The sequence below is a fragment of the Acinetobacter sp. WC-323 genome (genome assembly GCF_000314615.1).
GTDB classification, from domain to species: Bacteria; Pseudomonadota; Gammaproteobacteria; order Pseudomonadales; family Moraxellaceae; genus Acinetobacter; species Acinetobacter courvalinii.
On record NZ_AMZS01000046.1, the window covers coordinates 173,014 to 259,989 of the forward strand.

The 86,976-nt window shown below is 41.6% G+C and carries 93 protein-coding genes (1 of these 93 only partly in view); 33 read left to right on the top strand and 60 right to left on the bottom strand.

Features of this window, described 5'->3' with window-relative positions; genetic code table 11:
- Positions 1-50, top strand: the end of a protein-coding gene (locus ACINWC323_RS07865) for an alpha/beta hydrolase family protein (protein WP_009512675.1). 808 nt of this gene lie to the left of the window's left edge; the window shows 50 of its 858 coding nt (coding positions 809-858); the start codon falls outside the window, past its left edge; its stop codon occupies positions 48-50.
- 640 nt (positions 51-690) lie between these two features.
- Positions 691-1,155 (top strand): MarR family winged helix-turn-helix transcriptional regulator, encoded by a 465-nt coding sequence (locus tag ACINWC323_RS07860; RefSeq protein ID WP_005230779.1) that lies wholly within the window; start codon positions 691-693, stop codon positions 1,153-1,155.
- A gap of 56 nt (positions 1,156-1,211) precedes the next feature.
- On the opposite strand, the gene ACINWC323_RS07855 is transcribed toward ACINWC323_RS07860, so the two are convergent.
- The 5 genes from ACINWC323_RS07855 to ACINWC323_RS07835 all read right to left on the bottom strand — a co-directional run bounded on the left by ACINWC323_RS07855 (position 1,212) and on the right by ACINWC323_RS07835 (position 7,494).
- On the bottom strand, positions 1,212-1,877 hold the full coding sequence (locus ACINWC323_RS07855) for an SOS response-associated peptidase (protein ID WP_005230780.1): 666 nt from the start codon (positions 1,875-1,877) through the stop codon (positions 1,212-1,214).
- Positions 1,878-1,955: 78 nt separating this feature from the next.
- Positions 1,956-2,576, bottom strand: coding sequence for a 2OG-Fe(II) oxygenase (locus tag ACINWC323_RS07850; RefSeq protein ID WP_005230781.1), 621 nt, complete (start codon positions 2,574-2,576; stop codon positions 1,956-1,958).
- Positions 2,577-2,757: 181 nt separating this feature from the next.
- Positions 2,758-4,920 (bottom strand): malate synthase G, encoded by a 2,163-nt coding sequence (locus ACINWC323_RS07845; protein ID WP_009512736.1) that lies wholly within the window; start codon positions 4,918-4,920, stop codon positions 2,758-2,760.
- 290 nt (positions 4,921-5,210) lie between these two features.
- Positions 5,211-6,356, bottom strand: coding sequence for a cell division protein ZapE (gene zapE, locus ACINWC323_RS07840; protein ID WP_009512745.1), 1,146 nt, complete (start codon positions 6,354-6,356; stop codon positions 5,211-5,213).
- A 118-nt stretch (positions 6,357-6,474) separates the two neighbouring features.
- Complete coding sequence (locus tag ACINWC323_RS07835; protein WP_032869437.1) at positions 6,475-7,494, bottom strand: AraC family transcriptional regulator; 1,020 nt, start codon at positions 7,492-7,494, stop codon at positions 6,475-6,477.
- A gap of 155 nt (positions 7,495-7,649) precedes the next feature.
- On the opposite strand from ACINWC323_RS07835, the gene ACINWC323_RS07830 reads away from it, so the two are divergent.
- Both ACINWC323_RS07830 and ACINWC323_RS07825 read left to right on the top strand, forming a co-directional pair.
- Positions 7,650-9,164 (top strand): flavin-containing monooxygenase, encoded by a 1,515-nt coding sequence (locus ACINWC323_RS07830; RefSeq protein WP_009512701.1) that lies wholly within the window; start codon positions 7,650-7,652, stop codon positions 9,162-9,164.
- Positions 9,165-9,389: 225 nt separating this feature from the next.
- Positions 9,390-10,610 (top strand): multidrug effflux MFS transporter, encoded by a 1,221-nt coding sequence (locus ACINWC323_RS07825; RefSeq protein WP_009512512.1) that lies wholly within the window; start codon positions 9,390-9,392, stop codon positions 10,608-10,610.
- Between the two features lie 38 nt (positions 10,611-10,648).
- Here the strand turns inward: ACINWC323_RS07825 and ACINWC323_RS07820 are convergent, their stop codons facing one another.
- The gene (locus tag ACINWC323_RS07820; RefSeq protein ID WP_009512864.1) at positions 10,649-11,218 is read right to left on the bottom strand and encodes a TetR/AcrR family transcriptional regulator; all 570 of its coding nucleotides are present in this window, start codon (positions 11,216-11,218) and stop codon (positions 10,649-10,651) included.
- 226 nt (positions 11,219-11,444) lie between these two features.
- Between ACINWC323_RS07820 and ACINWC323_RS07815 the strand changes: the two genes are divergently transcribed.
- Positions 11,445-12,362 (top strand): LysO family transporter, encoded by a 918-nt coding sequence (locus ACINWC323_RS07815; RefSeq protein ID WP_009512907.1) that lies wholly within the window; start codon positions 11,445-11,447, stop codon positions 12,360-12,362.
- 12 nt (positions 12,363-12,374) lie between these two features.
- Here ACINWC323_RS07815 and pyrF read toward each other — a convergent pair whose 3' ends face one another.
- Complete coding sequence (gene pyrF / locus ACINWC323_RS07810) at positions 12,375-13,055, bottom strand: orotidine-5'-phosphate decarboxylase (protein WP_009512829.1); 681 nt, start codon at positions 13,053-13,055, stop codon at positions 12,375-12,377.
- A gap of 113 nt (positions 13,056-13,168) precedes the next feature.
- Positions 13,169-13,717 (bottom strand): helix-turn-helix domain-containing protein, encoded by a 549-nt coding sequence (locus tag ACINWC323_RS07805; protein WP_009512504.1) that lies wholly within the window; start codon positions 13,715-13,717, stop codon positions 13,169-13,171.
- Positions 13,718-13,806: 89 nt separating this feature from the next.
- Here ACINWC323_RS07805 and ACINWC323_RS07800 point away from each other — a divergent pair, with 89 nt between their 5' ends.
- A complete protein-coding gene (locus ACINWC323_RS07800; protein ID WP_009512824.1) occupies positions 13,807-14,463 on the top strand; it encodes an AzlC family ABC transporter permease in 657 nt (218 codons plus the stop codon).
- Positions 14,460-14,786, top strand: coding sequence for an AzlD domain-containing protein (locus tag ACINWC323_RS07795; RefSeq protein WP_009512882.1), 327 nt, complete (start codon positions 14,460-14,462; stop codon positions 14,784-14,786). The genes ACINWC323_RS07800 and ACINWC323_RS07795 overlap by 4 nt, the downstream gene beginning before the upstream one ends.
- Positions 14,787-14,869: 83 nt before the next feature.
- Here the strand turns inward: ACINWC323_RS07795 and ACINWC323_RS07790 are convergent, their stop codons facing one another.
- From ACINWC323_RS07790 to ACINWC323_RS07660, 28 genes are all read right to left on the bottom strand, one after another.
- Positions 14,870-15,235, bottom strand: a complete 366-nt coding sequence (locus ACINWC323_RS07790) for a lipopolysaccharide assembly protein LapA domain-containing protein (protein ID WP_009512533.1) — start codon at positions 15,233-15,235, stop codon at positions 14,870-14,872.
- Between the two features lie 14 nt (positions 15,236-15,249).
- Positions 15,250-15,552, bottom strand: coding sequence for an integration host factor subunit beta (locus tag ACINWC323_RS07785; protein WP_004653854.1), 303 nt, complete (start codon positions 15,550-15,552; stop codon positions 15,250-15,252).
- 156 nt (positions 15,553-15,708) lie between these two features.
- Positions 15,709-17,391, bottom strand: a complete 1,683-nt coding sequence (rpsA, locus tag ACINWC323_RS07780) for a 30S ribosomal protein S1 (RefSeq protein WP_004639293.1) — start codon at positions 17,389-17,391, stop codon at positions 15,709-15,711.
- A gap of 115 nt (positions 17,392-17,506) precedes the next feature.
- Positions 17,507-18,187 (bottom strand): (d)CMP kinase, encoded by a 681-nt coding sequence (cmk, locus tag ACINWC323_RS07775; RefSeq protein ID WP_009512854.1) that lies wholly within the window; start codon positions 18,185-18,187, stop codon positions 17,507-17,509.
- A 9-nt stretch (positions 18,188-18,196) separates the two neighbouring features.
- The gene (locus ACINWC323_RS07770) at positions 18,197-18,637 is read right to left on the bottom strand and encodes an SRPBCC family protein (RefSeq protein WP_009512519.1); all 441 of its coding nucleotides are present in this window, start codon (positions 18,635-18,637) and stop codon (positions 18,197-18,199) included.
- A gap of 66 nt (positions 18,638-18,703) precedes the next feature.
- Complete coding sequence (tadA, locus tag ACINWC323_RS07765; protein ID WP_009512846.1) at positions 18,704-19,213, bottom strand: tRNA adenosine(34) deaminase TadA; 510 nt, start codon at positions 19,211-19,213, stop codon at positions 18,704-18,706.
- A gap of 6 nt (positions 19,214-19,219) precedes the next feature.
- Entirely contained in the window at positions 19,220-20,344 is a 1,125-nt protein-coding gene (locus ACINWC323_RS07760; RefSeq protein WP_171062204.1) for an enoyl-CoA hydratase/isomerase family protein, read from the bottom strand.
- A complete protein-coding gene (gene ung, locus ACINWC323_RS07755; protein WP_009512635.1) occupies positions 20,341-21,054 on the bottom strand; it encodes a uracil-DNA glycosylase in 714 nt (237 codons plus the stop codon). Before ung ends, ACINWC323_RS07760 begins: the two co-directional genes overlap by 4 nt.
- Before the next feature lie 43 nt (positions 21,055-21,097).
- Positions 21,098-21,694 (bottom strand): 6-pyruvoyl trahydropterin synthase family protein, encoded by a 597-nt coding sequence (locus ACINWC323_RS0119115; protein ID WP_032881546.1) that lies wholly within the window; start codon positions 21,692-21,694, stop codon positions 21,098-21,100.
- Positions 21,695-21,801: 107 nt separating this feature from the next.
- Complete coding sequence (gene gspK, locus ACINWC323_RS07750) at positions 21,802-22,761, bottom strand: type II secretion system minor pseudopilin GspK (RefSeq protein WP_009512862.1); 960 nt, start codon at positions 22,759-22,761, stop codon at positions 21,802-21,804.
- Between the two features lie 4 nt (positions 22,762-22,765).
- The gene (gspJ, locus tag ACINWC323_RS07745; protein ID WP_009512852.1) at positions 22,766-23,380 is read right to left on the bottom strand and encodes a type II secretion system minor pseudopilin GspJ; all 615 of its coding nucleotides are present in this window, start codon (positions 23,378-23,380) and stop codon (positions 22,766-22,768) included.
- On the bottom strand, positions 23,377-23,730 hold the full coding sequence (locus tag ACINWC323_RS07740; RefSeq protein ID WP_009512563.1) for a type II secretion system protein: 354 nt from the start codon (positions 23,728-23,730) through the stop codon (positions 23,377-23,379). Before ACINWC323_RS07740 ends, gspJ begins: the two co-directional genes overlap by 4 nt.
- A 142-nt stretch (positions 23,731-23,872) precedes the next feature.
- On the bottom strand, positions 23,873-24,421 hold the full coding sequence (locus tag ACINWC323_RS07735; RefSeq protein WP_009512671.1) for a pilus assembly FimT family protein: 549 nt from the start codon (positions 24,419-24,421) through the stop codon (positions 23,873-23,875).
- A gap of 11 nt (positions 24,422-24,432) precedes the next feature.
- Entirely contained in the window at positions 24,433-25,041 is a 609-nt protein-coding gene (locus ACINWC323_RS07730; RefSeq protein ID WP_032881547.1) for a TetR/AcrR family transcriptional regulator, read from the bottom strand.
- 41 nt (positions 25,042-25,082) lie between these two features.
- Positions 25,083-25,856 carry a TatD family hydrolase gene (locus tag ACINWC323_RS07725; protein ID WP_009512866.1) on the bottom strand — a complete coding sequence of 258 codons (774 nt, stop codon included), beginning with the start codon at positions 25,854-25,856 and terminating at the stop codon, positions 25,083-25,085.
- 24 nt (positions 25,857-25,880) lie between these two features.
- On the bottom strand, positions 25,881-26,225 hold the full coding sequence (locus ACINWC323_RS07720) for a PilZ domain-containing protein (protein WP_009512599.1): 345 nt from the start codon (positions 26,223-26,225) through the stop codon (positions 25,881-25,883).
- Positions 26,226-26,583: 358 nt separating this feature from the next.
- Positions 26,584-26,889 (bottom strand): hypothetical protein, encoded by a 306-nt coding sequence (locus ACINWC323_RS07715; RefSeq protein ID WP_005286255.1) that lies wholly within the window; start codon positions 26,887-26,889, stop codon positions 26,584-26,586.
- Between the two features lie 204 nt (positions 26,890-27,093).
- Positions 27,094-28,077: a DNA polymerase III delta subunit-related protein gene (locus ACINWC323_RS07710; RefSeq protein ID WP_009512893.1), complete on the bottom strand. Its 984-nt coding sequence runs from the start codon at positions 28,075-28,077 to the stop codon at positions 27,094-27,096.
- Positions 28,078-28,081: 4 nt separating this feature from the next.
- Positions 28,082-28,843 (bottom strand): 3-deoxy-manno-octulosonate cytidylyltransferase, encoded by a 762-nt coding sequence (kdsB, locus tag ACINWC323_RS07705; protein ID WP_009512654.1) that lies wholly within the window; start codon positions 28,841-28,843, stop codon positions 28,082-28,084.
- 9 nt (positions 28,844-28,852) lie between these two features.
- The gene (gene lpxK, locus ACINWC323_RS07700; RefSeq protein ID WP_009512792.1) at positions 28,853-29,860 is read right to left on the bottom strand and encodes a tetraacyldisaccharide 4'-kinase; all 1,008 of its coding nucleotides are present in this window, start codon (positions 29,858-29,860) and stop codon (positions 28,853-28,855) included.
- A 2-nt stretch (positions 29,861-29,862) separates the two neighbouring features.
- Positions 29,863-31,590 (bottom strand): lipid A export permease/ATP-binding protein MsbA, encoded by a 1,728-nt coding sequence (gene msbA / locus ACINWC323_RS07695; protein ID WP_009512732.1) that lies wholly within the window; start codon positions 31,588-31,590, stop codon positions 29,863-29,865.
- A complete protein-coding gene (locus ACINWC323_RS07690) occupies positions 31,587-32,015 on the bottom strand; it encodes an ExbD/TolR family protein (protein ID WP_009512607.1) in 429 nt (142 codons plus the stop codon). Before ACINWC323_RS07690 ends, msbA begins: the two co-directional genes overlap by 4 nt.
- A 14-nt stretch (positions 32,016-32,029) precedes the next feature.
- Positions 32,030-32,659, bottom strand: coding sequence for a MotA/TolQ/ExbB proton channel family protein (locus ACINWC323_RS07685; RefSeq protein ID WP_009512789.1), 630 nt, complete (start codon positions 32,657-32,659; stop codon positions 32,030-32,032).
- A 47-nt stretch (positions 32,660-32,706) separates the two neighbouring features.
- Entirely contained in the window at positions 32,707-33,594 is an 888-nt protein-coding gene (locus ACINWC323_RS07680) for a ParB/RepB/Spo0J family partition protein (protein ID WP_009512644.1), read from the bottom strand.
- The gene (locus tag ACINWC323_RS07675; protein ID WP_005230839.1) at positions 33,591-34,373 is read right to left on the bottom strand and encodes a ParA family protein; all 783 of its coding nucleotides are present in this window, start codon (positions 34,371-34,373) and stop codon (positions 33,591-33,593) included. Before ACINWC323_RS07675 ends, ACINWC323_RS07680 begins: the two co-directional genes overlap by 4 nt.
- A gap of 17 nt (positions 34,374-34,390) precedes the next feature.
- Positions 34,391-35,026 (bottom strand): 16S rRNA (guanine(527)-N(7))-methyltransferase RsmG, encoded by a 636-nt coding sequence (rsmG, locus tag ACINWC323_RS07670; RefSeq protein WP_009512578.1) that lies wholly within the window; start codon positions 35,024-35,026, stop codon positions 34,391-34,393.
- A gap of 174 nt (positions 35,027-35,200) precedes the next feature.
- Entirely contained in the window at positions 35,201-35,890 is a 690-nt protein-coding gene (murU, locus tag ACINWC323_RS07665) for an N-acetylmuramate alpha-1-phosphate uridylyltransferase MurU (protein ID WP_009512834.1), read from the bottom strand.
- Positions 35,890-36,903 carry an aminoglycoside phosphotransferase family protein gene (locus ACINWC323_RS07660; protein WP_009512788.1) on the bottom strand — a complete coding sequence of 338 codons (1,014 nt, stop codon included), beginning with the start codon at positions 36,901-36,903 and terminating at the stop codon, positions 35,890-35,892. The genes murU and ACINWC323_RS07660 overlap by 1 nt, the downstream gene beginning before the upstream one ends.
- A gap of 118 nt (positions 36,904-37,021) precedes the next feature.
- Between ACINWC323_RS07660 and ACINWC323_RS07655 the strand changes: the two genes are divergently transcribed.
- A complete protein-coding gene (locus ACINWC323_RS07655) occupies positions 37,022-39,484 on the top strand; it encodes an LPS-assembly protein LptD (protein WP_009512684.1) in 2,463 nt (820 codons plus the stop codon).
- Positions 39,484-40,800: a peptidylprolyl isomerase gene (locus tag ACINWC323_RS07650; protein WP_032881549.1), complete on the top strand. Its 1,317-nt coding sequence runs from the start codon at positions 39,484-39,486 to the stop codon at positions 40,798-40,800. The genes ACINWC323_RS07655 and ACINWC323_RS07650 overlap by 1 nt, the downstream gene beginning before the upstream one ends.
- Before the next feature lie 105 nt (positions 40,801-40,905).
- Here ACINWC323_RS07650 and fba read toward each other — a convergent pair whose 3' ends face one another.
- From fba to ACINWC323_RS07635, 3 genes are all read right to left on the bottom strand, one after another.
- Complete coding sequence (gene fba, locus ACINWC323_RS07645) at positions 40,906-41,943, bottom strand: class II fructose-bisphosphate aldolase (protein WP_005230849.1); 1,038 nt, start codon at positions 41,941-41,943, stop codon at positions 40,906-40,908.
- A gap of 203 nt (positions 41,944-42,146) precedes the next feature.
- Positions 42,147-43,298, bottom strand: a complete 1,152-nt coding sequence (rhlB, locus tag ACINWC323_RS07640; protein ID WP_009512828.1) for an ATP-dependent RNA helicase RhlB — start codon at positions 43,296-43,298, stop codon at positions 42,147-42,149.
- A 101-nt stretch (positions 43,299-43,399) separates the two neighbouring features.
- Positions 43,400-43,612 carry a cold-shock protein gene (locus tag ACINWC323_RS07635; RefSeq protein ID WP_004653893.1) on the bottom strand — a complete coding sequence of 71 codons (213 nt, stop codon included), beginning with the start codon at positions 43,610-43,612 and terminating at the stop codon, positions 43,400-43,402.
- Positions 43,613-43,968: 356 nt separating this feature from the next.
- Between ACINWC323_RS07635 and ACINWC323_RS0119120 the strand changes: the two genes are divergently transcribed.
- The 6 genes from ACINWC323_RS0119120 (at position 43,969) to ACINWC323_RS0119125 (ending at position 47,202) form a co-directional block, all read left to right on the top strand.
- Positions 43,969-44,208: a sulfurtransferase TusA family protein gene (locus ACINWC323_RS0119120; RefSeq protein WP_032881550.1), complete on the top strand. Its 240-nt coding sequence runs from the start codon at positions 43,969-43,971 to the stop codon at positions 44,206-44,208.
- A 131-nt stretch (positions 44,209-44,339) separates the two neighbouring features.
- Positions 44,340-45,209, top strand: coding sequence for an RNA polymerase sigma factor RpoH (gene rpoH / locus ACINWC323_RS07630; protein ID WP_005230860.1), 870 nt, complete (start codon positions 44,340-44,342; stop codon positions 45,207-45,209).
- 107 nt (positions 45,210-45,316) lie between these two features.
- Positions 45,317-45,682: a DUF423 domain-containing protein gene (locus ACINWC323_RS07625; protein WP_032869392.1), complete on the top strand. Its 366-nt coding sequence runs from the start codon at positions 45,317-45,319 to the stop codon at positions 45,680-45,682.
- A gap of 9 nt (positions 45,683-45,691) precedes the next feature.
- Positions 45,692-45,889 (top strand): sulfur carrier protein ThiS, encoded by a 198-nt coding sequence (thiS, locus tag ACINWC323_RS07620; protein ID WP_004639327.1) that lies wholly within the window; start codon positions 45,692-45,694, stop codon positions 45,887-45,889.
- 23 nt (positions 45,890-45,912) lie between these two features.
- Complete coding sequence (locus ACINWC323_RS07615; RefSeq protein WP_004639328.1) at positions 45,913-46,698, top strand: thiazole synthase; 786 nt, start codon at positions 45,913-45,915, stop codon at positions 46,696-46,698.
- Between the two features lie 177 nt (positions 46,699-46,875).
- A complete protein-coding gene (locus ACINWC323_RS0119125) occupies positions 46,876-47,202 on the top strand; it encodes a hypothetical protein (RefSeq protein ID WP_032881551.1) in 327 nt (108 codons plus the stop codon).
- A 39-nt stretch (positions 47,203-47,241) separates the two neighbouring features.
- Here the strand turns inward: ACINWC323_RS0119125 and ACINWC323_RS07610 are convergent, their stop codons facing one another.
- From ACINWC323_RS07610 to yaaA, 3 genes are read right to left on the bottom strand one after another with little or no spacing between them, the layout of a single operon-like run.
- The gene (locus ACINWC323_RS07610; protein ID WP_009512506.1) at positions 47,242-47,856 is read right to left on the bottom strand and encodes an HD domain-containing protein; all 615 of its coding nucleotides are present in this window, start codon (positions 47,854-47,856) and stop codon (positions 47,242-47,244) included.
- Positions 47,857-47,865: 9 nt separating this feature from the next.
- The gene (locus ACINWC323_RS0119130) at positions 47,866-48,129 is read right to left on the bottom strand and encodes a hypothetical protein (RefSeq protein WP_032881552.1); all 264 of its coding nucleotides are present in this window, start codon (positions 48,127-48,129) and stop codon (positions 47,866-47,868) included.
- A 21-nt stretch (positions 48,130-48,150) separates the two neighbouring features.
- Complete coding sequence (yaaA, locus tag ACINWC323_RS07605; protein ID WP_009512832.1) at positions 48,151-48,933, bottom strand: peroxide stress protein YaaA; 783 nt, start codon at positions 48,931-48,933, stop codon at positions 48,151-48,153.
- A 126-nt stretch (positions 48,934-49,059) separates the two neighbouring features.
- On the opposite strand from yaaA, the gene ACINWC323_RS07600 reads away from it, so the two are divergent.
- A complete protein-coding gene (locus tag ACINWC323_RS07600; RefSeq protein WP_005230875.1) occupies positions 49,060-49,689 on the top strand; it encodes an alpha/beta hydrolase in 630 nt (209 codons plus the stop codon).
- A gap of 92 nt (positions 49,690-49,781) precedes the next feature.
- On the top strand, positions 49,782-50,852 hold the full coding sequence (locus tag ACINWC323_RS07595) for a DUF2157 domain-containing protein (RefSeq protein WP_009512557.1): 1,071 nt from the start codon (positions 49,782-49,784) through the stop codon (positions 50,850-50,852).
- Here ACINWC323_RS07595 and rtcR read toward each other — a convergent pair whose 3' ends face one another.
- Positions 50,853-52,454: an RNA repair transcriptional activator RtcR gene (rtcR, locus tag ACINWC323_RS07590; protein ID WP_009512744.1), complete on the bottom strand. Its 1,602-nt coding sequence runs from the start codon at positions 52,452-52,454 to the stop codon at positions 50,853-50,855.
- 67 nt (positions 52,455-52,521) lie between these two features.
- Between rtcR and ACINWC323_RS07585 the strand changes: the two genes are divergently transcribed.
- The 6 genes from ACINWC323_RS07585 (at position 52,522) to ACINWC323_RS07560 (ending at position 58,668) form a co-directional block, all read left to right on the top strand.
- Positions 52,522-53,484: a ribonuclease Z gene (locus ACINWC323_RS07585; RefSeq protein WP_009512827.1), complete on the top strand. Its 963-nt coding sequence runs from the start codon at positions 52,522-52,524 to the stop codon at positions 53,482-53,484.
- 297 nt (positions 53,485-53,781) lie between these two features.
- The gene (locus ACINWC323_RS07580) at positions 53,782-55,053 is read left to right on the top strand and encodes an RtcB family protein (protein WP_009512601.1); all 1,272 of its coding nucleotides are present in this window, start codon (positions 53,782-53,784) and stop codon (positions 55,051-55,053) included.
- A 45-nt stretch (positions 55,054-55,098) separates the two neighbouring features.
- Entirely contained in the window at positions 55,099-56,316 is a 1,218-nt protein-coding gene (locus ACINWC323_RS07575; protein WP_009512718.1) for a hypothetical protein, read from the top strand.
- A 3-nt stretch (positions 56,317-56,319) separates the two neighbouring features.
- Complete coding sequence (locus tag ACINWC323_RS07570; protein ID WP_009512576.1) at positions 56,320-56,778, top strand: DIP1984 family protein; 459 nt, start codon at positions 56,320-56,322, stop codon at positions 56,776-56,778.
- 258 nt (positions 56,779-57,036) lie between these two features.
- The gene (gene rtcA / locus ACINWC323_RS07565; RefSeq protein WP_009512909.1) at positions 57,037-58,086 is read left to right on the top strand and encodes an RNA 3'-terminal phosphate cyclase; all 1,050 of its coding nucleotides are present in this window, start codon (positions 57,037-57,039) and stop codon (positions 58,084-58,086) included.
- Between the two features lie 12 nt (positions 58,087-58,098).
- On the top strand, positions 58,099-58,668 hold the full coding sequence (locus ACINWC323_RS07560) for an RNA 2'-phosphotransferase (protein ID WP_009512836.1): 570 nt from the start codon (positions 58,099-58,101) through the stop codon (positions 58,666-58,668).
- Between the two features lie 18 nt (positions 58,669-58,686).
- Here the strand turns inward: ACINWC323_RS07560 and ACINWC323_RS07555 are convergent, their stop codons facing one another.
- From ACINWC323_RS07555 to pheA, 4 genes are all read right to left on the bottom strand, one after another.
- Positions 58,687-60,147, bottom strand: a complete 1,461-nt coding sequence (locus tag ACINWC323_RS07555; RefSeq protein WP_009512742.1) for an aminoacyl-histidine dipeptidase — start codon at positions 60,145-60,147, stop codon at positions 58,687-58,689.
- Between the two features lie 103 nt (positions 60,148-60,250).
- On the bottom strand, positions 60,251-60,634 hold the full coding sequence (locus ACINWC323_RS07550; RefSeq protein ID WP_005286345.1) for a hypothetical protein: 384 nt from the start codon (positions 60,632-60,634) through the stop codon (positions 60,251-60,253).
- Positions 60,635-60,921: 287 nt separating this feature from the next.
- Positions 60,922-63,171, bottom strand: a complete 2,250-nt coding sequence (locus ACINWC323_RS07545) for a bifunctional prephenate dehydrogenase/3-phosphoshikimate 1-carboxyvinyltransferase (protein WP_009512847.1) — start codon at positions 63,169-63,171, stop codon at positions 60,922-60,924.
- 116 nt (positions 63,172-63,287) lie between these two features.
- On the bottom strand, positions 63,288-64,397 hold the full coding sequence (pheA, locus tag ACINWC323_RS07540) for a prephenate dehydratase (protein ID WP_004772565.1): 1,110 nt from the start codon (positions 64,395-64,397) through the stop codon (positions 63,288-63,290).
- Between the two features lie 195 nt (positions 64,398-64,592).
- Between pheA and ACINWC323_RS07535 the strand changes: the two genes are divergently transcribed.
- Both ACINWC323_RS07535 and ACINWC323_RS07530 read left to right on the top strand, forming a co-directional pair.
- Positions 64,593-65,531 (top strand): alpha/beta hydrolase, encoded by a 939-nt coding sequence (locus tag ACINWC323_RS07535; RefSeq protein WP_009512559.1) that lies wholly within the window; start codon positions 64,593-64,595, stop codon positions 65,529-65,531.
- 115 nt (positions 65,532-65,646) lie between these two features.
- Positions 65,647-66,327 carry a hypothetical protein gene (locus ACINWC323_RS07530; RefSeq protein WP_009512686.1) on the top strand — a complete coding sequence of 227 codons (681 nt, stop codon included), beginning with the start codon at positions 65,647-65,649 and terminating at the stop codon, positions 66,325-66,327.
- Here ACINWC323_RS07530 and ACINWC323_RS07525 read toward each other — a convergent pair.
- A complete protein-coding gene (locus ACINWC323_RS07525) occupies positions 66,324-67,469 on the bottom strand; it encodes an acyl-CoA dehydrogenase family protein (RefSeq protein ID WP_005286359.1) in 1,146 nt (381 codons plus the stop codon). The genes ACINWC323_RS07530 and ACINWC323_RS07525 overlap by 4 nt on opposite strands.
- Positions 67,470-67,716: 247 nt before the next feature.
- Between ACINWC323_RS07525 and ACINWC323_RS07520 the strand changes: the two genes are divergently transcribed.
- Positions 67,717-68,715: a glycosyl transferase family protein gene (locus tag ACINWC323_RS07520; RefSeq protein WP_032881553.1), complete on the top strand. Its 999-nt coding sequence runs from the start codon at positions 67,717-67,719 to the stop codon at positions 68,713-68,715.
- 62 nt (positions 68,716-68,777) lie between these two features.
- Here the strand turns inward: ACINWC323_RS07520 and ACINWC323_RS07515 are convergent, their stop codons facing one another.
- The 3 genes from ACINWC323_RS07515 to ACINWC323_RS07505 all read right to left on the bottom strand — a co-directional run bounded on the left by ACINWC323_RS07515 (position 68,778) and on the right by ACINWC323_RS07505 (position 70,557).
- Positions 68,778-69,278, bottom strand: a complete 501-nt coding sequence (locus tag ACINWC323_RS07515) for a hypothetical protein (RefSeq protein WP_009512620.1) — start codon at positions 69,276-69,278, stop codon at positions 68,778-68,780.
- A 101-nt stretch (positions 69,279-69,379) separates the two neighbouring features.
- Positions 69,380-69,652, bottom strand: a complete 273-nt coding sequence (locus ACINWC323_RS07510) for a YeaC family protein (protein ID WP_005230905.1) — start codon at positions 69,650-69,652, stop codon at positions 69,380-69,382.
- Positions 69,649-70,557, bottom strand: a complete 909-nt coding sequence (locus ACINWC323_RS07505; protein ID WP_009512916.1) for an NAD(+) kinase — start codon at positions 70,555-70,557, stop codon at positions 69,649-69,651. Before ACINWC323_RS07505 ends, ACINWC323_RS07510 begins: the two co-directional genes overlap by 4 nt.
- 234 nt (positions 70,558-70,791) lie before the next feature.
- Between ACINWC323_RS07505 and mrcB the strand changes: the two genes are divergently transcribed.
- A complete protein-coding gene (mrcB, locus tag ACINWC323_RS07500; protein ID WP_009512699.1) occupies positions 70,792-73,206 on the top strand; it encodes a penicillin-binding protein 1B in 2,415 nt (804 codons plus the stop codon).
- Between the two features lie 21 nt (positions 73,207-73,227).
- On the top strand, positions 73,228-73,773 hold the full coding sequence (locus ACINWC323_RS07495; protein ID WP_009512603.1) for a hypothetical protein: 546 nt from the start codon (positions 73,228-73,230) through the stop codon (positions 73,771-73,773).
- Positions 73,774-73,775: 2 nt separating this feature from the next.
- Here the strand turns inward: ACINWC323_RS07495 and ACINWC323_RS07490 are convergent, their stop codons facing one another.
- Complete coding sequence (locus ACINWC323_RS07490) at positions 73,776-74,687, bottom strand: NUDIX domain-containing protein (RefSeq protein ID WP_009512936.1); 912 nt, start codon at positions 74,685-74,687, stop codon at positions 73,776-73,778.
- Positions 74,688-74,863: 176 nt separating this feature from the next.
- Here ACINWC323_RS07490 and hemP point away from each other — a divergent pair, with 176 nt between their 5' ends.
- Positions 74,864-75,034: a hemin uptake protein HemP gene (gene hemP / locus ACINWC323_RS07485; RefSeq protein WP_004661888.1), complete on the top strand. Its 171-nt coding sequence runs from the start codon at positions 74,864-74,866 to the stop codon at positions 75,032-75,034.
- A gap of 86 nt (positions 75,035-75,120) precedes the next feature.
- On the opposite strand, the gene ACINWC323_RS07480 is transcribed toward hemP, so the two are convergent.
- From ACINWC323_RS07480 to tsaA, 5 genes are all read right to left on the bottom strand, one after another.
- Positions 75,121-76,452, bottom strand: a complete 1,332-nt coding sequence (locus tag ACINWC323_RS07480) for a sensor histidine kinase (RefSeq protein WP_009512664.1) — start codon at positions 76,450-76,452, stop codon at positions 75,121-75,123.
- 1 nt (position 76,453) lies between these two features.
- A complete protein-coding gene (locus tag ACINWC323_RS07475) occupies positions 76,454-77,116 on the bottom strand; it encodes a response regulator transcription factor (RefSeq protein WP_032881554.1) in 663 nt (220 codons plus the stop codon).
- Positions 77,117-77,218: 102 nt separating this feature from the next.
- A complete protein-coding gene (locus ACINWC323_RS07470; RefSeq protein ID WP_009512934.1) occupies positions 77,219-77,584 on the bottom strand; it encodes a NirD/YgiW/YdeI family stress tolerance protein in 366 nt (121 codons plus the stop codon).
- Positions 77,585-77,671: 87 nt separating this feature from the next.
- Complete coding sequence (gene tfpB / locus ACINWC323_RS07465; protein WP_005286383.1) at positions 77,672-79,450, bottom strand: type IV pilus assembly ATPase TfpB; 1,779 nt, start codon at positions 79,448-79,450, stop codon at positions 77,672-77,674.
- Positions 79,451-79,497: 47 nt separating this feature from the next.
- Complete coding sequence (tsaA, locus tag ACINWC323_RS07460; protein WP_009512636.1) at positions 79,498-80,211, bottom strand: tRNA (N6-threonylcarbamoyladenosine(37)-N6)-methyltransferase TrmO; 714 nt, start codon at positions 80,209-80,211, stop codon at positions 79,498-79,500.
- A 118-nt stretch (positions 80,212-80,329) separates the two neighbouring features.
- Here tsaA and ACINWC323_RS07455 point away from each other — a divergent pair, with 118 nt between their 5' ends.
- Positions 80,330-81,109 carry a ferredoxin--NADP reductase gene (locus tag ACINWC323_RS07455; protein ID WP_004772583.1) on the top strand — a complete coding sequence of 260 codons (780 nt, stop codon included), beginning with the start codon at positions 80,330-80,332 and terminating at the stop codon, positions 81,107-81,109.
- Between the two features lie 115 nt (positions 81,110-81,224).
- Here ACINWC323_RS07455 and ACINWC323_RS07450 read toward each other — a convergent pair whose 3' ends face one another.
- Complete coding sequence (locus ACINWC323_RS07450) at positions 81,225-81,785, bottom strand: TetR/AcrR family transcriptional regulator (protein WP_005230921.1); 561 nt, start codon at positions 81,783-81,785, stop codon at positions 81,225-81,227.
- Positions 81,786-82,233: 448 nt separating this feature from the next.
- Between ACINWC323_RS07450 and ACINWC323_RS07445 the strand changes: the two genes are divergently transcribed.
- Positions 82,234-83,088 (top strand): heme oxygenase-like domain-containing protein, encoded by an 855-nt coding sequence (locus ACINWC323_RS07445; protein ID WP_009512544.1) that lies wholly within the window; start codon positions 82,234-82,236, stop codon positions 83,086-83,088.
- 174 nt (positions 83,089-83,262) lie between these two features.
- Complete coding sequence (locus ACINWC323_RS07440; RefSeq protein ID WP_005230925.1) at positions 83,263-83,718, top strand: DUF441 domain-containing protein; 456 nt, start codon at positions 83,263-83,265, stop codon at positions 83,716-83,718.
- 78 nt (positions 83,719-83,796) lie between these two features.
- Here the strand turns inward: ACINWC323_RS07440 and ACINWC323_RS07435 are convergent, their stop codons facing one another.
- Positions 83,797-84,717 (bottom strand): LysR family transcriptional regulator, encoded by a 921-nt coding sequence (locus tag ACINWC323_RS07435; RefSeq protein WP_081401856.1) that lies wholly within the window; start codon positions 84,715-84,717, stop codon positions 83,797-83,799.
- A 283-nt stretch (positions 84,718-85,000) separates the two neighbouring features.
- On the opposite strand from ACINWC323_RS07435, the gene ACINWC323_RS07430 reads away from it, so the two are divergent.
- Positions 85,001-85,696, top strand: a complete 696-nt coding sequence (locus ACINWC323_RS07430; RefSeq protein ID WP_032881556.1) for an epoxyqueuosine reductase QueH — start codon at positions 85,001-85,003, stop codon at positions 85,694-85,696.
- Between the two features lie 79 nt (positions 85,697-85,775).
- On the opposite strand, the gene ACINWC323_RS07425 is transcribed toward ACINWC323_RS07430, so the two are convergent.
- The gene (locus tag ACINWC323_RS07425) at positions 85,776-86,969 is read right to left on the bottom strand and encodes an IS256-like element ISAba26 family transposase (protein ID WP_221408631.1); all 1,194 of its coding nucleotides are present in this window, start codon (positions 86,967-86,969) and stop codon (positions 85,776-85,778) included.
- Positions 86,970-86,976: the final 7 nt, after the last annotated feature.

An 86,976-nucleotide genomic window follows, 5' to 3' on the forward strand; every position in this document is an offset into this window, starting at 1 on the left:
AATCACATCAAAAGATCTGGCCAATATTGGAAAGTGAATTACGGATTTAATCCGGACCGTTTAAAAGGTTTAAGTTCATTGCCTGTTCTGTTTTGCGCATCTCAACCTGTAATCCTGTTGAGGTGCGTTTTTTTGTATGCTGTTTCTAAAAAATACAACACAACCTGATTGCCCTAAGCATCTTTTTATAAATTTACGAGAAAAGTGTGACAAAGAATGTATTTATTCATCTTTTAAAAAAGACTCCACAAGTCATATTTTAACCAATTGTTCAAAGCAAACTTATGTATTCGCTATTTATTTAAGCTTTATTTATTTTATAAATATATTGATTTTGTATATTTATGACATTTTAGACAGAAATTTTTATAAAAATGTCACGTCAAAATTCGTATTTTTTTTCTACAATACAAATATTCTATAGTCCAGCACAGCTGTAAAACTGTAGAATCCCGTTAGGGGTTAGACGACTGGATAGTTCATCTTTAATAGCTGATTTATGTGACTTTTATGATGACTTCTCTATTCAGAACAAAGATAATTTACAGATTATCTTCGGACAAAGATGTTAAAAATGGAATGTTAAAAAAATCAGGAAAGGGATTTTTGTTAACAGGCAAATTGTAGACATTTCATGGAATCTTAGAGCTAAATTGGATTAGCTCCTTGTGCAAGCATAGGAAATAAGTAATGCCAAAAAAATATGCGCGTTTTTTACCTACAGCCGATTCATTTAATCTGGAAGACTTCCCTTTTTACTGGATTTCTCAAGTAAATGCTCAGTATGTCCAAAACATCGATAATGTACTGAAAAAGTATGGTCTAGACAATTCACGTCGCCGTATTCTGATTGCCTTGCACGTCAAACCTCATGCCAGTGTGTCTGAACTTTCCGAAATGGTCATTTCAAAAATGTCGACCACAACCAAGATCGTGTACCGCCTCAAAGATGAAGGCTATATTGATACTTATTCGTGCAAGGAAGATGGACGTATTACCCGTGTTCATCTGACTGAAAAAGGTCAAGAAATGATTACCAAAATCAATGATCTGACCGCCATAATCTTGGAACAGTCTTTTGACGGTTTGACACCCTTACAAATCGAGAAGACCATGGAAATCCTGCGACATATGTTTAAAAATCTCGCACGTTAATACAATGATAAAAGATAAAAAAAGGCTTCCATTGTGAAGCCTTTTTAATTTAAAAATTAAAAATCAAACATATTTAATTGTGGTGTGACTTTTTCTATTTTTGCCTTTGGTACATGTAGGCACTCAAACTCTTCCACCGGAAAACCTTGCATAAACTCATACAGCTGATGAGGTTGTTTTAAGCTTAACCATTCATCTAAGCGCTCATGCGGAATCACCACGACCGATCGTTTAACATCACCCGGTTCATGGAAATCCTTCATCATCGGGTGGTCGATGGCGTCCATGGTCAGCATGGTGGCCGAACGGATCACCTGATCATTCAGTTTGCGGATCTCATATAAGGCTGCAATAAAGAAAGCTTTTCCATCTTTGCGACGGACTGCCCAACGTTGCGGCTTATTATCAATATACTTACTTTCATAAAACTCGGTGACTGGAATGACGCCGAATTTACATTTGGAGGCAGCTTCCAGAAAACTCGGTTTTTGAAACAATGTTTCATGTCGGGCGTTATAGGTATGCTTGGAGATATTGGTATCTTCCGACCATTTCGGTACCAAACCAAATAACACCTCACGCCATTCATAGCCATGGTCCGATTTAAATAGCAACGGGGTTTTATAACTCGGATAGACCTCTTCCACATATTCGAATGGAATCGGAGGCAAGCCCAACTGCAGCGCTTGTTCAATGGTCAAGGGTTTAAAATTGGCACACATGACTGTTATATGGGTGTAATTCGCAAAATTTAAAGTTAAAAAAAGGAGGTTTATTCACCTCCCTTTTTATGGAAAAATTTATCCAAATAATTTTTTCATTTTTGCACTTAAGCCATGAATAAAGCGATGCTTGGCATTGGCTTTATCGCTGGTTAAAAAATTGATCTGGATTGATTGGCGTTGACCTTCATAAGGAACATAGCCATGCCAGCCATTATCGGTGACTTTAAAGGCAACTAATGTACCGGGACCCGCATCAATCTCAGCCACATAGTCATCCATGTTCTTTTCATCATTCAAGATACGTAGACGGCCTGTAGGCGCATCCCAAGATTCATTTAAATAAATCAGGATAGTCAGCAGTTTGGTTTTTGAATCCGAGTGAATCCGGCCATCTTTTTGACGTGAATAACCACGTAACGTGATCATCATTGGATGTTCCATTACATCCACATCAAATTTTTCAGTTAAAATCTGGCGAAATTCTTTGGTATCTAATGATTTTAAGAAACGATCAAAATTAGGCTTAATTTCAACATCTTCAATGTTATAGCTTCCACCTTGTTCAATCTTTGGAAAATCCTGAATCACAGCTTTCACTTCGCTGTCTACAATTGAATTTTCCACCACAAAGTAAGGATATGGCGTAGTTGAAACCTGCGCCTGTTTTAAAGCATCTAATTTTAGAATTTGTGACATCGCTATGATTCGGCTAAATGATCAAACTGCGCTAATTATAACAAATATTTCAGCGCTAATCTGTTTAATCCTGTTTTTAACAATATTTGATCCTCACCCAAACAAAGCAAGTAGACACCTCGTTTTTTTGAATCGCAGCTATAAAAAAAGCCTCCGAAGAGGCTTCTTTATTCAGATGAAATTAATCACCGGTATAACCTTTTAATTTTAAACGTGCTGCATGTAGTAATGGCTCTGTATAACCCGATGGCTGCTCTGCACCTTTGAAGATCAGGTCAGACGCTGCCTGGAATGCAATACCATCGAAGTTAGGTGCCATTGGCGTATAAAGTGCATCATTGGCATTTTGCTGGTCTACAATCACAGCCATGCGCTTAAGCACTTCTTCAACCTGTTCACGCGTTACGATCCCGTGACGCAACCAGTTTGCAACGTGTTGAGATGAAATACGTAATGTTGCACGGTCTTCCATCAAGCCAACGTTATTGATGTCGGGCACTTTAGAACAGCCAACACCTAAATCGACCCAGCGAACCACATAACCCAAGATACCTTGACAGTTATTTTCAAGTTCGTTATTTAACTCTTCTGCAGTCCAGTTGGTTTCTGCTGCAAACGGCGGTGTTAACAAGTCATCTAAAGACAACATGTTTTCAGCAGCCAATTCGTCTTGGCGTGCTTTTACATTGATCTGGTGATAATGCAAAGCATGTAGTACCGCACCTGTTGGAGATGGAACCCATGCACACGATGCACCTGCATTTGGATGCGCCGTCTTGGTTGCCAACATGTCTTTCATGCTGTCTGGTTTAGGCCACATGCCTTTACCAATTTGCGCTTTGCCTTGTAAACCACATGCCAAACCAATAGCAACGTTACGGTTTTCGTAAGCAGCAATCCATTTTTGTGTTTTAACTGCTTCTTTACGAACCACTGGTGCAGCTTCCATAGAGGTATGGATTTCATCACCCGTACGGTCCATAAAGCCCGTGTTGATGAAGATAGTACGGTCTTTTGCAGCAGCAATACAGTTCTTCAAGTTGACAGAGGTACGGCGCTCTTCGTCCATGATCCCGATTTTGAGCGATTTTTCTGGTAAACCAATCGCTTGTTCAGCACGTTCAAACAATTCAACGGCAAACGCAACTTCTTCTGGACCATGCATTTTAGGCTTAACAATATACATTGAGCCTTTACGAGAGTTTTTATTCTCGTTTTGACCACGAATATCCGCAACGGTAAGTAACGGCGTGATTAGTGCATCCATAATGCCTTCAAACACTTCTTCGCCATCTACAAGGATCGCAGGGTTTGTCATTAAATGTCCAACATTACGAAGCAACATCAATGAACGACCATGTAAAGTGGTTGTACCACCAATCAGGTTTTGAACAGTACGGTCTTTATTTAAGGCACGGGTAATGGTTTTACCATTTTTCTCGATTGACTCTTGCAAGTCACCTTTCATCAAGCCTAACCAGTTACGATAGCCTTCAACTTTTTCTTCTGCATCGACCGCAGCAACCGAGTCTTCCAAATCCTGAATCGTGGTTACAGCAGCTTCAAGGGTTAAGTCTTTGACACCCGCAGCATCAGTTTTACCCACTGGACTATTCGCATCAATCTCAATGATTACATGCAAGCCATTATTTAATAAAACGATTTCTGCAGGAGCCGCAGCATCGCCATTAAAGCCAACAAATTGAGATGGATGCGCCAAAGCAGTGGTTGAACCATCTTTTAAAGTCACGGCCAAAGCGTTGTTGACCACCGCATATTGGGTTGCATCTGCATGTGAACCTTGTGCCAATGGGAAAGTCTGGTTTAAGAAGTCCTTAGCAAAAGCGATAACCTTGTCACCACGTACCGGGTTATAGCCCTTACCTTTTTCTGCGCCGCCCTCTTCAGAGATGACATCTGTACCGTAAAGCGCATCATATAACGAACCCCAACGCGCATTGGCTGCGTTTAGGCAGTAACGTGCATTACGTACAGGTACAACTAATTGTGGGCCTGCAAGTAAAGCAATTTCTTCATCTACGTTTTCAGTGCTGACTTTGAAGTCTGCAACTTCAGGTACCAGATAACCGATTTCGGTCAAGAATGCTTTATAAGCATTAAGTTCAAATTTATTATTACGATGCCATTCATCAATCTTCGCTTGAAGATCATCACGCTTAGCCAATAATGCCTTGTTCTTTGGGCTAAGGTCGACAACGACTTGCTCGAAGTTTTTCCAGTAAGTTTCACTCTCTAAACCAGTCCCTGGTAAAGCTTCATTTTCGATGAAATCATAAAGTTCTTTAGCAATCGCTAGCTTGCCTTTTTGAATACGTACAGTCATTGTCTTTCCTGATGGTGCTAACTTTTTATAACAAGAATTCTAGTATACTGATTTATACTAGCCTGAATAGTAATATCACATTCCTAAATAGTAAGCATTTTCCCTATTAGACGTATTGACAAACAAGATTTTTTATATTCATCAAAATATCAAATACAGATACTTTTCTTTTTAGTTATGCAACATACTCCCTTTTCAAACTCATCTAGTTATAACAAAATTCAATCAGGAATAAAGCGTTATGCACGTAACTTTATAAAAAAAGGCATTCCGAAGAATGCCTTTTTAATTTATGAGGTCTGTGCGACCTGAATCTGCCGATGCTCCGAATGCAGATAATCATCCGATTGCATTTCCAGTAAACGTGAACGCGTCCGTTCAATTTCAAATGCCAGTTTCTCACCTTCATACAGATCAATGATTGAATCTTCAGAGGTAAGAATCAGTTTTACGCCACGGTCATAAAATTCATCGACCAGATAAATAAAACGGCGTGTCCCTTCAGACAGGAAATCAGTCAAATGCGGAACATTACTCACCAATACGGTGTTGTAAATGTTGGCAATTTCAATAAAGTCGGCCGGACTACGCGGTTTAAAACATAGTTCCGAGAATTCACACCACAATACATCTTCAGTATGACCTAAAGTCTCTACTACACGATTATTGATCATGATTGGAGAATTAGATTGTGCCTGCGTCTGGGTCAATGCTTTAAAACGACCTGATAACCAAGCTTGGGCATCATCGGTTAATGGATACTTGAACAGTTGCGCTTGTTTCAAGACGCGTAAACGATAATCCACGCCGGCATCTACGTTTAAGACTACGCAGTTTTTCTTGACCAGCTCAATGGTTGGCAAGAAACGGTCACGATGAATCCCGTTCTTATACAAGCCATCTGGTGCAATATTTGAAGTTGCAACCAGTGTAATGCCACGTTCAAATAGCTTCTGGAATAAATCGCTCAGGATCATTGCATCAGTAACGTTCGATACGAAAAATTCGTCAAAGCAAATTACAACAGCATCTTTATAAATCTGATCTGCAACCAAATCTAAAGGATTGCGTTGACCTGCAAGCTTATTCAACTCTTTGTGGACATGTTGCATAAAGTGATGGAAGTGCATACGCATTTTACGGCGGAATGGAACAGATTCATAAAACTGATCCATCAGCCACGTTTTGCCACGACCTACACCACCCCACATATAAACGCCTTTCGGATAGGTTTGACGACGGAAACGTCGAAACGCCTTCTTGGAAGCCTTATAACGGGTGAGTAACTCTTTCCATACTCGGTCTAACTCTCGCACAGCCTGAGCTTGTGCTTCATCTGGCATGAATTGTCCTGACTCAAGTGCTTGAGTATAACGCTCAGCAGGTGACGTTGGGATAAATGCAGTGCTATGTGAGTCTGGTTTAGAATTTGACATAAGGTGTTATTGCAATTTTAATTGGTGAAAATTATATCGAACATTCTGTTCAATGACATTAGATTTTAGGCTTAATTATCATGGAGTTTAAACATCATAATGTACCATTTTTAATCATTTAATGATTGCGGTTATATTGTCTTGGACTCAGTCCAAACCATCTTTTAAAGGCATGATTGAACGCTGCCGGTTCAGAATAACCCAACATTTCAGCCACCTGTTCAATCGAATATGAACTGTTTTCGATGAATTTTATCGCCTTCTGTTGAATCAGCTTTTCACGAATTTCCTTATAGCTGGTCTGCATTTGCTGCAATTGATGTCTTAACGTACGCTCAGGAATATGCAAGGCACAGGCCGTTTCCGCCATCGTCGGAATCACGCCGTTTTGCATTTCCAGATAATCCTTCACATACTCCACTACGGTCAATTTCAGACTGGCACTTTTTTCTAGATTTTGAATATCCGCTAGGCATTTTTCTTCATAAATGCGATAGGTCAATACATCAGCAGAGGGGATTTTAATGTTCAGTATTTGGGTATTTTCTAATATGAAAGCCGCCTCTCTACATCCAAATTTGACATCCTGCCCATAATAATCCTGATACGCTGCAAGCAAATTTAAGTCTTTCGGACGGGTAAATGGCAATTCGATCCGGATATTCGGGATCTCCAGCCCCATCATTTTAAAAATATCTTGTAAGAACTTATAGGTCCCTGAAATTTCACATTGCGCGCGCAATTGCCCTAAATGCGTATTTAGATCAACCGGCTGATAGAACAGATAAATAAAATCTTCTTTAATTTCGAGATGTAAAGAACCAAACAAATGGGTTAATTGCTGAAATTGCACACCATTCAACAATGCCTTATGGAGAGTTTCACTGGTCACCAACAGCATCAGGAATGGTCCATAACCGGCCAGCGCATAATGCTGCCCGATGAACAGACCTTGTTCAGGTGAAATATCCTGACTAATATGTTGCAGGATATCCCATTCGATCTCATCAGGAATAATTGAAGCTGGATCTAAGGCATCGGCGTGTATACCCATATTGGCTAAACGTGCATCCACATCAATGCCGACATGACGCATGCCCTGAATCAAATACATCAATCCGAGGATAGATCTCTTCATAGTTCCTAATGCAGTTCTCAAAACTTTAATGTTTTACTATAAAAACCTGAGCAAATGAATTGCCGAAATGGTCAAGTTTTACGTCGGTACAATCATATTTAATCTCGATAAAACCGTTAAACTGGCACAAAATTTAGCTGTACAGGATATACGCTATGGGTAATGTAACCAAAAATGCGATTCAAAAAACAAAAGTGGCAATTATTGGTGCAGGTTTTGGTGGTTTAGCGATGGCCATTCGCCTGTTACAAAGTCAAATTAATGATTTTGTAATTTTAGAAAAAACCAATGACGTCGGTGGTACATGGCGTGAAAACCAATACCCGGGTGCAGCATGTGATGTGCAGTCACATATGTATTCCCTGTCTTTTGCACCAAAAACCGACTGGTCAAAACGTTATGCAGAAGCAGATGAAATTTTTACCTATATTCAGGACATCACAGCACAATATCAATTAAAAGACTATTGCAAATTCGGACATGAAGTGACCAAAGCCGAGTTTGATGAAAACCGCAATGTCTGGACCCTAGACTTTAAAGATCAGGCCACCCTCGAAGCGCAATTTGTGATCTTTGCTTCTGGCCCGCTGCATGTGCCGCAAATTCCTCATGTTAAAGGCATTGAAAACTTTAAGGGCAAAGTCTTCCATTCATCTCAATGGGATCACGATTATGATTTAACGGGTAAATCCGTTGCATCGATTGGCACTGGTGGTAGTGCCATTCAGTACATTCCAGAAATTGCGCCCGAAGTTAAGCAGCTCTATGTATTACAACGTACTGCCGCCTGGGTCATTCCACGTGATGAACGTAAATACTCACAGCTCAGCAAAACACTCTTTAAAGCGTCGAATATTTATCGTCAGATTCACAGAACCCGCCTGTACTGGACCAATGAATCTCGTGTTGTACCGATTGTGCAGCCACAAATCATGAAATATGGCCAAAAACTGGCAGAAGCTTTTATCCGTTTTCAGGTCAAGGATAAAGAACTGGCGAAAAAACTGACTCCAGATTTTGTCATGGGCTGTAAACGTATTTTGATTTCTTACAAATACTTCCCGACCTTTAACCGTGACAATGTTGAACTGGTGACGGATGCTATTCAGGAAATTACAGCAAACGGCATTATCACTAAAGATGGCAAAGAACGCCAAATTGATTGCCTGATTTATGGTACGGGCTTCATTACCGATCCACGTATTTATTTAAAGCATTTCAACTGTATTGGTCGTAATGGCATTGAACTGAAACAGGCATGGAAAGATGGTGCGGAAAGCTATTATGGTATCAGCACCAAAAATTTCCCGAATTTGTTCCAGTTACTTGGACCCAATACCATTCTTGGTCATAACTCTGTAATTTTCATGATCGAATCACAAGTGAACTATATTCTGCAACTGATTCAGACCGTCGATCAAACCAAGACCCAAGCTGTCGAAATCAAGCAGGATGTTCAGGATCAGTTCAATGAACGTGTACAAGAGCAACTGAAAGGTACCGTCTGGCAAGCGGGTGGCTGTAGCAGTTGGTACCAAGCTGCCGATGGTAAAAACTTTTCATTATGGCCAACCTATACCTGGAGATACTGGCTAGAGACACGCAAAGTAAACGTAGCTGATTATAATTTTATCAGCAGCTCAACTGATGCCAAATCTAATGCTGCATAAATCGTAAAATATCCTAAAAAAGCCTTTGATTCTCTCAAGGGCTTTTTTTAATTTTCAAGCACATATTAGTTCTATTCACACTATTACATCGCCATATTTCTCCTACTTTACTTTAAAACTGCAGCTCTCAAATAAATAAAAAACAAAATCCATGTTATTATTTTAATCTACCTACCGTTAGGTAGATTTTAAGTTTACGCTTTTTTTGCAAGAGTTTTTAAGAATATGAAAACCGCACCTCCTATTACCCACATCAGTTGGTCTTTATTACTCCTACTCTCCCTTTTTACGGCTCTGGATGCACTGGCAATTGATATCTATTTACCAGCATTCCCTTTACTTGCAGAAAGCTTGTCAACCACACCCGGTAATATTCAGCTCACCCTGTCGGTATTTCTGATCGGCCTTGCCATTGGTCAAGGGATTTATGGTCCGCTATTGGATCGTTTTGGACGACGTAAACCTTTGCTGATCGGAATCGCAATCTTTATTTTAGGATCATTACTGGCAGCCCTTGCACCCTCCATCGAATGGTTGCTAGCGGCTCGTTTCTTACAGGCCATCGGTGCATCAGCAGGTTTGGTTGTTCCCAGAGCAATTATTTCTGACGTATGCGACGCGCAAAGCAGTGCCAAAAACTTTTCAATTCTGATGCAAGTGATGATGATCGTTCCTATCATTGCACCTTTATTCGGCAGCTTGATTCTTCGATTTGGTTCATGGACCCTTATTTTCTATATTCTTGCTGTTCTAGCTATGATCTTATGGTTTTGGGGAGCTTATGGCATACCGGAAACTTTAAAACCCCAGTATCGTCAGCCTCTCCAATTAACAGCAATCAAACTAAGTTATCAAACGCTTAGCTTAAACAAACGCTTTATGGCATATACCCTTGCTGCTGGTTTCATTTTAGGGGCTTTTTTTGTTTATTTAAGCCAGTCACCTTTTATTTTTATCCAGCATTATCATATTCACAATGAAACATTTAGTACTTTGTTTGCAGGAAATGCCATTGGCTTGATTATTCTTGGCCAACTCTCAATCCTGTTATTAAAAAGATGGTCAGCGCAATGTTTACTCATCATCGGTATGGGGATTTTTACAGGAGCTAGCTTTATTCTACTGTTGAGCACGTCATTTTATAGTTTAAATATATGGCAATACACCCTTTTGTTAGGACTTAGTATCTGGTCGACTGGTTTTATTTTTGGCAATGTCACCGCGTTGACCATGCAACAGAGTCCTCAACACTTAACGGGCGCAGCGTCTTCCTTGATGGGTTTGCTTCAATACGCTTTTGCTTCACTAATTGGTTTTATTGTCAGCCTAGTGGAGGTTAGTATCAATATACTTCCAGCAAGCTTATTCGTTTGCGGCAGTATTGCGCTCGGTTTATCCATTTATGCCGCTTCAGCAAAGAGTTCTAGTGCACACCAGTTAACCTGAATAGTGCTATGTACACGCATCAGTAGCTTTATTTGCATTTAGCTACTGATCAGAATATTAAATACTTTTAAGATGGCATCCAGACGAAGTCGAAACTTTTCTCGACCGCCATAGATCAATTCACTTTGCAATGCATCCACAAAACTCATGCATACCCGAGCAAGTGTCTGAGCGTCGAGTTGATGCTGATTTTTAATGACTTCAGAATTCTGAATTGCTTGCGAAAATAGCTGTTCCAGATCAGCCATGAAGAGGTGCATCGGCTCAATCACCTGGTCATATAAATGCACAGGTGGACTGATCAGGGCATTCATCCAGAACTGAACCGCATAAGACGCGTTAAAGCGCTGTTCAATACTGATAAAATAATCATGCAATTGCTGCTGGAGCTGTTCTCCACCCTGCAAAACCGTTTGGGCATAGCTCAGTTCTTCATCAATCATGATCGGAATAAGACTAAGATAAAGCTCATCTTTATTCTTGAAATGTGCGTAAATTGAGGGTTTCTTGATGCCCACATCAGTTGCAATTTCATTCAACGAAGTAGCTGCAAAGCCCTGTTTTGCAAAACGTTGCAATGCATATTTTTGAATCTTGGCTGCGGTCACAAATTACTTTCCTCATTTATCGAGAAAATTATATTTCACTTCAGCACACATTTATAGACAAATTAGGCCAAATATCTATCATACTTAAAGTAGAATTGGAGTGCTGAGACTTTTTATTTTTTTAAATTTATACTGCCTTCATTTTTCTTTATCAAATGATATATAAATCTACCCAAGTATAAGATTTCCCTGCATAATAAATCAGCACTGTAAACGCTCTGATCATATGACCTCTTTTGTACTGATTTGCCAGATTTTTATTTGTATTGGCTTAGGCTATTTTGTAGCACCACATTTATCTCCGTCGCTAAAAAAATTCGTCTTTAAAATTCTTCCCTATTTTTCTTATATTTTACTAGTCAGTGTTGCCTTTGAACTGACTCAGGCACTGAATCATATTCGGAATCCAGCAACCATCTTGCCACCTGCGCTACTCATTGCATTTACCACGTCAATTGGTTCTTTTTTCATTTGTTTAATGACCTATAAGCTGATTGATCGGCAAAGTGTGCAAGGAAAAATCTCACTGCACCTATTTTTCAATGCGCTAAAGAATATTGGCAAAGCCTTTCTGGCCTTGGCGGCCGGGATTGGCCTGGGGATGCTCATTCAAAGCTTAGACCTGCATATCGCCTTTAATAGCTGGTATTTATTACTGATCTTTATTTTCTTGATTGGCGTTGAGCTGGCCTTTACTCAATTCGATCGTAGCTGGTTAAGCTGGAAAATTTTACTGGTGCCCGTGGCTGCATTCATCGGATCTTGTCTGGCAGCAATTCTGAATTATTTTATTCTATCGAAGCATTACAGCCTGAATGAAGTCATGGCCCTAGCACAAGGTTATGGCTGGTATTCAATGTCTGGGATTTTATTTACCGAACTGCATTCGGCCAAACTGGGAGGTATTGCCCTGTTAACCGATTTATTTAGGGAAATTTTTGCAATTTTATTGATGTATTGTCTAGGTTGGCGCTTTCCACGCTCGGCGATTTCCAGTGCGGGTGCGACTTCAATGGATGTGACGCTTGCGATGGTGAAACAGTCATGTGGCACACATTATGTCCCACATGCCATGATGAGTGGATTGATTCTATCGCTGCTCGCACCACTCTTGATCAGTTTATTTCTTAGTATGAGGTTTTAACCTTCGACTTCATTAAATCGAAGCCAAAATTGATTTCAACATCTCAGTCGGTTTTTCTGCTTTAGTAATTGGACGACCAATCACTAAATGCGTTGAACCATCCAGCATGGCCTGTTTTGGGGTTACAATACGTTTTTGGTCATCCGCATTTGAACCTTCTGGACGAATACCCGGTGTCACCAATGCAAACTGCTGACCTAACAGGTCACGAAGGATTTTCGCTTCTTGGGCTGAACACACCACACCATCCAGTCCACTTTCCTGTGTAAGTTTGGCTAAACGCTTCACCTGTTCAACTGGCTCGATATCCAGACCGATATCGCCTAAATCTTCACGTCCCATTGAGGTTAAAACAGTTACTGCAATCAGTTGAGTCTGATAGTTACCTGCTTTCAATCGCTCAACACAGGTTTCCATCATCTTGCGGCCACCTGAAGCATGCACATTGACCATCCATACCCCTAAGTCGGCAGCAGCACATACCGCTTGAGCTGTTGTATTAGGAATATCATGGAACTTTAGATCAAGAAAAACGTCAAAACCTTTGTCTTGCAAGTTCTTCACAATTGATGGACCTTCATGAGTAAAAAGCTCTTTGCCAACTTTTACACGGCAAAGTGACGGATCAAGCTGATCAACAATTGTTAAGGCGTCATATTGGCTTTTTGCGTCTAGGGCAACAATAATACTCACGAATCTAGTTCCATCACATAAAAATCAGTTAATTATAAAGTGATTCACCCCATGAACAAAGTAACAATCTACGCATAATGCAAAAAAGACTTTATAGCACAGGGAAATCATCGCTATCTTTGTTCAGAGATCAGGATGGCTCTGGTATCCGCTTGCAAAGCTTCAAAGATATGCGGTTGATCGGCAGGATAGCAAATGTAGTCCCCTTCATTAAGCAAGATCGGTTCGGAAATTAAGCCAACTCTGGCCTGACCTTTCATAATCACAATATGCTCAATGCTGCCAATCGGATGCGGCTGACTACAACGCGGTTCACCAGGCTGGGTGGTGAGCATATACACATCTCGTCGGGCACCCGTTGGGCAATTGGCCAATAGAATAGCCTGATAATGGGCAATTTCAGATGAAACGGATGGCCCCTCACCTAAACGTATCACTTGAGTCTGGGCAATATTACTTTCCATTAACTTGGCAAATGGAATATCCAAAGCCACACACAGGGCCCATAAGGTTTCCAGACTGGGATTGCCTTGTGCGGCCTCCAACTGTGATAAGGTTGATTTGGCTATACCCGCCCGACGTGCGACCTCAGCCAACGACAATCCTGCTTTTTGTCTCTCTCTTTGCAATCCTTTTGCAACAATTTCAATTGGCAACGCCATAACCCACCATAAAAAACGAATGTTCGTTTTGACGAACGATATAAGATTAATCTATTATAACGTACGGTCGTTTGATATAGAAAACAAAGATGCAAGATAAACAGCGGTATCACTTAATCAAAGCCATTACTCTCATCTCGGTCGCAACAGGAATTGTCGGAATTTCTCTCGGCTCAGTTGCGGCCAGTTTTAACCTACCCATGTGGATTCCTCTAGCGCTTTCCTTAACGGTACTGGCAGGTGCAGCGGAATTTACTTTCATTGGCATGATTGCGACAGGAGCCAATCCGGTATTTGCCGCATTCACGGGCATACTTATCAATTTGCGTCATTTACCTTTTGGATTATCTGTCGCAACCTTCATTGAAAAGAATGTCTATCACTTTATTGCCTGCCATATCATGAATGATGAAAGTGTCATGTTCGGGCTAAGTCAGCAGGAAGCACATTTAAAGAAATGGGCTTACTGGATGTGTGGCGTAGGTATCAGCATACTTTGGCCCCTCGGCGTATTCACCGGTTATCTGCTGAGCAAAAACATTCCGGATATTTATGTATTTGGTATTGATGCAGCATTCCCGGCCATTCTTTTTGCCTTGATCCTGCCCATGCTTAAGAATAGGACCACACGCAATCGGGTATTTCTGGGTACCTCCCTTTCCCTGGCTTCTATTCCCTTACTTCCAACAGGCCTTCCTGTTCTAGTGTCTATGCTTGGTTTAATGATAGGTCGGAAAACGAAATGAAATACAGTGAGAGTTATATATTTATCGGCGTTGTCGTACTTGCTTTAGGGACCTATCTGATCCGTTATTCAGGCTTTTATCTGGCAAATCGCATCGAAATTAAAGAACATCATAAGCAGTTACTGGCAGATTCTGCCTGTGTTTTGCTGTTCACCTTAGCGGTATTAAATACCCTTTTTACGGAAACACATTTCAGCGGCATCAGCAAAATAATGGGAGTTTCGGTTGCGATCATTTTTGCATGGAAAAAATATTCGCTTATTGTGGTAATTTTAGTGGCGATGCTGATTACGGCCGCGTTGAGATATTTGGGTCTGCCATAAAACAAAAAAAGCTCTTTAAATAATAAAGAGCTTTTAAATGCCTTATACAATCATCAAGATCTTATAAGGCTGCAATATAAAGATTATAACGGATTACGTGGATGGCTTTCCGGATTAATATCCAGAATGGTTTTCTCATGTCTTACATTCGCAGCAGCTTCTGCGGCAGCTTGCTGTGCAAGTTGAATTTGCTCTTTACGCAGATGATCAATATCTTTGCGTAATCGCTTAATTTCCCAACTGGTTTGGAAAACGCGGAAGACCTGAACGCCAAGAAGTAGCCCAACAACAATACCTAAGACTAAAGTCAATAAAAGTAATAACCCCAAACGCATTGCTGGAACTTGAGTAAATAACAAGTCTACTTGTAGCTCAGCTGGGTTTTGAAGCACCAAAGCAAGTGAATAACCAAAAATGGCAACGAGTAATGCAATTAAAATATAACGCATAAAGACCTCTATACTTATTCAGCAGATTCGTTTACTGCATCACGAAGTGCCTTACCAGGTTTAAAGTGTGGAACTGCTTTTGCTGCAACATCAACCGACTTACCTGTTTTAGGGTTACGCCCTAAACGCGGCTCACGATGATGCAAAGCAAAACTACCAAAACCACGAATCTCAATACGATCACCGCTTGAAAGTGCTTCGATCATTTGATCAATCATAATCTTAACTGCGTCTTCAACTAAAGGTTCAGCCAAGTGTGGGTTTTTAAGCGCAATCCGTTCAATTAAATCAGATTTATTAAGTGCTTCAGTAGTCATTGATGACCTCTTTAATTATTGCTACTTCCAATGTTTTTAATAATAACCTGTTTAAATACAAAACGGTAGCGCAGTACATGATTACTACGCTACCGTTTACAGTATTTTTGTATAAAAAAGTACGTCTCTGTTACAAGAAACGTACTTTTTAACAAATTACTTCATTTGAGCTTTAATTAAGTCACCAATAGTCTTAGGACCATTGCTTTCTGCAGCTTGAGTCGCAGCAGCTTGGCGAGCATTGTTCACAGCTTCTTTCTCTTCAGCTTCGTCTTTCGCTTTGATAGACAAGTTGATAGAGCGAGATTTGCGATCAACGTTGATGATCTTCGCTTCAACTTCTTGACCAACTTCTAGGAATTTAGTCGCATCTTCAACGCGGTCACGGTTGATTTCAGAAGCTTTAAGTGTTGCTTCGATGTCATCAGCTAATTTAACTGTAGCACCTTTAGCATCAACAGCAGTTACAGTACCTTTAACTAAAGCACCGCGCTCATTCGCAGCCAAGAAGTCATTGAATGGATCGCTGTTTAATTGCTTGATACCAAGGCTGATACGGTTACCTTCAGCGTCTACAGACAAGATAACTGCTTCAACTGTGTCGCCTTTCTTGTAACGACGAATCGCCTCTTCGCCTTGTTCGTTCCAAGAAATATCAGACAAGTGAACTAAACCGTCGATACCACCGTTTAAGCCGATGAAGATACCGAAGTCAGTGATTGACTTGATTGTACCAGAAACTTTTTCGCCTTTTTCATGCGCTTTAGCAAACTCTTCCCATGGGTTAGCACGAGTTTGTTTGATACCCAATGAAATACGACGACGTTCTTCGTCAACTTCAAGAACCATAACATCAACTTCGTCACCGATCTGAACAACTTTAGATGGGTGGATGTTTTTGTTCGTGTGGTCCATTTCTGAAACGTGTACTAAGCCTTCAACGCCTTCAGCGATTTCAGCGAAGCAACCGTAGTCAGTTAAGTTAGTTACACGTGCTTTAACGATAGAACCTTTAGGGTAACGGCTCATGATCGCTAACCATGGATCTTCGCCTAATTGCTTAAGGCCTAAAGATACGCGGTTACGCTCACGGTCAAACTTAAGTACTTTAACTGTAACTTCTTGACCAACTTCAACAACTTCTGAAGGGTGCTTGATACGCTTCCAAGCCATATCTGTGATATGTAGAAGACCGTCAATACCGCCAAGATCAACGAACGCGCCGTAATCAGTAAGGTTCTTGATCGTACCTGTAACTGTTTGACCTTCTTCAAGTTGAGCAAGTAATGCTTCACGGTCAGCTGAAGATTCAGCTTCCATAACTGCACGACGAGATACAACAACGTTGTTACGTTTAGCATCAAGTTTGATTACTTTGAACTCTAACTCTTTACCTTCAAGGTGAGTTGTGTCACGGATAGGACGAGTGTCAACTAAAGAACCCGGTAAGAACGCACGTACAGGTCCGATGTCAACAGTGAAACCGCCTTTAACCTTACCAGAGATAACACCAGTAACGATTTCGCCGTCTTCAAAGATTTTCTCAAGTTTAGTCCAAGTTTCAGCACGTTTCGCTTTTTCACGTGATAAAACGGTTTGACCCATACCGTTGTCAAGCGCTTCAACAACTACGTCAACAGTATCGCCAACTTGAACTTCAAGTTCACGTTGTTCATTTAAAAATTCAGCACGGTCAACAACGCCTTCAGATTTAAGGCCAGTGTCAACAGTAACCCAGTCAGAATCGATACTAACAACAGTACCTTGGATGACTGCACCCTTTTCAACGTTGAGGTTTAATTCACTTTCTTCAAAGAGGGCTGCAAAAGATTCGGTCATGATATACCTGATAAAGTCCGCGGTCTTGGATCAGACAAGGCCGGTTTAGTTAAGTTGTTACATTGTCCAAAAAATCTGATCAAGCAATGCTTCAACTGAAAATAAAATGGTCTATCTATTGAATACGGCTATCGATATAGTCCACCATTAACTGAAACACGTCATCGATGCCTATTGTAGAACTATCAATGACATACGCGCCTTCAGCTGGCTTGAGCGGAGCAACTGTTCGCTCCATATCTCTTTTATCTCTAGCCTGTATGTTAGATAAAATGTCGCTTATTTTAGCATCAAGACCCATACCCTGCAACTGTTTTACACGACGCGCTGCACGAGATTCAGCCGATGCGGTTAAATAAATCTTGGCTTGGGCTTCTGGAAAAATCGAAGTCGCCATATCACGTCCATCGGCAACCAGGCCTGGCGGCTGGATAAATGCACGCTGACGTTCGAATAATGCTTTTCTCAACTCCGGAACAGCCGCAACTCTAGAAGCGTACTCACCGACCTGCTCTGTACGGATGGTATTGGTGACATCAACGCCTTCCAGAAAAATCAGTGTCGCTGCTGGTGTCGATTTAAATTCAATATCGAGCTGGGTCGCATATTTAACACACTGCTCCAACTGGGTATCCAGTTGATCGAGTAAGCCATGCTGAAACAAAGACAGCCCAAGTAAACGATATAACGCACCAGAGTCTAATAAACTAAAACCATAATGTGCGGCAATTTTTGCAGCCAATGTGCCTTTACCAGAACCACTTGGACCATCAATCGTAATAATATGAACTGTCATTCCCATCTCTTATGAAGCAACTGATTTGGCTAATTTTAAAAAACCTAGTGTAATCGCTGCTTTGAGTTGTGCAAGAATTAATTTACTTACAAAAGGTGCTTTTGCTGTAAATTCAATCTTATAAGTGACCAAAGTTACAAAAGGTGTGATTTCTTTAAAGTCAATTTGCCCTAAATGGTGTTTTACCAAAGGGTTATTGATCAACTTATACTCAATTCGTTTATTCTCTTCCAATAAGGTGATTTCTTCTTGTAGCGGTTTAATCGGTCCAAATCCCATGCGGCGAACTGAACCAATTCCATCAGGACGTGCTGGATCAGCCGAATCCTTCACACGAACCACCTGTAACGGTGCAAATGCCTTGTTATAGGTGGCGTGTTTTGACAACAAGTCAAAAACCTCAGAGATCGGTGCATTGAATTCTTTTTTTATCGTGATTGCATTACGCATAACTTCGCCTTTTGATTTTACCCAAAAATATTGGAGACTTAGTGTGCCACAACTCATGAGACATTTTTAATCATTTAAGGACGTTTTTGACGAACGGATTTTCTTCTTTTCACTTCGTCTCTGTTTGAAAAATTCACTGAGCTGCAAGGAACATTGCGCTTGCAGACATCCTTGTTCAAAAACAAATTTATGATTGTAATAACCGCTTTCAAGCAATTGACGCGCACTGATCAGAGAGCCTGCTTTGGGCTCTGTAGTAGCAAAAACCACCCGCTTTACCCGTGCATGCACTAAAGCCCCCACACACATGGTGCACGGTTCAAGCGTGACATAAAGCGTGGTATCTTCAGGTAGGCGGTAGTTATTCAATGACGCGCAAGCGGCACGCAACGCCTGTATTTCTGCATGTGCAGTGGGATCTGACAGTTTGATCGGTGCATTGTAGCCCACACCAATGACCTGCTTATTACTAACCAGAACGGCACCGACAGGAATTTCTCCCTGTGATGCCGCTAATGCAGCCTGCTCATAGGCAAGCTGCATCCAGTATTCATCATTATGATTTTCTACAGTCATAGCAACTTAAGCAATCACGCCATAGTGCTTTAATAACGCATTCCAGCTCTCAATATTGGTTACAGGCGCACAGTCACCCAAGATGCCTTTAAGCGTTAACTGTTCAGTTGCTTTCCATTCAGGAGACAAGTCTTTGTCTACCAGACGGGCACGCACACCTTCAACAAAATCAGGGTGACGAATTTTCCATTCAGAAATTTGCGCTTCTAATGCAAACACTTCATCCCATGCATGACCCTGTTTACCCCATTGCCATAACAACCAGGTAATCGCCGCCGTGCTTGGTGAACCTTTTTGCAGGTTTTCACTGGCCTGACGTAACCAGTCACTACTTGCATCACTGAGACCAATAATCGATTGATAGTCATATTCAAAGCTCTGACCACGACAAACGCTATGAATCACATCAATTGAATTTTGCAACGGGCCCGCAGCAACAGGACGATGTAAGCTATTCAAGGTATCATCAATGGCACGGAATGCACCCGCTGGATAATGGTTCCAGTCGACATTTAACACTTTTTGCAGCACATTATCACGTTGTGCTTCACAGATATGCGTTGCCCAACCGACACTGAACGCACCCGCCGCAGTCATGATAGAACCAGTTAAACCGGTAAACAGTCCGATTTGACCACGGTCAGCCAGAAAACGGCTTGCACCGACATCTGGATATAAACCAATATTGATTTCAGGCATTGCCAGACGCGAATATGGCGTCACCAGACGGAAAGGTGCTGCCATAAACAGGCCAAGACCACCACCCATCACATAGCCTTCGCCCCAGACCACAATCGGCTTTGCATAATTATGTAACAGTAAATCCAGTGCATATTCTTGCTGGAAAAACTGGTTTGCTGTTTCTACTTCCTTATTGATGACGAGCTGACGTAATTTACGCACATCCCCTCCTGCACAGAAAGCCTTTGGTGTGGTCGAATCGAACCAGATTGCCTTGACAGTTTCATCTTCATGGAAATGTTCAAAGACTTTCAGTAGCGCACTTACAATCGGTTCATCTAAAGCATGTAACGATTTAGGGCGATTCAGACGAATGATTCGCCAGCCATTTTGTGCATGTTCAATAACCAAATCAGGATGATAGCTATTTAAATCGGGAGAAGTCATTATGCGTCCAATTGCCAGTCTATAGGCTCAATGCCATGTTGTTTCAAATATTGATTGGTTTTAGAAAATACTTTGCAGCCAAAGAAACCACCCCGGTTTGCAGCAAGTGGTGATGGGTGAGCTGCACTAAGCACAAGATGCTTGTTACGATCGATACGTTGCCCTTTACGCTGTGCATAAGCACCCCATAAAATAAACACGATATGTTCACGCTGCTCATTCAATACATCAATGACCGCATCGGTAAAGTCTTCCCATCCCTGTTTTTGATGTGAAGTGGGCTGTCCTGCCGCGACTGTCAGTACACTGTTAAGCAATAACACGCCCTGTGCTGCCCATTTACTCAAGTCACCATAACGAGAAACCGGAACACCCAGATCGGTATTTAATTCGTGAAAAATATTACGCAAAGACGGAGGTAATGCAACCCCTCTTTGTACAGAAAAACTTAAACCGTTGGCCTGATTCGGACCATGATAAGGGTCCTGTCCCAAAATCACGACCTTTACTGCATTTAACGGTGTGGTATTTAATGCATTAAAAATCTGTTTGCTTGGGGGATAAATGACTCTTTCTGCGAGTTTTTCTTGTTGTAAAAACTCACGTAAATTATCCATTTTAGGACTCAGAAGAAACTCTGACAATGAGATTTTCCAAGACTCGTCCAACTGAACTTTATTAAGTTTGTCCTGTTGCTGTTCAGTAAATTGCATCAACATTCCTTGAAATAGATTCTTTTATTTAAGTGAAAATTACTTAAATATTAACTTGTAATTCTACATTCGGATTCTGGAATTTTGTTCCTTTTTTCAGGTTTTCATACATCTGAACATCACTCCATTCAGCCTGTACCTGCTCTGAAAAGACAATCTGTTCCAGACTCAATTCACCCATTTGTATATTTTCAATATCTTCCTGAAAACTCTGTGCATAGCCCGTATCAGTTTCATGAACAATGACGGAGTAAACCTCAACATCACCTTCACCATTCTGGGTCACAGTTGAATTTAGCACTTGCTGGGCGAGATAGAAAAAGATACGCGAAAACTGTTCTGCTGAAGGTGAAACAGGTAAAGAAATCCAGCGCGCACTGAATGTTTTACATGCATCAATATAAGCAGGATCATCTTTCTGCCAGAAACAAATGGCATGGTCGAAGCTATCATATAGCTCTTTAATCACGCCTTTAAGCAAGCCAAAATCATAAACCATTTGTCCATGATCCAGCTTTGACGCTTTTAATAATAATTCAACTTTATAACTGTGCCCATGAATCGAACGCTTACAACGGTCCGATGTACAGTTACGTACAATATGAGCATTCTCAAACTTAAACAATTTACGAATTAACATGCACCAAGCTAATCTTTATCTGCAAACGGATTTTATTATAAAGCAAAAAAACATGGATTGGGATTGATTTTAAACCTTGTCACCATTTGACAAATCAATCTACACATTTACTGGAAAGGTGAAAGACTTCTTGAATAAACAGTCACTTGCTTATCTTTACGTGCTAAAGCACTGGTAAACTGACGCTTCCGTTCGCTTAAAACCACTTCAATCTGTGCGGTAAAAAAGTTGGATTTACTGTCCAGCAAAGCTGTTGCATCGGCTTTGTTTGCTTCATCTATTCCAGAAAAAACACTTAATTGCCATAAATCATCCACATTATTGAAATAGGTCAGGTTGGCCTGTTTGGTCTTTAATGCTTGTTCAAGTGCTTTGACATCAATCTTTGGATCAATACTGGCCAATAACAGGGCTGGTGCTGTATTCATATTGACCTTGGTGTACTCCGGTAATGCCGTGACATAAGCTTTAATCAAATCATAATTTTTGCCTTCAAAACCTCTGACCAGTTTCAATTCTTCCACACTATGAAACTTGGTATTTGGTGTCAGATAAGCGGGATCCAAACCTTGATAATAATTACTTTCCGCACCCATCGCACCTGTAGTTTCATCATCAACATCTTGCCAGTCAATCACGGCCTGACTGAGCTCTGCGGGCAGACCGACCCGTTGCAGCAGCTTTTCAAACCAGCGTCGTGAAGCCTCATCTACTTGGGTTCCATCTGCCTTGACCAGATTATTCAGGTTAAATTTGCCCGACTCATCGACTAACCACCCCGCAACATAGCCATCATCCACAGGAAATGGCGGCATTGGCTTGGCCCAATTTTCCTGTAAATGATCAATACTTTCACCATTATCACTGTCCTGGATCAGCAATTCCGAAAAAAATGCTTCTGCACTTTTGGCATACAGTAAGGACTGGTTCTGACGCATCAAATAGCCGGTATTCTCGGCAGTATTGGTCTGTCGTTTGGCAATGGTTGCCGCCAGAATCGTAGCCAAGGCGACCATCACCAGAATGGTTAATAGTGCGATACCATGTTGAGATGAGTGATTTTTCATGGCATTACTGACCGCCCATATCTGGATTGTTTAACAGACTATAGATCCACTCATAATCGGTCCCCGCAACCGTTAACTGAATTTTGATACCACGGGGTAATTTCTTCAATTCAGCGATATTACTTGGGTCACTGTTTTCAGGCCATTGTGTCAATTCTTGCGGGTTCAATACCGTCAGCTTAAATTGGTCGACATTTTCCAGCAAAGTACTTGAAACAGGTTGTACACGATTGGGAATATTCAGATTCGAATATTTCAGGCGATAGACTTTCTTTTGGGCAGCATCATAACGATATTCAATACGCTCGTAAGGAGACAAACCCTGTTTCAATGGATCAGAAACACCTGCCTTGCTAAATGCAAAGTGCTGATCATTCAACACCAGCGCTGCCTGCAACTGTCGACCATCATTAGCAGTTAAAGGAATCATCTGCAGACTGTCTCTTAGCATCTGCTGATAGGCGTCCTGCAAGGCAAATAAATGCATTTCATGTTCGGCATTGCGATCTTTGACTTTTAATAGATAGTCAAAAACTTTCCAGCCCAGCATCGAAAGTACTGCAAAGATTGCAATGGCAACCAGTAATTCGACCAGGGTAAATGCACGTGTGTATTTCATTGTGTTCTGGCCTTTGCAGGATAGTTAAAGAACACAAGATTGGTAATGCCCGCTTCGACCTTGCCTTGTTCATTATTAAATAAGCTGACTTGCAACTCGATCCGCTGGATCTTCGGGCTAATCGTCGATTGTGCTTTTTTATCAATTTGCCACGTTTCACCTTGAGATGTGATTTGCTTAGATTGCGTACCGTCCAGCCACTCCTGGTTCATTTCCATCATCGCCACTTCATTCATCGCTACAAATTGTGCTTTGGTTCTTAAAATGGCATTCGATGTTGACTGGGTGTATTGCATTGCGACCTTGGTTAACGCAATTGCTGCAACTGCGAAGATCGCCAGCGCCACCATCACTTCAAGTAAGGTAAATCCTGAAGCAGGTCTCCGCCGAGCAACGCTCGGCCCTGCTGCAAGACCGAAAACTATGCTTGAGGTGCAAGCTTTCTGTGCTTTCACAAGACAACAAGTATTTTCTGGAAGACCTGTTAAAGACTTAATTTTCATTGACCTTACCCAAATGATCCAGCTCTAACTCATGTCCAATCGGCTGTTGCTCATAATAAAACTGGATTCGAACAGGTTTCGCTTCACCATTTCCAAACCAGATGAGTTGAGGCGCCTTACCACCCAGCAAATCTTCATTTTTGGCTTTGTTATAACTTGCTGTATCTAAACTTTGAATCGTTAAAGAAACATTATTGGGCAATTGACGGGTCTTAAATTCTTTATAGAGTTGCCAGGTGCGATCAACCTGCTGAATCTGTTCACGGCTCTGGTCATGATATTCAAACAAGTTATAACTAAAAGGTGCGACATCTGTTGCATTTTGAGTATTTAAGGCAAAGACTTTGGCCTGATCAGTCGCTTCTTTATTAATTTTCTTCAGATCAAGAATAAACATCTCTCTGGCTTGCATGGCCCTGCGCTGATCAACGCCACCGATATTCAAAACCACGAGAGATGCCATAATCGTCATAATCACGATCACCACCATCACCTCAATCAGGGTAAAGGCTTTTTGCGAATGCTGTGGTGATCTCATGCGTTTTTCAACTATGCAAGAACAGGTTCGACCAGCTTCGGCAATGCCAAAGCCTGTTCAATATAAGCGACACGTAAAGTGTCTCGAGAACCTAAATAGCGTTGATAAAAACTCGAATTCAGAATCACCGCTGCACCATAGGTCAAAGACCAGATTGAAGCCAGATAATCACGTGTCGTCATGCTACTGTTTATATCCAGTAAATAACTTTCCGTCATACGGATAATGATACGCAGACGCTGCCTACGCACTTTATATAATTCACTGAATAATAATTGAATGCCTTGTCCCGTGGTAGAAAGCCGTTCTTCGATCTGATGGAAGAGCGCAGTACGCTCCGGATGATGTAAATGGTGCAACATAAAGAAAGACAGATGTTCAGGAAATGCTTTTTCGGTATCCTGAATCATTTCCAGCAACATGCGCTCATTACGAATAATCAGCAACATATAGAGTTCATCTTTACTTTGAAAGTGCTTATATAACGTGCCCTTTGCAAGATCCAGCTCGGCAGCTAACGCATCCAGCGTCATGCCTGCCTCACCATTTTCTAATAGGAGTTGCTCCGCGATTTGAAAAATTAATACTTCTCGTGCTCTAAACTGAGCTTGACGATCCATTTTCACGTAATAACTCTCTTTCCTAGTACAACAAAAACCGTTTATTTCAAATTTAAGAGATTTTCAAAATTTTGTGTTGTAATCATGCCAATCTCTTCAACCGATTTATCATATACATCACTTAATGCTTTTGCTACAAAAGGAACATATTTCGGTTCATTGCTTTTACCGCGATAAGGCACTGGCGCTAAGTAAGGACTATCCGTTTCGATGAGCAAACGATCAAGCGGTACCTGTTTAGCCACATCACGCAAATCCTGCGCATTTTTAAAAGAAACAATCCCGGAGAAAGAAATATAATAACCACAATCCAGAACGGCTTTTGCTGTTTCCCAATCCTCGGTAAAACAATGCAAAATACCATGGGTAGACTGCTCTGCACGAATAATATCAATGGTATCGTGCTTGGCTGCACGGGTATGCACAATCACAGGCTTTTTCACGATTTTTGAAGCTTCAATGTGTCGCGCAAAGCAACGTTTCTGTTCTTCAACAAAATCCGTACTGTGATAATAGTCCAGACCGGTTTCACCCAAAGCCCACACTTTATCGGACTGGGCCAGATTGACCAGATAGTCTGTTGTTGCACGCGCCATGACCTGCTCATCCTCACAGGGATGAACGCCCACCGAATAGCCAACGTCTTTATGGCGGGCAGCAATTTCTGCCAGCTTGACATGATCTTCAAGATCAACCGAAATTCCCATGAATTTCGACACACCGGCAAGACGGGCTTGTTCCAGTGCCTGATCCAAGTCGCCTTGATAAGGACTTAAATCCAGCATGGTTAAATGGCAATGCGTATCAACAAACACTCTTCTATCCTATTTACTTCATTTCTACATGGTATAACTTGGACGATCCAGACCTTTAGATCCCGCCAACAATTTCTCAGCTTCATTTTTATAATACACGCCTTTTTCACCTGCGAGCTGTATGGCAAAACCTTGTGGCTTAAAATGCGTCTGTTTATGCGAAATCCAGATCACTTTTCCGGTTAATGGAATCTTTTGCGCTTGTTCCGGCAGTGTGGCCAGTACAAAAACCTCCTGTCCCATTTTTACTGCTTGCTTGGTTGGCACAAATAAACCACCGCCTTGGACAAAAGGCATATAGCTGGCCTGCAAGGTCGCTTTATCTGGAATATTGACCTGTATAATTCCGCCCATCATTTGTGGTTGCATAACTTTCCCCTGTTCAATACTGAATCATTAAAATACAGAACGTGTACTCGCGATTTATCTATAAAACTTCAAACGATATTTATCGGATTTATAGCATCATCTTTCATCTTCGTTCATTTAATATGTATACGTCTTTTATGACTGAATTATAGAAAACAATCCAGCAAACAACAAATGATGTTTAGGAAAATTGTGTTTTAAATACAGAAAATGAAATTTATTTAGCGCTTTCCGAATCATGCACGCGCTTGGTTTAGAATAGATGACAATTGAAAAGAAATGACAAGAAATTTAAGGACTTGATTAAAAAACCGCTGTCATTAGCGGTTTTCCATTCAATCATGCAAAATAAAGTGGTTTATTTTTCAGTACACTTATAATCAAAGTCTAACTTACTGATCATTTGATCAGTATTTCTGGCAATGACCGAAATATTATTGGCTCCGGCTTCAATATAGAATTTGCCACTAAACTGACTGACGCCTGAACCTCGGACATGATTAAAAGAATAACTGTACACACATTCGTAAGCCTGTGACCCTGTATTGGAGGCATTAATCTGAAAAGACGACCCATTAATATTTGAAACGAACTTGGGTTCAGCCACCGCCATAGCTGGTAAAAGCATACAAGACAATGCAATCGCGATAGATTTGTTTTTCATCTCGATATTCCTTATTTTTTAATATTATTGTGAAGTGTTTCACATTTTATATTCTTTTTTGATCAAGGATTAAAGAGCAATGTACATTTTAGATACAATTTTTATATAAATCTCGCCAAGCAGGATAAGGTATTTATTTTAAAACATTTCCTTTACCCTGCTGTTTTACTCAGATCAGAAATCAGCAGAATGATTTAGATAAACTCAAGCCACATTCATGAGCTGAATAAACAACTCATCCATGACCAGTTGTGTTTGAACATTCTGCTCAACCATGCGTTTTTTCTGTTGTAATTCCGAATAGATGGCAAACATCTGCTCAAGGTTATAACACTCAACCAGCTGACTGAAATCCAGATCATCATTCTTAAGTGTCTGATTAAGTTTTAAACTTACCAAATCCCCCAGCAGATATTCAAACATGGTCAAGAATTCAAAAAAACTGAGCTCTTTAGACCACTTATTTGAGTAATGCAAAGGCATATTTTTTTGCGTAACCAATTTTAGCCAGTCGGCAAGAAAGAGACTACGTTTCTGTAGCCAGTCACTTTTTTCAATTTCAATCGCGGTCAGCGGCATATCATTGGCAAGATTTAATAATAATGACACTTGTTGCGATGAAATTTCTGGAATTTGCTGTTTGACAAAAGTCTGCGCATCCTCAAGCGTTAAACGATCTAACGCAAAATGCTGTAATCGACTGCGAATGGTAGCAGGTAATTTCAGATAATGATCAGCAAGTAAAATTAATACAACGCGCTCGCCGGGTTCTTCCAGTGTTTTCAATAAAGCATTTGCCGAAGCCGTGTTTAAGGCTTCGGCAGGCTCGATGACCACAACACGCCAGCCTTCCCCGGTTTGTTGCACAAATGGCAGTAGGTCGCGTATTTTCTCGATCTTGATTTTTGCGTTTTGTTTTTTATTTTCCTCGTCGGTGGTGATATGTACATAATTCGGATGCGTATCCGATTTCAGCCACTGACAGCTAGTACATTCACCACAAGCCGCTTGCGCCTGTTTATTTAAACAAAGTACCCAAGCGACAAAACGTTCTGCAAACTCTTTTTTGGCGCAGCCTTGTTTGCCATAAAACAATAACCCATGTCCAAGATGAGGAAATCTTGTACTGAGCAGTTGCCAAGTCTGTGCATGCCAAGGATAAAGTGTTTTAGTTTGTGTATCGACCATCATCTTATTCAAATGCACTCACAGGTAGAGTATTGAGACGATCTAAATCTGCCTGTGTGTCTACGCCCGGGGGTAAATTCGCTTCTGCAATATCAATGGCAATACGATGGCCATTTTCCAAAACCCGTAATTGCTCAAGACTTTCCAGCTTTTCCAGATTGCCCTGTTCCCAAGTTACATATTCTTGTAATAATTTCACACGGTAAGCATATAAACCTAAATGGCGAAATGCCTGAGTATGTAATGTAGATACGGCTTGCTTGGCGCCATCACGATCATAAGGAATAGTCGCACGACTGAAATAAAGCGCCTCATTACGCTTATTCATCACCACTTTAACAATGCTGTCACGTTGAAATTCATCTAATTGATGAATTGGTTCACACAAGGTCGACATTGAGCATTGCGGATGATCAAGCAAAAGCTGTGTGACCTGCTGTACCAGTTGAGCTGGCAATAAAGGTTCATCCCCTTGTACATTGACAATCACATCATCTGCTGCCCACCCCTTAATGCGCGCAACCTCACTTAAACGATCGGTACCAGAGGGATGTTCAGGATGGGTTAGAACCACATCTACGCCTTCTGCCTGACAGACTGCTGCAATACGCGAATCGTCTGTTGCAACACATAAATCATCAAAACCAGCAACTTTTTTCGCCTGATCTACCACCCGCAAAATCATCGGTCGGCCATGAATCAGGAGTAACGGTTTTCCTGGCAAACGAGAGCTCGCAAAACGAGCAGGAATAACAATATGCTTCATGATAGATCTCTAAGAAAGTTGAATCCCGACCTGTTTTAATTGCTGTTTTAACAACTCATAACAGTCAGGCGATAATACGGCTTCGACAGGGACTACCCAGATCGGAATATTAAATTCAGGATGTTGCTTTAATAATGCCTTAAATTTTACGGCATCTTTTTCAGTGGTAATGATTGCATCAGGATTATCAAAGCTTAGATCAGCGATTTCATAATCATGATGATCGGGAAATTCATGTGCCTGATACTGGTTAACATCTAACTTGTTCAATGTCTGATAAAACCGTTGAGGAAAACCAATGCCGACCACCGCATTAAAATACTGTTTCGGATCAAACCAAGGCGTATCCAGATGAGGATTGAGCAGATAAGGCTGGCCCACTTCCAGATGCATATTCTGCCGAGGTTGTGCCGCTTTGGTATGTTCAATCACCGTACTGTGGTTTAAGCGAGACTTGGGTTCTCTTAAATAACCTTCCGGCAATAGTTTCTCATTGCCCAGACCACGATGCTGGTCCAGCACAATCCATTCTATATCGCGAGCTAGAGCCCAATGCTGTAAACCATCATCACTAATAATCAGATCAAGCTGCTCATTTTGCAGTAAGAGTTCAATTGCTGCCTGCCGATTGGGACCAACAGCCATAGGCACCTGAGTCGACTGGACGATCAGACAAGGTTCATCGCCAGCAATATCCGGTTCGGATGTTTGACTGACCAAAAGCGGAAACGGCCCTTCAGCTCCATAACCCCGACTGATCACGCCGACCCGGACACCCTGCTTTTGCAAATATTTGACTAACTGGATCAGCAAAGGAGTTTTGCCACTACCGCCGACCGTGATATTACCAATCACCATGACCGGGACGGGGGCTTTATAGACCTTTTTTAATCCACTTTTGTAAAGTGCCTGATTGGTACAGAAACCCAATCGATATAACCATGACAGTGGGCGCAACACCACCAACCATGAAGCCTGTTCATTCCAAGCATCCTGTATACGTTGCGCCATCGACATGCTTAGTCTTCCTCAAAATTGCGTTGATGTAATTGATAATACATACCATGCTTGGCCAACAGTTCAGCGTGGGTACCTTGCTCAATAATCTGGCCTTTATCCATTACCACAATCAGATCGGCATTTTCCACGGTGGATAAACGATGGGCAATCACGATGGTAGTACGACCTTGCATCGCTTCATCAAAGGCTTGTTGAATAAAGTATTCAGACTCATTATCCAGTGCACTGGTTGCTTCATCAAGAATCAAGATTGGCGAATCTTTAAGAATGGCACGGGCAATCGCGATACGTTGACGCTGACCACCTGAAAGGTTTAAGCCCTGCGCACCCAGAATGGTGTCATAGCCTTGTGGCAGATTCATGATGAAGTCATGGGCATAGGCTGCTTTTGCTGCCGCAATCACCTGTTCATCACTTGAATCCTGTAATTGACCATACGCAATATTGTCACGTACTGAACGGTTAAATAGTACAACCTGCTGATTCACTGTAGCAATTTGAGAGCGTAAATAAGCCAGCTCAATTTCTTCGACCGCAATGCCATCATAATAAATCTGACCTTCGCTCAACTCTTGAAAACGTGGCAACATGTTAACCAATGAGGTTTTACCCGCACCAGAACGCCCCACCAGCGCGACCGTTTGTCCTGCCTTGATAGTTAAAGACAAATCTTTAATTGCATGGGTACCATCTTCATAACGTAAGTTGGCATGATCAAATTGAATATTGCCTTTTAAAACTGGTTTTAACTGACCATTATTCACTTCTTCAGGTAAATCCAATAACTCAAATACCGAGTGTGCTGCAGCCAGACCACGTTGCAATTTTTCATTGATATCGGTCAAATTCTTGACCGGTTTAGAGATCAAACCCGCAGCGGTAATGAATGAAATAAACTCACCCGCAGAGGTATCGCCAAACACCTGTGGACGAAGTGCTAACCAGAGGATAATCGCCATCGCCATCGACAACAACAGCTGAATGATTGGGCTGTTAATATTTTGCACCACAACCATTTTCAGGCCGCGACGTAAGTTTTCCTCAGAAGACTTATAAAAACGCTTCTGCTCAAATTCTTCGCCGGTAAAGCTTTTTACCACCGAGTTTGCAGTAATGGTTTCCTGTACCACATGGTTTACATCACCCATGGTATTTTGTACCTGAATCGAGAGCTTACGCATCTTCTTCGATGCGATTCTGACCAGAATACCAATAAACGGCATGAATACCACGATACACAGGGTTAAGCGCCAGTTGGTATAAAGTAAATAACTCAACAGGCCAAGAACAATCAGACCGTCTTTAATCAAGGTCTGCAAAGACTCAGAGGACGCTGCGGTAAGCTGCTCAACGTTATACATCAGCTTTGCGCTGATATGACCGGCACTGTTATCGAGATAATACTGAGCTGGCAGTCTTAAAAGCTTTGCATAGACTTCCTGACGAATACTGAATACCAGACTACGTGAAATCACCGCAGAGAAATATCCACCGAGGAACAAACCCACACCACGGAAAAACATAAGCAAGACAATCAGCGCAGGAAACCAGTCCAGATTCTCTCGACTACCATTTTGAATTGCATCGATAATGTATTTCAGCAACTTTGCCACAGAGACTTCTGTGGCAGCATTGATACCAAAACCAAGCAAGACAAATAAGGCAACGCCCCAATAAGATTTTAAATATGATATTAAGCGGACATAAACCTTAAAATCTTGATTCACTCAGTAAAACCTCTAGTTGGAACTTTAGTGCTGATATTGACGTTGACGAAGACGAGCTGACCAGCCACGTCCATCACCCGAATCACATCTTGATGAGTAGCTTTTGCATCAGCAGCAATAATAAACATCAAATCGCGACGATCTTGTGCCACCTGCTTGATGGCCGTACTTAAATCGGCAATATCTTTACTGGATAATGCCTGACCATTCACAGAATAATGCCCTGTGGAGTCTACCATGATTTCAATTTTATGATCGAACTGTTTAGGCGGAACACCTTGCGCATCAGGCAGTGTCAGATTTATACGACTTTGCTGACTAAAAGTCGTGGATAATAATAAAAACACCAAAATAAATAACAAACAGTCAATCATTGGTGTCAAATTAATATGAATATCTTCAACTTGAGAACGTTTAAATTTCATGATGCCACCCCGGCTCAGCTTGCGCGACGGTGTTCTTGTAAAGGAGACGCTTTTTTATAAAAAAGCGCAGCATGAAACAAAGTCGATTGCTGTTCCAGCTCAGCAATATATTCATGCACGACACGTTGAAAATAACGATAGGCAATCATGGCAGGAATCGCAATTAGCATCCCCACTGCTGTGGTAATCAAGGCTTTTGAAATGCCGGGCATCATCATGCTGGCATTGCCCGCAGAGCCCACATCAATCACCAGGAAAGATTCGATAATTCCCAGCACCGTACCCAGCAACCCTAGCAAAGGTACAATTGCACTTAATGTTCCAAGAAAATTAATATTTTTTTCGAGTGCGCCGATCTCTTGTGAAGCCGTTGCTTCCATTTGCGCACGTGCAAATTGTTCACCTTGTGCCTGATGATCATAACCTGCTTTTAAAATACGTCCGAGTGGACTTTTTAAAGCTTCATCTTGCTCAAGCTGTGCAATTACCGTGTCAGCATCTGTTGCATTGACCAGTAAGGCCTGAGGTAAAACTTGTGATCGCTTTAAACGAATATAGCGTTCAATCGTAATCGCAACCGTAAAAATTGATGACAGAATAAGGGGCAGCATTAACCAACCACCCGCTTTCACAAGTTCCCACATATTATTCCCCAATAATATTTAAAATATAAAAGGACGTATCCTAAATATTAGTTAGGTAAACAAATATTGAGGATTCCATCCAACTCATCCAATGAGTGATAGTGAATGACCATTTTTCCTTTACCTTTCTGGTTATGGTCAATTTTGACATTTGCTCCGAAACGCTCTGAGAGTTTCTGGGTCAATTGTTCAATGTCAGGAGAAAGCTGCGCCTTTTCCTTTTCAGGTTTTGGTTCACTCCACTCGCGTACTAACTGTTCAGTTTGACGTACCGACAAGCCTTTTTCAATCACGATTTGCGCCACTAAAATCTGGTCTTTGGTTTTTAACGCAAGAATGGCACGTGCATGTCCCATATCAATTTGACCCTGTTGCATCAGGTCTTTAATCGGATCTGCAAGGCTTAAAAGGCGCAATAAATTACTGACCGTGGTACGTGCCTTGCCAACGGTATCGGCAATTTCCTGATGACTTAAACCAAACTCGTCATGGAAACGCTGTAGAGCCATTGCCTGATCAATTGGGTTTAAATCCTGACGCTGAATGTTTTCAATTAACGCCAGGGCAATCGCCACCTGATCGTTGAGATCACGGACAATTGCCGGAATTTCAGTCAGACCTGCCAATTGCGCCGCGCGCCAACGACGCTCACCGGCAATAATTTCGTATGGATGCTGCTCATCCTCAACAGGACGAATCACAATCGGCTGCATGACACCATGTTTTTCAATCGATGCTGCAAGCTCTTGTAGATCTTGTTCCTGAATAAAGCGACGTGGCTGATATTCACCACGCTTTAATAAATTGACATCAATCTGCTTGAGTTGACCATGGTCTAAGGCCTGTGCTTCAAGTTGCAATTTCTCTTTCTGAATTGAACCTAATAGCGCATCTAAACCACGACCTTTAGCCAATCCGCGTTTTTTGATGCTCATACAGCACTTCCTTTTTTCACTTTACTTTTCTTCAATATTTCTGCAGCGAGATTCAAATATGAAACTGCGCCTTTAGAACTTTTCTCAAAATAGATCACAGGTAAACCATGGGCTGGCGCTTCCGCCAAACGGATATTCCGCGGAATCACGGTCTCGTATAGCTTTTTACCAAAATATTGCTCTAACTCGGCAGAGACATCACGTGTCAATGCGTTACGAGCGTCATACATGGTACGTAATACCCCTACAATTTCCAAGTTTGGATTCAGGGCTTTTTGTATACGGTCAATGGTCTGTGTCAGGTCAGCCAAGCCTTCCAGTGCATAGTACTCACATTGCATTGGAATAATCACTCCATTTACGGCAGCCAAAGCATTGACCGTAATCAGACTTAAGCTTGGTGCGCAATCAACAATAATATAGTCAAAAGCAGAAGCGACTTCTTGCAGTGCATTTTTCAGAATGAATTCACGTCCTTCCTGCTCTGCAATTGCCAGTTCCACCCCAGCAAGTTCACGGTTCGCACCTAAAACCTTATAACCGACTTCTGCTTTTTGAATCGCAGTTTCAATCGGCACTTCACCCAGCAACACATCTGTTACCGAATACAGTAAATCATTCTTTTGAATGCCAGACCCCATGGTGGCATTCCCTTGTGAGTCCATATCAACCAACAAGACACGTTTTTTCAAGATCGCCAAAGAAGCAGCAAGATTGACTGCTGTCGTGGTTTTCCCTACACCACCTTTTTGGTTTGCAATCGCAATAATTTGAGCCATGATTACCCTTAATATTTTTATTGAATACGTTGAAGTAAAAGTAAATGACGTTGTTCATCTAATCTCGGGACACGAAGTTCAATGATCTTACATGAATACTCATCTTTCATTTGCTCAATTTCATCAGCTGGAATCAAGCCTTTCATTGCAGCAATAATACTCTGCTCATGCATATATGGTTGTGCTGCATCGACAAAGTCGGTCAAAGACGCAAATGCTCGACTTGTAATGACATCGAACTGACCAAGCTCACCAATACTATCTTCATTTTCAACACGTGTCTGAACGGCAATGACATTTTGCAGTTTCAAATCAGCAATAAACTGCTTCAGGAACCGGATCTTTTTCCCGTTCGAATCCAGCAGCACACAAGCACGTTCTGGCTGACATAATGCAATGATCATGCCCGGCATTCCACCGCCAGTCCCTACATCTAATAAACGACCTTGTGGTAAATCATTCAGGATACTTAAGCTATCTAATAAATGTTTAACCAGCATTTCTTTCGGGTCACGAATCGCCGTTAAATTATAGGCCTTATTCCACAGCACCAGCGCATCTTGATATTTCAATAAGAGTGTTAGGGCGTCCTCACTCAGGTTCAGACCCAGAGATTGACTACCTTGCTTTAATTCTTGAAAAAAAGGATGCATAACAGTGCAACATCTCGATAAATTTGCTGTGCAGTATACCGATTTCTGATACAAGGCACAGTAGGACTTGTTGAACGATTATGCAGTTAATCATTTACAGACATGATAAACTGCACAATCCATTAATTTTTTGTCTTTTCTTAGGCAAATCCAAGATAGACAAAGCAATTTTTATTATGCAAACGCACCTTGCTTGATCTGCTGATCAAGCTGCTCTAGACGCTCAGGTGTCCCCACATCGACCCAGATCGCCTGCATCTTTTCTGCTGAAACGTACTGCTGTTGCATCGCCTGTTTCAACAACGGTGCCAATGGCCGCTTGCCATGCTCTAGCCCAGTAAACATGTGTGGTGCTATAACAGCAACACCGCTATAGGTTAAGGCTTCGCCCAACTGCTCCTGCTCAAAAGTATAAGCTAAATCATTTGCCAGGATGAAGTCTCCCTTTAAATGTTGAGGCGGGTTTTCGACCAAGACCAAATGCGCCTGCTTATCTTCTAACTGAACATTTAACAGCGTTGAAAAGTCCATCGTTGTCCAGACATCCCCATTCACCAAAATGAACGGTTCCTCACCCAGCAATGGCAAAGCATTGATGATGCCGCCTGCTGTTTCCAGACCTTCACCTTCATGCGACCACAAGATCCTCACACCAAACTGAGAACCATCACCCAACGCAGCAACCAACTTATCACCTAACCACGCGGTATTGATCACAATTTCGGTGACACCAATTTTCTGCAGTTTTTCAATATGCCAGACAATCAGCGGTTTTCCACCGACTTCTAGTAGCGGCTTTGGTGTATGCAACGTCAGTGGACGCATGCGATTGCCTAAGCCTGCAGCAAGAATCATCGCTTTCATTATGCTGCAACCTCATAATCGCCATATTTGGCAATAAACTTAGGCATCACCACATCATTGATAAATTGCATAAACTCATTCAATTCATCATAGCCTTGGCTTTCTTCAAGTAAATACCACATCACTCGCGGTAAGTCTTTTAAGTAACCTGATTTGCCATCACGTTCGAATAAACGGACAAAAATACCTAAAATCTTGATATGGCGCTGAATCGCCATCAGGTCGGCATCACGTTTAAACTGCTCAAAACTACGATTTTCCTTGGCAGAAGCTGGCAACAAGTTATAGAACACTTCAAACCATTGATACACACGTTCAGCATTCCACTGCACATAGGCATCACGGGTAATCGAAATCAGGTCATAAGTATCCGCACCAATCACCGCATCCTGAAAATCAATCACCCCCAGTTCCTGTTCACCTTCAATTTTCATCAGATTACGACTGTGAAAATCACGATGTACAATCACTTGTGGCTGTTGAGTCGCTTCAATTGCCAGAAAGTCAAACGCTTGCTCAATGGTTTCTAACTGCTGCTCTGTCGGTTGAATATTTAATGAAGGCAACATCCATTCGGTCAGCAAACGCATTTCTGTCATGAGCTTTTCATAAGAATAAGCGGGTAAATGCGCCTGCCCATCCACCTGTTGCAGTTCAATCAGCTGTTTAAAGCTTTGCGCATAGTACTCATCTACTGTCTTATCATTCAGTAATGTTGATAGCACCACATCACCAAAATCTTCCAGAAGCAATAAACCCAATGTCAGGTCTTTGGCAACAATATGCGGAACACGCACACCATTTTTGTCAAAGAACTCATCGATATTTACAAATGGTGCACAATCTTCTTTTTCAGGCGGCGCGTCCATGAGCATATATGTTTTGTTTTGTAACTTAATTCGCGCATAACGACGAAAGCTTGCATCTCCTGCTAAAAAGTTGATCTCGAACTGATCGGATTGGAGAGTGGCATGAAGCCAAGTTTGTATCAATTGTTCACGTTGTGTATTCATTTGCAATAAAATCTAAAACTAGCTGAGATTTTGAAAGCTTAAGTGTAGCCACTTATCAACTTTTTCTCTATGATGCGACAATAATTAATTGTGAATTAGCGTACTGGTTAATGAGACAATGAAACATCAGTTTAAATTTAATCCTTTAGCAACAGCTATTTTGACACTCTTGTGCGGCGGCTCGATTCAATCCAGTTTCGCGGCACCAGCTGATGCTGTCTCTACGCTTGACAACAAACAGCTCAAAGCAGCCATTCGAAATCAAGGACAGCAAGACCAGGAAAGTTATCCTGGAGAAAGTTTTTTCCAGCAATATTACGTAGACAAATCTGCACCAGAAGCACAATTGCGCGACAACCGCTATTTAAGCTCCTCTTTTTGCCAAGGTACCTGGGTTACGCCGATTAATCCCGAAACCAAGGCAGGCGATGCAAGTACAACTACCTCGGTAATTACAGCGGATTATGGACACTACAATCCAGCGGGCGACTCTGTGCTTCAGGGCAACGTGGTTATCGATCAGGAAGGTCGCACTATTCGTGCCGATCAGGTGACTATTGATTCGACTCAAACGCATGCCAATGCCGAAGGCCGAGTACAACTAGCACAATCTGGCCTGCTCACCCAAAGTGATGCGATTAACTATAATTTGAAGACCCAGACCGGGGATTTAAATAACAGTTTCTATATCTCAGAACAACAACATGCACATGGTCATGCCAGTCAGATCAAACGTGCCAATGAAAATCTGGTGATCTTTAAAGATGCGAGTTATACCGCATGTCCACCAGAACAAAAACCGGCATGGAAGATTCAGGCCAAAGAAATTGAGTTAAATCAGGATACAGGTCGTGGTGTGACCCGTGGTACAAAATTTTACGTAAAAGATGTACCCGTCCTTGCCGTTCCCTATTTCAATTTCCCAATTGATGACCACCGTACCACAGGTTTACTCAGCCCAAACTTTGGCTACAGCAATGATGGTGGTGCTCAGCTCGCTACACCAGTTTATCTCAACCTTGCACCGAATTACGACCTTACGCTTACACCAAGCTTTATGAGCAAACGTGGTGCAAAATTAGATGCCGAATTCCGCTATATGACTGAAAACTTCGGTTCAGGTCGTATTTGGGGTGGTTATATTGCTCAAGATAATCAATATGATGATCAGGATCGTGAAGATCTTCACTTTCTTCATAACTGGAAGATTGATGACCAGTGGTCGACCAATCTTGAATATAACTACGCCTCAGATAAAGATTATTTTGCTGATTTTAATAACAACCCGAATACTCGAACCGATTTGAATTTACGTCGTGCTTGGGAGCTCAATTATGGTAATGGTATTCCAGGTCTTAGAGCACAATTAAAAGTTGAAGACTTTCAGACGCTGGATAAAACGATTGAAGACAAAGACAAGCCGTATGCACGACTGCCTCAATTCTTATTAAATTATGTCACTGGTAATCCACAAGGTCTACAGTATGAATTTAATAATGATACCGCATACTTCAAGAAATCAATTGACGATCATTCTGCACCCGAGTCAAGTGGTACCCGTATCTATAACCAGTTTGCAGTCCGATATAACTACCTGACGCCATCATGGTTCTATGTGATACCAGAAGCTTCTGTTCGCAGTATCAACACATTCTATGATAAAGATGCACAAGCAAGCCAAGGCTCTGACAATCAAGAGAAATCCGTAGTTGTGCCTCAATTTACACTTGCTACGGGCATGACCTTTGAAAAAGACGGCAAGTATTTACAAAGCATTTCACCTCGTGCTTTTTATGCTTACTCGCCTTATAGAAAGCAAGACGATCATCCAAACTTTGATTCGACCTCTGCGTCCATCAATTACGATCAACTATTTAACCCCTACCGTTTCTATGGTCATGACCGCTTAGATGACAACAACTTCTTGTCACTGGGTGTAACTTATAGCCTTTTAGATACCGAAGGCCTTGAACGCATCAAAGCCAGTGTTGGACAAAGCTATTATTTTAGTGATCGTCGTGTCAGCCTAAATGAAAAACCAGATGAGTTTGATACCCAACGCCGTACCGGCCCTATCGTCAGCCTGTCTAGTCAGCTTAACCAGAACTTTACCATTAGCTCTAACTCAGCCTGGATGGAAAATGGAGATAATGCGCAACGCGATTTCCAAGCCTACTATACCGGTGATAAAGGTAATCTATACAACTTAGGCTATTTCTATAGAAAGAAAATTGAAGATCGTCAAAACTCTTATGACCAAGTGGTTGCATCCTTTATACAACCTGTAAAAGACAATTGGCGTATTATGGGTCATGCTCAATACGACATCGACAACAACGTGATGCGCGAATATTTACTTGGCGTAAATTACGAATCTTGTTGTTGGGCTGTGTCAGTCTATGGCCGTTCTTACTATAACGATCTGGATGATCCAAATACTCCAGACGTTCGCAAAAAGAATGCGGTTATGGCTGAATTCACGCTAAAAGGTCTTGGTGCTTTAAACAATAAGCTCGCTTCACTTCTGGAGAATAGAGTTTTAGGTTTCAACAAAATTAATCAATCTTGGACACAACGTTAATGAAGATAAAACCTTTTCAACATATCTTTAGAGCCACTGTTCTCGCTGCCCTAATTTCTTCATCAATGCAAAGCTTTGCTCAACCAACGGATGAGGTTGTGGCAATTGTGGACAATAGTGTCATTCTTAAAAGTGATTTAGAACAAGGTGTTGCTGAGACAGAACATCAATTAAAAGCACAAAACAAAACAGTTCCACCGCAACAATACTTGCAAATGCAGGTTTTAGACCAACTGATTGTCCGCCAAGCCCAGCTTGAACAGGTCAAGCGTTACGGCATTAAAGCTGATGAAAAAACCTTAAATGCTGCAGTGCTGAAAGTTGCCAATCAATCTGGTGCAAACTCACTAGAAGCGTTTCAGCAAAAACTAGACGCTATTGCACCCGGTACTTATGAAAACTTGCGTAACCGTGTTGCGGAAGACCTTGCTATTGGCCGTTTACGTCAACAGCAAGTGATGTCACGCATCAAGATCAGTGATCACGATGTTGAAAACTTCCTGAAATCACCGGAAGGTCAGGCCGCACTCGGTACACAGGTTCACGTGATTCATATGCGTATTTCCGGTGACAATGCCGATGCCGCTCAGCAAGTTGCTCAACAGGTTAAACAATCACTGTCAACCAGTGATGATCCTAAAGCCATCAGCAGCAAACTTTCGACTGCCGCTGTAAAAGTCGATGGTCTTGATATGGGCTTCCGTTCACTGTCAGAAATTCCAACCGAACTGGCAGCGCGCATTACTCCACTTCAAGTGGGACAAACAACTGAACTAATCAATGTTCGTGATGGCATACATGTCTTAAAGTTACTGGAACGCAAACAGAATGACCAAAAAGCACTGGTTCCACAATATCAGACCCGTCACATCCTGATTCAGCCTTCTGAAGTAGTGAGTCTGGATCGTGCCAAGCAAATGATTGATAGTCTCTACAAACGTGCTAAAGCGGGTGATGATTTCGCGACCTTGGCCGCAACTTATTCAAATGATACAGGCTCGGCACGTGATGGCGGTAGCTTAGGCTGGGTTAGTCCTGGTGTGATGGTGCCTGAATTCGAAAAAGTCATGAAAGAGACTCCTGTTGGTCAAGTCAGCCAACCGTTCCAGAGTCAATTCGGCTGGCATATTCTGCAAGTAACCGATACTCGTCAGCAGGATATGACCAAAGAAGTGCAAGAACGTATGGCGCGTCAAATTCTGGGTGAACGTCTGTTTGATACTGAAGTCGATAGCTGGATGCGTGAACTTCGCGCCAATGCTTATGTTGAAATCAAAGATGCCAACCTGGACTCTAAAACTCAGCAAAAAAAGTAAGTTAAACTCAAGTAGAATGCCAGCCATGTGCTGGCATTTTATTTTTCCAAAAACGACATAAAAAAATAGCGGACTAGCCGCTATTTTTTGTGCATTACAAATAAATTATTTGTAACGATCAACCATTTTCTCTAAAGAAATTGGACGAATCTTGTCTGCATGCCCTGCGGTACCAAATGCTTCGTAACGCGCAACACAGATTTCTTTCATTGCTTCAACAGTTTCGCCAAAGAATTTACGTGGATCAAATTCACTTGGTTTTTCTGCCATCATACGACGCATTGCGCCCGTAGAAGCCAAACGTAAATCGGTATCGATGTTAATCTTACGCACACCATGTTTGATCGCTTCAACCAGCTGGTCTACAGGCACACCATAAGTTTCTTTAATATCACCACCGTACTGGTTAATCACAGCTAACCATTCTTGCGGCACAGAGCTTGAACCATGCATTACAAGATGCGTGTTTGGCAATGCAGCATGAATTTCTTTGATACGGTCAATTGCAAGAATATCGCCTGTAGGTGGACGAGTAAACTTATATGCACCGTGTGAAGTACCAACAGCAATTGCCAAAGCATCGACATTGGTATCTGCCACGAACTGGGTTGCTTCTTCAACAGAAGTCAGTAATTGAGAATGATCCAGTACGCCTTCAGCGCCAACACCATCTTCTTCACCCGCCATACCGGTTTCAAGGCTACCCAGGCAACCAATCTCACCTTCAACAGAAACACCGCAAGCATGCGCCATTGCAACCACGCGACGGGTTACATCAACGTTATAATCATAGGTTGTTGGTGTCTTACCATCCGCACCCAATGAACCATCCATCATCACTGAGCTGAAGCCCAACTGGATCGAACGTTGGCAAACATCTGGACTTGTACCATGATCTTGATGCATTACCACTGGAATATGTGGCCACTCTTCAATCGCAGCTAAAATAAGGTGACGTAAGAAAGGTGCACCTGCATATTTACGCGCACCAGCCGAAGCTTGCACGATGACAGGTGAATTTGTTGCATCCGCAGCGAGCATGATTGCACGCATTTGTTCTAAGTTGTTTACGTTAAACGCTGGTACGCCGTAGTTATATTCTGCAGCGTGATCCAAGAGCTGGCGCATTGAGATTAGAGCCATAATATCCTCCCAGGTAATGCGCCATATTCTACATGTTGATTTATTTCAATTCAGCAACTAATCACAGGAATTATAAAAAAATCTTTAGTGTTTTGTGTAATTTGGGTAGCAAATCTTACTAAATAATCAAAAAGACCAAATCACGAAATGATTTGGCCTTTTTTTCGGAAGCAATCGTTAGTCTTAATCAAACATATTAAGCCTTAGCAATAGCCCTCTAAACGCGTTAAAGGCAATTTCTTACCAATTGCTTTTTCAATTTCAGGCAAATAGAAAGCATCATCTTCCGACAAGAAACTAATACTCACGCCTTGTGCACCTGCACGACCTGTACGGCCAATACGGTGAACATAATCATCCGACTGTTCAGGTAAGGTAAAGTTAATCACATGCGAAACACCATCGACATGGATACCACGCCCCGCAACATCGGTCGCGATCATGATATTGTTCTTACCCTGCTTGAATTGATCCAGCATCTTCAGACGCTTATCTTGTGCGATTTCGCCCGATAACATCCCCACACGATAACCATCACGTTTCAAATGATCATACAAACGACGCACCTGATCACGACGGTTAGCAAAGATCATGACTTTATCAATCGGCTCTTCACGCAGGATTTCTTGCAACAGTTTGTATTTATCTTCTTTCGCAACCACATAAACCCGCTGTTCAACATCGGTATTGGTTTTCTGCTCAGGCTCGATTTCAACTGTAACCGGCTCAAACAACCATTGACGGGCAAGATTGAGCACATCATAGCTAAATGTTGCAGAGAACATCAGGGTTTGGCGCTGCTCTTTAAACGGTGAAAAACGAACAATTCTCTTCACTGACGGGATAAAGCCCATATCAAGCAAGCGATCCGCTTCATCAATCACCAAGAATTCAATTTTATCTAACCAGACTTCTTTTTGCTCGACAAAATCAATTAAACGGCCTGGTGTAGCCACAATAATATCGACAAAATTACGGTCCAGCATTTTCTTTTGCTTTTCAAAATCCACACCGCCCAATAACGTGACCAGGTGCAAATTTGAAAATTTGGTTAATGCTTGCGCATCACTTTCGATCTGTAACGCTAACTCACGAGTTGGCGCTAAAATTAACGCACGTGGCTCACCACGAAAACGCTGTTCTTGAACTGGATTATTCAACAGATCATTGATCACGCTAATCAAGAAGGCAGCCGTTTTACCAGTACCCGTTTGTGCCCGACCAATGGCATCATGCCCTGCTAATGTATATTTTAAAACCTTTTGCTGAATTGGGGTCATTTTTGTAAAACCCAAAGCATCAATCGCTTTCTTCAACTGCGGATGTAAATTTAAGGTTTCAAAACCAGTCGTCATATATGCTCTCGAACCATCAATGACCAAAAGAAAGTGGCTATTATAAACAAAAACGCCCCAAATTACATTGGAGCGTTTTTATATTGCGTTAAGGCAACAAATTAGTCTAAAGGCTGAACGTTTTCAGCTTGGAAACCTTTTTGTCCTTGAACAACACTGAATTCTACACGTTGGCCGTCACGTAAAGAACGGTGGCCATCGCCCATAATTGCGCGGAAATGAACGAATACGTCATCACCACCATTACGCTGAATAAAACCAAAGCCTTTAGTGTCGTTAAACCACTTTACTACGCCTTGTTCACGAGCTGTCATAAGTCAATCCTCAGATATTGAAAGATAAGGACCTTCCGGTGTTGCAAACAGCAGAGCCAACAAGGTTTTAAAATATTTATAATTTTAAAGCTTGTAATCATTCTGTAAAACTATCAACAATTTCCGGTTACATCCATTTGTTATAGGGTTTATTACATTAATTGTGTATTAAACTCTTCCTAAAACGCATCGAGCTTATCACGGGTTTATGACAATTAATAGAATTATTTTTAGTTATTTCCATCTGTTCTATCTGTTTTTTTCAATAATTTAGCTGTTTTTTTAATGGAATTTTTATCATAAAAATTACGCAGAAATTTGTTAAGATAATTTTGAATGAAGTGATTTAATTGAATATGACCGACACAATCAACACCCCGGAAATCATTGATGCATTAGGACAGCCCTGTCCTATGCCCTTGCTGATGTTAAAACGCGCTTTAAAAAAAGCGGGCCATTCCAAACAGTTTTTGTTGAAATCATCTGATCCACATAGTGAAATTGATGTAACACGATATTGCCAAATTCAGCAACTTCAATGCCAGACACAAAAAATTTCAGAGCATGAATTTCACTATTTAATTGAATCTATGTGATTCTTTGCTAAACTCTTGGTAAAGATAAAATAGTTTACTTTACATTTCTATACTCAAATTTCCTTAGTGATGAAGAGCATTCGCATTAAGATGAAATTGTTGACTTAAATACCATCCTATAAGGAGAATCCATGACTACTGACAGCAGCAATCAATTGATGCCCCTGTCATTGTCTGCGCCAGGTGTAAACCTTGGTGCATATATCAGTACTGTCAATCAAATTCCAATTTTAACGGCCGAGCAGGAAAAAGAACTTGCTGAGCGTTACTATTATGACCAAGACCTTGATGCTGCCAAACTTTTGGTAATGTCACACCTCCGCTTTGTCGTACATATCGCACGTAGTTACGCAGGTTACGGATTGCCACAAGGCGATCTCATCCAAGAAGGTAACCTCGGACTCATGAAAGCAGTGAAACGTTTCGATCCTAATATGGGGGTTCGTTTAGTTTCTTTTGCCGTGCACTGGATCAAAGCTGAAATTCACGAATATGTGATCCGTAACTGGCGTATTGTCAAGATTGCGACCACCAAGGCACAACGTAAACTGTTCTTTAACTTGCGTAGCCTCAAGAAATCGAGCAAGCGATTGACTTTGGAAGAAGCCAAATCGATTGCCAATGATTTGAATGTTACACCTGAACAGGTGTTAGAAATGGAAGGTCGTTTAACTGCCTATGATGCTGCGTTTGAAGCTCAAGGCGATGATGATGACGATACCCCGCATACTGCACCAGCATTGTATCTCGAAGATAATCGTTACGACCCTGCACGTCTGATTGAGGAAGAAGATTACGAAGAGCAAAGCACTTCTGCCTTGCATGAAGCAATGGATCAGCTGGATGATCGCTCACGTAATATTTTACAGCGCCGCTGGTTAGATGATGACAAATCCACTTTGCACGAACTGGCTGCTGAATATAACGTTTCTGCTGAACGTATTCGCCAGCTAGAAAAAAATGCAATGGAAAAAATCAAGACCGCCATGTCTGCGAGTTAAGATTAATTCAAACACAAGGGCTTTCATGCCCTTTTGTTTTATCTGGCTTTGTTTAAACACCCGAATATGTTAACTTTGTTCATCAAGTTTCTAGTTCCATTCTCATTATGTGGATAGCAATCTCGGCGCTTAATCTTGCGCTTGCAGTGATGTTAGGCGCTTTCGGTGCCCATGGCCTCAAATCTTTTGCCACACCAGAACAACTGGCTTGGTGGAATACAGCAACCCAGTACTTTTTCTATCATGCGATTGGATTACTGGTTTTAGGTGTCCTACATAAAACCACTGCAACATTCCCTATAAAAATTCCTTATATTTTGATCCAAATTGGCATCATCTTTTTCTGTGGTTCGTTGTACATTATGGCGCTTGGTCTGCCTAGAATCTTAGGTGCCATCACCCCGATTGGCGGTGCATTTATGATCGCGGGCTGGATCATGCTCGCATGGCAAGCGATCAAGCATGCGAAATAAGGATTTATCATGCATATATATTTAAACGGCGAGTCAACAGACACGTCTTGTGAAAATCTGCAGCAACTCATTCAAAGTCTGGCGCTTGAAGGCAAACGTTTTGCTGTAGAAAAGAACCAACAGATTATTCCGAAAAGTAGACTTGAGCAGACATTGATTGCTCCTGAAGATCGTATTGAAATTATTCAAGCTGTTGGTGGCGGCTAATTGGCTAAAAATGGAGTAAGCCCATGCAAGATTCCCCTTTAATTATCGGTTCTCGTACTTTTCAATCACGTTTATTGGTTGGAACTGGTAAATATAAAGATTTAAATGAAACCGACTTAGCCATTCAAGCAAGTGGTGCAGAAATTGTCACCGTTGCGATTCGTCGTGTGAATATCGGACAACATGCTGATCAGCCGAATCTGCTTTCAGTGATTCCACCAGAGAAATACACCATTCTGCCGAATACTGCTGGCTGTTTTGATGCGGATAGCGCGATTCGTACCTGTATGCTGGCTCGTGAGCTACTTGATGGTCACAATCTGGTAAAGCTGGAAGTTCTCGGTGATGAAAAAACCTTATACCCGAATGTGACAGCAACACTGAAAGCAGCGCAAACCTTGATTGATGATGGTTTTGAAATCATGGTCTATACCTCGGATGACCCGATTGTTGCGCAAGAACTTGAAAGCATGGGTTGTGTTGCGATCATGCCTTTGGGCAGTTTGATTGGTTCAGGTCTCGGTATTTTGAATCCACATACCATTTCCATCATCAAAGAAAATGCCAAAGTTCCTGTGTTGGTGGATGCTGGTGTGGGTACAGCCAGTGACGCTGCCATTGCAATGGAACTCGGTTGCGACGGCGTACTGATGAACACGGCGATTGCTGCGGCTCAAAATCCAATTTTGATGGCTTCTGCCATGAAAAAAGCCGTTGAAGCAGGTCGTGAAGCGTTTTTAGCGGGTCGTATGCCGCGTAAGCGTATGGCCAATGCCAGCTCGCCTGAAACGGGTTATTTCTTTAAGTAATTTGTTTAACGAAGGGATAAATATTATTCCTTCGTTACTTTTCTTCTATGTACTACACTAGTATCACCAAGTTTTTTCATCTTAACGCTAGTGAAGTTAGCACATTAGCTAAAATTTATTACCAAACAAATATTAAATTCTTTCTTCTTATTCAATGCTGATACCCAAGAGTATAAAATGAAGTTAAATATAAAAAAAATTCTAATATTTTTAGTGTTCGCAATTTGCTTAGCATTTTTTTCTACGTATATGACAAATAGGGATTTCAAGAAAAATGAGAAACATATTGCCCAAATATTCCAACAAGATACTGAATTACATAAAAAATATGGAACAATAGAAAATTATAGACTAAGAAAATCTGGCTGGTATTCTGGAGATAGTCAAGAACATACCCCATATTATTACTATCATTTCTATATAAAAGGAAATCTAAAAGATGGAGTGATTGAATTAAAAATCTACGAAAACCAAGAAAAATATGAAATAAAATATATTCAATAAAATCTCAGATTAGATATATCCTTAACTTTAATTATTTATTCAGAATATCATTCTCAAATTCCTTCTCGCCCTTTGCTCAAAATTCTGTTGAAAATATTCGGTTTGATACAACGGTTCCGCTTGATAAAAATGTGCGAGAACTTCTTTTCGTTTAATGGAATAAATTTCTGATTCCACCCAAGCATATTCTTGCTGAATCTGTTGCTCATACTCCTCGAAACGTTCTGGTGAAGCCGCTAAAATCGCCAAATCGATATCTAATAAAAACTGCAAATCCAATTCGTTCGTCGATTCATGCTTTTGCGTCGCAATAATCCAGCGCTTGATCTTTTCAACAATCTCAACAGATAGGTCCTGAGCCATATACTTTTCAAACAGCTCAGCACTTTTCATTTCATTATCTTTTGCTTGCGGATCATAGATTGCATCATGAAACCAGAGAGATAACTCAACTGAATAAGCATCTTTTAAGTCAGATCGAATCGATTCAAGCAAGGTCAAACATTCATACAAATGCTGAAGCGTATGATAAGCCCGCTGCTTTTCACTATAGGCAGCAATCAACTTGTTAAAAATTTTCTGCGGTTCAAAGAAATGATAATGCCGATGCAGCTCAAACCATGATTTTTCTAATAAGCTTAAATATTGCTGCATTGCTCATCCTCATTGAATTGCTTTATTCAGCCACTTTGCCAAGGATTCAGCATCTTTACGCTCCAGAAAAAGCTGGTACAAGGTACAGGAACCAAACTCATGTTTCAGTTCCTGTTGACGGACAGGATGATTACCAAACCGGAACCGTCGAGTGCCATCCGTATCTAAAGGCAATGCATACACCCCATAACTCCGAGGTTCTGTCAGATGCCCTTTGATTCGGACTTGATCAGACGATATCGCGTGTTTTAATAAATGTTGTTTGGTTAACATCCCACCCTGCCCAAGGCAAATCTAAGCTGCGTGCTGTTCATCTCGCTTAAAGACCAATTCTTTATCCGATGAGCTTTCAGCATCAAAGTAATACCCTTCACTATCAAATGCTTTTAATTGTTCTACTTGGCTTAATTTATTTGCAATCAAGTATCTCGCCATCAGCCCACGCGCTTTTTTCGCATAGAAACTAATGACTTTGTATTTTCCGTTTTTCTGATCCAAGAATACAGGCTTGATGATTTCTGCCTGAATTTTCTTTTCATTCACAGATTTATAATATTCGTCAGAAGCCAAATTTACCAACACTTTTGCATCAATTTCAGCTAAATCCCGGTTAATTTGATCGGTGATCATACTGCCCCAGAATTCATAAAGATTATGACCACGTGTATTTTTCAATTTAGTGCCCATTTCCAAGCGGTACGGCATCATCAAATCCAATGGACGTAATAAACCATAAAGACCAGACAACATACGCAAATGTTGTTGAGCAAAATCAATATCCTGATCGTTTAAGTGATAAGCATCTAAACCGGTATACACATCGCCTTTAAATGCAAACAAGGCTTGACGTGCATTGGAAAAATCAAAATCTGCATTCCAGTCACGAAAACGTTCTACATTCAAGGTGGCGATTTTCTCGCTCACGGTCATTAACGATGCGATTTCACTCGCAGAAAGCTTGCGACATACATCAATCAACTGCTGTGATTGTTCTAATAAACGTGGCTGAGTAAATGTATCCGTAGGTAAAGCCGTTGTGTAATCAAGTGTTTTCGCTGGAGAAATTAAAGCAAGCATAATCAATCAAAAAATAAATTTAACTTGATGAAACTATAACAGTTGATAATTTTTAATGCCAATTCGTGTTTTCATTCTTCATTATCGGTAAAATAGTGGATTCTTCCATTATCCATTGCGTATCTTATGTCTGAGCAATTATTCATCCAGGGTCCTGTTGGTCAAATTGAAATGTTTGTCGATCAACCTCAAGGTGAAGTCACAGGTTTTGCTGTGGTCTGCCATCCACATCCCTTGCAAGGTGGAACACCAAATCATAAAGTCCCTGTACTGCTGGCTCAGATTTTTAATGAAATGGGCTGTGTCGTATATCGCCCTAGCTTCCGTGGTTTAGCTGGCAGTGAAGGCACCCATGATCAGGGACATGGCGAAACGGATGACATTATGGCGGTAATTGAATATGCACGTGCAAAACATGCAGGTTTAACCTTCTATGCAGGTGGTTTCAGCTTCGGTTCTCACGTATTGGCAAAATGCCAAGCCCAACTCAGCGAAGAATTACGTCCCAAACAACTGGTGTTATGTGGCTTACCTACAGGTTCGGTCGTCGATTTACGTCATTACAAGACCCCGGCTATTGACGGCGATATCCTGTTTGTTCATGGCGAGCAAGATGATATTACCCTGCTCTCAGATATGATCGCGTGGGCAAAACCACAAAAACATCCGATCACGATTCTGCCAGGCGCCAACCATTTCTTTACAGGTTATCTAAAACAATTGCGTCAGGTCATTGCCCGTTTTTTAAAACTGTAGACTTAACAACAAATTACTAAGAAAAATATACGTGTTTTGAATCCAATGTCTGTTATATCAGTAGAGATGTACAGACGTTGGGTTCTTTAATAATGAAATTCAATAAAAAACAGGGACTTTTTTTAAAGCAAACCATTGATCAATGGCAGCAACAAGGCACGATTACGCCCGATGTGGCCAATAAGTTAAAGCATAGCTTTTCGATTCGTCCATTTGACTGGGAACGAATGGCAAAATACTCATTCTGGATTGCAATGATTTGTACCGTGATTGCCATCGCTGCAATGACTGCCGATCAGTTCTTGATGGAGCTGATTGAAAAAATCTTTATCGATTCCAAGATTATCCCATGTCTGATTTTTGCTGTGGTGGCGGCCGGCTTTTATGGCTTTGCCTATCGTCGACGTAGAACCAAACCTCAGCATCAATTTAGCAATGAAGCGATTATTTTCGCAGGCGTACTGTCTACCGCAGCCTCCGTCGCCTATTTCGGACAAGCGATTGATACAGGCAGTGGTCATTTTTCTTTGTTATTTCTACTCTCCACTCTTATTTATGCAGCACTTGCGTTCTGGTTCCCCTCAAAACTGATCTGGGTATTCTCGCTGCTTGCGCTCGGTTCTTGGTTTGGGACGGAAACTGGCTATATGTCAGGTTGGGGTGCCTATTACCTCGGTATGAACTTCCCGTTACGCTTTGTCTTTTTTGGCGGTGCCCTGATTGGTTTAAGCCTGCTATTTAAACGCTATGCATATTTTAGAGACTTCGCCCATCCAACTTATGTCATGGGACTGCTTTATCTGTTTATTGCCTTATGGATTCTCTCGATTTTTGGCAATTATGGTGACTTGAGTAGCTGGTATAACGTTAAACAATACGAGTTACTACATTGGGGCGTTTTATTTGCCTTTATTGCCATCATCGCGATTGTTTATGGTTTAAAACAAGATGATGCCACCTCACGCGGTTTTGGTATCACTTTCCTATTTATTAATCTCTACACCAAGTACTTTGAGTTCTTCTGGAATGGCATGCACAAAGCCATTTTCTTTATCTTGCTCGCTGCATCTTTCTGGTGGATTGGCCGACATGCCGAAAAACTTTGGAACTTAGAGTTTCTACCCAACCAATCCAAAATAAAGAAAGATCATCCAGCTGAATGATTACTGAAAATCACGCCAACTCAAGCCAAACCGGGCCAAATACTTTTTGACCCGGTCGCTGTCATTGGTGGTGTTACGTTGCTGGCGTGAAGCAGCAAACAGTTGGCGTCCAGCATCTGCCATCGATTTGGCATGTTCACAGACTTGTAGCACGCCACGCAGCTGAATCTGATCAAATTCATCAATCTCGCTCAACTGGGTTTGATCTAAATATTTGAGGAGAATATCGATATCTTTAGATTGGTTTTGTGTGGTTTGAATCGACCACAGTTGCTTTAAACGTTGAATCTCTTTTTCTACCACCTCCAAACGGATCAACTCACCACTGGATAATGTCGCTAATCGGGTCACACTGGCGGTTAAATCCCGGAAATTCCCCTGCCAGGATGCTTCTTTAGACTTGGCAAATTTCAAATACACATCAAGTGCATCACGTTGAAAACGCAATTGACGTTGATGATTCGCTGCAAAACGCTGCAACTCAAACTCAATATTCGGGGCAATATCTTCAATTCGATCTTTAAGATTCGGTAAAAAGAAAGTCCAGGTATTCAATCGTGCCCATAAATCCTCACGGAAATGCCCTGCTTGCACTTCGGCTCTTAGATCTTTATTTGTCCCTGCAATCAGTTGAAAATCGGCCTGAACCTCTTTATCACTTCCAACAGGAAAGAAGGATTTATCTTCGAGTGCCTTAAGCAACATTGCTTGCTCATCTAACCCAAGCTCACCAATTTCATCCAGAAATAAAATACCCTGATCAGCACTTTTTAATAAACCTGTTCGCGAAGCCGCTGCACCAGTAAAAGCCCCCTTGATATGCCCAAACAAACTCGACATGGCACTATCGCCACGTAACGTTGCACAGTTCACATCAATAAAACGCCCACTCAAATGAAACTTGTCTTTCTTTAACTGAAAGATTTGCTTGGCTAAATGCGATTTACCTACACCTGTGGCACCCATAATCAAAATCGGTGCACTCGAACGTGTCGCCACCAACTCAACCTCGGTGATCAATTGATTAAATTCGTGGTTATAGGTTGAAATATTAGCTTTCAATTGTTGCCAGTTTTGTTGCTGTTCATCTTCAAACCGTTGCTTGAGCACATCATAACGTGACAAGTCCAGATCGATGACGCGGTATTCACCTTCTGGCGTTTTTTGTTGATTGGGTGCACTTTGAATCAGCTTGGCAGGTAGGTAATTGGCATCGACCAATAGATACCAACAGATTTGCGCAACATGAGTACCTGTGGTGATATGCAAAAGATAGTTATTATTTTCCGTATCAAAGGGATAACTTTTCACAAAATCATACAGCGCACCATAGACCTCGGCAAAATCCCAAGGATCACGAATACTGACACGCTGGCCTGAGACAGTGGTCGATGGCGATAGCTGTTGAGCATCTTCAGCAATAAATTTAACTAGATTATGGTGTTGTCGATCATGCAACAGTACCAGTTCATCCACCATCAGATCTTCATGCATCAGAAGGCTCAAGGTTGGACGCCAGCGTTGCCAGCGGTCAGGACGCTTTCCCTGATCTAAAGTAGAGCCGACAAAGCCAATCACGACAGTTTTCTTTGCATTCAGCATAATTTCTATAATATTTTATATATGACTATCATATACAATACGCATTTCAATGAAAAATTCCAACAATATGCTTCATTTTACTTTTTTAGGCACCTCTTCTGGTGTACCCACACTCACACGCAACGTCTCTGGCCTAGCTATCCGTAACAGCAAGAATAAAGACTGGATACTGATTGATGCTGGTGAAGGTACACAGCATCGTATTCAACAGGCCAAACTTTCATTGCAAAGCCTAGTTGCCATCTGTATTACCCATGTGCACGGCGATCATTGTTATGGATTGGTTGGCTTATTGGCCAGTGCAGGTATGAATGCACGCACTGCGCCTTTAACCATTATTGCGCCCAAAGAAATTCAACAATGGATTGAAGTTACGGCCCAATTAACGGATTTACATTTGCCCTATCCACTCAAATTTATCGATGTGAATGAAGCAACTCAGATTCTATCGTTAACCGATGAACTCTCGATTCAAGCTCATCCACTGAGTCACCGCGTACCCAGTTTTGCATTTAGTATTATTGCGCAATACACCCAAAAGAAACTAGATACACAGGCTTTAGTTCAACTCGGCGTACCCAAAGGTAAAGCTTGGGGAGACTTACAACACGGTCAAGATATTCAGTTTAATCAACAAACGTTGAAAGCAACTGATTTCACTCAAATCCAGACGCAACGTATACATGCCATCGTGGGTGGGGACAATGATCGTCCTGAGCTATTGGAAAAAGCCTGCCAAGATGTCCAACTCCTTATTCATGAAAGCACCTATACTCAAGCTGTTTTAGATAAAGTGGGATCAGGCCCCATGCATAGTTCCGCAAAGAGCGTTGCTAAATTTGCTCAACAGCAAGGGCTAAGTAATCTGATCTTGACGCACTTTAGTGCACGCCATCAGGACGATGCCGGGCAACAAGCAATTGCTGAAGAAGTTAGAAAGTTCTATCAAGGCAACTTTTACTTAGCTCATGATTTTGATCAATTTAGCTTAGATGAGACAGGACAACTTACAAAAATTGAAAAAAATTAATAAATTTGCAGTATGTGAGGAACCAGATAAAACCTATAACAACTCCTATATCTTTTAAGATACTTTTATATCTTAATAAATATAAAAAATTTAATAAAACCGAGTCTTAATTGCATCTCAAAAAATATTTAAAAATTTTATTTTAATTATTTATCAATAACTTACCAATTATAAAAATTAAATTTAAAAAAGTTGGCACAGTCACTGCAATAGTATAAGCACACAACATCATTGGGATCTTGTGAATATCACCTGCCTACAAACGCTTGGCAGGCAGGCTTTGAAAGGAAAATGAAAATGTCTGTCGTTGAACAAATCAACCAACAAGCTCAATTTGAACAAGAACAGCAACAACGTGCTTATCAAGTTTTAAAAAATGAAACGAGTATGCCGGTAAAGATGTGGACCAATGGTGTGCTTGTTGATGACAACTCCAAACAACAATTACTACAAACCGCACAAATGCCGTTTATTTATAAATGGATGGCCGTAATGCCCGACGTTCATTTTGGTTTAGGCGCAACCATCGGAAGCGTGATTCCAACCAAAGGGGCGATTATCCCTGCTGCCGTCGGTGTTGATATCGGCTGCGGAATGATGGCCACCCGTACCAGCTTAACCGCGTCAGATTTGCCCGATAATTTACATGCATTACGGACTGAACTGGAACGCTTAATCCCGCATGGAATGACTAAAGGGCGTGGACGAGATCGTGGTTCATGGGAAAATCCTCCTGAAGTGGTAGATCAGGCCTGGGCTGATTTAGTGGCAGACTTTGAATTGATCTGTGCCAAGCACCCTCGCCTAAAAAACACCAATAACCGTAAGCAGTTGGGGACATTAGGAACAGGAAATCACTTTGTCGAAGTCTGTTTAGATGAACATGACCATGTCTGGATTATGTTGCACTCAGGTTCTCGCGGTGTTGGTAATGCCATCGGTAATCATTTTATCGAACTGGCGCGTAAAGATATGCAAAAGCATTTTATTAACTTACCTAACAAAGATTTGGCATATTTAGTCGAAGGTACTGAGCATTTTGATGATTATTGGTTTGCTGTCGGTTGGGCACAACGCTTCGCCATGAAAAACCGTGAAATTATGATGCAATCTGCGATTAAAGCCTTAGCAACGATTATTCCAAAACCGTTCCAAGCACGCTTGGAAGCCGTGAATTGTCATCATAACTATGTGGAAAAGGAACAGCATTATGGCGAAGAAGTGATGGTAACGCGTAAAGGCGCTGTACGCGCACGTTTGGGAGAATATGGAATTATTCCAGGGTCAATGGGAGCCAAGTCTTTTATTGTTCGTGGGCTTGGAAATCAGGAATCGTTCTGTTCATGTTCGCATGGTGCAGGTCGTGTCATGAGCCGTGCTGAAGCAAAACGTCGCTTTACCGTAGAAGATCATATTGCGCAGACTGACGGTGTGGAATGCCGCAAAGATGCAGCCGTGATTGATGAAATTCCGTCGGCTTATAAACCGATTGAAGATGTGATGAAAGCACAGCAGGATTTGGTTGAAGTGGTGTATACATTAAGACAAGTGGTCTGTGTTAAGGGGTAATTTATAAATTTTATAACTCATTAAACAAATCTCAGGAAAAATAAAATGATGAATATATGTATTGAAGCTGTGGATTTAATATTAGATGCTATTTATTCTATTGGAGAGAGAGATGAACTATTAGCTCAATTTACTATTCGTGAGCCTAATGCCCCTATTTGGAGCCATGAAATAGGTACAGAAATTTATATCCGAAATCAGCAAGATTACTTAAAAGCCTTAATTTTTATCAAACAGAATGGTGCTTCATATTTAAGAAAACTACCGACTTTTGAGGTAAGAAATAAGGTTATTAATTTTCTAACCAAAAACTTTTGGTTTATTCGAGAGGGAGAGTTCTCTCGTAATCCAAATATTTCTTACAAAATGCAAATTCCTGTTGAAGCCAAGTTAAATTTAGCAAATGCTCTACTAAATTCTTCACTTTTCAAAGAAGAGCTTAATACGTTTTTGTATCCATTTAACTCAATTCATCTAGAAAATGATTTGATGTTTAATAATTTTTTTATCATTAATAGTCAAAATCTTAGCCTACAACATATGAATATTGATGTCCGCTATTCAAATGAATTTGATTTCCTATATTACCCTAGTATTAGGAACGAGAATCATAACAGAAAACGAATATCAACTTGGATTGGAATTAAAGCTCCCACAGAAGAAATTTCAAGAAGAAATTTATATTCTGTACTTGGTGCTATTTCTTTATTTGAAGAATCTAGAAACAGGTACTGTTTCAATAGTGGATGTGAAGATTCAGGTTGTTCATATTTTTCTCATCAGAGTTCTTATACGTACAAAGAAACTCAGGACTTAACTCCAAGTCTCTATTTCAAATTAAAAGTTAAAAATGAATTAGCAATCCAATTGGGATATCTATCTAGTCTTTTGGAATCAAATGATAAGACATCACAAAGAAGTATTTCAGCTTTAACTAGTTTTTATAAAAGTTGGTTTGAAAAAGATGCTGAACAATATCGCACCTTTTGTTCTTGTATAGAGGCATTAATTGAAGATACCCGATCTAAAAGTTCTCAGAAATTTAGAGATTTATCCACCTCCTACATATCTAAATTCTCTGAAACCCAACTAAAAGATCTATTAAAAATTCGCGGCAATATAGTACATGGAAAAGCGCCTCATCTATATGATAGTGAAAATTACGATTTCTATGTCGAAAGATATTTATCTGAACCTAGAAGTGACCTTTTAGAAATTGTTGAGAAAGTTCTTAAAAAACATATTTTCCAAATTCAAGGATAAAAAATGAAACTCGCAGAAGCATTGTTACTTCGAAGCGATCAACAAAAAAAGCTCGCTTCATTAAAACAGCGGATCAACGCCAATGTACTGGTACAAGATGGTGATGAACCGAGCGAAGATCCAAATGAACTGATCAAACACGTATTTGCTTTAACCCAAGAAAGCAATCAGTTGATTTGTCGTATTCATTTGACCAATGCGCAAGCAAAGCTGGAAGATGGCAAAATTCTGCTGTCCCTATTAAGCTTGCGTGATAGTTATGCTGAACAGCATAAGATTCTGGTTGAGGCGATTGCCAATACCCATCGTGAGCCTGATCGTTATAGCTCACGTGAGATCAAATGGAAGAAGGTTATCCCTGTTTCTAGCTTGCAAAAACAAGCCGATGATATCAGCGCGAAACTACGCGATTTAAATATCAAGATTCAGGCTGCCAATTGGCAAATTGATTTAGTCGAATAGACAACAAATTTTGTGAATTTAGTTCACAAGCACAGTTTGGGCATACTGGGCGAGTACAAGATCCTGCGTTATTCCGATCTGAGGGATTGAAAATAATTCAGGCGGCTATGGCAGCATGTGAGCCGTGCATCAATCTTCACTGATTAGGCTCAGCACCATGTACCTAGCAAAACTTTGCCGAAGGCAAAGTCACACGTTACTTCGCATTACCATGTACTGACAGTATGTTCATTAAATTACAAAATAAGGAAAATAGAAGTGAATAAAGCTTTGGCGAATATGCCAGCAGCCATCCAGATTGATGGTTCACAAGGTGAAGGTGGAGGACAGATTTTAAGAACGGCCCTCGCCCTTTCGATGATTACAGGTCAAGCATTTGAATTAATCAACATTCGTGCTGGGCGTAAAAAACCAGGCTTAATGCGTCAGCATCTGGTCTGTGTACAGGCATCTCAACACATCAGCCAAGCCTATGTGGAAGGTGCTGAACTGCATAGCCAGCGTTTGTACTTTGCACCACAGCATGTACAAAGTGGAAAATACCAATTTCAGATTGGTTCGGCAGGAAGTACGACACTGGTTTTACAAACGCTCTTACCGGCTTTGTTATTACAGAATGAAGCGAGTGAATTGACTATTTCTGGTGGCACTCACAACCCGCTTGCGCCAACGGCAGATTTTATCGAGCAGTGTTTTTTACCGGCATTAGAAAAACTTGGAATAGCGGTCGAGTTTAAGTTAAATAAAGCAGGCTTTTTCCCAATTGGTGCTGGTGAAATTCAAATCAAGATTCAACCTTGGCAACATCGAAACAAGTTAAATTTATTAGATCGTGGTACTTTGCAAACGACAAAGGCTTTTGCGGCAGTACTCAACCTTTCAGAAGAAGCACAAATCGCACAACGGGAACTGGCAACGTTAAATAAAAGACTAAAACTGGATACACAACAGCAGTTTCATTTAAACGGCATTAGCCAAGGTAATACGGTGTATGTCAAAGTTGAACATCAGCATCACATCCAGCTATTTACGGCTTTAGGTGAAATGCGCAAAAGTGCAGAACAGATTGCCAATTATTTGGCGGAACAGGTGAAGCAATATCTGGAATCTAATGCTTCAGTCGATGAGTATTTAGCGGATCAGTTGTTATTACCTTTAGCATTGGGACAAGGGGGTGAATTTACCGCACAATGCATTAGCGAACACACCCGTACTCAGGCCATAATGATTGAAAAATTTATTGATTGTGAAATTGAGTTTATCAAACTCGACCAAAACCTGTTTCAGGTCAAAGTAAACGTAGAATAGTGAATATTAAATATGAAAGAACATACTCAAATAAGCAAATTTTTAAGCCTGATATTACGACATAAGCCTGAACAAATTGGGCTTCAACTTGATCAAGAAGGTTGGGCAAAAATTGCTGAGCTTATTGAAGCTGCACAACAACACAATGTTCCTCTAGATGAAGCATTACTCCAAGTCATCGTAGAACAAAATGATAAAAAACGCTTCCAAATCTCAGAAGATGGTTTGATGATCAGGGCTGTGCAAGGCCACTCAACAAATAAGGTACAGCGGCAAATGATTGCGCTTGAGCCACCACAATATTTATATCATGGCACAGCGAGTCGATTTATAGATTCAATTCAGACGCAAGGCCTAATCGCTGGACAGCGCCATTATGTGCATCTAAGTGAAAATAAAGAAATGGCTTTGAATGTAGGCCAACGCTATGGTAAGCCTGTGCTATGTTTGATTAACACACTACAAATGTATAAAGATGGCTTTGAGTTTCATCAGGCAGAAAATGGTGTTTGGCTAACAATACATGTACCAACACAATATTTATCATTGATTGATCAGACCAAGACAGGATCATTGGTCTGATCTAATTACAACATTAAATTAAGCTACACTCTCCAAAGCCGTCACCAACAACTTCCAGCATTTCTCTACCGTATCCACTTTAACCCGTTCACCAGGTGCATGCGCACCCTGAATATCCGGGCCAAAAGATACCATCTGCAAATCAGGATAATGCTCTGCAATAATGCCGCATTCTAAACCTGCATGAATCACTTTCAAGTTTGGCTCAATCTTAAATGCGCTCTGATAAGCTTGTTGTAGACATTTCAATGCAGCTGAATCTGGATTCGGTGTCCAACCTGAGACTAAGGGCGTTAAATCTGACTGAATTTCAAAGCTGGCAAAATGCTGTTGAATATTATGTGCGAATGTCACTGCTTCTTGGTTCACCATCGAACGAACCATAATCAAAGTTTTGGCCTCATCTTTGGTCAGTTTGACCACACCAATATTATTCGAGGTTTCAACCACATCGGGTAAAGCACTACTCCACTGTGCAATACCATATGGACATGTTGCCAATGCCTGCAACCAAGCTTGTTGCTGCTGCAATGAAATAACTTCATTGATCTGGTTGGCATTTTGCTGTGCGGTGATTTGCAACTGCTCATCAATGCCTTGCAGTTTCTGCTGCCATTCAGCTTGTATTGCTGCAACTGCTTGTTCTAAGTCAGCCAGTTGTTCAGTTTCAATTGCAATCGTCGCCACTGCTTCACGCGGGATAGCATTACGCGCTGTTCCACCGACAAATTCAACCAATCGACCATTGGATTGTGCCAAATACTCATTGAGGAAATGGGCTAAAATCACATTGGCATTACCACGCCCCAGATGAATATCAACACCAGAGTGTCCACCTTTTAGTCCTGACACTAGCACATCTACATAAATTAAATTAGCGGGTGCTGTTTCATATTCAAGTGGCTGTCCTACTTCTAGGTCAATACTCCCAGCACAGCCAAGATAGAGTTCGCCCCATTCCTCTGTATCGATATTAAATAACCATTGTCCAGTTAAAACGCCTGTCTCAAGTAAACGGGCACCGCTCATTCCCGCCTCTTCATCAATAGTAAGTAGAACTTCAATCGGACCATGCGCAATATCATTTGATTCTAATACTGCTAACGCCAGTGCAACTCCAATGCCATTATCGGCACCCAATGTGGTATTTTCAGCAATCAGCCAGCCATCTTTTAATACAGGTCGAATGGGGTCTTTGAAGAAATCATGCTGGGTGCCGCGATTTGCCTGAGTCACCATATCTAAATGGCCTTGCAAAATCACACCTGCAACGTGCTCTTTATGTGCTGTAGCAGCTTTTCGAATAATTAGATTACCAATGTCATCCACATAGGTTTGCAAGTTGCGCTGTTCCGCCCAATCTTTTAGATGTTGTCTAAGTTGTTGTTCATGTTTGGAAGGTCGAGGAATCGTACATAAGGTCTCAAAATGTTGCCAGACTACTTGCGGAGATAATTTAGAAAAATCGACCTGTATCATGCACCTATACTCTCAAATAAAGCGTTTAAATCAAGATACACCATACACCTAAACGGCGATGATGTTAAATCACTTCATTTAAGATTGTATTCGTAAAACTGTCTTAGCTTTTCCACACAAACTGGGAAAAGCTATGTTCTGCTTTTAAGCTATTTTCCACGGCTTGAGCCAATTGACGAATAATACTTTGGGTCTCAATACGCTCAAACCAAGCTTGTTCTTGCTGTGGATTGGCTGAGATTTCACAAAGAATATGTCCTTCGGTATCCTGTTGCGAACATAAAATCGAAAGTGGCAATTGATGATTGTCGATACATACTTCAATTTTTTCATGTTCATGACGAATATGCTGTGCATCGAAGCCATATTGTTCTAATTGTTTATACAACAATGCCGCCACGTATTCTTGCGTGATATAGCACTCATTCGGTGGATGATCGACCACTCCATGTTTTGGGCAATCTGCGATAAATTGCAAGGTTTTCATGCTATTCCCTCTATTTTTATATTTTAGCGCTGTACCACAACCCAAATCCAACGCATATACTCTGAATTATTATATATACAATTGTCTATAAACGATTAGCTGATTGTCTTAGTTGTATTGTTAAATTGATAAATTTCGACCCGATTAGATATGTACATCAGCAAAGTCATCATTTTAAGTATTTAAACGCTGAGTGAAGGCATTTAACAAATTCTTTTTAGCGATAAATATATAAAAAAAGTAGCATTCAACCGTCTTGAGCTGAATGCTGCTTTACTCAAATCAGATTACTGATTGACTACACTTAAATCCAATCCTGCCGAATTTGCAAGCTCGGTAAAGGTTGGGAAACTTGTCGCTACGGTTTCGGTTCCATAAATGGTGATTTCACCTGAAGTACGTAGACCCGCCATGCTAAAACTCATGGCAATACGATGATCATGATGTGATTCAATTTCACCACCTGTAAAGATCGGTGACCAGTCCCCAGACTTGCCTTTACCTTCGATGATAATGCCATCTTCAGTCGGGGTACAGTCGATACCCATGATTTTCAAGCCATCTGCCATCACTTGGATACGATCAGATTCTTTGACACGAAGCTCAGCAGCACCCGTCAACACGGTTTGACCTTCTGCACATGCAGCAGCAATAAACAATGCCGGGAATTCATCAATGGCCAAAGGCACTTGATCTTCTGGCATGTGAATGCCTTTCAGGGTTCTTGAACCTTTGATATGAATATCTGCAATCGGCTCACCACCTGCAATACGTTCATTCCCAACCGTCAGGTCAGCACCCATTTGCTTGAGGATTTCGATCACACCTGTACGCGTCGGGTTAATCCCAACCGCTTCCAGCACCACATCGGCACCTTCGGTAATCGCAGCACCAACCATAAAGAAAGCAGCTGACGAAATATCCGAAGGCACCTGAATATCAGTACCCACTAATTTGCCACCACCGACAAGCGAGATTTTATTGCCTTCAGTTTTTACATCATAACCAAAGGCACGTAACATACGTTCAGTATGATCACGGGTTGGTTCTGGTTCAGTCACCGACGTTTCACCTTCAGCCCATAAACCAGCCAATAAAATACCTGATTTCACCTGAGCTGACGCCATCGGTAAATCGTATTGGATTCCTTTAAGTGCCTGACTGCCGGTAATACTCACAGGTGGCGTACCTTTCTCGCCTGTGGTCTGGATGAGTGCACCCATTTCACGAAGTGGCTTGGCAATACGCTCCATTGGGCGTTTAGACAATGACGCATCACCCGTCATGACTGAATCAAACTTCTGTGCAGACAGCATGCCAGACAGCAAACGCATACTGGTGCCTGAGTTACCCATATACAAAGCGCTTGCTGGCGCTTTTAAGCCTTGCATGCCCACACCATGAATAGTGACTTCACCATTCTTCGGCCCTTCGATGCTCACGCCCATGTCACGGAATGCCTGCAAAGTTGCGAGTGCATCTTCACCTTCCAGAAAGCCGGTCACATGGGTGGTACCTTCTGCAATCGCACCAAACATAATTGAGCGATGTGACACAGATTTGTCACCCGGTACGGTGAATTTACCTGTAAATGTTTTCTTTCCCGGTAAAATGCTAAATTGCTGTGTCACCTTGTTTTTCTCCATCAAAGGTTTTTTGGCTAACATATGATTAAAATGTTGGCGTGCTGCTTGCGCGTGGCCCAATAGCCCCATCAACGCTTGCGAATCTTCCTGTTCAATCAGTTTCTTTAAAACGGATAATTGCTGTTCAAAACCATCAACCGCATTCAAAATTGCGGTTTTATTGGCAAAGAAAATATCATGCCACATCTGCGGATCACTGGCTGCAATGCGAGAGAAGTCCCGAAAACCACCGGCTGCATAACGGAAAATATCTAGATTATCTTCACGATTTGCCAGTTGTTCCACCAGATTGAATGCCATTAAATGCGGTAAATGACTGGTATGTGCCAACACTTCATCGTGTTTAGCAACATCCATGCAAATCACTTCGGCTTTGGCTGCCGACCAGAGTTGAACCAGTTTTTCAACCGCCCACTCCGCGCTGGTCGGCAGTGGCGTTAGAATCACTTTGTGATTGACGAATAAATCAACTTTACCCGCATGCACGCCAGTATGTTCTGCACCTGCAATCGGATGACCCGGTACAAAACCGGCTGGTAGCTTTTCTCCAAACACTGCTTTTGCAGCTTCAACCACATTGCCTTTGGTACTGCCTACATCGGTAATAATGGCATTGTCTGCAAGATAAGGCTTGATCTGTTCCAGCACTTTTTGTGTTGCACGCACAGGCAAGGCTAAAACAATTAAGTCTGCATCCTGAACCGCTTCTTCAGGCACCGTATAACCGTGTTGAATCAGGCCGAGTGCCTTGGCATCTTCTAATGTTTTTTTTGAGCGTGTTGAAGCCACAATTTGAGATGCAAGTTGTTCTGCCACAATCACACGGGCAAGACTCGATCCAATCAGTCCAAGCCCAATAAATGCAACTTTCTTAAATAATGGTTGAGACATAAAACATATTTGCCTATGTAAAAATCTCCCCTAACCCCTCTTTTAAAAGAGGGGAAACTCCTCCCTTTATAAAGGGAGGCCGGGAGGGATTTTAAAAATTATTACCATAAATAGATTTACAAAACAGCGATTGGATATGAACCGAGTACACGTAACTCTTTCACCATTGGACGGATTTCTTCCAATGCCGCCGCAACATTCTCCTGACCGATATGTCCTTCTAAATCGATAAAGAACACATAAGCCCATTTTTCAGGTAATGCCGGACGTGTTTCAATGCTGGTCAAGCTGATTTGATGCTTGGCAAAAGGCGCAAGAATTTCCAGCAAAGCACCCGCACGATCATGCGCAGAGATCAATAAAGAGGTCTTGTCATTACCACTTTGAGGAATCTTTTCACGACCAATCACAAGGAAACGTGTGGTATTTTCAGGATTATCCTCAATATTGCTATGTAAAATCTCAAGATTGTACATGCTTGCCGCAATATCAGAGGCAATCGCAGCAGAATGCCATTCGTTACGAATACGGCGTGCCGCTTCTGCATTTGAGTTCAGTGCAACACGCTCAACGCCCGGATAATGTGCATCTAACCATTTACGACATTGAGCCAAGGTTTGCTGATGCGCATAAATCTGCTTAATACTGTCTTTACGGGTATTTTCTGAAACAAGGAATTGGTGATGGATACGAAGCTCAACTTCACCAATCACATTCACTGTCGATGCTTTAAAGCAATCCAGTGTGTGGTTCACAATCCCTTCAGATGAGTTCTCTACAGGAACCACACCATAGTGCGCGCTACCCGCTTCAACTTCACGGAACACTTCATCAATGGTCGGTAATGGACGCACAACCGCATCTTTACCAAAATGCTTCAACACAGCAGAATGCGTATATGTCCCTTCTGGCCCTAAGAATGCAATGCTTTGTGGTGCTTCAAGCGCCAGACATGCCGACATGATTTCACGGAATAAACGGGCCATGGTTGCATCAGACAAAGGGCCCTGATTACGCTCCATGACTTTACGCAGCACTTGCGCTTCACGTTCCGGACGATAAAACAGTGGATTTTCTTCGGATGCAAATTTCGCTTTAGCTACCGCTTCTGCCAGTGTCGCACGGCGGTTGAGTAACTCTTGGATTTGTTGATCAACACTATCAATATCGTTACGAATTTGTTCTAAATTAAGTGAATTCGATGTGTTTTGTCCATCGTTTACCATTGAATGCAGCCTCAGCAAAATCATCTATAAGAATGGATTACAATCTATCTATGAATCGATTATCCGAGCTAGAGTATAACAATACTTTTAGTCATTAAACACGCTGAGTTTTAACTCTTTTTCTGATTAAACTTTATTGATAATGATTTTCATTATATATTACTTGTCAAAATTTTGATGGGTGTAAATAAAGTGATGTTTAAACATCTTGGGATTTTGACTTTTTCTCTGCTCATGGCAACACCACTGGCTTTTGCTCAACCCAACACCTCCAGTGCAAATAAAGCGCCTCTCAAAGCACAGACCAATATTCAGCAAAGCTTTGTAATAGCATCCAAATATACAAAACATGATTATTTGATCCAGATCTCTGTTCCTGCTGGTGAAGCTCCACAGCAAGGTTTTCCTGTACTGTATGTACTGGATGGTAATGCCGCATTTGATAGTGCTGCCAATATCGCTAAATCCGTGGGTGGTGGTGCCAATCGTTTAGGTTTGAGTCCGGTCGCCATTGTTGCAATTGGTTATCCTAAACAAAGCACATTTGATGTAGAAAAGCGTGCTTTAGACTATACACCCCAAACATCCGCTGAGTTCCAAAAGCAAGCCAAGTACACTTATGGTGGTGCAGACCAATTTATTCAATTTATAGAAAAAGAGCTAAAGCCTGCGATTCAAACCAAAATTAAAGTCAATTCACAGCAACAGAGTTTATTTGGGCACTCCTTTGGTGGACTGTTTGTCTTACACACTTTCTTTAGCCAACCACACATGTTCCAGCGTTATATTGCCGCCAGCCCTTCACTCTGGTTTGATCATTATGCACTGCTCAACAAACAAAAGGACTGGTTAAACAATAAAGCAAATCGTGCTCAAGAGATCATGCTGATGACCACAGTGGGTACGCATGAACATGGACGAAGCCCAACACTAGATGCTGAATCCTTGCAAAAGCAGAACAACTTCTATCAAAACTTTAATCAGCAACGTTCCAAGCATTTCTTGTTCTGGAATTACCGCCATCCTGCCGAACAGCATCTCACCAATATGTATGCCAGCTTGCCGAAAGCGATTATGTTGGCAGGTTGTCAGCCGCAAAGTTGTTCAAATCTATTTGATGAACCAACACCATAAAATCTGGAATAAACACAGCTGAATTTAAGCGGAGAATTGTCCGCTTAAATTCAGACCATTGAATGACATAGATTAGCTATACTATGAAAAGATCTCATAACAATAGTTAAATACAATGCATAAGATTTTTGGCTTAGGTTTACTTGGCTTGATCAGTATCGGTTTATCGGCATGTGGTGGCTGCCCTTTGATTGCAGGTTGCAATGGCACCGACCGATCGCCTTACTTTATCACCCCGCTAAGCAATCAAGTTCGTGGAATATCTGTCCCGTCTCAAACCAAACTGACTTATCAATCACAACACTTTAGACAGATGCATCAGCAAACTCATGCCTTAAAAGAACAGAACTTAACAGGCATCACCTTGCCAGAAAATGCTGCAATCCTTTGGGGAGGTATGCCCGTTGATAAGTTTTTTCAATTTTCAAATCCCGAAATGAAAGGTTTTCGCGTTTACCCTGCAATGGGATTTAAATCAGAACAATCGAATGTGTTTTTAAATTTATGGAAAAGTTGTGAAAGTGACTTAAGCATTTATCTAAAAAACCCAAATGACTGGTCATTTAATCCATCTAATATGGAAATACGAGGCTGTGGCCGCTTTCAACAACGCAGTGAATATACTGAAGACCTTTTTCGGCAAGATGAAGCCGATCAGTTTCTGAGAAAAATTAATCAAGCCTTACAGCAATTGCCTAAACAGCAAAATTATCCGGTTCTTCGTCAATCTAGCAAATCGAAAAAACAAAACAGCCTGCTCGAAAGCAGGCTGTTTGACGAGGTAAATGCGGATTAAGCTTTACCGATAATGCCACGCGCCACGATTTCTTTCATGATCTCGTTGGTTCCGCCATAAATACGCTGGATACGTGCATCAACGAAGAAACGTGAAATTGGGTATTCAGTCATATAACCATAACCACCAAATAACTGAAGCAAGTTATCTGCAACTTTCATTTGCATGTCAGTACTGAAGCTCTTCAATGCCGCAGCAGTTTCTACATCCAGTTTACCTTCGTTATATAGCTCAACGTTTTGGTTATAGAAAGCAGCAGTCGCCAACTCATCAATCTTCGCTTGTGCCAAGACAAAACGGGTATTCTGGAATTGTGAAATTGCCTGACCAAAGGCCTGACGCTCTTTGACATACGCCGTTGCCAAGTCAATTGCACCACGAATTGCACCTAAAGCGGTAGCTGCAATCGCAGTACGTTCGCGTGGAAGCTCCTGCATCAAATAAGCAAACCCTTGCCCTGCCTGACCCAGTAATTGATCTTTCGGCACTTTGACATTATCAAAGAACAACTCTGAAGTATCTTGTGAATGCAAACCGATTTTGTCGAGGTTAGTGCCCTTTTTAAAACCTTCCAGATGCGTATCCACCAGCATCAGTGACACACCTTTGGCACGCGCTTGTGGATCAGTTTTCACTGCAAGCACCACCAGATCGGCATGCTGACCATTTGAAATAAAGGTTTTCGAGCCATTTAGCACATAGTGGTCATCTTGCAAAATGGCACTGGTCCGCATTGCCTGTAAGTCTGAGCCTGCACCTGGTTCAGTCATGCCAATGGCACCCACCACTTCACCTGACACCATTTTTGGCAGCCAGTACTGTTTTTGTTCTTCAGTTGCGATGTGCTGGATATAAGGTGCAGCGATTTCAGAGTGACATGAAATTGCAGTTGATAATGCACAGTACCCCGCACGCGCCGACTCTTCGACCAACATTAATGAATAATGGGTTGGCACACCATAACCACCGTATTCTTCCGGTACATCGACACACAAGAATCCATTTTCGCCCAATGCCGTCCATACTGAACGTGGCATGATGCCTTCGCGTTCCCATTGGTCATAATGCGGTGCAATCTGCTCGCTCATAAAGCGCTTAAAGTTATCACGGAAGAGTTCCAAATCTGCATCGTAAGCTAACATCATTATTTCCTTTCGCTTTCTTTGTTCTTAAAAATTCGTTCGCAGTCATGCTAATAACTTTTAGATAGGATGTCATGTCCCGTTTACATCAAATCACTAGACTGATTCGGTCAATAATTTTGTTTGCATCTTGGTTCTTTAAACCACAGTTGCTTATTGATTAAACAGCTTGCTGGTTTTTTTATGCTACCTGACCCGATTTTATGTCATATTGATCTCATTCTCAGTGACAACCCTCAATACGGCCATGAACACAAAACGAAATATCTATAAAACCGCAGAACATCCATTTGCTCAATATGTTCGTATTTTGGGTAAAGGTAAAACTGGTTCACGTTCACTGAGTTATGAAGAGGCCTATCAGGCTTTTAGCATGATTTTAAAAGATGAAGTACTGGATGTTCAGTTGGGTGCCTTCTTGATGCTGCTACGTGTTAAAGAGGAATCCGTTGATGAACTGGCAGGTTTTGTTCAAGCCACGCGTGATCAACTGAATTTTCAGTCTCTTGAGGTCGATCTGGACTGGTCGTCTTATGCAGGCAAGCGTAAGCATTACCCATGGTTCTTGCTAGCAGCTCTAACGCTTGCACATCATGGTTATAAAATTGTGATGCATGGCGCATCGGGTCATACCATTAACCGTGTTTATACTGAGCAGGTTTTGCAATACTTAGGCTATTCTATTTGCCAGAATCAACAGGATGTCCGAGAGCAACTAGAACAGCACAACTTTGCCTACCTGCCACTGGAAGCGATTTCACCAATTTTAAGTGACTTGATTTCACTGCGAAATGTGATGGGACTTCGCTCTCCGATTCACACACTGGCACGCCTGATTAATCCATTTAATGCCAAAGCCACTTTACAAGCCATTTTCCACCCTGCTTATCGTAGTTCACATCAGCAGACCGCTTTCCGTCTAGGTTATCAAAACAGTGCCGTGATTAAAGGTGAAGGTGGTGAGTTTGAACGTAATCCTGATGCCAAAACTTTAATTTGCGGGATTAAAAATGGTGAGTTGTACGATTACGAACTTCCGAAATTGACACCAGACCGTAGTCCGATTGAAGAAGAACTGGATCTGGCTGTATTTAAAGCAGTCTGGCTGGGTGAGCAGACGCATGAATATGGTGAATTGGCAGTCGTTGAAACCATGGGAATTGCGTTGTATACCATGGGTGTAGTCAGTACTTATGATGAAGCGATGGATAAAGCCAAAACACTATGGGAAAAGCGTCTGAACTAAGTCAAAATGGCGATTTCAAGTAAAAGAAATCGCCATTCATTGAATAAAATATACAGACTATTTTATAAATTTTTCGATTCAAGGATTGAATCTCTCGTAATCACAATAGAATCAGCAATAACTTTACTTTTTTTGAAAAGCCCCCCAACAACAAGCCGGCACGAAAGATTATCTGTTAATAATCCCTCAATCTGCGTCTTCCTGAGGCAGGTATTCATGGATTCATCTTCACAGACTTTAAAAGAACCCGATGAAATATACATCCCATGTTCAACATGCTCTTCATCAATCGAAACAGATCCGATGACGACATAATCTTGTATTGGCGTGCATCTAAAATGTGAATATTTATAGTTTCCCTGAACATAAAAATGGCGAAGGCTTCTTTCAGCCCCCATATTAAATGTAAAAAGATCACCACTCATCCCGCTGATTTGAGAAGCAGTTAATTTGTCTAAATGAACATGTTGAACAATTTCATCATCTCCTGCCACATATGGGTCACAGGCTGAAATGAATAAGCAAACAAATAACATTAAGTATTTTTTATTATTCTTCGTCATACAATTTGTAAGAACCTTCCCATTAAAACTCAGAATCGATTAATCAATAGTATTATAAAAAATGCCCCGATCATCGGAGCATTCTAATCATTCAGTTCATCTTAAACAAAACGAATCGGCTTAAATTCAGGTTCATTTTTGTGATGGTCGTCATCACACTCTTCACCATCTTTTTTGGTGCCTCGGTCGATATAACCACTGCGCTGTTCTTTTGGCAAATTTTCCATTTCCCAGGCATAAACGGCTTGCATACAGGTTTCACGCTGTTCTTTGGTGAGTGCAACGCCATTTGGCCATTTACCAATTTCAACAGCAGTACGAAGACGCTCAACAATTTCAGGATTTAAAATAGCGAGCATTTGTTCAATATTCATGAGTCATCCTGTTGAAAAGATTCAAAATCTTGATTCCACCCTAATTTGGTACGGCATGCCATATAAAAGTCATAACCTGGTGGATGTAATAAGCTTAGTTTAAACGGATGTTTGCGGATATGCACCGTGTCACCTACATTTAATGCAACACTATGTTGACCATCAGCACTCACCATCGGCAGAACACGATTTTCACGGATGCTAATCTTGATTTCACTTTGTCCACCCACCACGATCGGACGTGATGACAAGGTATGCGGATGCATCGGCACCAGCGCGATCGCATCCATACTTGGGTGCAGAATCGGCCCTCCGCCTGAAAGTGCATACGCCGTTGAACCCGTTGGGGTTGAAACAATCAGACCATCACTGTGCTGACGATAGACATATTGCCCATCAATATTCAGCTCGAAATCGATCATATGCACCGATTTACCTGAGTGCAACACTACATCATTCAATGCAATCGCATCATAAATGGTTTCACCATTGGTACGCACTTCCATTTCCAGTAAGAAACGGCGGTCCAGCTGGAACTGGCCTTGTAACACCTGATCCAGTTTAAAGATGGCTTCGGCAGGTTTAATATCGGTTAAAAAGCCGAGTCTCCCCCGGTTAATGCCGAGCACAGGCGTACTATAGCGTACCAAAGCACGTGCAGCATGGAGCAATGAACCATCACCGCCCACCACAATCACTAAATCAACGACTTCACCCAATAAGTTTCGGCTCACGGTCTGGCCATGACTATAGGGGACAAGTTTTGCGGTTTCCTGATCAAAAACGGGGTTTAAGCCTAAATTGATCAAATGATCATGAATTAAACATAACGTTTCTACTACAGAATACTTGTCTGGTCGTCCAATGAGACCAATATTTCGAAAGGATTTATGTGAAATTTGCACGAATAATTCAGCTCCGTCGCGGTTATCGACTATCATATCATTAACAACCTATGTTGCGTTGATGATTGATTAAAAAGTATAAAAATGTCTATCGGTTGCTTTTTTATACCTTTAATGTCAACACATGCTTAAACTTTTTATTGCATGTTGCTATTTATTCACAGTTTTATGATTGCAAAATGACAATAAGCTATCGCATCATTACCGTCATTGTTTTGGTTTTAACGCAAATCTATGAAGTTTGAACGTGGTATTGGTTTTCTAGCACTCATTTTCTCAATGTTAGTGATAGGTGTCTTTGTTGCCTTTAGTATCTATCTGATCCGATTGGATAATATTATTCGTGACAAGTTTGAAGGTCAGCGTTGGGATATCCCTGCCAAGGTGTTTGCTCGCCCATTGGAAATCTATGCCAATGCACCGATTACTCAGGATAATTTTACCCAAGAGTTAAAATTACTGGGATATAAGAATACGGCTAACTACGACAAGTCGGGTAGCTATGTGGTTCAGGGCAACCAGATGTATGTGCATACCCGTGGTTTCGACTACGGTGATAGTACCGAACCTGAACAGGTGCTGGAACTGGCCTTTGCCAATGGCGAAGTCAGTGAAGTGCGCTCTACCAAACCCTCAAATACAGGGATTGCTCGCTTAGAACCTTTATTGATCGGTGGTATCTATCCGCAACATAATGAAGACCGCGTTCTCATTAAACTGAATAAAGTACCTAAAACCTTGATTGAAGCCTTGATCTCGACGGAAGATCGTAACTTCTATCACCATCATGGTCTTTCGATCCGTGGCACTGCCCGTGCTGTCGTCAGTAATGTTACGGGTGGTCGTCGCCAAGGGGGTTCAACCTTAACCCAGCAATTGGTCAAGAACTTCTACCTATCACCGGAAAAGACGCTGAAACGTAAAGTCAATGAAGCCCTCATGGCGCTATTGATTGAATTACATTACAGTAAAGACGAGATTCTGGAAGCTTACTTAAATGAAGTGAACTTAGGTCAAAATGGTAGCTATTCGATTAATGGTTACGGTTTGGCATCACAATTTTACTTCGGTCTACCATTGCGTGAACTGAATATTTCCCAACAGGCCTTTCTGGTTGGTCTGGTTCAAGGCCCTTCTTTGTATAATCCTTGGCGTAATCCAGAATCAGCGAAAAAACGTCGTGATGTTGTCTTAAACAACATGAAAGTGATGGGTTATTTGACTGATGCAGAATATGAAGATGAAATTGCCCGCCCATTAAATGTGGTCAGCAAGCCAACTTTAGGCCCTGCTAAATTCCCTGATTTCCTGGATATTGTCCGTCGTCAACTCCGTACCGAATATCAGGAAAGTGATATTACCAATCAAGGCCTGAGAATTTTCACAACCCTTGATCCAATCGCACAGACTCAGGTACAGAACGCATTTAAGAGTACCGTCAGCCGTTTAGCCAATGCTAATCCGGGCCGTTTAAGAAACCTGCAAGGTGCGGTACTGGTTGCCCATCCTGAAAATGGTGAACTGGTTGCAGCCGTAGGTTCAACTCAGGACTTTACCGGTTTTAACCGGGCGCTGGATGCCAAACGTCAAGTCGGTTCTTTGCTTAAACCGATCATTTACCTGAATGCAATCGAATCAGGCCGATACACATGGGCCAGCCCGATTGAAGACAGTGCCGTCAATATTCCAATTGATGGTGATAAGAGCTGGACCCCGAAAAACTATAGCGGTGGTGAGCATGGTGTTGTACCAATGCAACAAGCTCTAGCCAACTCATACAACTTATCCACTGTCCGTTTAGGCAATGAATTTGGTTTATCTGCGTTCAGCAATAAATTAAGACAGTTTGGTGTGACTTCAGATATTCCGGCCTACCCTTCGATCTATCTGGGCGCAGTGAATATGTCACCGATGGAAGTATTAAGCATCTATAGCAACTTCGCGACAGGTGGCTTTAAATATCCGCCTCGCTCGATCCGTACGGTGGTGGATGCCAAAGGACATTTGCTTGAGCGTTATGGCTTGAATGTACAACAAACCATTGACCCTGCTGCAGCCTATATCCTGAACTTTGGCTTACAACAGGTGATGCGTTCTGGTACAGGTCGCTCTGCCTATAACAGTCTGCCTGAATCTTTAAATCTGGCGGGTAAATCTGGGACCACCAATGACACCCGAGATTCATGGTTTGCAGGTTATTCAGGCAATCATGTGGCAGTGGTGTGGTTAGGTCTGGATGATAACAAAGTCACTGGCTTAACCGGTTCATCTGGTGCATTACCAGTCTGGACCAATGTTATGAAACAGCTTCGTCAAGAGCCTGTTAATCTGCGTCAAACCGATAATGTGCAATGGCAATGGATTGATAGCGCCAGCGGTGATTTATCTGCGCAAGGCTGTGATGGCGCAATGTATATTCCTTTAATGCGCCAAACTGTGCCACGTCGTGCCACGCTGTGTGGCCAGTCTCATTATGAAGTGGAACCGACCTATATTCCACAAACAGATGAAACACAGGATGATCAGCAGGACGATAGCATTGGTAACTATATTCGTGAAAGTGAAAACCAGATGGATACAGACTTATCCAATCGCAGCCCGGCACGTGTGATTTCCAGCGGTAGCTATAACGGTAACGGTGAGAACTAAGCCTCAAAAGGATAATTGAACATGATGAAGAAAACAGCAGTTATTATTGGAATGCTTATACTGGCGGGTTGTACCACGGCACCTGAAAAGGCGCCAACCAAGACCACGTCAACTCACCCACCGAAAAAGGAAAGCCAATCCTCTTCCGGAGTGAAAATCACGCCTTATGATCAAAAAGAGATTAAGCGTCAAAGCGTTCCTGTGGTTGTGCCGCAACAAAAGGTGCAGCAAAAGTTTAATGATGGTAGCCAACTGCCGGCATTTAAAACCTTGATGCAAAAAACCCAGGTCGCTTATAAACAGCAACAACTGGCAGAAGCTGAACGTTATGCCCTTCAGGCACAACGTATCGCGCCACAGGCCACGGAAACCTATTTGTATCTGGCTATGATTGCCGATCAACGTAAAGAATATGCCAATGCAGAAGCATTGGCCCGCCGTGGCTTAAGTTATGCGCAAAGCAATGCCATGAAAAAGCAATTGTGGTTAATTATTCTGAAAGCCAGTGAAGCCCGCAATCATTCGGTGAAGGCTCAAGAAGCGCGTAGAGCCCTTCAGGCACTTTAATCCTAGTCAATTGCACTAAACTGACGAATCCCGGCAAGCCCATAAGCATAATGCTTTTGGGCTTGTTTTAATTCAGCAGGTGCAACCCCCCCTAAGGCAAAAACAGGAATATCACTGGTTCGGGCGAGTTCATCAAAACCCTCCCAGCCCAATTCTTTCGCATCAGGATGCGTTTCAGTGGTCTGTACCGGACTTAATAACACCGCATCACAACCAATATGATGGGCATGTTGCAAAGAGACCGCATCATGACAAGCTGCGATAAAGCGCTTCCCAACGACCAAACCAGCTTTACTTAAACTCATCAATTGTGATTGCTTTAAATGAATGGTTGAGATTTTATCGCGCAATTCAGCATCCAGTTGCTGCCACAGATCGACATTGATCATCAATTTCTGCAATTGCGCATCGCTCAAGCTTAAAAGCTGCGACTGGATCTGATCAATATCAACAGAATCATTACGCCAATATAAGAGCGCCTGTTGTTGCGGCAAGGCATCAATCTGTCCACTGATCTTGATGAGATGAGGCCAGATCAAACGTTGTAAAATGGCATCATTGGCTTTTGGAAAATTTAACTCGGCCAGTTGCTCACGTTTGTACCAGCCCCACGGTTGATGAATCAGATCAAGCAATTCATCGGGTACATAGGCATGGAATAAATGCAGATTTACGATAATGTCGTCATACTCATGACGGATCACATCAAAAACATGCCAGTCCTTTAAACCTATGCCCACTTCCTCATAAATCTCACGGCGGCAAGCCTGCTCTGGTGTTTCACCGGCTTCAACTTTTCCACCAGGAAACTCATGTTTATTGCCCTGATGCTGGCTGGCCTGTCGCCAGCCGACCAATACTTTGGTTTTGTGTAATAAAATTGCGATTGCAACATCAAATGTAGCTTTGGTCATAACAGACTAAAATCTCTCATCTTTTATCCAGATTTTAAGGTGTTTAAACACGAATTCACATGACTAAAAACAAAATTACTCACTGATTTTGTAAATTGTTAAAATTTCCGTTGACAGGTCTATTCGATAATGATTATCATTTAAAACGTTAAAGAACACACCACGGAGCATAACAAATGAACGCACCATTCAACCTATTTACTCGTAGTACAGATGCAGCCCAATCATTGCCAATGTTGCATTCAAACAATCTTTTTGCCTTGGGACGAGAAATCCGCATTATGCATGCGGGTGAGGAATACCGTTTACGTCTAACCCGTAATAATCGCCTGATTTTAACGAAGTAATATAATAACAACCGCATAATAATAAACGTGGGAATAAGCAGTATGTCAGCGCATGCTGCTTTTTTTTATGTTGCTTATGAGAAAATTTATACAGGCAGCTGAATACTCACCTTGAGTCCGCCATAGCAGGATTGGGAAAACTTGATTTTGCCCTGATGCAATTCAACAATTTTTTTACAAATCGACAGACCTAATCCCGAACCTTGGGTTTTAGTTCCTAAGGCACGATAAAAACGCTCACCTAAACGTTCCAGAATTTCAACATCCACGCCTTGCCCTTCATTTTCGACCACAAGTTCTATTGCATCTAGTTGTTGCTTCAAACTGATATAAATCTGTCCGTGCTCAAGGCTATAGCGGATCGCATTATCAATTATGTTGCGGATACAGGTAAATATCAGTTGTTGATTAGCATGCAGCATCTTGGGCTGCGTTGAGACATCCAGCTGTATTTGAATCTGCTTGTCCTGCATAAATAATGCCAAGGCTTGCATTGCCTCTTGTATCACCGCATTTAGGTCAAACTGAGTTTTCGGCAGATTATTCGCATGCTCAGGATCGAGACGCGCCAACAGCAGCAAATTTTCCAGCGTTTGAATACCGCGATTGACATCTTGCTGTATCTGGACAAAATCACCCGCCCGTTCAGGATACTTACGTTGTAACAACTGCAATCGAAGCTGAATTGCAGACAAAGGCGAACGCAATTCATGGGAGGCATCCGCAGTAAAACGCTGTTCTGCATGCAAGGATTGTTCGAGGCGCTGTAACAGGCGATTGAGCTGCCCTAACATAGGCTGTAACTCTTTCAGCTCTACCTCTCCAGTTGATATCGGGCTTAAATCATCTGCATTCTTTGCTGAGATTTCTGAAGATAATTGATGCATTACCTTAAATTGCCGTTTAATCAGGAAATGCAACATGATCCATTGCATTAGCCATACCAGTAGCAAGATCAAGCTATAACCTGCGAAATGATTAAGCAAATCTTTAAAACGTTCTCCTAGGGGTTGTAGAAGCAATACCTGCATAGGCGCATGCTCATCTTCGCCCGCATAACTTCGCCATAACTGTCCTTTTTGCCAAATCAGGCCAAAGTTACCCTGCCTGGCTGTAATCAAGCTGTAATGCTGTGGATCAAACTGAAAATCTGTGGATTGGGTCAACACCAGCTGCGAATTGCGCAACTGATATTGGATATCAAATTCATCACTCAGTTCATCAATCTGCTGTCCTGAGGATTGGGTTAAGTCGGTCATCAGCAACATATCTGAAATCTCGTCCATGATCTCATCTTGCATCTGCATGGTTTGATACACCGAAATTACCGCGAATAAAAGTAAGGCCACACATCCAGCAATGATTGAACTGATTAATGAAGTTTTAACCAGTCTGGTTTGTAATGACACGACTTTCATCCTATTCACCCTGATGCATGCGATAGCCTAGACCGCGAATGGTCTTGATATATTGCCCGCCAATCTTTTTACGAATCTGATAGATAAAGACCTCGATGGCATTACTTTCAATTTCATCACCCCATGCATACAGGGATTCTTCCAGTTGTTCCCGTGTCACAATATGTTCAGGTTGCTGCATCAGCTTATATAAAATCTGAAACTCTTTGGCAGTCAGATTCACAGCTTTCCCCTCCTGAATCAGGGTTTTGGCTTGGGGATCCAGTTGTAGATGGGCAAAATAAAGATATTGACCTGCTTGAGCTTGATGCTGACGCAATTGGGAACGAACCCGGGCGGATAATTCTTCCAGATTAAATGGCTTGACCAGATAGTCATTGGCCCCCAGATCTAGCCCTTCGACCCGATCATGGATATGGTCTTTGGCGGTAATAAAAATCACCGGGGTTTTGCTATTTTGTCGGCGAATGCTTTTCAGAATTTCATCTCCTGACGCTTGTGGTAAGCCCCGATCCAGCAGAATACAGTCGTATTGATGCTGTTCGGCTGCCAGAATCGCATGATCGCCACGTTCCACCCAGTCAACGCTATAACCGTCCATTTCCAGCCAGGCCTTGATACTTTCTGCCTGCGAGGCATCATCTTCAGCCAATAAAATTCGCATAAAACAGCCCACTGTATTGATCTTTCACATGATCTTAAAATAAATCATCAACAAAAAACCACATGATAATCATGTGGTTTTTTTATATTGATTCATCAATCTTTAGAATTGAACCTGATCGACATCTACTTCAACACGTTTCGCTGGTTTATAGTCGATGTCGATTTCACCAATTAAGGTCACTGGTGTTTTTGCTGATACGGGCTTACCTTGCCACAAGTCATCATCAATATCGACCGTCATAGAACCGGTCTGGTCACTAAACTGATATTTCTCATCACCTGTGGATTTGACCACATAACCTTTCAACTTGACTGGAGTATCATCTTTTAAGGTTAAGGCTTGTTTGACTGTGGTAATTTGAGTCGGCGCCAATGCTTGCTGATTTACGGCAGTGGTATTGGCTACAGCAAAAGTAGTTGCGCCAACCAAGCCAGCAACAACTGCACATTTAGATAATACATTCATCTTGTTTCCCCTCATTGTGGTTTCATCATTTCGATGCAGTCATTAAAACAAACCAAGATGAGGTGAATCTGAAGATGATGCTGTAGCTTAATTTAATGGTACCACGCGCAATACTTCTTCCAAGGTAGTCACGCCCTCAATCACTTTACGCGCACCCGCAATCCGCAAGGGCTCAACGCCTTCTTTTTTCGCTTGTGCTTTTAAATCATTGAGTGTGCCATGCGCACTAATCAGTGACTTGAGCTCCAGACTAACCGGCATAAATTCGTAAATCCCGACTCGGCCCTTATAGCCGGTATGACGACAAGCTTCACATCCCACCGCTTTATACATGCTGGTCGGCATGTCCATCATATAATCAAAGGTCAGATGTTCCCATTCTTGCTCATTAATTGGCGTTTCCTGTTTACAATGCGGACACAGGCGACGAACCAGACGTTGAGCCAGAACACCGAGAATTGTGGCAGCCGTGAGGAATGGCTGCACACCTAGATCATGTAAACGCGTCAAACTGGACGGTGCATCATTGGTATGTAAGGTAGATAACACCAGATGCCCAGTTAATGCAGCCTGAATCGCCATGTTTGCGGTGTCATGGTCTCGAATCTCACCGACCATGATAATGTCAGGATCTTGACGCATTAAGGCACGTACGCCATCTGCAAAGCCTAACTCAATGTTTGGATTGACCTGCATCTGGTTAAAACTCGGCTCCAGCATTTCAATCGGGTCTTCAATGGTACAGACATTGACCTGTTCGGTCGCCAGCTGCTTTAAAGATGAATACAGCGTGGTGGTTTTACCCGAACCTGTTGGCCCTGTGACCAGAATAATACCGTGACTATGCTGCGTCAGCTGCTGCCAGCTTTGTAATAAATGACCTTCAAAACCCAGTTGCTGGAAACTCCGCACCAATACTTCCGGATCGAAAATACGCATTACCAGTTTTTCACCAAAAGCGGTCGGCAAAGTCGAAAGACGTAATTCGGTTTCCTGTCCTTTCGGTGTTCGGGTTTTTAAGCGTCCATCCTGCGGTTTACGCTTTTCCGCCACATTCATGCGGCCAAGAATCTTGATACGGGAAATTACCGCGGTCAGTGTATTGGCAGGCATGTTATAGATGGTATGCAGCACTCCATCGATACGGAAACGTACCTTACCTTTGTCTTTACGTGGTTCCAGATGAATATCGCTGGCACCTTGCTCAAACGCAAATTGCAGCACCCAGTCCACCAGTTTGACAATATGCTGGTCATTGGCATCAGGATTCTGGGTATCGCCTAACTGTAATAAAGCCTCAACGCCTTTATTTTCGCGGTCATAGATACTGGCATTTTGTGAGGAACTGACTGCTCGGCTGACCTGATAGTACTCAACAATATAACGTTGTAGCTGTTCAGGATTGAGCAAAACTTTTTCAATCTTTTTAGGTGCCAGACTCCGTTCCAGATTGTTCAACCATTCGCTGATAAAGGGTTGATCGGTGCCAATCAGAATCCGGTCTGCGTGTACTTCTACTGCCAGAATATGATTTCTGGCGGCAAACTCTTGTGACATGACACTGGTTAACGCCGCAACATCGGCCTTAAGTGGATCAATGATAAATAAGGGAAGATCAGCTTTCTCAGCCAGCCATTGACACAAGCGATTCAACGATAAGGTACTACCTGCATTCAGCTGGTCTTTGAGGCTGAAATTGGCAATCCACTGCAAAGGATGCCATTTCAACTGATCCTTTTGCCGATGTGTGGTCTGTACCAGCAGTTTGTCCCGTTCCGTGATACGGCCATCCTGCACCAATTGTTCCAGACACCAGGTCACATCGATCGTAAAAGAAAAGTTTGCGAATTTTGCCTGAGCTTGCATCACCGTTGATTCCCCAAATTTTTAACGAATTTTATATTTTTAAAGTTTTAACTTTGTTCCACTGCAACAATGGTGACATCCTGTTCACCCACCGTAAAACGTACATTCAACATGGCAAAGCGCATTCCATACACGCGTTCAGCATCATGCTGATAGGCAGGTCGAGGATCTAAAGATAACACTTGTTCAAGTTCATCGAATATCTTTTTATGCAAAATCCCCTGCTTTAATAACTGCTGTTGTTGCTGTTGTGCATTTTCCAACCAAACCACCGTTTTACGCTGTGGCTGCTCTTGTGCATAGCCACTGACCGCCTCAGTCACCGCATCCGAATATTGAATATACGGCTTGATATCTAAAATCGGGGTACCATCCAGCAAATCACTGCCCGTGACATAGACCCGTACCGCTTTGCCATGCTTTTCAATGCGTAAAAACTGTACTACCGATAAACCAATCGGAGATGGGCGATACATGCTTCGGGTCGCAAAAACCCCTATTTTCTGGTTGCCTCCCAGCCTAGGCGGTCGTACTTGTGCACGAAATTTAGGCATTTGATTCAAGGCGTTATCCGAATTTTTATTCTCATGAAACTGCCATAGCAGCCATAAGTGGCTAAAATCTTCAATGCCTTCAAATGCCAGAATATCGCTATAAGCCGCCGTCATCTCTATATATGACTCGACCTGCACCAGATTTGGCTGGCGCGGGATACCGAATTTCTCACGATAAGGCGAACACATATGACCAATGATTGGCATCACTACTGAACTGTTCATCACTTTTTCTTATAAACACAATTAAATATATTCAGTTTATCGAGAATGATTTTAGATTAGAATAGCGATCTGTTTCTTTTAACTGTGATCGAGACCTTTAATGGCTGCTTTTAACGTTGAACGCATTACTCATGTTCACCACTGGAATGACACACTTTTCAGTTTTAAAACTACACGCGACGTCAGCTTACGTTTTAAAAATGGTCAGTTTGTAATGATCGGCCTTGAAGTGAATGGTAAGCCTTTAATGCGTGCTTATTCGATCGCCAGTGCGAATTATGAAGAAGAACTTGAATTCTTCTCTATTAAAGTACAAGACGGTCCATTAACTTCTATTTTACAAAAAGTACAAGTGGGCGACGAAATTCTGATTTCTAAAAAGCCTACAGGCACTTTGGTACACGACGATTTACTACCAGGTAAAAATTTATATCTGTTATCTTCTGGTACTGGCCTTGCCCCATTCCTTTCTTTGCTTCGTGACCCGGAAACTTACGAGAAGTTTGAAAAAGTGATTATGGTGCATGGTACACGTTATGTGTCTGAACTTGCCTACCAAGATTTAATCTTGAATGAACTTCCAAATCATGAATTCTTTGAAGAGTTAGGCATCAAAGACAAGTTGATCTACTATCCGACTGTGACACGTGAACCGTTCCACACCCAAGGTCGTGTAACAACGGCAATTGAGACTGGCGAACTGTTTGAAAAAATTGGTTTACCACGTTTTAACCGTGAAACTGACCGTGCCATGCTCTGTGGTAGCCCGGCGTTCCTGAAAGACGTCGCTGCGCTGCTCGATCAGCACGGTTTGGTTGAATCACCACGTATGGGCGTGATGGGCGATTATGTGATTGAACGTGCCTTCGTCGAAAAATAATATTGCTCTATAAAAAAACCGAGGATAAATCCTCGGTTTTTTATTTTAAGTTTTATAAAAATGTAATTTTACTTATCTAAAGGTTATTATTTAGCATAACTACAATAACAAGTTATTATGCTGCATCTAAATGGATTAATCGCTCGATATAATACCAGCACTCTTCGATCTGGGCATGATCTTTATTTACTTTTGCATACGAGGTCATCCCGTCCAGAATATTAATATACATTGCTGTTAATACATGAGGCTGATAAACCTGTGCCTTTACAAACAAGTCTTCTACCAATGCCATTAACCACTCACGATATTCCATGATTGGACGAATAATGGAAGGATACTGTTGTAAAATTTCTAATGACGCTTTTTGAAACATACAGCCATGAAAATCATCTGAATTAAACCAGCCGAGATGCCAAAAATATACGGCTTTAATTTTACCTAAATAATCATCTGCTGCTTTCAGGCTAATTTCGTTTTCAATAGACGCTTGGATACTTTTATTCCTTCGCGACAGACACTCTTCAATCAGGTTCTCTTTAGAAGGAAAGTATTTGTAGAACGTCATTTTGGCAACGCCCGACTCACTAATAATTCGATCCACACCCACAGAACTGTAGTTATGACGGTTAAAAAGGTCTAGAGCCGTTACAATGATATCTTCTTTTTTTGACATTTTATTATCCTTTTAGAATTCTATCAAAAAACTTAACATATTATTAAGACATAGTTTACATGCTGGAAATTTCTGGCCACTATGTATATTTATCTTATTTTAAGAGCAGTATAGAAAAGTCATACTTTCTTTATTGTTCCTGTTATAGGGTATGAAAAAAACGGCTGATATACAAGATGATTTGTAAAAAAATCTTTCTATTTTTTAAATAAAAAAATATACCGTGAATTAGTTCACTTTTTATTTACAGTTAAGTTAAATAATAAGCTTTATTGCGATTTTTTAGCCGCTTTAATAAATTGATTTCACAAAAAAATAATTTTATATTTAAATCATCCAATAAAAAGATGTTTGGCTGAAACAATAGTTATATTCATAATCAGCCAAAGAAAATCTAACTAAATAATTGGAAAAGCAATAATATTATTAATTCATCGAGTACAAGACTATGTCAAAAAAATTTGAAAACTTTAACAACCCGAGACAGAAAGCTATTGAAGGCATGAAAAATAGTATTTCTGCGGATCTATGGAACAAGAACCTGGATTTTCTGAACAAGTTAAGAGCAGAAATTTCAAATCATCCTGTTTCAAGACATCCTGCCATTCAGCTTTTAAATGACGGTGTAATTGACAAAGAGACTTTAAAGCATATTCATCTTGAATATCGTCATGCCATTGTTCAGGTATTTACCGATGCCTTATTGATGGCTCAATTCCAGACCAAGCAGTTAGAACCACGTTTATTATCGGGTTCCAAAATGTTCCCGCGCTTTTTATTGAACCTGAACATTCTGGACGAATTTGGTTTCCGTCCAGGTCTGGATCAGGAAGGTTATTATTCCGGCAACCCTGAATATGCACATTATCCATTATTTGAAGATGTGCTCAATGACTTTGATTTGAGCCAGTCTGAGCGTAATGACTATCAACCTTCGCTGATTGCACAACGGGTACGTCATTATCTGGAAAATTCGTTTAACAGCTATCAGGCAGTTTCAGCTTTGCTCGCCGTTGCAGAAGAAGAAGTGATTTTATTCAGTCCTGCGCTACGTCAGGCCACCAAGGCGGTCGGTTTCGATGTGGATAGTGGTTATTACTATGTCCATGGTGTTTCACATGATGCGACTGCCGAAGCGGCTGATGATGACCATGAAGATGATTTATGGTTTGTACTGGCACAGGCCTGCGTTGAATCTGAATACGATTCAATCCGTCAAATCTGTCTTGAATACTGTGATTTATGGGAACAGTTCTGGGATGAACAAATTGCTTACTACGGAACCTTCAAAAAACTGGCCTAAATTTCTCAGGAAAAGCCATTTCTAATTTTGGAAATGGCTTTCTTTATTTTTATTAATGTTCAAACACTTACCAACTTAAACTTGTATCTATAGATGAGAAAAAAGCGCTTTTTAAAATAAACCTCGATAAATTACGATATAATTCAACTTTATTTCCCTTCCCCATGCCCTGCGATGTTCTCTCAATTCGATATCAATTTAGTGGTGCTGCTGGTCTTATTAGGTTGCGGTATCTTTAGTCAAAACACGGCTGTCACTGTAGCAGCAGCGTGTCTGATCCTGGTCAAACTGACTCCTTTAAACCAGTTTTTTCCTTATATTCAGAGCCATGGATTGAATATTGGCATCATTATTCTCACCATTGGGGTACTTGCACCGATTGCCAGTGGCAAGATCAGCGGAGAAAGCATCCTTAAATCATTTATCAGCATCAAATCTCTGGCGGCAATTGCCGTTGGCCTGCTGGTGGCATGGCTAGGCGGACGGGGCGTTAAATTAATGAGTAATCAACCCGATGTGGTTGCCGGCCTTCTGATCGGTACAGTAGCAGGTGTCGCCTTATTAAGAGGCGTTCCGGTTGGACCACTGATTGCTGCTGGGATTTTGTCACTACTGATCGGGAAATCTTAACGCGTATCTCATCTGCATAATCAACTCATAAAAATAAAGGTAGCGCATGGCTACCTTTATCTATGAAATCATATTCGATTAATTTTCATAATACACGGCACGCATCTTGGAAAACTTTTCAAGTTGCTTGATAAAGCCTTCAAAATAGTTCTTCTCTTTATCCTCGACCCGATAACCCGCATACAGTGTACGTCTGACACCTTCCGGAGCGACACAATCCAGACGGCGGCTGACCACCCAGCCTTTTTGCTCATATTCATTGACCACCCAATCCGGCAGTGCCGCAATGCCGCGTCCACTTGCCACCAGCTGGATCAGCATTTGGGTCAGATCTGTAGTGCGGATGTGCTTCGGATAAACATTGGCAGGAATAAACAGATGCGCCATGATATCCAGGCGATGCTTATCAACCGGATAAGTAATCAGGGTTTCTTCTGCCAGATCCTGCACGCTCACCTGCTCGGCACGTGCCAAAGGATGCGTGCTAGACAGAACCAAGCGTGATTCATATTTGAAAATTGGGAAATACTCAATTCCCTTCAATGCAATCGGATCTGCCGTGATCAATAGATCAAACTCCGCATTTTGCAACAGCTCGTGAGGATTCGACTCGAAACCCGCGGCAAAGTCCAGATCTACATCCGGATATTGATGACGATACTGATTCAATAACGGCATCAACCAGTCAAAACAACTGTGACATTCTGAAGAGAAGATAATCCGTCCCGTCTGGCCGTGCACGATACGGGTAATATCGGTCTGTGCGATCTGAACTTGCGGCAATACATCATCTGCCAGTTTAAGTAGACGTTCCCCAACATTGGAAAAGCTGACAGGGCGACTACGGCGATTCACCACTTCTACCCCGTACCAATGATCAAGTTCTTTTAACTGGTGAGAAATTGCAGATGGCGTCAGGCATAAATCGGTCGCGGCAGCCACCAGTGAGCCATGTTCTCTTAGCGCAAGTAATGTTTTTAAATGACGGAGTTCTAGCACAACAAAGACCAAAATTGAATTTATTTCATCTTAACATAAAATTAATTAGCAAGCCTCAACTTAAGTTTGATTTCCATGTTTTTCTGATACGTTAAATTTTCTCATTAAAAGAAGCGATATTTTTTAACAAAACTCATAAGTCTCATCTCAAACAGAAAGTTCTTTGACAAGAAAATATATTTTTACGCTTTAAAATTTTTCAGCTCGAACTGAGAATATTTCAGTTAATTCAAACATTTTGCCAATTTAAAACTTTTACAATATCAAATTATTTTTATAGACCATGTCGCCTATGACCCGTCAAAGTCAAAAGACGCTTGAACGCCAAAAACTAAGCTTACCCGAAGGACATGACAAGTTACTGCTGCACTCATGCTGCGCACCATGTTCTGGTGAAGTTATGGAAACCCTGATTGAATCAGGTATCGACTTTTCGATCTTTTTTTATAATCCGAATATCCATCCGGTGAAGGAATACCTCATTCGTAAGGAAGAAAATATCCGTTTTGCCGAAAAACACAATATTCCGTTTATCGACTGTGATTACGATACTGACAACTGGTTTGCACGTGCCAAAGGCATGGAAAATGAACCTGAGAAAGGTATACGCTGCACCATGTGCTTTGATATGCGTTTTGAACGTACGGCACTTTATGCCTATGAACACGGTTTTAGCCTGATCAGCAGTTCACTGGGTATTTCGCGCTGGAAAAACATGCAGCAAATTAATGACTGTGGTCTACGTGCTGCCGCGCATTATCCGGACATTCAATATTGGGATTATAACTGGCGCAAACATGGCGGTGCAGTGCGTATGCTGGAAATCAGCAAACGTGAAGAGTTCTATCAACAGGAATATTGCGGCTGCGTCTATTCACTCAGAGATACCAACCGCTGGCGTATGAGCAATGGCCGTGACCGGATTCAACTGGGAGTGAAATTTTATAGTAACGCCATGGATGACGAATCCAGTCAATAACAATGCAGTTGAAATAAAAAGGCTAATTCTAGGGAATTAGCCTTTGAGCCTGTAAATTATTTTGTGTAAGTTCCATTTTTTATAAATGATCTTTTAATCGATCATCGAACTGAATCGTAAACCAATTCATTGCTAAACGCCAATTTTGAATTGGCATCGTCCATTTCTTCGCAGCATTTGATGTTGCTAAGTAAATGACCTTCTTTACTGAGTCATCAGATGAAAAGATTTTCCTTTTCTTCGTTGAATGGCGTATTACGCTATTCAACGACTCAATCGCATTTGTTGTATAAATAGCATGACGTATTTCGGCTGGATAGCTAAAGATCGTTCGGATATTTTCCCAATTGGCCCGCCAGGATTCTCCAATTTTGGGATACTGGTGATTCCATTGATCACAGAAGATGTCTAGGGACTTTAAAGCATTTTCCTCTGTACTTGCCTGATAAATCGCTTTCAGACCCGACGTAACAGCCTTGTAGTCTTTCCAGCTTACAAATCTCAGGCTATTGCGTACAACATGCACAATACACAGTTGAATATCAGTATGAGGGTAAACAGAGGCTATCGCGTCAGGAAAGCCTTTTAATCCATCTACACAGGCAACAAGAATGTCCTGTACTCCTCGATTTTTTAGCTCTGTCATGACTGACAGCCAGAATTTGGCACCTTCTGTCTGAGCAATCCACATACCCAGTAATTCTTTTTGCCCATCCATATTGATGCCTAAAGCAAGGTATACGGACTTGTTAATCACATTGGAGTGCTGACGGACTTTGACAACAATACAGTCAAGATAGACAACAGGATAAAGGCTATCTAAGGCTCTATTTTGCCACTCAGTCACTTGCTCAATCACAGCATCGGTAACTTTGCTGATGAGAGATGCTGACACATCGGCATCGTACATTTCTTTGAAGAAGGCTACAATTTCCCTATTAGTCATTCCTTTTGCATACAGTGAGAGGATTTGGTCATCCATACTGGTGATGCGTGTTTGGTGCTTTTTGATAATTTGTGGCTCAAATGAACCTTCTCGATCACGGGGAATATCTAAAGCCAGTTGTCCATCTTGAGTTGTAATGGTTTTAGAACTAAACCCATTACGGCTATTTGAGCCTTTCTTGGGCTGATGCTTTTCATAACCGAGATGGTCTGAAAGTTCAGTATTGAGTGCAGTTTCAATCATGAATTTTTTAAAGACTGCTGTCATTTGGTTTAAGTCTTCTGGTGTTTTTAGACCTTTAGCCAATTCGGCAGCCATACTTTTGATTGTTGCT

What these genes read in the sequence shown, in the direction of transcription:
- thiS (WP_004639327.1), top strand. Translation starts at nt 45,692, where the DNA reads ATGCATATATATTTAAACGGCGAGTCAACAGACACGTCTTGTGAAAAT.
- ACINWC323_RS07430 (WP_032881556.1), top strand. Translation starts at nt 85,001, where the DNA reads ATGTCGCCTATGACCCGTCAAAGTCAAAAGACGCTTGAACGCCAAAAA.
- ACINWC323_RS07785 (WP_004653854.1), bottom strand. Translation starts at nt 15,552, where the DNA reads ATGACTACTGAAGCACTTAATAAATCTGATTTAATTGAACGGATTGCG.
- ACINWC323_RS07690 (WP_009512607.1), bottom strand. Translation starts at nt 32,015, where the DNA reads ATGAAATTTAAACGTTCTCAAGTTGAAGATATTCATATTAATTTGACA.
- tsaA (WP_009512636.1), bottom strand. Translation starts at nt 80,211, where the DNA reads ATGCCAATCATTGGTCATATGTGTTCGCCTTATCGTGAGAAATTCGGT.
- ACINWC323_RS07685 (WP_009512789.1), bottom strand. Translation starts at nt 32,659, where the DNA reads ATGTGGGAACTTGTGAAAGCGGGTGGTTGGTTAATGCTGCCCCTTATT.
- ACINWC323_RS07440 (WP_005230925.1), top strand. Translation starts at nt 83,263, where the DNA reads ATGTTCTCTCAATTCGATATCAATTTAGTGGTGCTGCTGGTCTTATTA.
- ACINWC323_RS0119120 (WP_032881550.1), top strand. Translation starts at nt 43,969, where the DNA reads ATGACCGACACAATCAACACCCCGGAAATCATTGATGCATTAGGACAG.
- tadA (WP_009512846.1), bottom strand. Translation starts at nt 19,213, where the DNA reads ATGACTGTAGAAAATCATAATGATGAATACTGGATGCAGCTTGCCTAT.
- ACINWC323_RS07835 (WP_032869437.1), bottom strand. Translation starts at nt 7,494, where the DNA reads ATGAAGAGATCTATCCTCGGATTGATGTATTTGATTCAGGGCATGCGT.
- mrcB (WP_009512699.1), top strand. Translation starts at nt 70,792, where the DNA reads ATGAAGTTTGAACGTGGTATTGGTTTTCTAGCACTCATTTTCTCAATG.
- ACINWC323_RS07845 (WP_009512736.1), bottom strand. Translation starts at nt 4,920, where the DNA reads ATGACTGTACGTATTCAAAAAGGCAAGCTAGCGATTGCTAAAGAACTT.
- ACINWC323_RS0119130 (WP_032881552.1), bottom strand. Translation starts at nt 48,129, where the DNA reads ATGTTAACCAAACAACATTTATTAAAACACGCGATATCGTCTGATCAA.
- ACINWC323_RS07710 (WP_009512893.1), bottom strand. Translation starts at nt 28,077, where the DNA reads ATGGTCGATACACAAACTAAAACACTTTATCCTTGGCATGCACAGACT.
- ACINWC323_RS07855 (WP_005230780.1), bottom strand. Translation starts at nt 1,877, where the DNA reads ATGTGTGCCAATTTTAAACCCTTGACCATTGAACAAGCGCTGCAGTTG.
- ACINWC323_RS07495 (WP_009512603.1), top strand. Translation starts at nt 73,228, where the DNA reads ATGATGAAGAAAACAGCAGTTATTATTGGAATGCTTATACTGGCGGGT.
- ACINWC323_RS07730 (WP_032881547.1), bottom strand. Translation starts at nt 25,041, where the DNA reads ATGGATCGTCAAGCTCAGTTTAGAGCACGAGAAGTATTAATTTTTCAA.
- ACINWC323_RS07715 (WP_005286255.1), bottom strand. Translation starts at nt 26,889, where the DNA reads ATGAAAAACAAATCTATCGCGATTGCATTGTCTTGTATGCTTTTACCA.
- rhlB (WP_009512828.1), bottom strand. Translation starts at nt 43,298, where the DNA reads ATGACGACTGGTTTTGAAACCTTAAATTTACATCCGCAGTTGAAGAAA.
- ACINWC323_RS07815 (WP_009512907.1), top strand. Translation starts at nt 11,445, where the DNA reads ATGACCTCTTTTGTACTGATTTGCCAGATTTTTATTTGTATTGGCTTA.
- ACINWC323_RS07770 (WP_009512519.1), bottom strand. Translation starts at nt 18,637, where the DNA reads ATGCGTAATGCAATCACGATAAAAAAAGAATTCAATGCACCGATCTCT.
- rtcR (WP_009512744.1), bottom strand. Translation starts at nt 52,454, where the DNA reads ATGCTGAATGCAAAGAAAACTGTCGTGATTGGCTTTGTCGGCTCTACT.
- ACINWC323_RS07825 (WP_009512512.1), top strand. Translation starts at nt 9,390, where the DNA reads ATGAAAACCGCACCTCCTATTACCCACATCAGTTGGTCTTTATTACTC.
- cmk (WP_009512854.1), bottom strand. Translation starts at nt 18,187, where the DNA reads ATGACAGTTCATATTATTACGATTGATGGTCCAAGTGGTTCTGGTAAA.
- hemP (WP_004661888.1), top strand. Translation starts at nt 74,864, where the DNA reads ATGAACGCACCATTCAACCTATTTACTCGTAGTACAGATGCAGCCCAA.
- ACINWC323_RS07560 (WP_009512836.1), top strand. Translation starts at nt 58,099, where the DNA reads ATGAAAGAACATACTCAAATAAGCAAATTTTTAAGCCTGATATTACGA.
- ACINWC323_RS07445 (WP_009512544.1), top strand. Translation starts at nt 82,234, where the DNA reads ATGTCAAAAAAATTTGAAAACTTTAACAACCCGAGACAGAAAGCTATT.
- ACINWC323_RS07555 (WP_009512742.1), bottom strand. Translation starts at nt 60,147, where the DNA reads ATGATACAGGTCGATTTTTCTAAATTATCTCCGCAAGTAGTCTGGCAA.
- gspJ (WP_009512852.1), bottom strand. Translation starts at nt 23,380, where the DNA reads ATGAAATACACACGTGCATTTACCCTGGTCGAATTACTGGTTGCCATT.
- ACINWC323_RS07795 (WP_009512882.1), top strand. Translation starts at nt 14,460, where the DNA reads ATGAAATACAGTGAGAGTTATATATTTATCGGCGTTGTCGTACTTGCT.
- ACINWC323_RS07860 (WP_005230779.1), top strand. Translation starts at nt 691, where the DNA reads ATGCCAAAAAAATATGCGCGTTTTTTACCTACAGCCGATTCATTTAAT.
- ACINWC323_RS07470 (WP_009512934.1), bottom strand. Translation starts at nt 77,584, where the DNA reads ATGAATGTATTATCTAAATGTGCAGTTGTTGCTGGCTTGGTTGGCGCA.
- lpxK (WP_009512792.1), bottom strand. Translation starts at nt 29,860, where the DNA reads ATGTCGATGGCGCAACGTATACAGGATGCTTGGAATGAACAGGCTTCA.
- ACINWC323_RS07635 (WP_004653893.1), bottom strand. Translation starts at nt 43,612, where the DNA reads ATGACAGCTCGTGAACAAGGCGTAGTAAAGTGGTTTAACGACACTAAA.
- ACINWC323_RS07805 (WP_009512504.1), bottom strand. Translation starts at nt 13,717, where the DNA reads ATGGCGTTGCCAATTGAAATTGTTGCAAAAGGATTGCAAAGAGAGAGA.
- ACINWC323_RS07535 (WP_009512559.1), top strand. Translation starts at nt 64,593, where the DNA reads ATGTTTAAACATCTTGGGATTTTGACTTTTTCTCTGCTCATGGCAACA.
- zapE (WP_009512745.1), bottom strand. Translation starts at nt 6,356, where the DNA reads ATGTCAAATTCTAAACCAGACTCACATAGCACTGCATTTATCCCAACG.
- ACINWC323_RS07850 (WP_005230781.1), bottom strand. Translation starts at nt 2,576, where the DNA reads ATGTCACAAATTCTAAAATTAGATGCTTTAAAACAGGCGCAGGTTTCA.
- rsmG (WP_009512578.1), bottom strand. Translation starts at nt 35,026, where the DNA reads ATGCATCCTTTTTTTCAAGAATTAAAGCAAGGTAGTCAATCTCTGGGT.
- ACINWC323_RS0119115 (WP_032881546.1), bottom strand. Translation starts at nt 21,694, where the DNA reads ATGTTAATTCGTAAATTGTTTAAGTTTGAGAATGCTCATATTGTACGT.
- ACINWC323_RS07480 (WP_009512664.1), bottom strand. Translation starts at nt 76,452, where the DNA reads ATGAAAGTCGTGTCATTACAAACCAGACTGGTTAAAACTTCATTAATC.
- ACINWC323_RS07490 (WP_009512936.1), bottom strand. Translation starts at nt 74,687, where the DNA reads ATGACCAAAGCTACATTTGATGTTGCAATCGCAATTTTATTACACAAA.
- tfpB (WP_005286383.1), bottom strand. Translation starts at nt 79,450, where the DNA reads ATGCAAGCTCAGGCAAAATTCGCAAACTTTTCTTTTACGATCGATGTG.
- ACINWC323_RS07520 (WP_032881553.1), top strand. Translation starts at nt 67,717, where the DNA reads ATGAACACAAAACGAAATATCTATAAAACCGCAGAACATCCATTTGCT.
- ACINWC323_RS07510 (WP_005230905.1), bottom strand. Translation starts at nt 69,652, where the DNA reads ATGAATATTGAACAAATGCTCGCTATTTTAAATCCTGAAATTGTTGAG.
- rpoH (WP_005230860.1), top strand. Translation starts at nt 44,340, where the DNA reads ATGACTACTGACAGCAGCAATCAATTGATGCCCCTGTCATTGTCTGCG.
- ACINWC323_RS07450 (WP_005230921.1), bottom strand. Translation starts at nt 81,785, where the DNA reads ATGTCAAAAAAAGAAGATATCATTGTAACGGCTCTAGACCTTTTTAAC.
- ACINWC323_RS07570 (WP_009512576.1), top strand. Translation starts at nt 56,320, where the DNA reads ATGAAACTCGCAGAAGCATTGTTACTTCGAAGCGATCAACAAAAAAAG.
- rpsA (WP_004639293.1), bottom strand. Translation starts at nt 17,391, where the DNA reads ATGACCGAATCTTTTGCAGCCCTCTTTGAAGAAAGTGAATTAAACCTC.
- ACINWC323_RS07790 (WP_009512533.1), bottom strand. Translation starts at nt 15,235, where the DNA reads ATGCGTTATATTTTAATTGCATTACTCGTTGCCATTTTTGGTTATTCA.
- ACINWC323_RS07675 (WP_005230839.1), bottom strand. Translation starts at nt 34,373, where the DNA reads ATGGCTCAAATTATTGCGATTGCAAACCAAAAAGGTGGTGTAGGGAAA.
- ACINWC323_RS07660 (WP_009512788.1), bottom strand. Translation starts at nt 36,903, where the DNA reads ATGAATACACAACGTGAACAATTGATACAAACTTGGCTTCATGCCACT.
- ACINWC323_RS07720 (WP_009512599.1), bottom strand. Translation starts at nt 26,225, where the DNA reads ATGCAACCACAAATGATGGGCGGAATTATACAGGTCAATATTCCAGAT.
- fba (WP_005230849.1), bottom strand. Translation starts at nt 41,943, where the DNA reads ATGGCTCTAATCTCAATGCGCCAGCTCTTGGATCACGCTGCAGAATAT.
- pheA (WP_004772565.1), bottom strand. Translation starts at nt 64,397, where the DNA reads ATGGTAAACGATGGACAAAACACATCGAATTCACTTAATTTAGAACAA.
- ACINWC323_RS07595 (WP_009512557.1), top strand. Translation starts at nt 49,782, where the DNA reads ATGAAATTCAATAAAAAACAGGGACTTTTTTTAAAGCAAACCATTGAT.
- ACINWC323_RS07650 (WP_032881549.1), top strand. Translation starts at nt 39,484, where the DNA reads ATGAAGATAAAACCTTTTCAACATATCTTTAGAGCCACTGTTCTCGCT.
- ACINWC323_RS07530 (WP_009512686.1), top strand. Translation starts at nt 65,647, where the DNA reads ATGCATAAGATTTTTGGCTTAGGTTTACTTGGCTTGATCAGTATCGGT.
- ACINWC323_RS07800 (WP_009512824.1), top strand. Translation starts at nt 13,807, where the DNA reads ATGCAAGATAAACAGCGGTATCACTTAATCAAAGCCATTACTCTCATC.
- ung (WP_009512635.1), bottom strand. Translation starts at nt 21,054, where the DNA reads ATGCAATTTACTGAACAGCAACAGGACAAACTTAATAAAGTTCAGTTG.
- ACINWC323_RS07515 (WP_009512620.1), bottom strand. Translation starts at nt 69,278, where the DNA reads ATGACGAAGAATAATAAAAAATACTTAATGTTATTTGTTTGCTTATTC.
- ACINWC323_RS07455 (WP_004772583.1), top strand. Translation starts at nt 80,330, where the DNA reads ATGGCTGCTTTTAACGTTGAACGCATTACTCATGTTCACCACTGGAAT.
- ACINWC323_RS07625 (WP_032869392.1), top strand. Translation starts at nt 45,317, where the DNA reads ATGTGGATAGCAATCTCGGCGCTTAATCTTGCGCTTGCAGTGATGTTA.
- gspK (WP_009512862.1), bottom strand. Translation starts at nt 22,761, where the DNA reads ATGAAAAATCACTCATCTCAACATGGTATCGCACTATTAACCATTCTG.
- murU (WP_009512834.1), bottom strand. Translation starts at nt 35,890, where the DNA reads ATGAAAGCGATGATTCTTGCTGCAGGCTTAGGCAATCGCATGCGTCCA.
- yaaA (WP_009512832.1), bottom strand. Translation starts at nt 48,933, where the DNA reads ATGCTTGCTTTAATTTCTCCAGCGAAAACACTTGATTACACAACGGCT.
- ACINWC323_RS07680 (WP_009512644.1), bottom strand. Translation starts at nt 33,594, where the DNA reads ATGAGCATCAAAAAACGCGGATTGGCTAAAGGTCGTGGTTTAGATGCG.
- ACINWC323_RS07585 (WP_009512827.1), top strand. Translation starts at nt 52,522, where the DNA reads ATGCTTCATTTTACTTTTTTAGGCACCTCTTCTGGTGTACCCACACTC.
- ACINWC323_RS07600 (WP_005230875.1), top strand. Translation starts at nt 49,060, where the DNA reads ATGTCTGAGCAATTATTCATCCAGGGTCCTGTTGGTCAAATTGAAATG.
- ACINWC323_RS07615 (WP_004639328.1), top strand. Translation starts at nt 45,913, where the DNA reads ATGCAAGATTCCCCTTTAATTATCGGTTCTCGTACTTTTCAATCACGT.
- ACINWC323_RS07475 (WP_032881554.1), bottom strand. Translation starts at nt 77,116, where the DNA reads ATGCGAATTTTATTGGCTGAAGATGATGCCTCGCAGGCAGAAAGTATC.
- ACINWC323_RS07610 (WP_009512506.1), bottom strand. Translation starts at nt 47,856, where the DNA reads ATGCAGCAATATTTAAGCTTATTAGAAAAATCATGGTTTGAGCTGCAT.
- ACINWC323_RS07525 (WP_005286359.1), bottom strand. Translation starts at nt 67,469, where the DNA reads ATGTTAGCTTACGATGCAGATTTGGAACTCTTCCGTGATAACTTTAAG.
- ACINWC323_RS07830 (WP_009512701.1), top strand. Translation starts at nt 7,650, where the DNA reads ATGGGTAATGTAACCAAAAATGCGATTCAAAAAACAAAAGTGGCAATT.
- ACINWC323_RS07740 (WP_009512563.1), bottom strand. Translation starts at nt 23,730, where the DNA reads ATGGTGGCGCTGGCGATCTTCGCAGTTGCAGCAATTGCGTTAACCAAG.
- ACINWC323_RS07580 (WP_009512601.1), top strand. Translation starts at nt 53,782, where the DNA reads ATGTCTGTCGTTGAACAAATCAACCAACAAGCTCAATTTGAACAAGAA.
- ACINWC323_RS07550 (WP_005286345.1), bottom strand. Translation starts at nt 60,634, where the DNA reads ATGAAAACCTTGCAATTTATCGCAGATTGCCCAAAACATGGAGTGGTC.
- ACINWC323_RS07575 (WP_009512718.1), top strand. Translation starts at nt 55,099, where the DNA reads ATGATGAATATATGTATTGAAGCTGTGGATTTAATATTAGATGCTATT.
- ACINWC323_RS07735 (WP_009512671.1), bottom strand. Translation starts at nt 24,421, where the DNA reads ATGAGATCACCACAGCATTCGCAAAAAGCCTTTACCCTGATTGAGGTG.
- ACINWC323_RS07545 (WP_009512847.1), bottom strand. Translation starts at nt 63,171, where the DNA reads ATGTCTCAACCATTATTTAAGAAAGTTGCATTTATTGGGCTTGGACTG.
- ACINWC323_RS07655 (WP_009512684.1), top strand. Translation starts at nt 37,022, where the DNA reads ATGAAACATCAGTTTAAATTTAATCCTTTAGCAACAGCTATTTTGACA.
- kdsB (WP_009512654.1), bottom strand. Translation starts at nt 28,843, where the DNA reads ATGAAGCATATTGTTATTCCTGCTCGTTTTGCGAGCTCTCGTTTGCCA.
- ACINWC323_RS0119125 (WP_032881551.1), top strand. Translation starts at nt 46,876, where the DNA reads ATGAAGTTAAATATAAAAAAAATTCTAATATTTTTAGTGTTCGCAATT.